At 71.9% G+C, this 114,058-nt stretch carries 103 protein-coding genes and 3 tRNA genes (1 of these 106 only partly in view); 67 read left to right on the top strand and 39 right to left on the bottom strand.

All coding sequences use genetic code 11. The annotated features are described in order from the left end of the window. Both BLW32_RS20285 and BLW32_RS20280 read right to left on the bottom strand, forming a co-directional pair. Positions 1-798, bottom strand: the 5' portion of a protein-coding gene (locus tag BLW32_RS20285; RefSeq protein WP_068739496.1) for an alpha/beta-hydrolase family protein. It extends 399 nt beyond the left edge of the window; 798 of the gene's 1,197 nt are visible here — the first part of the coding sequence; the start codon lies at positions 796-798; its stop codon lies off the left edge, out of view. Next, the gene (locus BLW32_RS20280; protein ID WP_068521558.1) at positions 795-1,358 is read right to left on the bottom strand and encodes a hypothetical protein; all 564 of its coding nucleotides are present in this window, start codon (positions 1,356-1,358) and stop codon (positions 795-797) included. The genes BLW32_RS20285 and BLW32_RS20280 overlap by 4 nt, the downstream gene beginning before the upstream one ends. Before the next feature lie 112 nt (positions 1,359-1,470). Between BLW32_RS20280 and BLW32_RS20275 the strand changes: the two genes are divergently transcribed. The 5 genes from BLW32_RS20275 to gatB all read left to right on the top strand — a co-directional run bounded on the left by BLW32_RS20275 (position 1,471) and on the right by gatB (position 7,322). Further along, the gene (locus BLW32_RS20275) at positions 1,471-2,745 is read left to right on the top strand and encodes a sensor histidine kinase (RefSeq protein ID WP_068521556.1); all 1,275 of its coding nucleotides are present in this window, start codon (positions 1,471-1,473) and stop codon (positions 2,743-2,745) included. Positions 2,746-2,754: 9 nt separating this feature from the next. Further along, positions 2,755-3,411 (top strand): response regulator, encoded by a 657-nt coding sequence (locus tag BLW32_RS20270; protein ID WP_068521555.1) that lies wholly within the window; start codon positions 2,755-2,757, stop codon positions 3,409-3,411. A 59-nt stretch (positions 3,412-3,470) separates the two neighbouring features. After that, on the top strand, positions 3,471-4,502 hold the full coding sequence (locus BLW32_RS20265) for an ATP-dependent 6-phosphofructokinase (RefSeq protein ID WP_068739724.1): 1,032 nt from the start codon (positions 3,471-3,473) through the stop codon (positions 4,500-4,502). A gap of 67 nt (positions 4,503-4,569) precedes the next feature. Further along, positions 4,570-5,787, top strand: a complete 1,218-nt coding sequence (locus tag BLW32_RS20260; RefSeq protein ID WP_068739494.1) for a DUF4878 domain-containing protein — start codon at positions 4,570-4,572, stop codon at positions 5,785-5,787. A 23-nt stretch (positions 5,788-5,810) separates the two neighbouring features. Then, entirely contained in the window at positions 5,811-7,322 is a 1,512-nt protein-coding gene (gene gatB / locus BLW32_RS20255; RefSeq protein WP_068739492.1) for an Asp-tRNA(Asn)/Glu-tRNA(Gln) amidotransferase subunit GatB, read from the top strand. On the opposite strand, the gene BLW32_RS20250 is transcribed toward gatB, so the two are convergent. After that, on the bottom strand, positions 7,299-8,501 hold the full coding sequence (locus BLW32_RS20250) for a GGDEF domain-containing protein (RefSeq protein WP_068739490.1): 1,203 nt from the start codon (positions 8,499-8,501) through the stop codon (positions 7,299-7,301). The genes gatB and BLW32_RS20250 overlap by 24 nt on opposite strands. A 90-nt stretch (positions 8,502-8,591) precedes the next feature. Then, positions 8,592-9,713 carry a PQQ-dependent sugar dehydrogenase gene (locus BLW32_RS20245; RefSeq protein ID WP_068739488.1) on the bottom strand — a complete coding sequence of 374 codons (1,122 nt, stop codon included), beginning with the start codon at positions 9,711-9,713 and terminating at the stop codon, positions 8,592-8,594. 77 nt (positions 9,714-9,790) lie between these two features. Between BLW32_RS20245 and BLW32_RS20240 the strand changes: the two genes are divergently transcribed. Next, a complete protein-coding gene (locus BLW32_RS20240) occupies positions 9,791-10,963 on the top strand; it encodes a DoxX family protein (protein ID WP_068739486.1) in 1,173 nt (390 codons plus the stop codon). Between the two features lie 66 nt (positions 10,964-11,029). Here BLW32_RS20240 and ilvD read toward each other — a convergent pair whose 3' ends face one another. Both ilvD and BLW32_RS20230 read right to left on the bottom strand, forming a co-directional pair. Further along, positions 11,030-12,871: a dihydroxy-acid dehydratase gene (ilvD, locus tag BLW32_RS20235; RefSeq protein ID WP_068521544.1), complete on the bottom strand. Its 1,842-nt coding sequence runs from the start codon at positions 12,869-12,871 to the stop codon at positions 11,030-11,032. 86 nt (positions 12,872-12,957) lie between these two features. Then, entirely contained in the window at positions 12,958-13,473 is a 516-nt protein-coding gene (locus tag BLW32_RS20230) for a PH domain-containing protein (protein ID WP_068521542.1), read from the bottom strand. Positions 13,474-13,777: 304 nt separating this feature from the next. Here BLW32_RS20230 and BLW32_RS20225 point away from each other — a divergent pair, with 304 nt between their 5' ends. The 6 genes from BLW32_RS20225 to BLW32_RS20200 all read left to right on the top strand — a co-directional run bounded on the left by BLW32_RS20225 (position 13,778) and on the right by BLW32_RS20200 (position 19,450). Continuing rightward, positions 13,778-15,733, top strand: a complete 1,956-nt coding sequence (locus BLW32_RS20225; RefSeq protein WP_068521539.1) for an acetolactate synthase large subunit — start codon at positions 13,778-13,780, stop codon at positions 15,731-15,733. Beyond that, a complete protein-coding gene (gene ilvN, locus BLW32_RS20220) occupies positions 15,730-16,233 on the top strand; it encodes an acetolactate synthase small subunit (RefSeq protein WP_013127475.1) in 504 nt (167 codons plus the stop codon). Before BLW32_RS20225 ends, ilvN begins: the two co-directional genes overlap by 4 nt. An 8-nt stretch (positions 16,234-16,241) precedes the next feature. Continuing rightward, on the top strand, positions 16,242-17,288 hold the full coding sequence (ilvC, locus tag BLW32_RS20215; RefSeq protein WP_326481115.1) for a ketol-acid reductoisomerase: 1,047 nt from the start codon (positions 16,242-16,244) through the stop codon (positions 17,286-17,288). Positions 17,289-17,379: 91 nt separating this feature from the next. Further along, positions 17,380-17,979: a TetR/AcrR family transcriptional regulator gene (locus BLW32_RS20210; RefSeq protein ID WP_068739484.1), complete on the top strand. Its 600-nt coding sequence runs from the start codon at positions 17,380-17,382 to the stop codon at positions 17,977-17,979. Next, positions 17,976-18,344 carry a DoxX family protein gene (locus tag BLW32_RS20205; RefSeq protein WP_068521533.1) on the top strand — a complete coding sequence of 123 codons (369 nt, stop codon included), beginning with the start codon at positions 17,976-17,978 and terminating at the stop codon, positions 18,342-18,344. Before BLW32_RS20210 ends, BLW32_RS20205 begins: the two co-directional genes overlap by 4 nt. Positions 18,345-18,442: 98 nt before the next feature. Further along, on the top strand, positions 18,443-19,450 hold the full coding sequence (locus tag BLW32_RS20200; RefSeq protein ID WP_068739482.1) for an AurF N-oxygenase family protein: 1,008 nt from the start codon (positions 18,443-18,445) through the stop codon (positions 19,448-19,450). 18 nt (positions 19,451-19,468) lie between these two features. Here the strand turns inward: BLW32_RS20200 and BLW32_RS20195 are convergent, their stop codons facing one another. Genes BLW32_RS20195 through BLW32_RS20180 form a run of 4 tightly spaced genes read right to left on the bottom strand, consistent with a single transcriptional unit; the run spans position 19,469 to position 24,542 of the window. Next, on the bottom strand, positions 19,469-19,792 hold the full coding sequence (locus BLW32_RS20195) for a DUF4286 family protein (protein ID WP_068521529.1): 324 nt from the start codon (positions 19,790-19,792) through the stop codon (positions 19,469-19,471). 53 nt (positions 19,793-19,845) lie between these two features. After that, the gene (locus BLW32_RS20190; protein ID WP_068739480.1) at positions 19,846-21,258 is read right to left on the bottom strand and encodes a phytoene desaturase family protein; all 1,413 of its coding nucleotides are present in this window, start codon (positions 21,256-21,258) and stop codon (positions 19,846-19,848) included. Beyond that, the gene (locus BLW32_RS20185) at positions 21,255-23,039 is read right to left on the bottom strand and encodes a DUF3556 domain-containing protein (RefSeq protein ID WP_068739478.1); all 1,785 of its coding nucleotides are present in this window, start codon (positions 23,037-23,039) and stop codon (positions 21,255-21,257) included. The genes BLW32_RS20190 and BLW32_RS20185 overlap by 4 nt, the downstream gene beginning before the upstream one ends. A 27-nt stretch (positions 23,040-23,066) precedes the next feature. After that, positions 23,067-24,542: a class I adenylate-forming enzyme family protein gene (locus tag BLW32_RS20180; RefSeq protein WP_068739476.1), complete on the bottom strand. Its 1,476-nt coding sequence runs from the start codon at positions 24,540-24,542 to the stop codon at positions 23,067-23,069. A 149-nt stretch (positions 24,543-24,691) separates the two neighbouring features. Between BLW32_RS20180 and BLW32_RS20175 the strand changes: the two genes are divergently transcribed. Genes BLW32_RS20175 through BLW32_RS20165 form a run of 3 tightly spaced genes read left to right on the top strand, consistent with a single transcriptional unit; the run spans position 24,692 to position 28,595 of the window. Then, positions 24,692-25,954 carry an RsbRD N-terminal domain-containing protein gene (locus BLW32_RS20175; RefSeq protein WP_068739474.1) on the top strand — a complete coding sequence of 421 codons (1,263 nt, stop codon included), beginning with the start codon at positions 24,692-24,694 and terminating at the stop codon, positions 25,952-25,954. 38 nt (positions 25,955-25,992) lie between these two features. Next, a complete protein-coding gene (serA, locus tag BLW32_RS20170; RefSeq protein WP_068521513.1) occupies positions 25,993-27,579 on the top strand; it encodes a phosphoglycerate dehydrogenase in 1,587 nt (528 codons plus the stop codon). After that, positions 27,576-28,595 carry a 3-isopropylmalate dehydrogenase gene (locus BLW32_RS20165; protein ID WP_068739472.1) on the top strand — a complete coding sequence of 340 codons (1,020 nt, stop codon included), beginning with the start codon at positions 27,576-27,578 and terminating at the stop codon, positions 28,593-28,595. The genes serA and BLW32_RS20165 overlap by 4 nt, the downstream gene beginning before the upstream one ends. A gap of 105 nt (positions 28,596-28,700) precedes the next feature. Here BLW32_RS20165 and BLW32_RS20160 read toward each other — a convergent pair whose 3' ends face one another. Continuing rightward, a complete protein-coding gene (locus BLW32_RS20160; RefSeq protein WP_068739471.1) occupies positions 28,701-29,921 on the bottom strand; it encodes an MFS transporter in 1,221 nt (406 codons plus the stop codon). A 90-nt stretch (positions 29,922-30,011) separates the two neighbouring features. Here BLW32_RS20160 and BLW32_RS20155 point away from each other — a divergent pair, with 90 nt between their 5' ends. Further along, a complete protein-coding gene (locus tag BLW32_RS20155; protein ID WP_068521507.1) occupies positions 30,012-30,785 on the top strand; it encodes a fumarylacetoacetate hydrolase family protein in 774 nt (257 codons plus the stop codon). Positions 30,786-30,792: 7 nt separating this feature from the next. Here BLW32_RS20155 and BLW32_RS20150 read toward each other — a convergent pair whose 3' ends face one another. Beyond that, positions 30,793-31,146, bottom strand: a complete 354-nt coding sequence (locus tag BLW32_RS20150; protein WP_068521506.1) for a universal stress protein — start codon at positions 31,144-31,146, stop codon at positions 30,793-30,795. A 28-nt stretch (positions 31,147-31,174) separates the two neighbouring features. Then, on the bottom strand, positions 31,175-32,629 hold the full coding sequence (locus tag BLW32_RS20145; RefSeq protein WP_068739469.1) for a sugar porter family MFS transporter: 1,455 nt from the start codon (positions 32,627-32,629) through the stop codon (positions 31,175-31,177). Positions 32,630-32,788: 159 nt separating this feature from the next. Between BLW32_RS20145 and BLW32_RS20140 the strand changes: the two genes are divergently transcribed. After that, positions 32,789-33,964 (top strand): Gfo/Idh/MocA family protein, encoded by a 1,176-nt coding sequence (locus BLW32_RS20140; RefSeq protein WP_068739467.1) that lies wholly within the window; start codon positions 32,789-32,791, stop codon positions 33,962-33,964. 70 nt (positions 33,965-34,034) lie between these two features. Here BLW32_RS20140 and BLW32_RS20135 read toward each other — a convergent pair whose 3' ends face one another. Beyond that, positions 34,035-35,063: a sugar phosphate isomerase/epimerase family protein gene (locus BLW32_RS20135; RefSeq protein ID WP_068739465.1), complete on the bottom strand. Its 1,029-nt coding sequence runs from the start codon at positions 35,061-35,063 to the stop codon at positions 34,035-34,037. A 28-nt stretch (positions 35,064-35,091) separates the two neighbouring features. After that, positions 35,092-36,306 carry a Gfo/Idh/MocA family protein gene (locus BLW32_RS20130; RefSeq protein WP_068739463.1) on the bottom strand — a complete coding sequence of 405 codons (1,215 nt, stop codon included), beginning with the start codon at positions 36,304-36,306 and terminating at the stop codon, positions 35,092-35,094. 111 nt (positions 36,307-36,417) lie between these two features. Here BLW32_RS20130 and BLW32_RS20125 point away from each other — a divergent pair, with 111 nt between their 5' ends. The 9 genes from BLW32_RS20125 (at position 36,418) to BLW32_RS20085 (ending at position 45,784) form a co-directional block, all read left to right on the top strand. Continuing rightward, on the top strand, positions 36,418-37,440 hold the full coding sequence (locus BLW32_RS20125; RefSeq protein ID WP_068739461.1) for a LacI family DNA-binding transcriptional regulator: 1,023 nt from the start codon (positions 36,418-36,420) through the stop codon (positions 37,438-37,440). Positions 37,441-37,560: 120 nt separating this feature from the next. Then, positions 37,561-38,583, top strand: coding sequence for a substrate-binding domain-containing protein (locus tag BLW32_RS20120; RefSeq protein WP_068521494.1), 1,023 nt, complete (start codon positions 37,561-37,563; stop codon positions 38,581-38,583). Further along, on the top strand, positions 38,583-39,641 hold the full coding sequence (locus tag BLW32_RS20115; RefSeq protein ID WP_068521492.1) for an ABC transporter permease: 1,059 nt from the start codon (positions 38,583-38,585) through the stop codon (positions 39,639-39,641). Before BLW32_RS20120 ends, BLW32_RS20115 begins: the two co-directional genes overlap by 1 nt. Positions 39,642-39,645: 4 nt before the next feature. After that, positions 39,646-40,458 (top strand): ATP-binding cassette domain-containing protein, encoded by an 813-nt coding sequence (locus BLW32_RS20110; protein ID WP_068739459.1) that lies wholly within the window; start codon positions 39,646-39,648, stop codon positions 40,456-40,458. Between the two features lie 4 nt (positions 40,459-40,462). Continuing rightward, a complete protein-coding gene (locus BLW32_RS20105) occupies positions 40,463-41,620 on the top strand; it encodes a Gfo/Idh/MocA family protein (RefSeq protein WP_139286272.1) in 1,158 nt (385 codons plus the stop codon). A gap of 25 nt (positions 41,621-41,645) precedes the next feature. Continuing rightward, positions 41,646-42,821, top strand: a complete 1,176-nt coding sequence (locus tag BLW32_RS20100; protein ID WP_068739455.1) for a Gfo/Idh/MocA family protein — start codon at positions 41,646-41,648, stop codon at positions 42,819-42,821. A gap of 1 nt (position 42,822) precedes the next feature. Continuing rightward, positions 42,823-43,773 (top strand): sugar phosphate isomerase/epimerase family protein, encoded by a 951-nt coding sequence (locus BLW32_RS20095; protein ID WP_068739454.1) that lies wholly within the window; start codon positions 42,823-42,825, stop codon positions 43,771-43,773. After that, positions 43,770-44,771: an inositol 2-dehydrogenase gene (gene iolG, locus BLW32_RS20090; RefSeq protein WP_068739452.1), complete on the top strand. Its 1,002-nt coding sequence runs from the start codon at positions 43,770-43,772 to the stop codon at positions 44,769-44,771. Before BLW32_RS20095 ends, iolG begins: the two co-directional genes overlap by 4 nt. Next, positions 44,768-45,784 carry a Gfo/Idh/MocA family protein gene (locus tag BLW32_RS20085; RefSeq protein WP_068739450.1) on the top strand — a complete coding sequence of 339 codons (1,017 nt, stop codon included), beginning with the start codon at positions 44,768-44,770 and terminating at the stop codon, positions 45,782-45,784. Before iolG ends, BLW32_RS20085 begins: the two co-directional genes overlap by 4 nt. A 34-nt stretch (positions 45,785-45,818) precedes the next feature. On the opposite strand, the gene BLW32_RS20080 is transcribed toward BLW32_RS20085, so the two are convergent. Genes BLW32_RS20080 through BLW32_RS20070 form a run of 3 tightly spaced genes read right to left on the bottom strand, consistent with a single transcriptional unit; the run spans position 45,819 to position 49,243 of the window. After that, on the bottom strand, positions 45,819-47,228 hold the full coding sequence (locus tag BLW32_RS20080; RefSeq protein ID WP_068626895.1) for an MFS transporter: 1,410 nt from the start codon (positions 47,226-47,228) through the stop codon (positions 45,819-45,821). Between the two features lie 39 nt (positions 47,229-47,267). Beyond that, entirely contained in the window at positions 47,268-48,056 is a 789-nt protein-coding gene (locus tag BLW32_RS20075) for an SDR family oxidoreductase (RefSeq protein ID WP_082791170.1), read from the bottom strand. Next, positions 48,053-49,243, bottom strand: coding sequence for a phytanoyl-CoA dioxygenase family protein (locus BLW32_RS20070; RefSeq protein WP_068739722.1), 1,191 nt, complete (start codon positions 49,241-49,243; stop codon positions 48,053-48,055). The genes BLW32_RS20075 and BLW32_RS20070 overlap by 4 nt, the downstream gene beginning before the upstream one ends. A 135-nt stretch (positions 49,244-49,378) precedes the next feature. On the opposite strand from BLW32_RS20070, the gene BLW32_RS20065 reads away from it, so the two are divergent. Next, entirely contained in the window at positions 49,379-50,413 is a 1,035-nt protein-coding gene (locus BLW32_RS20065) for a LacI family DNA-binding transcriptional regulator (protein ID WP_068739718.1), read from the top strand. On the opposite strand, the gene BLW32_RS20060 is transcribed toward BLW32_RS20065, so the two are convergent. After that, positions 50,403-51,143, bottom strand: a complete 741-nt coding sequence (locus tag BLW32_RS20060; protein WP_068521474.1) for a GntR family transcriptional regulator — start codon at positions 51,141-51,143, stop codon at positions 50,403-50,405. The genes BLW32_RS20065 and BLW32_RS20060 overlap by 11 nt on opposite strands. A 280-nt stretch (positions 51,144-51,423) precedes the next feature. Here BLW32_RS20060 and iolC point away from each other — a divergent pair, with 280 nt between their 5' ends. From iolC to BLW32_RS20000, 12 genes are all read left to right on the top strand, one after another. Beyond that, positions 51,424-52,401, top strand: a complete 978-nt coding sequence (gene iolC, locus BLW32_RS20055) for a 5-dehydro-2-deoxygluconokinase (protein WP_068521472.1) — start codon at positions 51,424-51,426, stop codon at positions 52,399-52,401. Then, positions 52,394-53,305, top strand: coding sequence for a Cgl0159 family (beta/alpha)8-fold protein (locus BLW32_RS20050; RefSeq protein ID WP_068521470.1), 912 nt, complete (start codon positions 52,394-52,396; stop codon positions 53,303-53,305). The genes iolC and BLW32_RS20050 overlap by 8 nt, the downstream gene beginning before the upstream one ends. Positions 53,306-53,339: 34 nt before the next feature. After that, the gene (locus tag BLW32_RS20045) at positions 53,340-54,848 is read left to right on the top strand and encodes a CoA-acylating methylmalonate-semialdehyde dehydrogenase (RefSeq protein WP_068739448.1); all 1,509 of its coding nucleotides are present in this window, start codon (positions 53,340-53,342) and stop codon (positions 54,846-54,848) included. A gap of 57 nt (positions 54,849-54,905) precedes the next feature. Next, positions 54,906-55,847 carry a 5-deoxy-glucuronate isomerase gene (gene iolB / locus BLW32_RS20040; RefSeq protein ID WP_068739446.1) on the top strand — a complete coding sequence of 314 codons (942 nt, stop codon included), beginning with the start codon at positions 54,906-54,908 and terminating at the stop codon, positions 55,845-55,847. Then, complete coding sequence (gene iolD, locus BLW32_RS20035; protein WP_068739444.1) at positions 55,844-57,793, top strand: 3D-(3,5/4)-trihydroxycyclohexane-1,2-dione acylhydrolase (decyclizing); 1,950 nt, start codon at positions 55,844-55,846, stop codon at positions 57,791-57,793. Before iolB ends, iolD begins: the two co-directional genes overlap by 4 nt. A gap of 45 nt (positions 57,794-57,838) precedes the next feature. Further along, positions 57,839-58,783, top strand: a complete 945-nt coding sequence (locus BLW32_RS20030; protein ID WP_068739442.1) for a sugar phosphate isomerase/epimerase family protein — start codon at positions 57,839-57,841, stop codon at positions 58,781-58,783. A 58-nt stretch (positions 58,784-58,841) separates the two neighbouring features. Then, entirely contained in the window at positions 58,842-59,864 is a 1,023-nt protein-coding gene (locus tag BLW32_RS20025) for a Gfo/Idh/MocA family protein (protein ID WP_068739440.1), read from the top strand. 8 nt (positions 59,865-59,872) lie between these two features. Further along, complete coding sequence (locus BLW32_RS20020; RefSeq protein ID WP_068739438.1) at positions 59,873-60,748, top strand: sugar phosphate isomerase/epimerase family protein; 876 nt, start codon at positions 59,873-59,875, stop codon at positions 60,746-60,748. Positions 60,749-60,784: 36 nt separating this feature from the next. Further along, entirely contained in the window at positions 60,785-62,311 is a 1,527-nt protein-coding gene (gltX, locus tag BLW32_RS20015; protein ID WP_068739436.1) for a glutamate--tRNA ligase, read from the top strand. Between the two features lie 92 nt (positions 62,312-62,403). Beyond that, positions 62,404-62,475 (top strand) — tRNA-Gln (locus BLW32_RS20010). Positions 62,476-62,513: 38 nt separating this feature from the next. Continuing rightward, a tRNA-Glu gene (locus tag BLW32_RS20005) sits at positions 62,514-62,586 on the top strand. A gap of 70 nt (positions 62,587-62,656) precedes the next feature. After that, positions 62,657-62,729 (top strand) — tRNA-Glu (locus BLW32_RS20000). A 52-nt stretch (positions 62,730-62,781) separates the two neighbouring features. Here BLW32_RS20000 and BLW32_RS19995 read toward each other — a convergent pair. Genes BLW32_RS19995 through BLW32_RS19985 form a run of 3 tightly spaced genes read right to left on the bottom strand, consistent with a single transcriptional unit; the run spans position 62,782 to position 65,608 of the window. Then, complete coding sequence (locus BLW32_RS19995) at positions 62,782-63,180, bottom strand: phage holin (RefSeq protein WP_139286271.1); 399 nt, start codon at positions 63,178-63,180, stop codon at positions 62,782-62,784. A gap of 20 nt (positions 63,181-63,200) precedes the next feature. Further along, a complete protein-coding gene (locus BLW32_RS19990) occupies positions 63,201-64,811 on the bottom strand; it encodes an N-acetylmuramoyl-L-alanine amidase (protein WP_231857280.1) in 1,611 nt (536 codons plus the stop codon). Further along, positions 64,808-65,608 carry a hypothetical protein gene (locus BLW32_RS19985; protein ID WP_068739432.1) on the bottom strand — a complete coding sequence of 267 codons (801 nt, stop codon included), beginning with the start codon at positions 65,606-65,608 and terminating at the stop codon, positions 64,808-64,810. Before BLW32_RS19985 ends, BLW32_RS19990 begins: the two co-directional genes overlap by 4 nt. Before the next feature lie 281 nt (positions 65,609-65,889). On the opposite strand from BLW32_RS19985, the gene BLW32_RS19980 reads away from it, so the two are divergent. Together BLW32_RS19980 and BLW32_RS19975 are read left to right on the top strand one after the other, a co-directional pair. Then, positions 65,890-68,514 (top strand): helix-turn-helix transcriptional regulator, encoded by a 2,625-nt coding sequence (locus tag BLW32_RS19980; RefSeq protein ID WP_068739716.1) that lies wholly within the window; start codon positions 65,890-65,892, stop codon positions 68,512-68,514. A 45-nt stretch (positions 68,515-68,559) separates the two neighbouring features. Then, the gene (locus BLW32_RS19975) at positions 68,560-69,852 is read left to right on the top strand and encodes a T6SS phospholipase effector Tle1-like catalytic domain-containing protein (protein ID WP_068739430.1); all 1,293 of its coding nucleotides are present in this window, start codon (positions 68,560-68,562) and stop codon (positions 69,850-69,852) included. Here BLW32_RS19975 and BLW32_RS19970 read toward each other — a convergent pair. Continuing rightward, positions 69,839-70,885 (bottom strand): substrate-binding domain-containing protein, encoded by a 1,047-nt coding sequence (locus BLW32_RS19970; RefSeq protein ID WP_068521445.1) that lies wholly within the window; start codon positions 70,883-70,885, stop codon positions 69,839-69,841. The genes BLW32_RS19975 and BLW32_RS19970 overlap by 14 nt on opposite strands. Positions 70,886-70,993: 108 nt before the next feature. Here BLW32_RS19970 and BLW32_RS19965 point away from each other — a divergent pair, with 108 nt between their 5' ends. The 4 genes from BLW32_RS19965 to BLW32_RS19950 all read left to right on the top strand — a co-directional run bounded on the left by BLW32_RS19965 (position 70,994) and on the right by BLW32_RS19950 (position 74,361). Next, positions 70,994-71,374: a MarR family transcriptional regulator gene (locus BLW32_RS19965; RefSeq protein ID WP_068739428.1), complete on the top strand. Its 381-nt coding sequence runs from the start codon at positions 70,994-70,996 to the stop codon at positions 71,372-71,374. Positions 71,375-71,478: 104 nt separating this feature from the next. Next, positions 71,479-72,129, top strand: a complete 651-nt coding sequence (locus tag BLW32_RS19960; protein WP_074850733.1) for an AmiS/UreI family transporter — start codon at positions 71,479-71,481, stop codon at positions 72,127-72,129. 54 nt (positions 72,130-72,183) lie between these two features. Beyond that, positions 72,184-73,221: an aliphatic amidase gene (locus tag BLW32_RS19955; protein WP_068521441.1), complete on the top strand. Its 1,038-nt coding sequence runs from the start codon at positions 72,184-72,186 to the stop codon at positions 73,219-73,221. Positions 73,222-73,224: 3 nt separating this feature from the next. After that, positions 73,225-74,361, top strand: a complete 1,137-nt coding sequence (locus tag BLW32_RS19950) for an AAA family ATPase (protein ID WP_068739426.1) — start codon at positions 73,225-73,227, stop codon at positions 74,359-74,361. A 21-nt stretch (positions 74,362-74,382) separates the two neighbouring features. On the opposite strand, the gene BLW32_RS19945 is transcribed toward BLW32_RS19950, so the two are convergent. Further along, positions 74,383-75,105, bottom strand: coding sequence for an IclR family transcriptional regulator (locus tag BLW32_RS19945; protein ID WP_068521438.1), 723 nt, complete (start codon positions 75,103-75,105; stop codon positions 74,383-74,385). 87 nt (positions 75,106-75,192) lie between these two features. Between BLW32_RS19945 and leuC the strand changes: the two genes are divergently transcribed. From leuC to BLW32_RS19930, 3 genes are all read left to right on the top strand, one after another. Continuing rightward, on the top strand, positions 75,193-76,626 hold the full coding sequence (leuC, locus tag BLW32_RS19940; RefSeq protein WP_139286270.1) for a 3-isopropylmalate dehydratase large subunit: 1,434 nt from the start codon (positions 75,193-75,195) through the stop codon (positions 76,624-76,626). 30 nt (positions 76,627-76,656) lie between these two features. Further along, complete coding sequence (leuD, locus tag BLW32_RS19935) at positions 76,657-77,244, top strand: 3-isopropylmalate dehydratase small subunit (protein WP_068739422.1); 588 nt, start codon at positions 76,657-76,659, stop codon at positions 77,242-77,244. Positions 77,245-77,411: 167 nt separating this feature from the next. Then, positions 77,412-78,128 carry an HU family DNA-binding protein gene (locus BLW32_RS19930; protein ID WP_068739420.1) on the top strand — a complete coding sequence of 239 codons (717 nt, stop codon included), beginning with the start codon at positions 77,412-77,414 and terminating at the stop codon, positions 78,126-78,128. A gap of 33 nt (positions 78,129-78,161) precedes the next feature. Here the strand turns inward: BLW32_RS19930 and BLW32_RS19925 are convergent, their stop codons facing one another. Genes BLW32_RS19925 through cofC form a run of 3 tightly spaced genes read right to left on the bottom strand, consistent with a single transcriptional unit; the run spans position 78,162 to position 81,996 of the window. Then, positions 78,162-79,109 (bottom strand): NUDIX hydrolase, encoded by a 948-nt coding sequence (locus BLW32_RS19925; RefSeq protein WP_068521430.1) that lies wholly within the window; start codon positions 79,107-79,109, stop codon positions 78,162-78,164. After that, positions 79,106-81,298, bottom strand: coding sequence for an RNA degradosome polyphosphate kinase (locus BLW32_RS19920; protein WP_068521427.1), 2,193 nt, complete (start codon positions 81,296-81,298; stop codon positions 79,106-79,108). The genes BLW32_RS19925 and BLW32_RS19920 overlap by 4 nt, the downstream gene beginning before the upstream one ends. Further along, on the bottom strand, positions 81,295-81,996 hold the full coding sequence (gene cofC, locus BLW32_RS19915; protein ID WP_068739418.1) for a 2-phospho-L-lactate guanylyltransferase: 702 nt from the start codon (positions 81,994-81,996) through the stop codon (positions 81,295-81,297). Before cofC ends, BLW32_RS19920 begins: the two co-directional genes overlap by 4 nt. A gap of 110 nt (positions 81,997-82,106) precedes the next feature. Here cofC and BLW32_RS19910 point away from each other — a divergent pair, with 110 nt between their 5' ends. Both BLW32_RS19910 and BLW32_RS19905 read left to right on the top strand, forming a co-directional pair. After that, positions 82,107-83,138, top strand: a complete 1,032-nt coding sequence (locus tag BLW32_RS19910) for an NAD(P)H-dependent glycerol-3-phosphate dehydrogenase (RefSeq protein WP_068739412.1) — start codon at positions 82,107-82,109, stop codon at positions 83,136-83,138. Between the two features lie 67 nt (positions 83,139-83,205). Then, on the top strand, positions 83,206-84,291 hold the full coding sequence (locus BLW32_RS19905; RefSeq protein ID WP_068521422.1) for a D-alanine--D-alanine ligase family protein: 1,086 nt from the start codon (positions 83,206-83,208) through the stop codon (positions 84,289-84,291). Between the two features lie 35 nt (positions 84,292-84,326). Here the strand turns inward: BLW32_RS19905 and BLW32_RS19900 are convergent, their stop codons facing one another. Next, entirely contained in the window at positions 84,327-84,911 is a 585-nt protein-coding gene (locus tag BLW32_RS19900; protein ID WP_068739410.1) for a DUF3515 domain-containing protein, read from the bottom strand. 19 nt (positions 84,912-84,930) lie between these two features. On the opposite strand from BLW32_RS19900, the gene BLW32_RS19895 reads away from it, so the two are divergent. Both BLW32_RS19895 and BLW32_RS19890 read left to right on the top strand, forming a co-directional pair. Continuing rightward, positions 84,931-85,947, top strand: coding sequence for a thiamine-phosphate kinase (locus BLW32_RS19895; RefSeq protein ID WP_068739408.1), 1,017 nt, complete (start codon positions 84,931-84,933; stop codon positions 85,945-85,947). Then, positions 85,944-86,639, top strand: a complete 696-nt coding sequence (locus BLW32_RS19890; RefSeq protein WP_068739403.1) for a uracil-DNA glycosylase — start codon at positions 85,944-85,946, stop codon at positions 86,637-86,639. The genes BLW32_RS19895 and BLW32_RS19890 overlap by 4 nt, the downstream gene beginning before the upstream one ends. 92 nt (positions 86,640-86,731) lie before the next feature. Here the strand turns inward: BLW32_RS19890 and rpmB are convergent, their stop codons facing one another. Next, positions 86,732-86,923, bottom strand: a complete 192-nt coding sequence (gene rpmB, locus BLW32_RS19885; protein WP_068521417.1) for a 50S ribosomal protein L28 — start codon at positions 86,921-86,923, stop codon at positions 86,732-86,734. Positions 86,924-87,093: 170 nt separating this feature from the next. Between rpmB and BLW32_RS19880 the strand changes: the two genes are divergently transcribed. Next, positions 87,094-88,755, top strand: coding sequence for a DAK2 domain-containing protein (locus BLW32_RS19880; RefSeq protein ID WP_068626884.1), 1,662 nt, complete (start codon positions 87,094-87,096; stop codon positions 88,753-88,755). Then, on the top strand, positions 88,752-91,100 hold the full coding sequence (locus BLW32_RS19875; protein ID WP_068739401.1) for an ATP-dependent DNA helicase RecG: 2,349 nt from the start codon (positions 88,752-88,754) through the stop codon (positions 91,098-91,100). Before BLW32_RS19880 ends, BLW32_RS19875 begins: the two co-directional genes overlap by 4 nt. Positions 91,101-91,116: 16 nt before the next feature. Here the strand turns inward: BLW32_RS19875 and BLW32_RS19870 are convergent, their stop codons facing one another. The 10 genes from BLW32_RS19870 to BLW32_RS19825 form a co-directional block, all read right to left on the bottom strand. Continuing rightward, entirely contained in the window at positions 91,117-91,731 is a 615-nt protein-coding gene (locus BLW32_RS19870) for a TetR/AcrR family transcriptional regulator (RefSeq protein WP_173677344.1), read from the bottom strand. Positions 91,732-91,741: 10 nt separating this feature from the next. Beyond that, the gene (locus BLW32_RS19865; protein ID WP_068521410.1) at positions 91,742-92,527 is read right to left on the bottom strand and encodes an enoyl-CoA hydratase family protein; all 786 of its coding nucleotides are present in this window, start codon (positions 92,525-92,527) and stop codon (positions 91,742-91,744) included. 8 nt (positions 92,528-92,535) lie between these two features. Then, on the bottom strand, positions 92,536-93,705 hold the full coding sequence (locus BLW32_RS19860; RefSeq protein WP_102102332.1) for an acyl-CoA dehydrogenase family protein: 1,170 nt from the start codon (positions 93,703-93,705) through the stop codon (positions 92,536-92,538). Positions 93,706-93,713: 8 nt separating this feature from the next. After that, on the bottom strand, positions 93,714-95,669 hold the full coding sequence (locus BLW32_RS19855) for an acetyl/propionyl/methylcrotonyl-CoA carboxylase subunit alpha (RefSeq protein ID WP_068739399.1): 1,956 nt from the start codon (positions 95,667-95,669) through the stop codon (positions 93,714-93,716). Between the two features lie 8 nt (positions 95,670-95,677). Next, positions 95,678-97,267, bottom strand: coding sequence for an acyl-CoA carboxylase subunit beta (locus BLW32_RS19850; RefSeq protein ID WP_068739398.1), 1,590 nt, complete (start codon positions 97,265-97,267; stop codon positions 95,678-95,680). A 52-nt stretch (positions 97,268-97,319) separates the two neighbouring features. Further along, positions 97,320-98,492 (bottom strand): acyl-CoA dehydrogenase family protein, encoded by a 1,173-nt coding sequence (locus BLW32_RS19845; protein WP_068739395.1) that lies wholly within the window; start codon positions 98,490-98,492, stop codon positions 97,320-97,322. After that, on the bottom strand, positions 98,489-100,240 hold the full coding sequence (locus BLW32_RS19840) for an acyclic terpene utilization AtuA family protein (protein WP_068739393.1): 1,752 nt from the start codon (positions 100,238-100,240) through the stop codon (positions 98,489-98,491). The genes BLW32_RS19845 and BLW32_RS19840 overlap by 4 nt, the downstream gene beginning before the upstream one ends. Continuing rightward, positions 100,237-101,019 (bottom strand): TIGR03084 family metal-binding protein, encoded by a 783-nt coding sequence (locus tag BLW32_RS19835; protein WP_068739714.1) that lies wholly within the window; start codon positions 101,017-101,019, stop codon positions 100,237-100,239. Before BLW32_RS19835 ends, BLW32_RS19840 begins: the two co-directional genes overlap by 4 nt. A gap of 98 nt (positions 101,020-101,117) precedes the next feature. Continuing rightward, a complete protein-coding gene (locus BLW32_RS19830; RefSeq protein ID WP_068739391.1) occupies positions 101,118-101,549 on the bottom strand; it encodes a hypothetical protein in 432 nt (143 codons plus the stop codon). A gap of 23 nt (positions 101,550-101,572) precedes the next feature. After that, a complete protein-coding gene (locus BLW32_RS19825) occupies positions 101,573-102,277 on the bottom strand; it encodes an HNH endonuclease family protein (protein WP_068523205.1) in 705 nt (234 codons plus the stop codon). A gap of 83 nt (positions 102,278-102,360) precedes the next feature. On the opposite strand from BLW32_RS19825, the gene BLW32_RS19820 reads away from it, so the two are divergent. The 13 genes from BLW32_RS19820 (at position 102,361) to holA (ending at position 113,987) form a co-directional block, all read left to right on the top strand. Then, positions 102,361-103,635 carry a glutamate-5-semialdehyde dehydrogenase gene (locus tag BLW32_RS19820; protein ID WP_068739387.1) on the top strand — a complete coding sequence of 425 codons (1,275 nt, stop codon included), beginning with the start codon at positions 102,361-102,363 and terminating at the stop codon, positions 103,633-103,635. A 46-nt stretch (positions 103,636-103,681) separates the two neighbouring features. Next, positions 103,682-104,131 (top strand): SRPBCC family protein, encoded by a 450-nt coding sequence (locus BLW32_RS19815; RefSeq protein ID WP_068521394.1) that lies wholly within the window; start codon positions 103,682-103,684, stop codon positions 104,129-104,131. 56 nt (positions 104,132-104,187) lie between these two features. After that, positions 104,188-104,640 carry an SRPBCC family protein gene (locus BLW32_RS19810; RefSeq protein WP_068626882.1) on the top strand — a complete coding sequence of 151 codons (453 nt, stop codon included), beginning with the start codon at positions 104,188-104,190 and terminating at the stop codon, positions 104,638-104,640. An 8-nt stretch (positions 104,641-104,648) separates the two neighbouring features. Next, positions 104,649-105,542, top strand: coding sequence for an AAA family ATPase (locus BLW32_RS19805; protein ID WP_068523204.1), 894 nt, complete (start codon positions 104,649-104,651; stop codon positions 105,540-105,542). Then, positions 105,539-107,047 carry a vWA domain-containing protein gene (locus tag BLW32_RS19800; protein WP_068739385.1) on the top strand — a complete coding sequence of 503 codons (1,509 nt, stop codon included), beginning with the start codon at positions 105,539-105,541 and terminating at the stop codon, positions 107,045-107,047. The genes BLW32_RS19805 and BLW32_RS19800 overlap by 4 nt, the downstream gene beginning before the upstream one ends. 31 nt (positions 107,048-107,078) lie before the next feature. Then, a complete protein-coding gene (gene nadD / locus BLW32_RS19795; RefSeq protein ID WP_074850729.1) occupies positions 107,079-107,750 on the top strand; it encodes a nicotinate-nucleotide adenylyltransferase in 672 nt (223 codons plus the stop codon). Next, positions 107,747-108,163 (top strand): ribosome silencing factor, encoded by a 417-nt coding sequence (rsfS, locus tag BLW32_RS19790; RefSeq protein ID WP_068521387.1) that lies wholly within the window; start codon positions 107,747-107,749, stop codon positions 108,161-108,163. The genes nadD and rsfS overlap by 4 nt, the downstream gene beginning before the upstream one ends. Continuing rightward, positions 108,163-108,870 carry a histidine phosphatase family protein gene (locus BLW32_RS19785; RefSeq protein WP_068521385.1) on the top strand — a complete coding sequence of 236 codons (708 nt, stop codon included), beginning with the start codon at positions 108,163-108,165 and terminating at the stop codon, positions 108,868-108,870. Before rsfS ends, BLW32_RS19785 begins: the two co-directional genes overlap by 1 nt. Continuing rightward, positions 108,867-109,592, top strand: a complete 726-nt coding sequence (gene octT / locus BLW32_RS19780; RefSeq protein ID WP_068521384.1) for a diglucosylglycerate octanoyltransferase — start codon at positions 108,867-108,869, stop codon at positions 109,590-109,592. Before BLW32_RS19785 ends, octT begins: the two co-directional genes overlap by 4 nt. Beyond that, positions 109,589-110,443 (top strand): DegV family protein, encoded by an 855-nt coding sequence (locus BLW32_RS19775; protein WP_068739381.1) that lies wholly within the window; start codon positions 109,589-109,591, stop codon positions 110,441-110,443. The genes octT and BLW32_RS19775 overlap by 4 nt, the downstream gene beginning before the upstream one ends. A gap of 125 nt (positions 110,444-110,568) precedes the next feature. Beyond that, entirely contained in the window at positions 110,569-111,516 is a 948-nt protein-coding gene (locus tag BLW32_RS19770) for a ComEA family DNA-binding protein (protein WP_231857279.1), read from the top strand. A 1-nt stretch (position 111,517) separates the two neighbouring features. After that, positions 111,518-113,131, top strand: coding sequence for a ComEC/Rec2 family competence protein (locus BLW32_RS28205; RefSeq protein WP_074850727.1), 1,614 nt, complete (start codon positions 111,518-111,520; stop codon positions 113,129-113,131). Beyond that, positions 113,019-113,987, top strand: a complete 969-nt coding sequence (gene holA, locus BLW32_RS19760) for a DNA polymerase III subunit delta (RefSeq protein ID WP_225535812.1) — start codon at positions 113,019-113,021, stop codon at positions 113,985-113,987. The genes BLW32_RS28205 and holA overlap by 113 nt, the downstream gene beginning before the upstream one ends. Positions 113,988-114,058: the final 71 nt, after the last annotated feature.

The following is a 114,058-nucleotide window of genomic DNA, read 5'->3' as shown; positions in this document are numbered from 1 at the left end:
CGACGGTGCCCGCCGGTGCAGCTCGTCGATCAGTGCGGCCGTGCTCGCGGCGGCGGCGTCGCGATGCAGGACGAACGACTGCCAGCTCGGCATCTCGGTGTACTGCACCGCCACGATCGCGCTGTCCCCGTGCAGCGACTCCTCGACCCCGCGCACGAAATGAGGATCCACCCAACCGGATCCGGTCGGCACCGCGATCACCACCGCCCGCCGCGCGAGGCCGCCCGCGGCGATGAGCCGGTCCACCGCCACCGCGGCGCGCGCGGAAGGGGTGGCGCCGTCGCCGAGGGAGGCGTACGCCCGCACGCCCGGTGCCGAGGACTCGATACCCGCGAAGCGTTCCGCGTACGACGCGGTCTCCGCCGACGTCGCCGTTGCGGGCCAGGCGATCCCGGCCGTCACCGCGACACCGGCCAGCGCCGCGACGGCGGCCCGGGCGCGCACAGGCCACAGCGCGCCGGCCGCCAACGGTGCCGCCACGACGGCACCGGCGAGCGCGGCGAAGGCCAGCGGCCCCACCGGATCCGCGCCGGCGGCCGCCCGGAGGTGGTTCTGCCACAGCACCCAGCCCGCGAGCGCGGCCGCCACGATGTAGAGCGCGACCCGTCCGCCACCGTCGGACGGCTCCCGCCGGCGCACGACCGCCCACCCCGCCACCGCCCCGATCGCGCCGAACAGCAGGCACGCCACGATCTGCACGACGACGGTGCGCGGCAACTGGTTCGGGAAGAGCGCGCACGCCACCCCCACGGCGTACCCGGTGGGCACGCCGCCGCGCAGGCGCGGCCGCGGGATCACAGCCGCCCCCCGACCGTGAGCCAGCTGGTGACGACCTCGCGCAGGGACTCGGCCCGCGGCGGACCGTCGTGCTGGCGCCAGGTGTTGGCGCGCACCGCCATCACCGTCAACCCGGCGACCTCGGTGCAATGGCGGCGCTGCGCGACCGGGCGTGCCGCGCACGCGGCCGCGAGCCGGTCGGCGAAGGCGTCGTCGATCCGGTGCCGGGCCCAGCCGCCCAGCGGGCGTCCGGCGGCGTCGGCGTGACGCAGTAGGTCGTACCCCAGGTCGTGCGCCTTGCAGGGCGCGTCGAAGTCCGCGGGCAGCCGCACCACCGACGAACAGTCACCGTGCGGGTTCACGGCGTACCCCGGGCCGGCCGCTGCGGCGTACCCCAGGGAGCGCGGCACCGCGCGCACCTGGGCGGCGGTGTCGAGCGCGGGATCGGTGACGGCGCGGACCGCGGTGGCGGTGGACGAGTCCTCGCGCTCGGCGGCCTCGCCCGCGGCGGCGGGGAGGGAGATCCCGAACGACAAGGGGACGGCGAGTACGGCTGCGGCGGCGAGCATGCGGCGGTTCATGACAGCGACGCTAAGAACGCCGGATCGATCCGCGGATCGGCTGCGCGAGGGGTTCGATATCACCCGGAAGTATGAGGACGCCGTGCGCGCGGTGCCCCTAGCGTTGCCTTCCATGAGGACGACCACGAAGAGGATCGAGCGGTTCGGACGCGCCACGGTGCGCGCCGGGCGCTACCTGGACCGGCAGAGCGCGCTGCACATCCAGGCCCCCGACGGCGCGCTGCACGCCACCCCGCTCGGGATCTTCCTGTCCCGGAGGATCAACTGGCTGTTCCTGCTGGTCGCGCTCATCATGTGGGCGGTCGCCTGGCCCACCCTGAACGAGCAGTTCGCCGTGCCGGCGGCGCTGCTGCCGATCATCAGCGGCCTCTCCGTCCTGCCCATCGCCATCGCCTGGGCGCACCCGCGCGCTGCGTGGGGGATCGTCGCCGCGACGGCCGCGGTGTTCCCGCTGCTCTGGTTCGATGCGAAACAGGACTGGCAGTGGAACTGGCAGGTCTCGTTGATCATGGCGATGCTGATCACCAGCTGGATCGCCTTCCTCAAGTGCTCGCCGCTCGACGCCATCGCCATCGCCGCGGCCTCGTCGATGCTGTTCTGGCTCAACGCCCAGGACGGCACGGGCGGCGGCTGGGTCGCCGGGATCCTGGTCTCGCTGGTGATCATCCTGCTGCTGCGGCTGGCCTTGCAGTCCCGCAACCGTCTCGAGGAGCAGACCGAGGTCAGCGAGCTCGAACGCGGCCGCCGCGCGATCCTCGAGGAGCGCACCCGCATCGCCCGCGACCTCCACGACATCGTCGCGCACCGGATGTCGCTCGTCGTGGTCCAGGCGCAGACCGCCCAGTACCGCGTGCCCGACGTCTCCGAGCGCGCCCGCGCCGAGTTCGACGGGATCGCCGTCTCCGCCCGCGAGGCCCTCAACGAGGTCCGCGCCCTGCTCGGCGTCCTCCGGCTCGACGACGCCTCGGCCGAGCTCGCCCCGGCGCCGGGACTCGGCGGCGTCGACGAGCTCATCGACGGTGCCCGCGCGGCGGGTGTCGTGGTCGATTACCTGCCCCTGCCGGACCCGTCGGCGATCGGGGAGAGCACCGCGCTCGTCGCGTACCGGATCGTGCAGGAGTCCATCGCGAACGCCACGCGGCACGCGCAGGGCGCAGCGATCACCGTCGCGCTCACGCTGGACACCGGGACGCTCAACCTGAGCATCGAGAACGGCCCCCGGACCTCCGACGCCGACCTCGGCGGCCCCGGGCTGGGGCAGGGCATCCCCGGCATGGCCGAGCGGGCGCGCACCGTCGGCGGCTCCCTGTCGGCGACGCCGACGGCGGGCGGGGGCTTCGCGGTCCGTGCCGCGCTCCCGGCCCGTCCCGACGGTGCCACCGCCTAGGCTGGGTCCGTGCCCATCACCGTGTTCATCGCCGACGATCAGGCCATGGTCCGGCAGGGCTTCGGCGCCCTGCTGGGAGCGCAGCCGGACATCTCCGTGATCGGGGACGCCCCCGACGGGAAGGCCGCGGTCGCCGAGGTGGCGCGGCTGCAGCCCGACGTCGTGCTCATGGACGTCCGCATGCCCGAGATGAACGGGCTGCAGGCCGCCGCCGAGATCCTGCGCCGGCACGACGGCGTCCGCGTGCTGATGCTCACCACCTTCGACATCGACGACTACGTGTACGAGGCGCTGCGCGTCGGGGCGTCGGGATTCATGCTCAAGGACGCACCGGCGGAGGAGCTGGTCCGCGCCGTCCGCGTGGTGCACGAGGGGCAGTCGCTGCTCGCCCCGTCGGTCACCCGGCGGATGATCGCGGAGGTCACCGCAGCCCGGGCGCACCGTCGGACCGCGCCGCCCGAACTGGCCACGCTGACGCCGCGCGAGCGCGAGGTGCTCGAAGCCGTCGCCGCCGGGCGGTCCAACGCCGAGATCGCCGCGTCGTTGTTCGTCTCCGATCAGACCGTGAAGACGCACGTCAGCAAGGTCCTGCAGAAGCTCGGCTTGCGCGACCGGGCCCAGGCCGTGGTCTACGCCTACGAGACGGGGGTCGTGACCCCGGGGTGAGCTCCTCGTGAGTCGTCCTGACAGGTTCGGTCCGAGGCGGCAAGATCGACGGCATGAGTCTGCGCATCGGAGTCCTGACCGGTGGTGGTGACTGCCCGGGCCTGAACGCGGTGATCCGCGCGGTGGTCCGCACGAGCGATTCCCGCTACGGCTCGGCGGTCGTCGGGTTCCAGGACGGCTGGCGGGGCCTGCTCGAGGACCGCCGCGTGCAGTTGTCGAACGACGACCGCAACGACCGGTTGCTGACCAAGGGCGGGACGATGCTCGGCACCGCCCGCACCCACCCGGACGTGCTGCGCGCCGGCCTGGACCGGATCAAGCAGACCCTGGACGACAACGGCATCGACGTGCTCATCCCGATCGGCGGCGAGGGAACCCTGACGGCGGCGTCGTGGCTCGCCGACGAGGGCGTCCCCGTCGTGGGCGTACCCAAGACGATCGACAACGACATCGACTGCACCGACGTCACCTTCGGCTTCGACACCGCGCTGACCATTGCGACGGACGCGATCGACCGGTTGCACTCGACCGCGGAGTCGCATCAGCGGGTGATGCTGGTGGAGGTGATGGGCCGGCACGCGGGCTGGATCGCGCTGAACTCCGGGTTGGCGTCCGGCGCGCACATGGTGCTCATCCCGGAGGTGCCGTTCGACGTGGAGGAGGTGTGCGCCATGATCAAACGCCGCTTCCAACGCGGGCACTCGAGCTTCATCGTCGTCGTCGCCGAGGGCGCCAAACCCGCCGAGGGCACCATGGAGCTGCGCGTCGGGGGTACCGACGAGTTCGGCCACGAGCGGTTCACCGGCGTCGCCCACCAGTTGGGTGTGGAGATCGAGAAGCGGATCAACAAGGAGGTCCGCACCACCGTCCTCGGGCACGTCCAGCGCGGTGGGACGCCGACGCCCGCCGACCGGGTGCTCGCCACCCGGTTCGGCGTCAACGCCGCCGACGCCGCGCACGCGGGGGAGTTCGGGCAGATGGTCTCGCTGCGCGGCGCGCAGATCGCCCTCGTCCCGCTCGCCGAGGCGGTCAAGCAGCTCAAACGCGTCCCCCGCGAGCGCTACGACGACGCCGCGGAGTTCTTCGGCTGATCCGAACGCCCGACAGGATTGGCCACCCTGAAGCGAACCTTAAGAGGCTCCGGGCACGATTCCGGCCATGAATCCGAATCCTCCCTCGAACCCGGGGTTCACGCCGGGCCAGGATCCGTCCGACCCGAACGAGCAGACGCAGCTGCGCCCCACCTGGCAGCCCGACCACCCGGCCGCCGGGGTGCCGTCGTACCCGCAGCAGGGCGGCGCACCGTCGTACCCTCAGTACCCGGCCGCGCAGGGCTACCCGGCCCCCGGCCCCGGCGCCGTGCCGCCGTTCCCGCCCGTCCCCGGCGGACCGGGTGCGCCGAAGAAGCCGCGCCCGGCCTGGCTGATCCCCGCCCTCATCGGCGGCGGAGCCGTGCTGCTGGTGATCGTGCTGATCGCCGGCATCGCGATCGTCAAGAGCGTGGGCGGCGGGGGCGACACCGGCTCGCCCGGCGCCACCGTCAAGGCCTACTTCGCCGCCCTCCAGGCCGGCGACGCGAAGAAGGCGTTGAGCTACGGCAAGGAGGCGCCCGCCTCCACCGAGCTGCTCACCGACGACGTGCTGCGCAAGCAACGCGAGCTGGCGCCGATCAAGGACCTGAAGATCGTGAGCGAGACCGACGGCTACATGGGGTCCGTGCACCTGACGGTGACGATCGGCGCGGTGTCCTACGACGAGAACCTCACTCTCGAGAAGGTGGGTGACGACTGGAGGCTGCAGACCGCGGCGGTGCAGCTCAAGCCGTACTCGTCGTACGACTCGGACAAGAAGAACATCACCATCCTCGGCAAGCCGCTGCCCGCGTCGGGTGTGGTGTACGTCTTCCCCGGCGCGCTCGACCTCGGTTCCGCCAACAAGAACCTCGTGCCGCAGCAGGAGAAGATCAGCGTCGGCGACAACAAGGGGCAGGCCCCGGTCGACGGACTGTCGCGCTACAGCGTGGGCAGCACGTTCAGCATCGCGTTCGGCCTGAGCGACGCCGCCAAGACCTCCGCGCGCGAGCAGATCGCGGCCAAGTACTCCGCCTGCGCCGCGTCGAAGGACCGCTACCCGTCGGGCTGCCCGCAGTCGGACTTCTCCGGCGAGAACGGCACGTACACCTGGACCGCGCCGAACGTCCAGGACATCGACCTCGGCGAGACCGTCCGCGACGGCCAGGTCTCCTTCCGCGACACCCGCCCGTGGACGTTCACCGCGACCGGTCGCGACGGTCGTCCGGTCACGGGATCCGACTCGGGGTTCGTCACGGGCACCATCACCGTCACCGCCGACGCGGTGGCCGTCTCGGTGCGCTGACCGGCGCCCATTAGGCTGGGGGCATGAGTGCCGAGCTTGCCGATATCGACCTTCCCGAGTACGCGGACGTCGTCGCCCGCTACGAGCCCGTCATGGGCATGGAGGTCCACGTCGAGCTCGGCACCGCCACCAAGATGTTCTGCGGCTGCCGCACCGAGTTCGGCGCCGAGCCGAACACCCAGGTGTGCCCCACGTGCCTCGGCATGCCGGGCGCACTGCCCGTCGTCAACCGCGATGCGGTGCGCTCGGCCATCCGGATCGGCCTCGCCCTGAACTGCTCCATCCGGCCGAGCTCGGTGTTCGCGCGGAAGAACTACTTCTACCCGGACCAGCCGAAGAACTACCAGATCAGCCAGTACGAGGACCCGATCGCCTACGACGGCCACCTCGACGTCCCGCTGGACGACGGCACCACGTGGCGCGTGGAGATCGAGCGCGCGCACATGGAGGAGGACACCGGCAAGTCGACCCACATCGGGTCGGCGACCGGCCGCATCCACGGCGCCTCGCACTCGCTGCTCGACTTCAACCGCGCGGGCGTGCCCCTCGTGGAGATCGTCTCCCGGCCCATCGAGGGCGCGGGGGAGCGGGCACCCGAGATCGCCCGCGCCTACGTCACCGCGCTGCGCGACCTGCTCGCCTCCCTCGACGTCTCCGACGTCCGCATGGACCAGGGCTCGATGCGCTGCGACTCGAACGTCTCGCTCAAGCCCGTCGGGGCCACGGAGTTCGGCACCCGCACCGAGACCAAGAACGTCAACTCGCTGCGGTCGGTCGAGGTGGCCGTGCGCTACGAGATGCGGCGCCAGGCGGCGGTTCTGGACGCGGGCGGCACCGTCGTCCTCGAGACCCGGCACTTCCAGGAGGGCGACGGCACCACCACCGCCGGCCGCCCCAAGGAGACCGCCGACGACTACCGGTACTTCCCGGACCCCGACCTCGGCCCCGTCGCGCCGCCGGCGGAGCTCGTCGAGGAGCTGCGGGCGACCATCCCCGAGCTGCCGTGGCTGCGCCGCGCCCGGATCCAGGCCGACTGGGGTCTGTCCGACGAGGTCATGCGCGACCTGATCAACCTCGGCGCCATCGACCGGATCATCGCCACCGTCGACGCCGGTGCGACCCCCGACGCGGCGCGCTCCTGGTGGGGCAGCTTCCTGCCGCAGCAGGCCAACACCCGCTCCGTCGAGCTGGAGGCGCTGGCGATCTCGCCGGCGCAGGTCGCGCGGGTCATCGCGCTCGTCGACGAGGGCAAGCTCACCAGCAAGCTGGCGCAGCACGTCATCGTCGGCGTGCTCGACGGCGAGGGCGAGCCCGACGAGGTCGTCGCCGCGCGCGGCCTCGAGGTCGTCCGCGACGACGGTGCGCTGCAGAAGGCCGTCGACGAGGCGCTGGCCGCCAACCCCGACATCGTCGACAAGATCAAGGCCGGCAAGGTGCAGGCCGCCGGCAAGATCGTCGGCGACGTCATGAAGGCCACCCGCGGCCAGGCCGACGCCGCCCGTGTCCGCGAGCTAGTCCTCGCAGCCTGCGAGTGACGTCGGACCGGTTCCGCGCGCCCCGGCGTCGCTGACCGCGACGTCCTGGCCGAGCGCGCGCTTCGCCGTGTACATCGCCTCGTCGGCCTCGGCGAGGAGTTCGTCCACCGCGGTGCGGTCGTGCACGGGCACCGCCGCCGTGGCGACGCCGATGCTCGCGGTCACGACCGTGCCGCCGCTGACGGGGATCGCCTCGATCGCCCGCCGGATCCGCTCCGCCGTCGCGAGGTGATCCGCGGCCGCCCCGCCCACCACGGCGACGGCGAATTCGTCGCCGCCGATCCGGGCGACGACCGCGCCGTCGGACATCGTGCGCAGGAGGTCGGCGACGCGGACGAGGACGGCGTCGCCCGCGTCGTGACCGAGCTCGTCGTTGACGACCTTGAACCCGTCGACGTCGATCAGCATGACCGCGACGGGAACGGGGCGGTGGCCCGTCGAACGACCCACGACGCTCCGCAGGCTCGCCCGCCGGAAGCCGCGACGGTTGAGCGCCCCCGTCAGTGGATCGGTGTCGGAGTCGGCCGCGTCCTGGGAGAGGAAGGCGATGCCGATCTGCACGCACGCCGGGACGCCGACCGTGACAACCGTCAGCATCACCGCCTTGACGGCGGCCATCACCCAGCCGTACTCGGCGACGATCAGCGGGACGAACAGCGCGATCGCCGCGACCGACACCGTCGAGTGGGCGACGAAGTGCCAGGGGGAGAGCATGAACGCGGTGAACACGGCGACGAGAGCGATGGCGCTGAGCCCGGCCACGCCGGCCATGGTCTCGGCATCGGTCCAGGACACCGCGGCGATCGAGACCGTCGACGCCAGGACGAAGGTCAGCGCTGCGCGCTCGCCCGGCACCGCGCCGAGCTGCCAGCGGACGGCCCAGAACAGCCCGAGGACCGCGCCCGCCACGAGGATCGCCGCCGGGACCGCGGGCGACGCCGCGAACCCCCGCGTCCGGTCGTTGACGAGGAGAACCGCGGAGATCGCCCCGAGGAGCACCGCGCACACGCTCACGACCACGCGGAAGCCCCGGAGCAGCCCGCGGCTGGTGAAGTAGTCGATCCGGTCGTCGTAGTCGGGGCCGCCGCTCCACCAGGTCTCGCGGATGTTGGACACCCACCAGGCCAGGTTCCGTGCGGCGACCGCCGTGCTCGCGCTGCGGATAGGCGATGTCTTCACCCGGTGCTCCTGCCGACCGATCGACTGATACCGAAGGAGTGATCGGGAAACGGGGGTTTTCGTTACCGGACGGCCGCGGCGCTGGGCGGATCAGTCGTCGGTGGCGGTCGACTCGCCGTTCGGCATCGGGATCAGCACCACCCGGTCGTCGGTCGGGGCCTGTGGCTGCGGCTTGTTCGTCGTCACGCCCTGCGGCGCGTCCTTCGGGCCGATCGCGAGTCGCCCGAAGACTCCGTACTTCGCGCGATCGAGCACCTGGATCGGCTCCCCGTCGGCCGCGGTCGGGCCGTCGGGGAGCTTGAGCATCTCCACCTTGCCGGCGCGCGACTCGCTGACGAAGACGCCGCCGGGGACCACGGCGCACCCGGCGAGGCCCGGCCGTTCGGGCCAGCTCCACACCACGGACGCCGGCGCGTTCGGCGTGAGGACCCGGAGCCGGTCCTGGGTCAGGCCCTGGTCAGCGATGAACAGCGGTCCGCCGGGGGTGCCGCACAGCGATTGCCGGACGCCGCCGTCGGTGGCCAGTACCTTCGGTCGGACCGGCGAGACGGTGCCCGGCGACGGCAGCAGGAGCACCTTCCCGGCGAGCGAGCCGGGGTCGCGGGCCGCGTTCGCATCGCCCGCGTTGCCCGTGGCGACGATGAGGTCGCGGCCGGAGAACAGCAGCGACCCGGCGTTGCCCGTCGCGCCCTTGGGGATGCCGGCGAGGATCACCTTCGGATCGTCGCCCGGCGTCACCCGCACCACGCGGTTGTCGGTGGGCGTGCTCACGTAGGCGTAGAACAGGCGGTCCTGGTCGTACGACGGGGACAGCGCGATCGCCGTGAGCCCGCCGTCGCCCGACGCATCCACGCCGACCCGCAGGACCTCGCGGTTCGGCAGGTCCGTGGTGGTGTACATGATCGTCCCGCCCCGCTCGGCGACGTAGGCGTGCTCGAAGGCGTCGGTGGGGATCAGGTCGGTCGGCTCGGTGAGGCACGTGGCGAGCACGTTCGCGTCCTGATCGATGCACGGCCCCGGCGCCTTGGGGGCCGCGCTCGGTCGGGCGGGACCGGACGGCTTGGTCGTGGTGACCTGGCCGGTGGGCGGGCCGGTGAAGGGCGCGGCCTCGCTGCCGGAGAAGTCGGCGCACCCCGCGAGCAGCGCCGCGGCCGTCGCGACCACGACGGCGCGCCGCGCGCCGGAACGCGCGCGCCGGGTCCCCACACTCATGCCGCCACCCTACCGATCGGGCTCCGGCAGCGGTTCGCTCCCGGCCCGCGCCGCGTTCGCACTCTAGGGTGGATTCCGTGAGTGACAAGGACGGAACCGAGAACGCGACCAGCGAGGGTGCGGGCGAATCCCCTTTCGACTTCCGGCCGACGGGCGAGCTGCCCCGGTTCGGTGAGAAGCACCCCACGGGCGGGTTCATCCTGGACCCCCACGACGATTCGGACACGGGCATCGGGCCCGTGCTCCCGCGCTACCGCGACGAGCCCGCGGGAGCGGCGGCGGACACCACCCCCGCGGCTTCCCCGGCTGCTCCGAGCACACCTGCCGCGGCGAGCACGCCCGCTGCGGCCGCGACCCCGGCACCGTCGGGCGGCGACGAGCCGACGACCTCCGTGCCGGACACCAGCGACCTCGCCGCCGCGATCGCCGCGGCGAACGCGGCCACCGCCGCGATCTCCACCTCCGGGACCTCCCCGGACGCCGCGACCGAACGCGCCGACCTGTCGAGCGACGAGCGGGACGAGTTCGGCAAGCGGTACAACCGCCGCCGGGGCCGCGAGCGCGCCGCGCAGGCCCGCGCCGAGGCCGAGGGCATCCCGCTGGAGACCGCGGCCACCGAGCCGATCGCGCCGCCGCCCGGTCGGCGGTTCGGCAAGCCGGTCGCCGACATCCCCGCAGAGCTGGAGGAGGCGCGCAAGGCCGCGCGCCGCGGCACCACCGACCTCGGGCTCCTCGTCCTGCGCGTGGCCGTCGGCGTGATCCTCGCCGCGCACGGCATCCAGAAGCTCTTCGGCATCTGGGGCGGCCCCGGCATCGACGGCTTCGCCTCCTACCTGCAGAACGGCAACGACCCGTCGCTCGGCTTCGAGCGCTTCACCAAGGTCATCTCCATCGCGACCGGTGTCGTCGAGCTGGGCGGCGGCGCGATGCTGGTCCTCGGCCTGCTCACCCCGATCGCGGCCGCCGGTGCGGTGGGCGTGATGCTCTCGGCGATCCTGTTCAAGCTGACCACCGCGGGCAACGGCTTCGTCTTCTTCGCCCAGGACAAGGGCGTCGAGTTCGAGCTCCTCCTCCTGTTCGCGTCGGTGGCGATCATCCTCACCGGCCCGGGCAAGATCTCGCTGGACTTCAACCGGGGGTGGGCGCGGCGCCCGCACATCGGCTCGGTCGTGTGGCTGATCGTCGCGGTCGCCGCGGCGGTCACCGTGTGGATCCTGCTCAACGGCGCGAATCCCCTGGTCAAGCAGTAGCCGCACGAACGCCGAACGCCCGGCCTCCCCTCAGGGAGTGCCGGGCGTTCGCCGTTGCGACGGGGCCTACGGGACGTACCGGACGGCGCCCTTGTCGGCCGAGGTGGCGAGGGCCGCGTACGCGCGCAGCGCCGTGGTGACGGTGCGCTGGCGGTCCTTGGGCTGCCACGGGCGCTCCGAAGCCTCCATCTTCGCGCGACGGCGCGCCAGTTCCTCGTCGTCGACGAGCAGCTCGAGGGCGCGGGTGTGCACGTCGATGCGGATGCGGTCGCCGTCCTCGACCAGGCCGATGACGCCGCCCGCCGCGGCCTCGGGGGAGATGTGGCCGATGGACAGGCCCGACGTGCCGCCCGAGAAGCGGCCGTCGGTGATCAGCGCGCAGACCTTGCCCAGGCCCCGCCCCTTCAGGAACGAGGTGGGGTGCAGCATCTCCTGCATGCCGGGGCCGCCCTTGGGGCCCTCGTACCGGACGACCACGACGTCGCCCGCCGTGATCTCCTTGCCCAGGATCTTCGAGACCGCCTCCTCCTGGGACTCGACCACGACGGCCGGCCCCTCGAAGGTGAACAGGTCCTCGTCGATGCCCGCGGTCTTGAGGATCGCGCCGTCGACCGCGATGTTGCCGCGCAGCACGCAGAGGCCGCCCTCGACGGTGTAGGCGTGCTCGACGTCGCGGATGCAGCCGTTCGCCTGATCGGTGTCCAGGCTCTCCCACTCGTTCTTGGTGGAGAAGGGCTGCGTGGTGCGGACGCCGCCCGGGGCCGCGTGGAACAGCTGGAGGGCCTCGTCCGTGGCCTTGCCGGAGCGGATGTCCCAGTCGTCGAGCCACTGGTCGAACGACGGCTCGTGCACGGTGTGGACGTCGGTCTCCAGCAGGCCCGCACGGCGCAGCTCGCCCAGGATGGCGGGGATGCCGCCGGCCCGGTGCACGTCCTCCATGTGGTAATCGCTGTTCGGCGACACCTTGGACAGGCAGGGCACCTTGCGGCTGATCGCGTCGATCGTCGACAGGTCGAAGTCGACCTCACCCTCCTGCGCGGCCGCCAGGGTGTGCAGCACCGTGTTCGTCGAGCCGCCCATCGCGACGTCGAGCGCCATGGCGTTGCGGAACGCCGCGGGGGTCGCGACGTTGCGGGGCAGCACCGACTCGTCGCCGTCGCGGTAGTACCGCTTCGCGGCCTCGACCACGACGGAGCCGGCCCGCTCGAACAGTGCCCGCCGGGCGGCGTGGGTGGCCAGCGTCGAACCGTTGCCCGGCAGCGCGAGGCCCAGCGCCTCGGTGAGGCAGTTCATCGAGTTGGCGGTGAACATGCCGGAGCAGGAGCCGCAGGTGGGACACGCGGACCGCTCGACCTCGCTCAGCCCGGCGTCGTCGATCGCGTCGTTCGCGGACGCGGAGATAGCGGTGATGAGGTCGGTCGGTGCCTTGGCGATCCCGTCGACGATGACGGCCTTGCCGGCCTCCATCGGGCCGCCCGAGACGAACACGGTCGGGATGTTCAGGCGCATCGCGGCGTTGAGCATGCCGGGCGTGATCTTGTCGCAGTTGGAGATGCACACCAGCGCGTCGGCCGTGTGCGCGTTCGCCATGTACTCGACGGAGTCGGCGATGATCTCGCGGCTGGGCAGGCTGTAGAGCATGCCGCCGTGGCCCATGGCGATGCCGTCGTCCACCGCGATGGTGTGGAACTCGCGGGCGACGCCGCCCGCGGCGCGCACCGACTCGGCGACGATCTCGCCCATGTCCTTGAGATGCACGTGGCCGGGGACGAACTGCGTGTACGAGTTCGCGATGGCCACGATCGGCTTGCCGAAGTCACTGTCCGTGAGGCCGGTGGCGCGCCAGAGCGAGCGGGCGCCTGCGGCGTTGCGGCCGACGGTGGTGGTGCGTGAGCGGAGCGGTGGCATGTGCTTCTCGCCTCGGATCTTCGTATCGTGCGGGCTGGTGGAGGAGACGCGCTCCCCGTGAACAGGGAAGGCCCGTCCGGCGGGATTTATTCCGCGGTGACGTCCGGGATCCGGCCGCCGGAGGCGACCGCGACGCGGGGGAGCTGGCTGATGGTGACGGCGGGTAGTCGCACCTCGGAACCGTCGGTGCGGACTGCGTACACCGCACCGTTGCGCCCGATTCTAATCCCTGCCAGTTCGTCCCAGCCGATCGTGGTGGCCGAGAGGACCCGGACCGAGCGGACCCCGTCGGGTCCGATGACGGTGCGCACGCGCAGGATCCACAGCGCGAGCAGGATCGGGACGATCAACAGCAGCCAGCCGAGGATCGCGGCGCCGGTGCCGGCGGCGCTGCCGTCGATGGAACGGCCCACGGTCCAGGGGCCGACGATGGGGGCGAGGCACACGGCGAACAGGGCGACGCCGAGGAGCGCGATGCGGGGATGCTTGAAGACGACCCGGTCGCCGGCGTCGATCGGCACGGCGGTGTCCGAGGTGTGGTCGGTGGTCACGGTGCGGGTCGTGCCCGTCGTGCTCGGCTGCTTCGCAGGGCTCTCGCTCATAACACGCATTGTCGCACGCGGCAGCAGAATCCCATCCTGTGAGACGGGGGTGCTCACTGGTTTGACGCGAATGCACACCGGGGCCTACTTTCACTGGTGTGAAACACAGCAACCAGCTTCTCGTAATCGGTCGGCGCGTCAACGCCTGAACCGGTTATCACCGTTTCGCACCAGCATCGACGCGCTACCCTCGCTCAGCTACCGCTGACGGGGGTTTTTTGTTGCCCGGATAGTCTTCGGGCAACGCCGCCCGCCGATACGTCCATAGAGCAGAGCACCGCAAGAGCGGTGAGAAGGTCACATCGTGAGCGCACCTACAGCTCGGCCCCATCCAGGGCAGAAGCCCGGGGCCCGTAAGCCCGGCGCCGGGATCCCCGGCGCGCATTCCGCCGCCTCGAAGCAGCACGCCGCGGCCGACGTCGCGCACAGCGCCCTCGAGGGCGCCCGCGTCGTGGCCCCCGAGCGCGTCACCGGCGCGCAGTCGGTGGTCCGGTCGCTCGAGGAGATCGGCGTGGACACGGTCTTCGGCATTCCCGGCGGTTGCATCCTCCCGGTCTACGACCCGCTCCTCGACTCGAAGAAGGTCCGCCACGTCCTGGTGCGCCACGAGCAGGGCGCCGGCCACGCCGCCACCGGCTACGCGCAGGCCACCGGCAAGGTCGGCGTGTGCATGGCGACGTCGGGCCCCGGCGCGACCAACCTGGTCACGCCCCTGGCCGACGCGCAGATGGACTCGGTCCCGATCGTCGCGATCACCGGCCAGGTCGGCCGCCCGCTGATCGGCACCGACGCCTTCCAGGAGGCGGACATCTCGGGCATCACGATGCCCGTGACCAAGCACAACTTCCTCGTCTACGACGCCGCCGACATCCCGCGCGTCATCGCCGAGGCCTTCTACCTCGCGCAGAGCGGGCGCCCGGGCGCCGTGCTCGTCGACATCCCCAAGGACGTGCTGCAGGAGGACACCGTCTTCTCGTGGCCGCCGCAGATCGACCTGCCCGGCTACCGCCCCGTGACCAAGCCGCACGGCAAGCAGATCCGGGAGGCCGCGCGCCTCATCGCCGCGGCCAAGTCGCCCGTGCTCTACGTCGGCGGCGGCGTGCTCAAGGCCGAGGCCTCGGACGAGCTGCTCAAGCTGGCCGAGCTGACCGGCATCCCCGTCGTGACCACTCTGATGGCGCGGGGCGTCTTCCCGGACAGCCACCAGCAGCACATGGGCATGCCCGGCATGCACGGCACCGTCGGCGCCGTGGCCGCGCTGCAGCGCTCCGACCTCCTGGTCACCCTCGGCGCGCGGTTCGATGACCGCGTCACCGGCAAGCTGGACTCGTTCGCGCCCGACGCGAAGGTCATCCACGCCGACATCGACCCGGCCGAGATCGGCAAGAACCGCTTCGCGGACGTCCCGATCGTGGGCGACTGCAAGGAGGTCATCGCCGAGCTCATCGCCGCGATCTCCGAGGACCGCGCCACCATCGCCGCCCCGGACCTCACCGCCTGGTGGGAGTACCTCAACGGCATCCGTGCGACCTACCCGCTGGCCTACAAGCCGGAGTCCGACGGTGCGCTGAGCCCCGAGTACGTGATCGAGCGCCTCGGCGTCGCCGCGGGCCCGGACGCGATCTACTGCGCGGGCGTCGGCCAGCACCAGATGTGGGCGGCCCAGTTCGTCAAGTACGAGAAGCCGCGCACCTGGCTCAACTCGGGCGGTCTCGGCACCATGGGCTACGCGGTCCCCGCCGCCCTCGGCGCCAAGATGGGTGCGCCCGAGAAGGAGGTCTGGGCGATCGACGGTGACGGCTGCTTCCAGATGACCAACCAGGAGCTCGCCACCGCCGCGATCGAGGGCGCCCCGATCAAGGTCGCGATCATCAACAACGGCAACCTCGGCATGGTCCGCCAGTGGCAGACGCTGTTCTACGAGAAGCGCTACTCCAGCACCGACCTGTCGACGCACTCGATGCGCATCCCCGACTTCGTCAAGCTCGGCGAGGCGATGGGCTGCGTGTCCTTCCGGTGCGAGCGCGAGGAGGACGTCGACGCGATCATCGCGCAGGCGCGCGAGATCAACGACCGCCCGGTGGTCATCGACTTCATCGTGGGCGCCGACGCCCAGGTGTGGCCGATGGTCGCCGCCGGCACCAGCAACGACGAGATCATGGCGGCGCGGGACATCCGCCCGCTGTTCGACGAGGACGACGCGGCCGACGAGCCGGCCGTCATCCACGCCGCGATGGAGCGTTCGGAGGAGCAGAAGTGAGCACCACGCACACGCTGAGCGTCCTGGTCGAGGACCGTCCGGGCGTGCTCGCCCGCGTCTCGTCCCTGTTCTCCCGCCGCGGCTTCAACATCGAATCCCTCGCGGTGGGCGGTACCGAGCTCAAGGGCGTCAGCCGTATGACGATCGTGGTCACGGTCGACGAGTTGCCCCTCGAGCAGGTCACGAAGCAGCTCAACAAGCTGGTCTCCGTGCTCAAGATCGTCGAGCAGGATTCGACGACCTCGGTCGCGCGCGAGCTCATGCTCATCAAGGTGCGCGCGGACGCCACCTCGCGGGGCCAGGTCACCGACACCGTCGACCTGTTCCGTGCCAAGATCGTGGACGTCTCGCCCGACTCGGTGACCATCGAGGCCACCGGTACGCCGGACAAGCTCGACGCGCTGCTGGCGGTCCTGGATCCCTTCGGGATCCGCGAGATCGCGCAGTCCGGCGTCATCGCGCTGGGACGCGGTCCGAAGTCGATCACCGCGACCCGCTAACTTCACTACTGCAGAAAACCAAGAAGGGACACCGAACCACCGTGGCAATCGAACTGTTCTACGACGAGGACGCCGACCTCTCCATCATCCAGGGCAAGAAGGTCGCCGTCGTCGGCTACGGCTCGCAGGGACACGCGCACTCGCTGAGCCTGCGCGACTCCGGCGTCGACGTGCGCATCGGTCTCAAGGAGGGCTCGAAGTCGCGCGCCAAGGCCGAGGAGCAGGGCCTCACCGTGGGCACCCCCGCCGAGGTCGCCGCGTGGGCCGACGTGATCATGCTGCTCGCGCCCGACACCGCGCAGGCCGAGATCTTCAAGGCCGACATCGAGCCGAACCTCAAGGACGGCGACGCGCTGTTCTTCGGCCACGGCCTGAACATCCACTTCAAGCTGATCGAGGCCCCGGCCAACGTCACCGTCGCGATGGTCGCCCCCAAGGGCCCCGGCCACCTGGTGCGCCGTCAGTTCGTCGACGGCAAGGGCGTCCCCGCCCTCATCGCCGTCGACCAGGATCCGACCGGCAACGGCCAGGCGCTCGCCCTGAGCTACGCCGCCGCGATCGGTGGCGCCCGCGCCGGCGTCATCAAGACCACCTTCAAGGAGGAGACCGAGACCGATCTCTTCGGTGAGCAGGCCGTGCTCTGCGGCGGCACCGAGGAGCTCGTCAAGGTCGGCTTCGAGGTGCTGGTCGAGGCCGGCTACGCCCCCGAGATGGCGTACTTCGAGTGCCTGCACGAGCTCAAGCTCATCGTGGACCTCATGTACGAGGGCGGCATCGCCCGCATGAACTACTCGGTGTCCGACACCGCGGAGTTCGGCGGTTACCTCTCGGGCCCGCGCGTCATCGACGCCGACACCAAGAAGCGCATGCAGGACATCCTCACGGACATCCAGGACGGCACCTTCGTCAAGCGCCTCGTCGCGAACGTCGAGGGCGGCAACAAGGAGCTCGAGGCCCTCCGCAAGGAGAACGCCGAGCACCCGATCGAGGTCACCGGCAAGAAGCTGCGCGACCTGATGAGCTGGGTCGATCGCCCGATCACCGAGACCGCCTAGGTCTCACCCGCACCACCGCGAGAGCCCCGTCGGACCCCCGGGTCCGACGGGGCTCTCGCGCGTACGGGGAGCGCGCGCTACTGTACTGAACATGTTCAATGAACATGTTCAGTCGCGAGCGGAGGCGAAGGCCGGCACCCGGGCGCGGGTACTCGCCGCCGCGGACCGGTCCTTCCGGGAGCGCGGCTTCGCGGGCACGACGGTGCGCGGCATCGCCGCCGACGCGGGCGTCAGCGTCGGCACGGTGATGGCGGTCGGCGACAAGGACGCGCTGCTCATCGCGATCGTCGATGACTGGATCGCGGCTGTGCACGCCGCGCGCGACGCGAGTGGGGCGCTACCGGCTCTCGGGCGGGCGGAGGCGATCGCGCGACTGGTGGGCGTTGTCGCCCCCTTCGTCACGTACTTCAACGCCGACGGCGACCTCTCCCGCGAGTACGCGGCGGTTCTTGCGCGCGGGAAGCACCGCTCCCGGACCTTCGGCGACCTCGCCGACGAGCTGCAGACCGACTTCGAGAAGGTCTTCGCCGCCGCGGGGTGCGCCGATGCCGGCGCTGCGGCCCGCACTCTGTACTTCGTCTACATCGGCCTGCTGTTCGCCACCTCGGGTGGGGCGGTTACGCGGGAGGTCGCAGCGGAGCGCCTCGTCGAGGCGATCACACAGATCCTGGGAGAAGGAGACCCGCAATGACCACCGGTTTCATCGATGTGCCGCACTGGCCGTGGCTCACCGTCGCGCTCGCCGTCGTGCTGCTGGGCGACGCGCTGTTGTCCGTGCGTCCGCCCGCCTTCATCCAGGACTGCCTCGACGGCGTCCGGTTCCCGCGCGACTGGTGGTGGACGCTCGTCGTGATCAAGCTGGTCGCGGTCGCGGGGCTGCTCGCCGGATTGGAGTACCCCGGCGTGGGCTTCGCGGCGAACGCGGGCGTCGTCGCCTACTTCGTGTGCGCCGCGGTCGCGCACGTCCGTGCGGGCTTCCTCGGGTCGACGTTCTGGGTGAACTGCCTCGGCATGCTCGCCTTCTCGACCGGCGTGCTGATCTTGTCCTACGTGTAGCTCATCGCCGAAGAAACCAGCACTGCTGATTGATAGTGATAGGGTGAACCCGAACGGCTATCACGACGACGATGGCTGCGGACGGAAGCGAGACGTGGATGCGACTGGCCCTCACGCACATGGGACGCACGCAGGGGAACCCGTTCCCCGGTCAGGCCGAGTACGAGCAGACGCTGACGGACCTCTCCGAGGCCTCGGTGCGCCGGAACTTCGACCCGTACCTCGACATCGACTGGGACGCGCCGGAGCTGGCGATCGTCCCCGACGATCCGCGTTGGGTGTGCGATTCCCGCTTCGATCCGATCGGCCGTCACCCGTGGTACCAGGAGCAGCCGCTGGCGAAGCAGATCGAGATCGGGATGTGGCGCCAGGCGAACGTCGCCAAGGTCGGCCTGCAGTTCGAGTCGATGCTGATCCGAGGGATCATGCAGTACACGGCGGCCCTCCCGAACAACTCGCCGGAGTTCCGCTACGCCACGCACGAGGCGAAGGAGGAGTGCCAGCACACGCTGATGTTCCAGGAGTTCGTCAACCGCGTGGGTATGGACGTGCCCGGCGGCAGCTGGTTCCTGCGCCGCATCTCGCCGATCGTGCCGCTCTTCGCGACCATGACGCCGCTGTACTTCTACATGATGGTGCTCGGCGGCGAGGAGCCGATCGACCACCTGCAGAAGCAGTTCCTGCGGTCGGGCTCCGAGCAGCATCCGGCCATGAGCTCGATCATGCAGATCCACGTGGCCGAGGAGGCCCGGCACATCGGCTTCGCGCACCAGCTGCTCGAGCACCGGATCCCCACGCGCGGCGCCTTCCCGCGGCTGATCCTCTCGCTCATGCTGCCGATCACCATGCGCGTCATGGTGACCATGATCATGATGCCGCCCAAGGAGTTCTGGGAGACCTTCGACGTCCCGCGGTCGGTGAAGAAGGACATCTTCTGGCGCTCGGACGAATCGCAGCAGATGAAGCGCGACGTCTTCGGCGACGTCCGGATGATGGCCGAGAAGTGCGGCCTCATGAACCCGTTGAGCAGGCTCATGTGGCGGATCTGCGGCATCGACGGCCGCATCTCCCGGTTCCGCAGCGAGCCGGCCTACGCCGCGCAGTAGGCCGGTCGCCGCGGAGCGCTACACCGGGCGGTAGAACAGGATCTCGGGCCGCGCGATGGTCCGGCTCATGTCGAGTGTGCCGTCGGTGAGCGCCGCGCCGAGCGCGGCCGCGGAGGCCGCGGGATCGTCGGTCTCGATGCGGTACTCGGCCAGGTAGGCGACGGGCAGCTTGTCCGCCGGGGTGAGCTGCGCGTCGGCGAGGCGGTACCGCCGCGCGGAGGTCACGCCCGGGACGCGCTCGAGGATCTGGGGTACGTGCACCTCGTCGTACCAGGCGTTGTACTCGTCCTCCACCTCGGGCGAGGCGGCGGCGGACCGCACCAGCAGCAGGATCTCGGTCATCTGATCTCCGTTCCGGGGCGACGGTGCCCCGATCGTTGGGCCTTTCGGGGCGCTCAGCGGCCGAGCCGGCCGAGAGCTCGCGTCGCGGCGTGGAAGCCGCACATCCCGTGCGCGGCGGGTCCGGGCGGCGTTGCCGCGGAGCAGATGTACGTGCCGGGGACGCCGAGGTCGTAGGGCTGCAGGGTGATCCGCGGGCCGAAGACGAGTTGGAGCGGGTCCTTCGAGCCGGTGTTGATGTCGCCGCCGACGAAATTGGCGTTGTAGCGGGACATCTCCGTCGTGGAGCAGACCGCGGTGCCGACGATCCGGTCCCGGAAGCCGGGGGCGAAGCGTTCGATCTGGGCGATGATCGCCTCGGTGGCGTCGCCGGTGTAGCCGCTCGGCACGTGCGCGTAGGACCACACCGGGTGCACGTCGCCGACGCTCCGGGAGGGGTCGGCGAGGTACTGCTGGCCGACGAGGACGAAGGGGCGCTCGGGCATCTTCCCCGCGGCGATGGACTTCTCCGTCGCGGCGATCTCCGCGAACTCGCCGCCGAGGTGGACGGTGCTCGAACGCCGGGCGTCGGGGTTGGTCCAGGGGACGCCGCCCTGCACGGCGAAGTCCACCTTGAACGCGCCGGGCCCGTACCGGAATCGCTCGAAGGCGCGCAGCACCCGGCTCGGCAGGCGATCGCCGAGGACCGCCGCGACCTGTTGCGGGTCCAGGTCGAGGAGGGTGACGTCGGACGCGGGAAGGTTCGCCGCGGTGACCCGCACTCCCGTCTCCACCCGGCCGCCCAGGTCCTCGAACTCGGCGAGCAGGGCCGCGGCGAGCGCCCCGGATCCGCCCTCGGCGACCTGCCAGCCGAAGGCGTGGCCGGCCGTGAGCATGCCCTTGCCGATCGCCGAGCTCATCGGCTCGTGCAGGGGGCGGAAGGCGTGCGCCGCGACGCCGCCCCACAGACCCCGCGCCTGCGGGGTGCGGAAGGCGCGTGCCAGTGCGGCGGCGGGCAGGGGAGTGGGCGCACCGAATCCGGCCAGTGCCACCGGGTGCCGCGGTATCCGCAGCAGCGGGCCGAGCATCGACGGGCCGATCTTGTCGAAGTTCCGCACCGGCCGGCCGAACAGGGCGCGCCAGGCGGCACCGTCGCGCCCCAGGCCCTCGGCCGTGTCCCCGACGGTGCGCCGCAGCACGCCCGCCGTCCCGTCGTCGAGCGGGTGCACGCACTCGAGTTCGGCGGACCGCCAGCGCAACCCGCGCCGGGCGAGATCGACGGTGGCGAGGAAGGGCGAACCGACGGCCATGGGGTGGATCGCGGCGCAGTGGTCGTGGATCAGGCCGGGCACGATGGCCTCGAAGGATCGCAGGCCGCCGCCGACGGTGTCGCCGGCCTCCAGCAGCGTGGTCTCGACGCCCGCGCGGGCGAGGGTGATCGCGGCGGCGAGCCCGTTGGGCCCGCCGCCGACGACGGTGCCGGTGGTCATGCCCGCGAGCCTAGCCCGATGCCCAGCGGGAAGCGGTCGTGGTCCGCTGACCAGGTGATCTCGCACGCGACGGGGCCGTCCGGCAGCCACGGCTGGGTCGTCACGCACTCCGTGACGCTCCACCGGCCGCGGGCGACGACACCGAGTGCGGCGTCGATGATCTTGAAGTCCTGACTGAAGCGGGTGATCGGCTGCGACTCGGCCCACACCACGATCAGCTCGCCGGGTTCGAAGCCGGCCTGCTCCTGCACCGCGGCGATGAGCGTCTCGTCGTGGAGGTGGCCGTCGCCGAAGTTGAAGCCGATCAGCGTGTTGCACACCAGCTCGCCCTCGCGCAGGGTGCGCTGCTCGACGTCGGGCACGTGGCTCAGGAGCGTCGAGAACAGGCCGCGGCCGTTGCTGTGCATCGCGCGCCACCCGAGCCCCATGTTCATGAGCGTCTCGGCCCACTCGCGGTCGACGCCGGTCGCCACGAACTGGTCGACGGTGTTCGTCGTCTGTCGTTGCACCCGGTTCAGCTTCTCCTCGGCGCCGGGCGCGAAGGCCCACATGCCGGTCGCCCAGTTGCCGGCGTACTGGCGCAGCGAGGGCAGGAACGAGACCTTGTCCGGGCGGATGTTGCCCAGGACGGGGAAGACCAGCAGGGCGGCGAGCACCACGAGGATCAGCCACGCCGGCGACATGTCGAGCACCGAATAGCCGTCCTGCGCGGGGAACCCGACGAAGAGGAACAGCGCGGTGTACGCGAACAGCAGGTTCCACTCGAGCGGGACCGCCAGCGGGAAGGTGGAAATGATGAACAGGTGGTAGCACACCATGAACACGGCGCAGACCACGGTGACGGTGCGGTTCATCGAGAACAGCAGGATCAGCGGCGCGACGATCTCGACGAAGGTGCCCAGGCCCTCGGCCATGAACCGGGCGAGCCGCGACGGCAGCAGGTCGTGCGGCGCGTTCCGGTAGTGGGCGCGGCGCAGGCCCGTGAAGGGCATGCACGGCGAGTTGGAGACCATGACGGGGATCACGTTGATGAAGTGCTTGCCGATCTTCGACATGCCGGCGCCCACCCAGACCACCACGATGAGCAGCTTGAGCCCGACGATCATCGTCGCGAAGGAGAGCAGCGGCAGGAGCCCGAACATGATCAGCGCGGGCATGTACTGCTCGCCGCGGGCGGCGAGGAAGATCGTCTTGTCCCGCAGGCCGATCAGCACCAGCAGGGCGACCGGGGCGACCATCAGCCAGGGCGCGACCAGGTCGTACGGCGACGAGTCGGTCACGATCACGCCGGGGAGTGCGATTCCCGCCGCCAGCGAGGCGAGCAGCAGCCAGTACAGGCCGACGTCGAGCGACGTGCGGCGGGTGCCGGCGGTGCCGGGCACCCACGTGTACGGGCGCAGCCGGATGGTGCCGGTGCGCGCCCAGAATCGGATCCCGCCCGTCATCGGCTTGATCTTGAAGGTCAGCGGCCCCCAGGCCCCGGCCACACCGATGGCCTCGAGCAGGGTCGTCCACAGGACCAGCTTCTGGTAGACGATCGGCTGGTTCCACCAGGCCGAGACTTCCCAGAAGTGCAGGCCGGAGGTGGCGGTGGCGAGGAGTACACCGCCGAAGGCGTACAGCACGACCAACTTCACGACGTAGATGACGAAGGCGACCTTCTGTGTGCCGAAGCCGTGGTCCACCCAGCGCTGGGTGGCGAAGCGGAGCCGGTCCTGCAGCGGGCGGGTGATGAACTCGGCCGGGTCGACCTCGGGGAGGTCGGGTTTCATGAATCCCATGATGAGAGTCCTTACGGGATGGGTGGGTCAGGCGGGCTGGCTGGAGGAGGCGTCGAGCCGGCGCAGCGAGGGCTTGTCGATCTTGCCGACGGGGTTCTTCGGCAGCGTCTCGAGGACCGTGATCGTCACGGGTTGTTTGAACTTCGCCAACTGGGCGCGGGCGTGGGCGGCGATGGTCTCGACGTCGAGCTGCACGCCGGGCGCGGCGGACACGTAGAGCACCGGCAGCTCGCCGTACTTCGCGTCCGGTCGGCCGATGACGGCGGCCTCGGCGACGCCGGCGACGCCGTAGACCGTGGTCTCGATCTCCTTGGGATAGATGTTCTCCCCGCCGCGGATGATCATGTCCTTCGCGCGGTCCACGAGGCGGAGGTAGCCGTCCTCGTCGAGGACGCCGACGTCGCCGGTGTGCAGCCAGCCGTCGACGACGGTCCTGGCGGTCTCCTCGGGCCGTCCGAGGTAGCCGCGCATGATGTTCGGGCCCGCGAGCAGCACCTCGCCCGGCTCCCCGGCGGGGACGTCGGCACCGTCGGGCCCGGCGATCCGGATCCGCTGGCCCGGCAGGGCCACCCCCACGCTGCCGACCTTGCGCTCGCCGTCGAGCGGATTGCAGGTGGCGGCGCAGGTGCACTCCGAGAGGCCGTAGCCCTCGATGAGCGGGAAGCCGTAGCGGGCCTCGAAGCCCTCGAGCAGCTCCCGGCTGGCGGGTGCCGCACCGCAGACGCCGAAGCGCACCCGGGACAGGTCCGGCCGCACCTCGGGCGGCAGGCCGGCCAGCATCGTGTAGATCGTCGGTACCGCGGAGAAGTACGTCGCGCCGGTCTCCTCGAGGACCTGGAAGAAGGTCCGCGGGTCGAACCGGCCCGCGATCGTCACGCGGCCGCCGCCGCGGAGCGGGTTGAGCGTGGAGACCACGATGGCGTTCACGTGGAACAGCGGCAGGATCAGCAGGCTGTGGTCGTCGGCGTCGAAGTCGAAGGCAGCCGAGGACATCTCGCTCATCGCCACGAGGTTCGCGTGGTCGAGCATGACGCCCTTCGGGCGCCCCGTGGTGCCGGAGGTGTAGATCAGCAGAGCCAGGTCCGACGGTGCCGATGCGGGCTCCGCGGCGTCCGGCGCGTGCGCGAGCAGGGCGTCGGCGGCGACGACCGTGATCCCGGCGGGCGCGTCGGCGTCGGTGACGAGGACCGCGGCGCCCGCGTCCTGCACCTGGTACTCGACCTCGGGCTGCGCGAGGTACGGGTTGATCGGGGTCGCGGCGGCGCCCAGGTGCCAGGACGCGAACAGGGTGACCACGAGGAGCGCCGTGTTCGGCAACTTGACCGCGACCACGTCGCCGTGGCCGATCCCGGCGGCGCGCAGCGCGGCGGCCGCGCTGCGGACGGCGCCGTCGAAGGCGGCGTTGTCGAGGTCGATCGCGTCGTCGGCGACCGCGGGGGCGTGCGGCGCCGCGGCGGCGCGCACCGCGGGGAGGTGGGCGAAAGTGGGGAACTCGTACGTCACGGGTGGCTCCTAGTCCGGTGGGTGCATCCACGGTAGGGCTGGAGTGATCGCCGTCACATCGTCCAGCGGCGACGAGATGTGACGCAGAATTCGTCCTCGGAGGACGAATTCACGCTGAATCATTCCGTGATGCGCGCTAAGATTTGGTGATGGACCCCGACGCCCCGCGCAGGCTGATCGCCCGGGTGCTGGGCGCGGCGTCGCGTCGCGCGGTGTCCGACGCCATGACGGAGCGGATCGCGGCCGACCTTCCCGACCTGCGCGCCGACGACGCGATCTTCGGCTCCCTGGCCGCGAGCGTCGAGGCCAACGTCGAGAACGTCACCCACGCAATCGTCCTCGACGTGCCCGTGCAGCGGATCGAGGTCCCGCTCGCCGCCCTCGAGTACCCGCGCCGGGTGGCGCAGCGCGGCATGGCGGCGACGTCGCTCGTCCGGGCCTACTACCTGGGGCAGCAGACGATGATCGCCCTCATCGGCGAGGCGCTGGACGCGGACCCCGAGGCGGGACAGGAACTGCGCGAGGCGGCGATGCGCTGGCTCGTCGGCTGGTCCTTCGACTACAACGACGTCGTCACCCGGCGCGTGCTCGACGAGTACGAGACCGAGCGGGCGGCGTGGGTGGACGCCCGGAGTGGGGCGCGGACCGTGCGCGTCCTCGAGGTCCTCGACGGCGAGGTGCCGAGTGTGGCCGCCGCCTCTGCGAGCATCCGGTATCCCTTGCGCGCGAGCCACATCGGGATGGTCGTCTGGTATTCGGAGGGCGTCGACGAGGTCGAGCGGATCGAGCGTTTCCTCCGGGAGCTCGGCGCCGCGGCGGGTGCCGTCGCGCCGCCGCTCACGATGGCGGTCGACCGGCTCACCGCGTGGGCCTGGCTGCCGGTTGCCGGCGGAGAGACGGCGATCGCCGCCGCCCGCGAGTTCGTCGCCGCCGACCCGGACGCTCCGCGCGTCGTGTTCGGGCCGCCGCGCGAGGGCCTCGAGGGTTTCCGCGCGACGAACCGGGCGGCCCGGGAGGTGCAGCGGGTCGCCGACGCGACGGACGCGCCGCTGCTCGTCGCGACCGACCCGGGCGTGGGCCTCGCGGCCCTCGTCGCCCACGACGTCGGCGCCGCCCGGGCGTGGGCCGACGGTGTCCTCGGGGCCCTGGCCGGGGACACCGCCGCCGACGAGCGGCTGCGCAGCACCCTGGAGATCTTCCTGCGCACCGGCGGCAGCTTCAAGGCGACGGCCGAGCAGCAGCTCATGCACGCGAACTCGGTGAAGTACCGGGTGCGCCGCGCAGTGGCGCGCCGGGGCCGGGAGATCGGCGACGACCGGCTCGATGTGGAGGTGGCGCTCGCGGTGCGCCGGATCTTCGGCCCGCAGGCTCCCGGCAACCCGGCGCGGAAGGCCCCCGACGCAGGTCACTAAGCTGACCCTGCAACCGGCACCGTGAATGAGGAGCGCAAGTGACCCGTCCCGTGGTATTGATCGCCGACAAGCTGGCACCGTCGACAGTGGAGGCGCTCGGTGACGACGTCGAGGTGAAGTGGGTCGACGGCCCCGACCGCCCCGCCCTGCTCGCCGCGGTCCCCGAGGCGGATGCGCTGCTCGTGCGCTCCGCGACCACCGTCGACGCGGAGGTCCTCGCCGCCGCCACCAAGCTCAAGATCGTCGCCCGCGCCGGCGTCGGCCTGGACAACGTGGATGTGCCCGCCGCCACCGAGCGCGGCGTCCTCGTGGTCAACGCGCCCACGTCGAACATCCACACCGCGGCCGAGCACGCCGTCGCGCTGATGCTCGCCACCGCCCGCCAGATCCCCGCCGCGGACAAGACCCTCCGCGAGCACACGTGGAAGCGCAGCTCGTTCAACGGCGTCGAGATCCTCGGCAAGACCGTCGGCGTCGTCGGCATGGGCCGCATCGGCCAGCTCGTCGCGCAGCGCCTCGCCGCCTTCGAGACCAAGATCGTGGCGTACGACCCCTACGTCAGCCCGGCCCGCGCCGCGCAGCTCGGCATCGAGCTGCTCACCCTCGACGAGCTGCTCGAGCGCGCCGACTTCATCTCGGTCCACCTCCCGAAGACCCCGGAGACCAAGGGCCTGATCGGCCGCGAGGCGCTCGCCCGGACCAAGAAGGGCGTCGTCATCGTCAACGCGGCCCGCGGCGGCCTCATCGACGAGCAGGCCCTCGCGGACGCCATCACGTCGGGCCACGTCTTCGGCGCCGGCCTCGACGTCTTCGAGACCGAGCCCTGCACCGACAGCCCGCTGTTCGAGCTGCCGCAGGTCGTCGTGACCCCGCACCTCGGCGCCTCGACCTCGGAGGCCCAGGACCGCGCCGGCACCGACGTCGCCAAGAGCGTCCGCCTGGCCCTCGCCGGCGAGTTCGTCCCGGATGCGGTCAACGTCAAGGGCGGCGCCGTCGACGAGGAGGTCGCGCCCTGGCTCGAGCTCACCCGCAAGCTGGGCGTGCTGCTGGGCGGCCTGCCCGGGCAGCTGCCGGAGAAGATCGGCGTCACCGTCCGCGGCGAGCTGGCCAGCGAGAACGTCGATATCCTGCAGCTCTCCGCGCTGCGCGGCCTGTTCTCGGCCGTCATCGAGGACGCCGTCACCTTCGTCAACGCCCCCGCCCTGGCGGAGGAGCGCGGCGTCACCGTCGAGCTGGAGAAGGTCTCGGAGAGCCCCAACCACCGCAGCCTGGTCGACGTGCGCGCCGTGTACGGCGACGGCACCGTCCAGAACGTCGCCGGCACCCTGTCGGGCCTGAGCCGCGTCGAGAAGGTCACCAACATCAACGGCCGCAACTTCGACCTGCGCGCCGAGGGCCTGAACCTGTTCATCGCCTACGGCGATCAGCCGGGCTCGCTGGGCAAGATCGGCACGCTCCTCGGCGACGCCGGCATCGACATCCAGGCCGCGGCGCTGAGCCAGGACGCCGAGGGTGCGGGCGCGACGGTGCTGCTGCGCGTCAGCCAGCCGGTCTCCGCCGAGGTGCAGCAGGCCATCGGCGACGCGGTCGCCGCCACCACCATCGCGCAGGTGGATCTGTCGTGAAGCTCGCGGTGATCGGCGGGGACGGCATCGGCCCCGAGGTGACGGCGGAGGCGCTCAAGGTGCTGCGCGCGGTGGTCGGCGAGATCCAGACCACCGACTACGACCTGGGCGCGCGCCGCTACGAGCGCAACGGCGAGCTGCTCACCGACGAGGACCTGGCGTCCCTGCGCGAGCACGACGCCATCCTGCTCGGCGCCATCGGCGACCCGCGCAAGGTCCCGCCGGGCGTGCTCGAGCGCGGCCTGCTGCTGAAGATGCGGTTCGCGCTGGACCACCACGTGAACCTGCGCCCGTCGAAGCTCTTCCCGGGCGTCGAGTCGCCGCTGAAGAACCCGGGCGAGATCGACTTCGTCGTGGTCCGCGAGGGCACCGAGGGCGCCTACACCGGCAACGGCGGCGCCATCCGCGTCGGCACCCCGCAGGAGGTCGCCAACGAGACGTCGGTGAACACCCGGTTCGGCGCGGAGCGCGTGGTGCGCTTCGCCTTCGAGCTCGCGCGCACCCGGCGGAAGAAGTTGACGCTGGTGCACAAGACCAACGTGCTCGTCTTCGGCGGATCGCTGTGGCAGCGCACCGTCGACGAGGTGGCGACCGAGTTCCCCGACGTCGCCGTCGATTACAGCCACATCGACGCGGCCACCATCTACCTGGTGACCGATCCGTCGCGGTTCGACGTCATCGTCACGGACAACCTCTTCGGCGACATCCTCACCGACGAGGCCGGCGCGATCTCCGGCGGCATCGGCCTGGCCGCGTCGGGCAACATCGACGCGACGGGCACCAACCCGTCGATGTTCGAGCCCGTGCACGGCAGCGCCCCCGACATCGTCGGCCAGGGCGTCGCGGATCCCACCGCGGCCATCCTGTCGGCCGCGATGCTGTTGCGGCACCTCGGGAACGCCGAGGGCGCGCAGCGGATCGAGGACGCGGTGACCGCGGACCTCGCCGCCCGCGGCGACGCCCCGATCCGCACCGTCGAGGTCGGCGACCGCATCGCCGCCGCCCTCACCGCATAACCCGTCGGCTACCCCTCCGGCGGGGCACCGTCGGACCCAGCCCTGACTTAACAGCGTTAGCAGCAGGCGTTCTCCCAGGAAGCGCCCTGGGCTAACGCTGTTAAGTCATTTCCGGGGCAACGACGGTGCCGCCTCCTGCGGTTCGGGGACCTTCGCGTCGGAGGGGACCAGCGGGTAGGCGAGCAGCGGGGCCAGGGCCACGATGGCGAAGGCGGCGCCGAAACCCGTCGCGTGGATCAGGGCGCCGAGGATCGGCCCGGCGGCGGTCGTCGCGACGAACTGCCCGGTGTTCTGTATCCCGAGGGCGCGGCCGCTGTAGTAGGGCCCGGCCTTCTCGGCGATCGCGGTGAACGCCAGCCCGTTGTCGGCGACGGTCACGACCGACGCGACGAGGAGCACCACCACCGCGATGGGCGAGCCGACCGCGGCGAGCGCGCCGAGCCCGCCCATCGAGGCGGCGGCGGCCAGGGCGATCCACTTGATCGGCGACGTCCTCGAACCCAGCCGGTCCGACCAGGCGCCCGCCAGGATCCGCCCGCCCGCCCCGAGCAGCTGGCTCGCCGAGATGAGCAGCCCGGCGGTCGAGGGCGCCCAGTGCAGCCCGACGATCAGCCAGGTGATGCCCCACGTCCAGATCGCGCCCTGCGGCAGCACCAGCAACAGCGAGACGGCGTGGATGCGGACCAGGAAGGAGTCCTCCCGGTACGGGTTCGCGCGTGCGTCGACCGCCGCGGGACCGGTCTCGGGCCGCGGCGGATCGACGATGAACGCCCACACCAGCACGACGGAGACGACGGCCACGGCGAGCGGCACGAGCATCGCCGCGGTCAGGCCGGCGCGGCTCGCCAGCAGCGGCATCGTCAACGACAGCAGCGCGATGCCCAGGGGCTGCGAGGTCTGGCGGATGCCCATCGCGGTGCCGCGGCTGGACGCCGGGAACCAGCCGACCACGATCCGGCCGCTCGCGCCGTTGCCGCTCGCCGCCATCGCGGACGCGACGAACAGTGCGAGGGCCACGACGTACAGGGGAGCGTGCGCCGCGAACGCCGCAACGGCGGCCGCCAGCCCGGCCACGGCGCCGGCCATGCTGATCAGCAGGACGCGGCGCTCGCCGTACCGGTCGATCATGACGCCCCACAGGATCGTGGTGAGCAGCAGCCCGGCGGGCGCGGCGGCGGCGAACAGCCCGGCGCGCTGCGGGCTCAGGCCGCCCTGGATGAGCTGGGGGAGGAGAAAGGCGGTGCAGTTCACGGCGGCGGTCGTGGTGATCGCTGCGGTCATCGAGACCACCAGGATCCACCACCGCCGGGCGGCGGACATCTCCATCGCTACTCCCAACTAGTGAGACGGCAAGCTCGCTATCTGAGACGAAGCCTAGTGGATCGAAGTATCGGAGTCGAACGGTAGGCTCGCGGCATGCGCCTTGCACGAATCGCCAGCAGTGACGGGGTCGCGTTCGCGGCCATCGAGGGTGACCCCGAGGACGGTGCCCGGGCCCGGGAGATCTCCGAGCACCCCTTCGGCACACCGGAGTTCACGGGCCGCAGCTGGGCGCTCGACGACGTGCGGCTGCTCGCCCCGATCCTCGCCAGCAAGGTGGTCTGCATCGGCAAGAACTACGCGGCGCACGCCGCGGAGATGGGCGGCGAAGCGCCCAAGGATCCCGTGATCTTCATCAAGCCCAACACCTCGATCATCGGCCCGCTGGCGCCGATCAAGCTGCCGCGTAGCTCCGAGCAGGTGGACTACGAGGGCGAGCTCGCCGTCGTCATCGGCCAGCCCTGCCGCGACGTGCCCGCCGCGCGGGCGAAGGACGTCATCCTCGGCTACACCGTGGCGAACGACGTCACCGCGCGCGATCAGCAGCGCCACGACGGCCAGTGGACCCGCGGCAAGGGCTATGACACCTTCTGTCCGCTGGGCCCGTGGATCGAGACCGAGTTCGACCCGTCCGACGCGCGGATCTACACGGAGCTCGACGGCCAGATCAAGCAGGACTCGCGCACGTCGTTGATGATCCACTCCATCGGCGACATCGTCGAATGGATCTCGTCGGTCATGACCCTGCTGCCCGGCGACGTCATCCTCACCGGCACTCCGGAGGGCGTCGGCCCGATCACGGCCGGCCAGCACGTCGCGGTCACCGTCGAGGGCATCGGCACGCTGACCAGCCTCGCCGAGGACCGCTGACCGCGGCTCAGTCGGCCTTGACGGCGAGGACGGGGATCGGTGCGTTGAGGATCAAGCGCTGACTGACGCTGCCGAGCACCGCCTTGCTCACGAGCGACCGGCGGCGGACCGCGATCACCAGGCGGGTCGCGCCGCGCTCGTCGATCTCGTCCAGCACGGCGTCGACGGGATCGCGGTCGCCGCGCCCCGTCCGCTCCACGACGGTGATCGGCACCTCGCCCTCGACCTCCGAGACGTCGAGTGCGGCGATGCCGAGATTGACGGCCACGAGATCGGTGCCGAGGGACTTCGCCTCCTCGACGCCGGCGCGCAGTGCGACGGGGCCTTCGGTGGTGCCGGGGACCGCGACGATGATGGTCATGATGCTCCTCGTGTCAGTAACGGGCCGGTCAGCGGAAGTCGCCGCGGGAGAAGGACTCCTCCAAGTCCTCCAGCGAACGGCCGCTCGTGTTGGGCAGGGTCTTGTAGATCAGGAAGCCGAACAGCGCGCAAACGACGAAGAACGTGCCGTACGTTCCGACGATGCCACCGACCTTGATCAGCGTGGGGAAGAGCTGCCCGACGAGTGCGTTGGTCAGCCAGAGCACGAGCACCGACAGACCCATGCCGAAGCCGCGCAGCCGCAGGGGGAAGAGCTCGGACAGGCACACCCACACCGGCACGTTGAGCGCCGTCTGCATCGCCAGCACGAACAGGGCGACGAAGATCAGAACGGCGTAGGCCTGGACCTTGCCCTCGGGCAGGATCAGCGCCGACAGCACCGTGAGGCCGTGGCAGACGGTGACGGCGATCATGCCCATGATGATGAGCCTGCGGCGTGGAATCCGGTCGATGAGGACGAACAGGCAGACGGCGCTGCCGATCACCGCCGAGACGCCCATGAAGATGTTGGCGATCGGGGCCGCGCTGTCGCTGAAGCCCGCGGTCTTGAGCATCTCGGTGCCGTAGTACATGACCGAGTTGATGCCGGTGAGCTGCTGGGCGATCGCGAGGATCACGGCGGCGAGCATGATGCGGCGGACCCAGGGGATAGCGAGGTCGGCCCAGCCGCCGGTCTGTGCGGCCTCCTCCTCGTGGGCGAGGTGTTCGACCTCCGCCATCTCGGCGCGCGCCCGGTCCTCGGTGCGGACCTGCATCAGTACGGCGAGCGCTTCCTCGTGGCGCCCCTTCGAGATGTACCAGCGGGGCGACTCGGGCATCCGCAGCATGCCGAGGAACAGGAAGACGGCGGGCACGGCGCAGACCGCGAGCATGATCCGCCACACCCCGGGGTGGCCGTCGGGGTTGGCGTCGGTGAGCGGCGGCCAGACGCGCGCGATGATCGCGTTGATGATGAAGGCGAGGAGCTGGCCGACGACGATCGCCAGCTCGTTCCGGCCGCCGAGTGCGCCGCGACGTTCGGTGGGCGCCAGCTCGGACAGGTAGACGGGCACGACGACCGAGGCGCCGCCCACCGCGAGGCCGAGGACGAACCGGGCCGGCAGCATCACCGCCAGGTCGTTCGCGAAGACCGCGCCGAGGGTGCCGACGAAGAAGACGATCGCGAGGATGATCATCGTCTTCCGGCGCCCGATGGCGTCGGCGAGCCGGCCGCAGAGCAGCGCGCCGACCGCGGCCCCGATGAGCAGCGTGCTCACCACCAGGCCCTCGGTCGTCGTGGTGAGGCCCAGGTCGTGCTTCATCGGCTCCAGCGCGCCGTTGAGCACGCCGGTGTCGTAGCCGAAGAGCAGTCCGCCGAAGGTCGCGACGACCGCGACCAGGTCCATCCGCCGCTGGTGGGGGCCCGGCCGCAGGGGTGGCAGTGTTGTTCCGCCCTCCGGTGTGCTGGTGCTTCCGTGCGTCATGTGTCGAAGTCCTTCCCGCTGTCCGCGTGAGGAACATCACAGCAGACCGGTGGAGCGTTTGACAAGTAGTTCGACGAGATTGAAAGAATGTCATGACATGACTATCGAACGTGTGGCATCCTGAAACCGTTCGGCTGGATACGACGGAGGTGGCACACGATGCACGACGGTACGCAGCAGGATCCGACCCCGGTGCGGGTGGCCGTGATCGGCATGGGCTGGATGGGCCGGGTGCACGCGCAGGCGTACGCCCGTGTGCCGCATCACTACCCGGACGGCCCGGCCGTGCCGGTGCTCGCCGCGGTGGCGGACGACGTCCCGGGGCGGGCGACGGCGTTCGCCACCAGGTTCGGGGCCTCCGCCGCCTACACCGACTGGCGTGACGTCCTCGGCGATCCGTCGATCGACGCCGTCTCGGTGACCGTGCCGAACTTCCTGCACCGCGAGATCGGCGTCGCGGTGCTCGACGCCGGTAAGCATCTCTGGATCGAGAAGCCCGTCGGGCTGACCGCGGCGGACGCCGCCGCGGTCGCCGAGGCCGCGGAGCGCAACGACCGGCGCACCGCCGTCGGCTTCAACTACCGCAACGCCCCTGCGGTGCAGGCCGCCCGGGCGATGATCGCCGACGGCCGGCTCGGCACCATCACGCACGCCCGGTTCCGGCTGTTCAGCGACTACGCCGCCCATCCCGACGGTGCCCTCACCTGGCGTTACCAGCGGGGCCGCGGCGGGAACGGCGTGCTCGGCGACCTGGGGTCCCACGGCGTCGACCTGGTCACCCACCTGCTCGGCGACATCGCCGCCCTGGTCGCCGACACCGCGATCTTCATCCCCGAACGCTCCGAGCCCACCGGCGCCACCTCGGGACACCAGCTCGCCACGTCCGGCGTGCGGGGCGCGGTCGAGAACGAGGACTACCTGTCGGCGCAGCTGCGCCTGGCGTCCGGGGCGCGCTGCGTTCTCGAGGCGAGCCGGGTCGCGGTGGGGGAGCAGAACTCCTACGGCTTCGAGATCCACGGCACGTCCGGCATGGTGCGCTGGGACTACCGGCGCATGGGCGAGCTCGAGGCGTCACTGGGCTCGGACTTCCAGGACCAGCCCGTGTCGGCGGTGCACGTCGGGCCCGGCAGCGGCGACTACGCCGCGTTCCAGCCCGGCGCGGCGAATCCCATGGGCTACGACGACCTCAAGGTCATCGAGGCCCAGCGCTTCCTCCGGTCGGTGGTCACCGGCGTCCCCGAGGGCGCCACCGTCGACGATGCGGTGCGCAGCGCCCGCGCGCTCGACGCCATGACCCGCTCGGTCGACGAGGGGCGCTGGGTGACGCTCGCGTAGTCCGCGTAGTCCGCGTAGTCCGCGTGGAACGGGTGCCGACGGTCCGCGGACCGTCGGCACCCGTCGTCCGTCACCCGCGCGCCGGCTCCGTCCGCAGGGATGCCGTGAGCGCGGCGTCCGCCGCGAGCAGGACCTCGGCCGCGACGGCGACGCCCTCCTCGCGGCCCAGCTCGGTGTCCTCGTGCTCGATGTTCACGAGCATGTCCGGATCCACCTCGTGCAGGGCGCGGAGGAACTCGGTCCAGTACGCGACGTCGTGGCCCTTGCCGAGCGCCACGAAGTCCCACGCGGACTCCGTCGGCCACTCGTTGGCCCACTCGTCGCCACCGAGGTTGGTCCGCGGCTCGTCGGCGCCGAGCCGGCGGAAGGAGTTGTCCAACACCCCGTTCAGCGCCGCGTGCTCCGGGTTGATCCGGACGTCCTTGGCGGCGGCGTGGACGACCAGATCGCCGAGGTGCCGGACCACGGCGACCGGGTCCATCTGCTGCCAGAACAGATGCGAGGCGTCGAGCTCCACGCCGAGGTGCGTGGACCCTGTCCGCTCGACCAGCTCGTGCACCGACGCACTGTTGAAGACGATGTTCTGCGGGTGCAGCTCCAGCGCGACCGTGACGTCGTGGTCGCGGGCGATGCGGTCGGTCTCGCGCCAGAACTCGGTGGCGATCTCCCACTGGTGGTCCAGGACGTCGAGCGCGGCCGAGTTCCAGGCGTTCACCACCCAGTTCTGGTGCCGTGCACCGGGGTCGCCGCCGGGCAGGCCGGACATGGTGACGACGCGGTCCTGGCCCAGGCGGGCCGCGAGCCGGATCGAGCGGCGGATGTCGTCGGCGTGCCTGCCGCCGATCGCGCGGTTCGGGTGCAGCGGGTTGCCGTTGCAATTGAGGCCGGCGATGGTGACGCCGGTGCCCTCGAAGCTCCCGAGGAAGTCGTCGCGGGCGGTGTCGCTGGCGAGGATGTCGGCGATGTTCGGCACGTGCACCGGCGGCAGGAAGCCCCCGGTGTTGAGCTCGATACCGGTGAGACCCACCGAGGCGATCGCGCGGAGCGCGTCGGGCAGCGGGCGGTCGTGGTAGATCGCGTTGTACAGGCCGAGTTTCATGGGGATTCTCCGTCGGGATGTCGGGACGTCAGGACCGGGGGAGGAGCGAGGGCACGTCGACGGGGGCGCCGCCGGCGACAGCGGAGCGGGCGACGGCGTCGATGAGCTCCATGTTGTGCAGGCCGTCGGCGAAGTCGGCGTTGCGCGGTAGCGATTCGTCGGCGCGCAGGCCGGCGACCTCCTCGAGCATCGCGCGGGCCTGGAAGACGAAGCCGTCGTTCTGGCCGATCCCCACGCCGGGCGCGTCCATCGCGAGGCCACCGCGCCAGTACGGGTGGTCGGGGCCGAGCGTCACCGTGCGCGGGCCGCCGAGCGCGTGGTCGCCGTCGGCGAGCACGACCTGGACCTGGCCCGGATTGCGGAAGTCGAACGCCGCCGAGCCTCGCTCGCAGAACACCTCGACCTTCAGGGTGTTGGGGTGGCCGGCCGCCACCCGGGAGACCTGCAGCGCGCCGGTCCCGCCGCCCGCGAAGTCCACGAAGAAGCCGGCCACGTCGTCGTTCTCAACGGCGTCCCGCTCGTCGCTGACCGCGCCGTGCTCGTGGCCGATGACGCGGCCGAGCGGCTTGGGGCGCGTCGGGAACGCGGTGTGCAGCGTCGCGCCGCGGACGGTGGCGACCGGGCCGCCGAACAGCTCCGCGATGTAGGTCAGGTGGCTGCCGACGTCGGCGAGCGCGCCCGAGCCCGCCGGGCCCTTGAACCGCCAGCTGATCGGGCCATCGGGGTCGCAGGCGTAGTCGGTCCAGTAGGCGCCGTCGACGTTGATGAGCCGGCCCAGGCGGCCGCTCCGCACCAGTTCGCCGAGCAGGGCGATGCCGGGCGAGCGGAGGTACGTCAGGCCGATCCGGCCCAGGACGCCGCGCTCGGCGGCCGTGTCCGCGGCGGCCACCATGGCGCGCGCGTCGGCGAGGGCGTCCGAGAGAGGCTTCTCGCAGAGCACGTGCTTGCCCGCGGCCAGAAGGGATTCGACGATCTCCCGGTGCAGTGCGTTGGCCACGACCACGCTCACCACGTCGATGTCGTCGGCAGCCGCGATCGCCTGCCAGGAGGTGTCGTGCCGCTCGAAGCCGAACCGGCGAGCGGTGTCCTCCGCCAGCGGTTCGTACGCGTCGGCGATGGAGACCAGCCGCACGTCCGGCAGTCCGGGGCCGTAGACGGCGGTGGCGGACCGGTACCCGGCGGCGTGCGCCTTCCCCGCCATGCCGGCGCCGATCACGGCGACGCCGATGCTGTTCCCGCTCATTGTTCCCTCCTTCAGGGTTGCTGTGCGCGCTGTCACGACCTACTGTCGATGTGAGTTGGAGCGCTCCAACAATGATGAGTAATGTTCGTATGTCCTGTCAAGGGGTGGCGCATGGCGGATGGACGGCCGACGATCTACGACGTCGCGACGCGGGCGGGGGTGTCGAAGTCCCTGGTCTCCCTGGTGCTGCAGGGATCGCCGCGGGTCGGGGACGTCTCGCGGCGTGCCGTCGAGGAGGCGATCGCGGAGCTCGGGTACCGCCCCAGTCGGGCTGCGGCCGACCTCGCCGCCCGGCGAACGCACACCGTGGGCGTGCTGATCGACGACTACACGAACCTGTGGTTCGTCGACCTCGTGCGCGGCCTGCACGCCGCGCTGGGGCCCGCCGGCTACCGACTGGCGGTCGTCGACGTCGCGACCGCGGACCAGGCCGAGGACCCGGTCGAATCCATGCTCGCGATGCGGGTCGACGGGCTCGTGCTCGGCATGGATCCCCCGCGATCGCTGCTCGCGCGCGACGGTGCGGCGCTCCCGCCGGTCGTGGTCGCGGGCACCCGCGCGGTGCGGGACGCGCGGTTCGACGCGGTCGCCAACGACGATGCGGAGGGAGCGCGCCTCGTCGCGCGACACCTGGTGGGGCTGGGGCATCGCGTCGTCGGACAGGTGTGCGCCGGCGGCGGGGCGGGCGACGTGCGGCGGGAGGCCTTCTCCGCCGAGGTCTCCCGCTTGGGCGCGACCGCGGTCGACGCCTCGTGGCGCGGTGAGGCGTCCGACGAGGCCGGATTCCGTGCCGCGACCGAACTGTTCGCCGCGGATCCCGGGATCACCGCGGTGTTCGCGGCGAACGACGTGATGGCGGTCGGCGTGCTCGGGGCGGCGCGCGAGCACGGGATGGACGTCCCGCGGGACCTCTCCGTCGTCGGCTACGACGACACCTCGTTGGCGTCGACCCGGCTGGTGGGGTTGACGACGGTCGACGACCGCAGCTTCGACGTGGGCCACCGCGCGGGTGCTCTCCTGTGCGACCGGATGGGGGCGGGCGGCGGCGTCGCGGCCCCGGCGGCGCGCGACCGTGAGAGCCGTGTTCTCGCACCGAGACTGGTCGTCCGGGGCACCACCGCACCGCCCGGTTGAGCCGCAAGATCGCGGCAATGTGCGTATGTCTGAACAAACACTAGGCAAGCGCTGTGATCTGTACTACATTCAGCTCAGCGAGTGGGTCGTCTCACTCGGTGAGGTCGAAGGGACACAGCAATGAAGAAGACCACGCAGCGGCCGCGGAAGCTCCGAACCCTGCTCGCCGCGACCGCGGCCGGCACGGCCGCGCTCATCACGGTGGTGGGGTGCTCGAGCACGGGCGGTGCGCCGCGCGACACCGGCGACGGCGGCGCCGGAGTCGGCTCGGCGGGCACCAAGCGCCTGACCATCGCCATGGTCACGCACCAGCAGCCCGGCGACACCTTCTGGGACCTCATCCGCAAGGGCGCGGAGATGGCGGCGAAGAAGGACAACGTCACCCTCCGGTACTCCAACGACCCGCAGGCGCCCAACCAGGCGAATCTCGTGCAGGCGGCGATCGACAGCAAGGTCGACGGGATCGCGCTCACCCTCTCCACGCCCAACGCCTTCCAGGCCGTGGTGCAGAACGCGCAGAAGGCGGGGATCCCGGTCTCCGCGTTCAACGCCGGCTACAACGACTACGCCCGCATGGGGATCCAACAGTACTTCGGCCAGGACGAGACCACCGCGGGCGTCGCCGTAGGGGAGCGCCTCGCGAAGGAGGGCGCGAAGAAGGCCATCTGCATCATCCAGCAGCAGGGGCAGGTCCAGCTCGAGTCGCGGTGCGCGGGGGTCCGGACGGGCCTCGCGGGCGGCACCGTCGAGAACCTCAACGTCAACGGTGAGGACATGACCGACGTGCAGTCGAAGGTCAACGCCAAGCTGCAGCAGGACCCGAGCATCGACACCGTGGTGGCCCTGGGCGCCCCCTTCGCGCTGACGGCCACCAAGGCGGTCGAGAGCGCCGGCGCCAAGCCACGGATCGTCACCTTCGACACCAACGCGGCCCTGGTCGGAGCGATCCAGAACGGCAAGGTCGCGTGGGCCGTCGATCAGCAGCCGTACCTGCAGGGCTACCTCGCCATCGATTCGCTCTGGCTGCAGATCATCAACGGCAACACCATCGGCGGCGGGCAGGCCGTGTTCACCGGGCCGGCGTTCATCGACAAGACCAACGTCGACAAGGTCGCCGAGCTCGCCAAGGGCGGTACCCGCTGATGACCACCGACGAGGCCCTCGACCTCAGCACGCACACGCCCGTCACCGACGAACGCGTCAAGAAACAGAAGCCCCTCCAGCGCTTGATCCTGCGCCCCGAGGTCGGCGCCCTGATCGGCGCGATCGCGATCCTGATCTTCTTCCTCATCGTGGCGCCGCCTTTCCGCAGTCCGGAGGCCTTCGCCACCGTCCTGTACGCCAGTTCGACGATCGGCATCATGGCCTGCGGGGTCGCCGTCCTCATGATCGGCGGCGAGTTCGACCTGTCGACCGGTGTGGCCGTGACCTTCTCGTCGCTCGCGGCGTCGATGCTCGCCTACAACCTGCACCTGAACACGTGGGTGGGATCCCTGCTCGCCCTGGGGCTGTCGCTCGCCGTGGGAGCCTTCAACGGCTACATGGTGATGCGCACCAAGATCCCCAGCTTCCTCATCACGCTGGCCACGTTCCTCATGCTCACCGGTATCAACCTCGCGGTCACCAAGATGGTCACCGGCCAGGTCGCCACCCCGACCATCGCCGACATGGAGGGGTTCCCGTCGGCGCAGGCCGTCTTCTCCTCGACGATCCACGTCTTCGGCGTCGGCCTCAAGGTGACGGTGCTCTGGTGGATTCTGTTCACCGCGGTCGCCACCTACGTGCTCATGCGCACCCGGGTCGGGAACTGGATCTTCGCCGTCGGCGGCAACCAGGATTCCGCACGGGCCGTGGGTGTCCCGGTCACCAAGGTCAAGATCGGCCTGTTCATGTTCGTGGCCTTCTGCGCCTGGTTCGTCGGGCAACACCTGCTGTACGCCTACGACACCGTCCAGTCCGGGCAGGGCGTCGGCAACGAGTTCCTGTACATCATCGGCGCCGTCATCGGCGGCTGCCTCCTCACGGGCGGCTACGGCACCGCGGTCGGGGCCATGATCGGCGCCTTCATCTTCGGCATGGTCAACCAGTGCATCGTCTACGCCGGCTGGAACCCCGACTGGTTCAAGTTCTTCCTCGGCATCATGCTGCTGTTCGCCGTGATCGCCAACAACGCATTCCGCAACTTCGCCGCGAAGAGGTGACCCGATGACCACGGACGACATTCAGGCCGAGACGCCCGAGACCGGCGACGACAAGGTCGCGCTGATCGAGTTCAAGGACGTCGGCAAGCAGTACGGCAACATCATCGCGCTCCAGGGGATCAACCTCCGCGTGTACCCCGGCGAGGTCACCTGCGTGCTCGGCGACAACGGCGCGGGCAAGTCGACGCTGATCAAGACGATGGCGGGGCTGCACAAGCCCAGCGAGGGCGAGGTCCTCGTCGACGGCGAGGTCACGACCCTCGACTCGCCGAAGGACGCGCTCGCGAAGGGCGTCGCCACCGTCTACCAGGATCTCGCAGTCGTGGGGTTGATGCCGGTGTGGCGCAACTTCTTCCTCGGCCAGGAGCTGCGCTCGGGCTTCCTCAAGAGTCTCGACGTGCAGACCATGCGCGCCACGACGAAGGAGGAACTGTTCAAGATGGGCATCGATCTCCCGGACGTGGACGCCCCCATCAGCTCCTTGTCGGGCGGCCAGCGGCAGTGCGTCGCCATCGCCCGGGCGATCTACTTCGGCGCGCGGGTGCTGATCCTCGACGAGCCGACGGCAGCGTTGGGCGTCAAGCAGTCCGGCATGGTGCTGCGGTACATCACAGCGGCCCGGGACCAGGGCTTCGGCGTCGTCTTCATCACGCACAACCCGCACCACGCGTACATGGTCGGCGATCACTTCGTGCTGCTCAACCGCGGCCGGCAGAAGCTCGACTGCACGTACGACGAGATCAGCCTGGAGGAGCTGACCTCGCAGATGGCGGGCGGCGACGAGCTCGAGACCCTCAGCCACGAACTGCGCAGGTGAGTGGGTGAGGGCGACACTCCTCGAACGCTTCGGCCGCCGCGTGCGGGTCGCAATGGTCGGCGGCGGGATCGGCAGCTACATCGGCGAGACCCACGCCGTCGCGCTCCGCGCCGACGGGCTGTGGGACCTCGTCGCGGGCGCCTTCTCCCGCAACCCGGACACCAACGCGGCCACCGGGCGGTCGTGGCTCGTGCCACCGGAGCGCACCTACGCCGATCACCGCGCCCTCATCGCGGGGGAGTCCGTGCGGGCGGACCGCGTCGACGCGGTGATCGTCGCGACCCGGCCGTCGAGCCACGCCGAGATCGCCTGCGACCTCCTGGCAGCCGGCTTCCACGTGATCTCCGAGAAGCCCCTCACCGATACCGCCGCCGACGCCCGCCGGGTCGCGGCGGCGGTATCGGAGTCGGGCCGGCGGCTCATGCTCACCCACTGCTACAGCGGTTATCCCATGGTGCGCCAGGCGCGGGAGATGGTCGCCCGGGGCGACCTCGGCCGGATCACCCTGGTCGAGAGCAGGTTCGCCGGCGGGATGTACGCGGCGGACACACCGCCCGGCTCGTGGCGCGTGGACGGCACGGAGGGCGGCGTCACCGCGCTGATCGCCGACCTCGGCACGCACGCGCTGCACCTCGCGGAGTTCGTCGCCGGCCGTCGGATCACCACGGTCGCCGCGGACCTCGCGCGGGTCGCCCCCGAGCATGTGGCCTTCGACAACGCGTATCTGACCCTCCGCTTCGAGAACGGCGCGCGCGGACGCTGCTGGAGCACCTCGCAGGCCGCCGGGGCCACGCACGGCCTCGCGGTCACCGTCCACGGCGACCGCGGCAGCGTGAGCTGGGACCACGACACCCCGGAGACCCTGTGGTGGCGTGCCGCCGGCGAACCCGACCGGCTGCTCACCAAAGCCGGACCCGCGGCGACCCCCGCGGCGCTCGCCGCGTCCCGGTTCACCGCCGGACACCCGGACGGGTACGCGCTGGCCTTCGCGAACCTCTACCGCGACTTCGCGTGCGCGCTGCTCTCCGAGGCGCTGGGCGAGGACCCCTCCCCGTACCTGGCCGATCTCCCCGACGTCGCCGACGGTGTCCGCACCCTGGCGATCGTCGAGGCGGCCGTCCGGTCCGACGCGGCCGGGCGCCCCGTCACGGTCGACACCTGACCACCCCGACCCGAATCGAGCGAACATGACCGAGCCGATCCGCGTGGCCCTCGTGGGCTGCGGCAACATCGCCCTGGGCTTCCACATCCCCGCGTACCTCACCGCCGACGACCGGTTCCGCATCGTCGGTATCGCCGACCCGACCCCCGAGCGGCTCGAGCTGGGCCGCGTCGCCGCGGGACTGACACCCGAGCAGGTGCACGCGGACGTCGCCGAGCTACTGGCCCGCGACGACGTCGACGCGCTGGACCTGTGCACCCCGCAGCACCTGCACCGCGACGTCGCGGTCGCCGCCGCCCGCGCCGGCAAGCACGTCTTGTGTGAGAAGCCGATCGCCGCCGTCCCCGCGGACGCGGAGGCCATGCGCGCCGCGGCCGAGAAGGCGGGCACCGTGCTCGCGGTGGTCGCCAACTACCTGTTCTTCCCGGAGGTGGTGGCGCTGCGGGCGATCATCGACTCCGGCGAGCTCGGCGAGATCCGCACGGCGCGCGTCGACATGCTGGGTGTCCTCGACCTACCGGGCGCGGCGGGCTATCGGCCCAGCTGGCGGCACGATCCCGCGCAGGCGGGCGGGGGCGTCCTGGTCGACATGCTGCACGGGGTGTACCTCGCCGAGGCCCTCCTCGGCGCCCGCGCGGAGCGAGTCTCCGCGTTCGTCGATAGCGCGACCGACGGCGACGCCGTCGATGGAATCGCGTTGTGCCGCCTCGAGGCCGGCCGCCGCGTCGCGATGGTGAACATCGCGTGGGGCATGGGCCAGGGCGGTGTCGCGGTCGAGGGCACTCGCGGCCGCGCGGTCGCGCACTACCGCGCGGACGGGACGATGCCGTGGGCCCCGTTCGAATCACTCACCGTCACCACGGAATCCGGGACGCGCACCGTCGACCTCCCGGCGGGAGCCGAACTGGAGCCCCTCATCGCCGCGTCGATGCGCGACACGGTGCTCGACTTCGCCGACGCGATCGCCGGCGACCGGGCGCCCGCCGTCGACGCCGCGGTCGCCCGACACATCCTCGAGATCACCGTCGCCGCCTACGCGTCCGGCGCCCTCGGGACGACCGTCCGCCTCCCGCTCGACGGCGCGCTGTTCACCGCCGGCGTCGCAGGCCTCGCGGAGATCGGCGTCCCCGACGACTCCTTCGTCCGCCGCCGTGGCCTGTTCGGCCTGACGGTGCCGGCGACGTCCGGGATCGGGGGCTGACGTGCAGATCGGACTGCTCACCGACAGCCTCTCCGAGCTCACCCGCGCCGAGGCCCTCGACACGGCCGTGGACCTCGGCGTCGAGACCGTCGAGATCGGCCTGGGCGGTGTGCACGGCGGGTGGTCGCCCGCCCCGCACGCCGATCTGGCGGAGCTGTTGGACGACGGTGGCGCGCGTGCGGGCCTGGCCCGCGACGTCGCCTCCCGCGGGCTGCGGCTCGAGGCCTTCAACGCCGCCGGGAACCCGTTGCACCCCCGGCACGGAGAGCGCGATGCCGCCGTCCTGCGCGGTGCGCTGCGGCTGGCCCAGGAGTTCGAGGTCGGCACCGTCGTCACCATGTCGGGCCTCCCCGGCTATCCGGGCGATACGGTGCCGCCGTGGATCACCACGGTCTGGCCGCCGGAGAACCTGGAACTCCTGGACTACCAGTGGGAGCGGGCGATCGACTGGTGGGGGCCGATCGCCGAGGAGGCGCGAGCACGGGGTGTCCGGATCGCTGTCGAGATGCACGCCAACCAGCTGGTCTACAGCGTCCCGGGGCTGTTGCGCCTGCGCGATGCCGTCGGCGACACGGTCGGCGCGAACGTCGACCCCAGCCACCTGATCTGGATGGGCGCCGACCCGCTCGCCGCGATCCGCGCCCTGGACGGCGCGATCCATCACGTGCACGCCAAGGACACCCGGATCGAGGACCGCGCCGCAGTCGCCTCCCGGCTGGAGACGATCCCGAACCCGCGTACCGGGGAGCGGGCTTGGAACTACGTCGCCGTCGGGACGGGGCACCCCGACGGGGTCGACTTCTGGGTGCGGTTCATCGCGAACCTGCGCCTCGCGGGCTACGACGGTCCGCTGTCCATCGAGAACGAGGACTACACGCTGGGCCAGCGCGAATCCGTCGCGCTGGCCGTCGAGACGCTGCGCACCGCGCAGCACCTGGAGGAGGTGCGATGAGCAGGACCCGGATCGCGGTGCTCGGATGCGGCCGGATCGGGCGGGTGCACGCCGATTCCGTCGCGGTGAGCGACCGCGCCGAGCTGACGTGGGTCTTCGACCCGATCGAGGCGGCGGCCGGAGAAGTCGGTGAGCGCTACGGCGCGGCCTGGACCACCGATGTCGAGGAGGTCCTCGCGGCCGGTGACGTGGACGCCGGCGTGGTCGCCTCGCCGACACCGACGCACGTCGACCTGCTGACCCGCGCGGTACGCACCGGCCGGACCGTGCTGTGCGAGAAGCCCATCGACCTCGACCTCGCGCGGGTCGATGCGTGCCGCGCCGACCTCGGCGAGCTCACGCAGAAGGTGATGCTCGGCTTCAACCGCCGCTTCGACTCCTCCTTCGCCGAGGTCCGCCGCCGTGTCGACGCGGGGGAGATCGGCTCGCTGGAGCAACTGACGATCGTCAGCCGCGACCCCGCGCCGCCACCCGCGGAGTACGTGGCCTCCTCGGGCGGGCTGTTCCGCGACATGATGATCCACGATCTCGACCTCGCCCGGTTCTTCCTCGGCGAGGTGGTGGCCGTGTCCGCCCTCGGATCGAACCTGGTCTCCGAGGAGATCCGCGCTGCCGGCGACGTCGACGGCGCCATGGTCGTCCTCCGCGGCGCAGGCGGGCAGCTGGCGACGATCACCAACTCCCGGCGCTGCGCCTACGGCTACGACCAGCGGCTGGAGGCCTTCGGCGCGCTGGGCTCGCTCAGCGCGGCCAACCAGCACGCGACGTCCGTGACCTTCTCGGGGGCGGCGCACACCGGTGCCGCGGGACCGGCCCTCACCTTCTTCCTCGACCGCTACACGCCGGCCTACCGCGCGGAGCTCGACGCCTTCGTGACGATGACGGAGACCGGCGGCGCGGCGTCCCCCGGCTTCGACGACGGCCGGGCGGCCCTGCTGCTCGCCGACGCCGCCGCGGAATCGCTCCGGACCGGTGCGGTGGTGGAGGTCCGGGCATGACGGTGCGCTGGGGCCTGCTGTCGACGTCGGGGATCGGGCGGGTGGCCGCCCGCGCGATCGCCGCCGCCGACGGTGCCGATCTCGCCGCCGTCGCCGGGCGGGAGCCGGGTAGGGCGGCCGACTACGCGGCGCAGGTCGGCGCCCCGGTCTCCTACGGCTCCTACGAGGATCTCCTCGCGGACGCCGACATCGATGCCGTGTACGTGCCGCTGCCGATCACGCTGCACGCCGAGTGGGCCGTGCGGGCCCTCGAAGCGGGTAAGCACGTGCTGTGCGAGAAGCCGCTGACCCTGGACCCGGAGGAGGCGACGGCCGTCTTCGACGCCGCGGAGCGCGCGGGGCGGCTCGCGATCGAGGGCTTCATGTGGCGGCTGCACCCGCAGACGCTGCTGGTCCGTCGCCTGCTCGCGGAGGGCGCGATCGGTGCGCTCGCGCTCGTCCGCGCCGCGCTCAGCGTGAGCGCCCCCGCAGGCGACATCCGGCGCACGACCGACCTCGGCGGCGGCGCGCTCGCGGACCTCGGTGGCTACTGCGTGAGCGCGGTCCGGCTGTTCGGCGGCGAACCGTCGACCGTGCGTGCAGTCGGTGTCGCCGATCCGGCCGGTTCGGGCGCGGGCCACGACCTCCGTGCCTCCGCGGTCCTCGAACTGGAGGACGGCGTCCTCGGGCTGATCGACGTCGGATTGGACCTGGAGCGGCGCGACCAGCTCGAGCTCGTCGGCACGGAGGGACGGATCGTCGTCGACGATCCGTGGCTGTGCCGGTCCGGCGCCGTCGAGGTGATCCGCGGGGAACGGGCGGAGCGGTTGCCGGCGGATCCGGGCGGCGCCTTCGGCCTCACCCCACCCGGGCCCGACAACGAGGACGCCTACCGGATCGAGTTCGAGGCGGCGAGCGCCGCCTTCGCCGGTGGGGCGGCGCCGGCCTTCGGTCGCGCCGACGCCGTCGCGCAGGCCCGTGCCTTGGCGGCGGCGCGCCGATCCGCAGCGGAGCGCGTCACGGTCGTCCTGTGATTCCGCTCGCCGACCGCTCGCCCGACGGTGCGCGTCACCGTCGGGCAGCGGCGTGTTCGCCTGCGTTCGCGGGGAGCCGTAGCGCCCCGGCGAGGGGCAGCAGGAGCAGTGCGGCGAAGGGGACGAAGGCGATCCGGTAGCCGAGCTCGACGGCGTCCGGGCCCGCCAGGCCCGTGCCGAGACGCGCGGCCGCTGCCGCCGCGGCTATGCCCAGGGCCGTGCCCACCTGCTGGAGTGTGGCGGACAGGCCGTTCGCGGCGGGGAGCAGGTCGCGGGGGACATCGGCGAACATGACGGTGTTGTAGGCGCTGAAGCCGATGGACCGGACCATCCCGGAGAACACCAGGAGCGCGGCGATCACCGTCGCCGGCGTCGACGCGTGCACCCACCCGAAGGCGAGCAGCGTCACCGCACCCGCGACGATCGACCAGACGAGGGTGCGTCGGAACCCCAGCCCCCGGATGATCGGGGAGGTCAGCGGTTTGATCGCGAGGTTGCCGACGAAGACCGCCGTCACCATCGCGCCCGCCGCGGCAGCGCTCCACCCGAATCCGGCCTGGAAGAGCAGCACGAAGAGGAACGGCGCGCCCGTGATCACGAGACGGTAGATCGATCCGCTCACGTTGCCCACGCGGAAGGTCCGGATGCGCATGACCGCCGGATCGAACAGCGGGTGGGGGCGACGCGCCATCCCCTGTGCAGCCACCCCGGCGAGGAGCGTTGCGGCCACCACCAGGGCGGCCACGGTCCACGGGCGTCCGCCTCGCAGCAGTTCGACGCCGCCGGTGAGGCACACGACCGCGCCCGCGGTGAGCAGGTAGCCCCATCGGTCGAGCGGTGTGCGGATGCCCTCGTCGTTCCGCGGGATCAGGAGCGCACCGCCGGCCGCCAATGCAACGCCGATCGGTACGTTGAGCACGAAGATCCACCGCCATCCCAGGACGTCGGTGATGACGCCGCCGAGGAACGGCGCGATCACCGGCGCGACGAGGGAAGGCCACGTCAGGTACGCCATCGCCGCCAGGAGGTCGGCCGGCCGGACCGCGCGCAGCACCGCGATCCTCCCGACGGGGATCATCAGCGCTCCCGCCGTTCCCTGGGCGAGCCGGAACACGCACAACCACAGCAGGTCCGGTGCCAGCGCGCACGCGACCGACGCGGCGGTGAACCCCACGACCGACCACAGGAAGACCCGCCGCGTGCCGTACCGCTCGGCGACCCACCCGGCGGCGGGGATGGCCACCGCGACCGCGAGGAGGTAGCCCACGATCGCGGGGCTCACACCCGCCGGGGCGACCCCGAAGTCGCGGGCCACCGCCGGCGCAGCCGTCTGCAGCACCGTGCCGTCGAGGTTCTCGAGGAACAGCGCACCCGCGACGAGGAGCGCGAGGGGGCGGCTGAAGCTCGCGGCCTCCCGTGGGCGCCGGGCAGCGATACGCAGCATGTCAGTATGTTCGGTCAAATTAGCGTGAGGTGCAAGTTCTCAGTCGTAGGCGCCGCTCACCTGCTGGTTCCAGTCGATCACCGAGCCCGTCACGACGCCGCTCCGGTCCGAGAGCAGGAACACCACCGCCGCGGCCGCGTCGCGGGCGGAGGCGAGGCGACCGGCGGGGAGCTCCCGCCCGGCGCGCTCGGCCCAATCGTCCGGAGCGTCGTGGAACCGCTTCTGCACCAGGGCCTCGCCCTCCGTCTCGGTCCAGCCGATGTTGAGTCCGTTGATCCGGATCCGGTCGAACCGGTGCGCGTGAGCGGCGTTCTTCGTGAGGCCGATCAGCCCGGCCTTCGCCGCCACGTACGGGGCCAGGTAGGGCTGCCCGCCGTGTGCCGACATCGAGATGATGTTCACGACGGTGCCGGGCGCGTGCCGAGACCGCATGTCCCGCACCGCGGCGGCCATGGTGAAGAAGGGCGCCCGGAGATTGATCGCGATGTGCTCGTCGAAGAGCTCCGGCGTGGTCCCGGTCAGTGTGCCGCGGGAGGTGAGACCCGCCGCGTTGCACAGGCAGTCGACCCGGCCAAGCGTCTCAACGACGGCCTCGACGGAGCCCGTCGCCTGCGCCGGATCGGCGACGTCCGCGCGGACGAACAGCGCCTCCACCCCGTTCGCTGCGAGCTCGGAGCGCAGTGTCTCTCCGTTGGCGGCGTCCCTGCCGGTGAAGGCGACGCGGGCGCCCGCAGCGGCCGCCTCGCGGACGACCGCCGCGCCCACGCCCCGGCTGCCGCCCGACACCAGGACCACCTTGTCCGCCAGGTCGGCGGGCCGCGCGGTCACGGGCGGTGCCGCTCGTCGAGGGCGGCCAGCTCGGTGGCGTAGGCCTCCGGGGCCAGGCCGGAGGCGAGCGCACGGAAGGTCAGTTCCGCCTGTGTCTCGCCGTGCATGCCGTCGAGCGGCTGGTCCCGGTCCAGGTTCGACGGGAATGCGTACCCCTCGGCCGAGGCGGCGACGAGGTTCGCCACGGCGCGGGTCTCGCCGGCCGCGTCGAGCGCCTGCAGCTGCGGATACACCGACCGGAGGATCGCGGACCGGTCGACGGCGTCCATCGCGCGTCCGAACGCCGAACTGATCTGCAGCAGGTTCGCCATCCGGCGGATGCCCGCCGACCGGTTCGAGCCCGCGGCGTGGAACAGCGCCGGGTTGAAGAAGACGGCGTCGCCGGCGCGCAGCGGGAGCTGGACGTGGTTCGCCTCGAAGTAGTCCCGGAACTCCGGAAGGGTGAAGGCCACGTAGCCGGGCTCGTAGCGCTGGGAGTAGGGCAGGTACAGGGTGGGGCCCGACGAGACGGGCATGTCCACCTGCGCGACGGCGCCCTGCAGGGTGAGCGCGGGCGAGAGCAGGTGCGTGTGCCGCGGGAAGCGCTGCGCGGTCTCCGGTTCCATGAAGCCGAGGTGGTAGTCGCGGTGCGGGGACTGCGCCGTCCCACCGGGGTTGACCACGTTGATCGCGGAGGTCACCTGGTACATCGGGCCCAGCCACGCGGTCGCGACGAGCGCGAGAACGTCGTTGGCGTAGTAGCGGGCGAACGACGCCGGGTCGCGCAGTGCGTGCTTCTGGAGGGCGTTCCAGATCCGGTCGTTGGCGCCCGGGGCGGCGAAGTGGTCGCCGCCGCCGGAGCCCGTGGCGCGCTGCTCGGCGATCATCGCGGTGAACAGTTCGGTCGACGCGCGCAGGCCGTGCCGCTCGCCGAAGGCGCCGTCGAAGACGACGATGCCGGGTCCGGTCGACAGCGCCCGTGCCAGTTCGTCGGACAGGTCCTCGCGCGCGACCGGATCGCCCGCGGCCTCGGTGGCGGCCGCGCCGTAGAAGAGGACCCCGCGCACCGCCCGGTCCGCATAGGGGTACTGCGCGAGGTCCGTCTCGGCCTGCAGCAGCGCGGCGAACGCGTCGAGGTCGCAGTCGCCTTCGGTGATGCGGCTCTCCCGGTCCGGCGCGCCGGACCGCGCGGGTGAGGTGGTGGACATGTCGGTGTTCCTGACGTCGATGTGAAGCGGGAGTGGGGAATCGGTGTCCGTCCCCGGATTCATCGTGGCAAGCTGTCGAGGTCCGGGACACCCCGGAAATCCCTCAAGAATCCCTCAGCGCGAGGAGGTCCGGTGGTGGCGCACTCCCATCCGATCCGCGAGATCGCACGGCAGGCGGGCGTCAGTGAGGCCACCGTCGACCGCGTGCTGCACGGCCGTGCCGGGGTGCGCGAGGGGACGGCGGCCCAGGTCCGGCAGGCGATCGTGGATCTCGACCGGCAGCGCTCGCAGCTGCGGCTGTCGGGGCGGCGGTTCATGCTCGATCTCGTCATGGAGACGCCGCGTCGCTTCTCGGACCTGACCCGCGCCGCACTGGAGGCCGAGCTCCCCACCCTGCGTCCTGCGGTCTTCCGCGCCCGGTATCACGTGCGCGAGGCGTGGGAGCAGGAGGAACTGATCGCGGTGCTCGACGGCATCGCCCGCCGCGGCAGCCACGGCGTCGTCCTCAAGGCTCCGGATACGCCCGCGGTCGCGGCGGCGATCGGCCGCCTCACCGCGCGCCGGATCCCGGTGGTCACGGTGGTGACCGATGTGCCGCAGAGTGCCCGGATCGCGTACGTGGGCATGGACAACCGCGCCGCGGGTGCGACGGCGGCGCACCTCGTCACGCAGTGGGTGGGGAAGTCCGCCGGAGCGCTGCTCGTGGTGAGCAGTGGCCGGCTGTTCCGGGGCGAGGAGGAGAGGGAGACGGGGTTCCGCACCGAAATCGCGCGGACCGACCCGGCGCGGCGGATCGTCGGCCTCGACGACACGGGCGGCCTCGACGCGGTGTGCCGGCGGGAGGTGGCCGCGGTGCTGGTCCGCGAGCCCGACATCGCCGCCGTCTACTCACCCGGGGGCGGCAACCGCGGCATCGTCGCGGCGTTCGACGACGCGCGGCGGTCCTATCGCGGTTACATCGGCCACGACCTCGCGGAATCGAATCGCGAACTGCTGCTGGCGGGCCGGATCTCGGCCGTGTTGCATCACGACCTGCGCGCGGACCTCCGCGGCGCCGCGCACGCGATCATGGGCTTCCACGGTGCCATCACCGGTCCGCACCGGCCGCGGCCCTCCGCGATCCAGATCGTCGTGCCGCCCAATCTCGCCGCGGTGGACGTCAGCGGCTGAACACCGAGACGTCGAAGAAGTACCGCGACGCCCGGTACACATGGCGGCCCAGTTCGATGGCGGTGCCGGACTCGTTGAACGCGACGCGCTGCATCGTCAGCACGGCGCCGCCGGCGGGCTCGTCGAGCAGGCGCGACTCGTCGTCGTCGGAGATGCGCGCGCCGATCCGCTGCTGTGCCTGGGCGATCGTGATGCCGCGCCCGCGCAGGCACTGGTACAGGCCCTTGCTCTGCAGCTCGTCGGGGGCCGGGGCGAGCTCGGCGGGGATGTAGTTCGAGAGGATCGCCAGCGGTACGTCGTCCGCGCTGCGCAGCCGTCGGATCGAGACCACCTGCGCGTCGTGCTCGATGCCCAGCTCGTCGGCGATCTCCTCGTCGGGCCGGCCGAGCCGGTAGTCGAGCAGCTCCGTCGACGGGGTCTGGCCCGCGGCGATGAGGTCCTCGTAGAGGCTGGTGAGCTCCACCGCGCGGTGCACCTCGTTGCGCACCACCTGGGTGCCGACGCCGCGCTTGCGCACCAGCAGCCCCTTGTCCACGAGCGCCTGGATGGCCTGCCGGGCGGTCGGGCGGGACAGGGTCAGTCGTTTGGCGAGATCGATCTCGTTCTCGATCCGGTCCCCGGGCACCAGCTCGCCGTTCAGGATGGAACGTTCGAGGGCCTGTGCCAGCTGGTAGTACAGCGGCACGGGGCTGGTGCGGTCCAGTTCGACCGAGACCGGGGCAGGCGACATGCGATGCAGTCTAGTGCACCGAAGCGGGAAATGCGGGCGCTGATCAGCGTTTGTTCGTACAATCGCCCCTTGCAATGCGACTTGGTCTATGTCCGCACATATGACGCTCATGTCAGCCGGTACTCGGCGTCTCCGTCGGATCGGCGACGCTCCCAGGCGCTGGATTTATGCAGCTAGAAGCCTATTGAAGATTGTCGCCTCCTTCTGTTAGATTGACAGGACAAATGAGCGGGAGTGATCCACGTCTCGTCCGGGACCAGGGCTAAGGAGGGCCTCCCACATGACTGATGCCGGTACCCACGGTGCGCCGTTCGACCTGATCACCATCGGGCGGGTAGGGGTCGACATCTACCCCCTGCAGGACGGTGTCGGGCTCGACCGGGTCGAGACCTTCGGCAAGTACCTCGGGGGGAGCGCGACCAACGTCGCGGTGGCCGCGGCACGCCATGGGCGACGGTCCGCGGTCATCACGGCGACGGGCGCGGATCCGTTCGGTCGCTTCGTCCACCAGGAGCTGGTGCGGCTCGGTGTCGACGACCGGTACGTCGGCGAGGTGCGCGGGCTGAACACCCCCGTCACCTTCTGCGAGATCTTCCCGCCGGACGATTTCCCGCTCTACTTCTACCGCGACCCGATCGCGCCGGACCTCATGCTCGACGACGACGCGCTCGACCTCGACGCGATCCGCTCCGCGAAGATCTTCTGGGCCACCGTCACCGGGCTCTCCCGCGAGCCCAGCCGCTCCGCGCACCACACGGCGTGGAACGCCCGGGGTCGCGCCCCGCTGACGGTGCTCGACCTCGACTACCGGCCCATGTTCTGGGAGTCCGCCGAGGTCGCGAGCCAGGAGGTGGGCAAGGCCCTCGAGCACGTCACCGTCGCCATCGGCAACCGCGAGGAGTGCGAGGTCGCGGTCGGCGAGACCGAGCCCGGCCGCGCGGCCGACGCCCTGCTGGAGCGCGGCGTCGAGCTCGCCGTGGTGAAGCAGGGCCCCAAGGGCGTCCTCGCGAAGACCCGCGACGAGAGTGTCGAGGTCGCACCGCACTTCGTCGACGTCATCAACGGACTCGGCGCCGGCGACGGCTTCGGCGGCGCCGTCTGCCACGGCCTGCTCGCGGGCTGGCCGCTCGAGCGGGTCCTGCGCTTCGCCAACGTCGCCGGGGCCATCGTCGCCTCGCGCCGCGAATGCTCGACCGCCATGCCCACCACCGACGAGGTGGAGTCCGTCATCGAGGAACGGGACAACAACCATGTCTGACACCGCCCGCACCACCGGCCCGCTCACGGCGGGCGATTTCGACCGGCTGCGCGCCGCTCGGCACGAGAACCCCGACGCCATCGCCGACGTGCTCGGCGCGCGGATCCGCCGCCCCCTCGTCCGCGGCGACCGCCGGCTGCTCATCGTGGCGGCGGACCACCCCGCCCGCGGCGCGCTCGGCGTCGGTTCCGACGCGATGGCCATGGCCGACCGGTACGACCTGCTGCAGCGGATGGCGCTCGCCCTCTCCCGCCCCGGGGTCGACGGCGTGCTCGGCACCCCCGACGTCATCGAGGACCTCGCCCTCCTGGGCCTCCTCGACGACAAGATCGTGGTCGGCTCCATGAACCGCGGCGGCCTGCGCGGCGCGGCGTTCGAGATGGACGACCGGTACACCGCCTACGACGTGCCCGCGATGCGGCGCGGCGGCCTGGACTTCGGCAAGTTGCTGGTGCGCGTCGACCTCGAGGACCCCGGCACCGTCGCCACGCTCGAGGCCACGGCCCGCGCCGTCGACGCCGCGGCGGCCGCGAAGCTGCCGATCATGCTGGAGCCCTTCATGAGCCGCCGCACCGACGGGAAGATCGGCAACGACCTCTCGACGGAGGCCGTCATCAACTCGGTCGCCATCGCCTCCGGCCTCGGCAACACCTCCGCCTACAGCTGGCTCAAGCTCCCCGTCGTCGACGACATGGAACGCGTCATGGCGGCGACCACGCTGCCCACCCTGCTCCTCGGCGGCGACCCGGGCGGCGATCCCGCTGCCGTCTACGCCTCGTGGGCCAAGGCGCTCGCCCTGCCCGGCGTGCACGGCCTGGTCGTCGGCCGCACCCTGCTCTACCCCCGCGACGGCGACGTGACCGCCGCCGTCGACACCGCCGCCGGCCTCGTGCACGGGGCCTGACCACCCGCATCCACCTCCGCGAAGGAGCCGCTCCATGACCACCACCGAGACCCTCACCGTCGTCCCGCACTGGATCGACGGTGCCGAGTACCCGTCCAGCAGCGGCCGCACCGCGGACGTCTACGACCCCGCCCTGGGCGTCGTGACCAAGCGCGTCGCGCTCGCCGACCGCGCCGAGATCGACGCCGCCGTGGCCTCCGCCAAGCAGGCCTCGGAGAGCTGGGGGGACCTCTCCCTCGCCAAGCGCCAGTCCGTGCTGTTCGCCTTCCGCGAGCTCCTCAACGCCCGCAAGGGCGAGCTCGCCGAGATCATCACCAGCGAGCACGGCAAGGTCCTCTCCGACGCCCTGGGCGAGATCAGCCGCGGCCAGGAGGTCGTCGAGTTCGCGTGCGGCATGGCGCATCACCTCAAGGGCGAGTACAGCGAGCAGGTCTCCTCCGGGATCGACGTCTACTCGACCCGCCAGCCCCTCGGTGTGGTCGCGGTGATCAGCCCGTTCAACTTCCCGGCGATGGTGCCCGCGTGGTTCTTCCCCATCGCCATCGCCGCCGGTAACGCCGTCGTGCTCAAGCCGAGCGAGAAGGACCCGTCGGCCGCGATCTGGATCGCCGAGCTGTGGCGCGAGGCCGGCCTGCCCGAGGGCGTCTTCACGGTGCTCAACGGCGACAAGGAGGCCGTGGACGGACTGCTGACCCACCCGGACGTCGCCGCCGTCTCGTTCGTCGGCTCGACGCCGATCGCCCGGTACGTCTACGAGACCGCCACCGCGCACGGCAAGCGCGTCCAGGCGCTCGGCGGCGCCAAGAACCACATGCTGGTGCTCCCCGATGCCGACCTCGCCCTGACCGCCGACGCCGCCATCAACGCCGGCTTCGGTTCGGCCGGCGAGCGCTGCATGGCCATCTCGGTCGTGGTGGCCGTCGAGCCCGTCGCGGACGCCCTCATCGAGGAGATCACCTCTCGGATGGCGGGGCTGCGCATCGGCGACGGCCGCCGCGGATGCGACATGGGGCCGCTGGTCACGCAGGCGCACCGCGACAAGGTCGCCTCCTACATCGACGTCGCCGTCGAGGACGGCGCGGACGTGGTGGTCGACGGCCGCGACGTGAACCCCGACGGCGACGCCCACGGATTCTGGCTCGGCCCGACCCTGATCGACCGCGTCCCGACCACGTCGCGGGTCTACACCGAGGAGATCTTCGGACCCGTGCTCGCGATCGTCCGCGTGGCCTCGTACGAGGAGGGGGTGGACCTCATCAACGCCGGCGCCTTCGGCAACGGCACCGCGATCTTCACCAACGACGGCGGCGCCGCGCGCCGGTTCCAGAAGGACATCCGCGTCGGCATGGTCGGCATCAACGTGCCGATCCCGGTCCCCGTGGCCACCTTCAGCTTCGGCGGCTGGAAGGACTCGATGTTCGGCGACACCAAGGCGCACGGCGCCGAGGGCGTGAAGTTCTTCACCCAGCTCAAGGCGATCACGAGCCGGTGGCTCGACCCCAGCCACGGCGGAGTCGACCTGGGATTCCCCCAGAACGACTGACGCGAACGGCTTCCGGCAGCAACATCGTCCGCGAGGACGGAACAGGAGAGGACGGCGATGGCGACGCCCAACGAATGGTTCCACGCCCGAGGCGCACTGGCGCGCGACGGGTGGGAATCCGTGGTCGACGGCTCCCTGCCCGGCTGGGCGCACACCGGGATCCGCGTCGCGGATCTCGGCGATGCGCCGATGGTGCTGCCCGGCGGCGACATCGAGCGCATCGTGGTGCCGCTCTCGGGCGGGGTCTCCGTCGAACTCGACGCGGCCGCCGCGGCGGGCTTCGACGGTGGCCCCCTCGTCGCCCTCGCGGGCCGCGCGTCCGTCTTCGACGGCCCCACCGACGTCCTGTACGTCGGAGCGGGCGGGGGATTCACGGTCCGCGGCCCGGCCCGGGTGGCGATCGCGGAGGCCCCGACAGCGCAGCGCCGGCCCACGCGGCACATCGCCGCGGGCGACGTGCCCGTCGAGGTGCGCGGCGCCGGCCGGGACACCCGGCAGGTGCACAACTTCGGCACGCCCGGCGCGCTCGACGCGGCCGCCCTCATCGTGTGCGAGGTGATCACCCCGGGCGGGAACTGGAGCAGTCATCCCGCGCACAAGCACGACGAGCACATAGCGGGCCACGAGTCCCGGCTCGAGGAGATCTACTACTTCGAGGCGGCGCCCGCCCGGGGCCTGGCCGCCGGGAGCGTGCCCGAGGACGCCGACGCCTTCGGGAGTTTCGTCACCTACTCGTCGGCGGCGGGGGAGATCGACACGAACGCCCTCGTCCGCACCGGCGACATCGCCCTCGTGCCCTACGGCTACCACGGCCCCGCGATGGCCGCCCCCGAGTACGACCTCTACTACCTCAACGTCATGGCCGGCCCCGACCCCGAACGGGTCTGGCTGATCAGCGACGATCCGCGGCAGGCATGGCTGCGGCACACCTGGCCCGCGCAGGGCCCCGATCCGCGGCTGCCGTACACGGCCGCACCGACCGAAGGAGACGAGCGATGAGCACCCGGCGGATGACCGTGGGCCAGGCCCTCATCGAGTTCCTGGCGCACCAGTGGACCGTGGACGAGGTCGTGCACGGCGACGGCACCGTGAGCGCCGTGCGCGAGCGCACCGTCCCGGCGACCTTCGGCATCTTCGGCCACGGCAACGTGGCGGGCGTGGGCCAGGCGCTGCTGCAGTACGCGGCCACCGATGCCGGCCTCATGCCCTACCACCAGGCGCGCAACGAGCAGGCCATGGTGCACCAGGCCGTCGGCTACGCCCGGATGCACCGCCGGCGCGGCACCTACGCGTGCACGGCGTCCGTCGGTCCGGGCGCCGCCAACATGCTGACGGGCGCCGCGCTCGCGACCGCGAATCGGCTGCCCGCGCTGCTCCTGGTCTCCGACACCTTCGCCACCCGCGTCGCCGATCCGGTGCTGCAGCAGCTCGAGCATCCGCACGACATCGGGCTGCAGGTCTCCGACGCCTTCCGTCCGCTGTCGAGGTTCTTCGACCGCGTGCAGCGGCCCGAGCAGGTGTTCTCCATCGCCCTCGCCGCGATGCGGGTGCTGACCGATCCGGTGGAGACCGGCGCGGTCACCATCGCCCTGCCCGAGGACGTGCAGGCCGAGGCTGTCGACGTCCCCGAGGAGTTCCTCGCAGATCGCGAGTGGCACCTCCGGCGGCCCCTGCCCGAGCGCGGCCCGCTCGCCCGCGCCGTTGCGGCGATCCGGGAGGCGAAGCGCCCCTTCATCGTCGCCGGTGGCGGTGTCCTCTACGCGGGAGCGGAGGACGAGCTGCGCCGGTTCGCGGAGGCCACGTCGATCCCCGTCGGAACCACGCAGGCGGGCGGCGGCGTGCTGGCCTGGGACCATCCGCTGAACCTCGGCGGCGTGGGGGCGACCGGTACGGCTGCGGCCAACGCGATCGCCGCGCAGGCCGACGTGATCATCGGCATCGGCACCCGGTACAGCGACTTCACGACCGCCAGCCGCACCGCCTTCCAGGACGCCGGCGTGCGCTTCGTGAACCTCAACGTCGCGTCCTTCGACGCCTACAAGCACGGTTCCCAGTTGCCGCTCATCGCCGACGCCCGCGAGGGCCTCGCGGCGCTGCGCACGGAGCTCGCCGACTACCGCGTTCCGCCGGAGTCCGTCGCCACCGCCACGGCGGCCAAGGCGGACTGGGACGCGGTCGTCGACGCGGCCCTGGCTCCCACCGGTGCCGACCTGCCGGGCCAGCCGGAGGTGATCGGCGCGGTGCACGCGGCGATGGACCCCGCCGACGTGATCATCCAGGCCGCCGGCTCCCTCCCGGGCGATCTGCAGAAGCTGTGGCGCGTGCGGGACCCGCTCGGCTACCACGTCGAGTACGCGTTCTCCTGCATGGGATACGAGATCGCCGGAGGCCTCGGCGCCAAGCGCGGGCTCCTGGCCCTCGGCGACGACCGCGACGTCGTGGTGATGGTCGGCGACGGTTCGTACCTCATGCTCAACAGCGAGCTGGTGACGGCCGTCGCCGAGGGGATCAAGCTCATCGTCGTCATCGTCGAGAACCAGGGCTACGCCTCGATCGGCCACCTCTCCGAGACCGTCGGGTCACAACGGTTCGGCACCCGCTACCGGACCGCCGACGAGTCCGGCGGCGTCCCCGCGCCCGACCTGGAGCGCGGCGAGTTCCTGCCCGTCGACCTGGCCGCCAACGCGCGCAGCTACGGCGCGCGGGTCATCGACATCGCACCCGGACCGGACGCGATCGCGCAGCTCACCGATGCCGTGCGCGCCGCCAAGGCGGCATCGGGGCCCACCGTCATCCAGATCCACAACGACCCGCAGCTCTACGCCCCCGAGGGCAACGGGTGGTGGGACGTGCCCGTCGCCGCAGTGTCGACGATCGACAGCACCGCCACCGCCCGCGCCGAGTACCTGGACCAGCAGAAGGCGCAGCGGCCGCTCCTCGGCTGAAGCCTTCGCCCATCACTTCCACGATCCGACCTAAGGACCACCGTCATGACCGACACCCTGGGCACGACCGCCTCCACCGCCGCCCACACCGAAGGCCTGCGCATCGGCACCGCCCCCGACTCGTGGGGCGTGTGGTTCGCCGACCACCCGCGGCAGACCCCGTGGGAGCGCTTCCTCGACGAAGTCGCCGAGGCCGGGTACCACTACATCGAACTGGGCCCGTACGGCTACCTGCCGACCGATCCGCAGCGGCTGAAGGACGAGCTCGACAAGCGCGACCTCGAACTGTCGGGCGGCACGATCTTCACCGGCTTCCACAAGGGTGCCGACCAGTGGGACCGCGCCTGGAAGCAGGTGAGCGACGTCGCGACCCTGGTGGGCGCCCTGGGCGCCGAGCACATCGTCGTGATCCCCGACCTGTGGCGTTCCGACCTCACCGGCGAGGCGCTCGAGGCCCGCACGCTGGACGACGCGCAGTGGAAGGCCCTCGCCGCCGGCCACGACCGGCTCGGCAAGGCCCTGGCCGAGGAGTACGGGATCAAGCAACAGTTCCACTCCCACGCCGACAGCCACGTCGGCACCACCGGCGAGGTGGAGCGACTCCTCGCCGAGACGGACCCGCGCTACCTCAACCTGTGCCTGGACACCGGCCACTTCGCGTACTACGGCGGTGACAACGTGGCCCTGATGCAGCGCCACCCGGAGCGCATCGGCTACCTGCACCTCAAGCAGATCGACCCCGCGCTGATCTGGGAGGTGCTCAAGAACGACACCCCGTTCGCCGACGCCGCCTCCGCCATCATGGTCGAACCGCCGAACGGCATCCCGGATTTCGCCCCCGTCATCGAGGCGGCGCTGCGGATCAACCCGGACCTGTTCGCCATCGTCGAGCAGGACATGCCCGGCTGCGACATCGACCTTCCCGCGGGCATCGCGACCCGCACCCGGCAGCACATCTTCGGCTGCCACCCGCTCACCCGCACCCGCTGATTCCCACGACCCGGACACCGGGCCCGGAACCGAAGACCTGCAAGGAGACTCCAGCACCATGACCAACGACCTCCGCGTCGCCGTGGTCGGCGCCGGCCTGATGGGCGCCGACCACGTGGGGCGCATCGCCACCACCATCGCGGGGGCGACCGTCGCCGCCGTCGTCGAGCCCGACGGTGCCCGGCGGGCCGCCGCCCTCGACCTCGCCCCCGGCGCCGCCGGGTTCGCCGACCTCGATACGGCGCTCGCGTCCGGCGTCGTCGACGCCGTGCTCGTCGCCACCCCCGGACAGTTCCACGAGGAGGCGCTGCTGAAGGTCCTCGCCGCCGGCCTGCCCGTGCTCTGCGAGAAGCCGCTCACCCAGGACCCCGACTCCTCGTGGCGCGTCGTCGAGGCGGAGATGGCCGGCGGACGGCAGTTGATCCAGGTCGGCTTCATGCGGCGCTTCGACCGCGAGTACGAGGAGCTGCGGAAGGTGGTGGCGGCCAAGCCGGCCGGCGAGCTGGTCATGCTGCACGCCCGCCACCGCAACGCCTCGGTGCCCGAGAGCTACGTGCAGACCATGCTCATCAACGACTCCGTGGTGCACGAGTTCGACGTCGTGCCGTGGCTGGCAGGCGGCGTCGTCACCTCGGTCGAGGTGAAGTACCCGCGCCGCAACTCGCGGAGCCCCGAGCACCTGCGGGAACCGATCCTCGTGCTCATGGAACTCGACAACGGCGTGCTGGTCGACGTCGAGATGAACGTCTCCATCGAGTTCGGCTACCAGGTCGAGACCGAGGCCGTCTTCGAGCGCGGGGTCGCCCGGATCGGCGAGCCCGCCGGCCTGCAGATGTGGCAGCAGGGCCGGTTCTCCGTCGCGGACCACGGGGACTTCACCACCCGGTTCCGCGAGGCCTACGACCGCCAGGTGCAGGCCTGGGTCGACGCCGCTAAGGTGGGCACCATCGCCGGGCCGTCGGCCTTCGACGGCTACAAGGTGGCGGTGTGTTGCGCGGCCGGGGTGAGGGCCCTGGAGACGACCGGTCCCGTGCCCGTCGAGCTCCCCGAGATGCCGGCGTTCTACGCCGAGCGCGGCTAGGGGGCACCGTGGTCCGCATCGCGCTCGATCCCACGCCCTACCACTCGACGCACGACGTCGAGGACTTCTTCGACGTGGCCGCCAAGGCCGGCTACGAGTGGATCCAACTGACGCCGCACGCCGATTTCATCCCGTTCTTCGCGCACCCGCGCGTGGACCGGGCGCAGCTCGCCCGGGTGCGCAAGCGCGCCGCCGACGCGGGCGTGGGGATCACCTCGCTCCTTCCCGTGCAGCGCATCTCGTGGCCCGACGAGCCGCAGCGCGAGACCGCCGTGCGGAACTTCCGGCGCATCATCGCGATCGCCGCCGAGCTCGGGGTCCCCGTGATCAACACCGAGTTCAGCGGGCGGCCCGAGCGCGCGGAGGAGTCCGAGGCGGGCTTCTACCGGAGCATGGAGGAGCTCGTGCCGCTCCTCGAGCGGGAGGGCGTCACGCTCAACATCGACCCGCACCCCGACGATTTCGTCGAGGACGGCCTCGAGGCGTGGCGGATCATCCGCGGGCTGGACACGCCCGCCGTCGGCTTCGTCTACGTAGGCAGCCACACCTTCCACTACGGCGACCGGGCCGCCGCGCTGATCCCGCAGCTGGGGGAGCGGCTCGGCGCCGTGTACGCCGCCGACACCTTCGACCACCGCCGCTCGCACGGCCTGCGGTACATCACCAATCCGCCGGGCAACGCGGTGCGCGTGCACCAGCACCTCACGATCGGCGACGGCGACGTCGACTGGGACGAGTTGTTCGGCCACCTCGGCGCTTCCGGGTTCCTCGCCCGCGAGGACGCGATCATCTGCTCCAACGTCTTCGCCGAGGACGAGCGTGCCGACGAGGTCTCCGCGCTCCAGCTGGAGAGGATCCGGTCGCTGGTCGCGGCGCACTCGTGAGCGGGTGCGCCGCGCGCGGCGACTACCCTGGACGCCGTGACTGAGTCTTCCGCCGCACCGTCGAACGCCGCCGCGCCCGGGTCCGTCCGGGTGCGCTTCTGCCCGTCGCCCACCGGGACGCCGCACGTTGGCATGGTGCGCACCGCGCTGTTCAACTTCGCCCACGCGCGACACACCGGCGGCACCTTCGTCTTCCGCATCGAGGACACCGACGCCGCCCGCGACAGCGAGGAGAGCTACGCCGCGATCCTCGAATCGCTGCGCTGGCTCGGGCTCGACTGGGACGAGGGGCCGGAGGTCGGCGGGCCGTACGGCCCCTACCGCCAGTCCGAGCGCAAGGACCTGCACCTGGACGTCGTCCGGCGCCTCGTCGAGGGCGGCCACGCCTACGAGGCCTTCTCGACACCGGAGGAGGTGGAGGCGCGACACGTCGCCGCCGGCCGGAACCCGAAGCTGGGCTACGACAACTTCGACCGCGACCTCACCGACGAGCAGAAGGCCGCCTACCGCGCCGAGGGCCGCAGCCCCGTCGTGCGCCTGCGGATGCCCGACCACGACTTCACGTGGAACGACATGGTGCGCGGCGAGACCACCTTCGCCGCGGGCAGCGTGCCCGACTTCGCCCTCACCCGCGCGAACGGCGACCCGCTGTACACCCTGGTCAACCCCGTCGACGACGCGATGATGAAGATCACGCACGTCCTCCGGGGCGAGGACCTGCTCAGCTCCACGCCGCGCCAGCTCGCGCTCTACGAGGCGCTGGAGAAGATCGGCGTCGCCGAGCGCACCCCCGAGTTCGGGCACCTGCCCTTCGTGATGGGGGAGGGCAACAAGAAGCTCTCCAAGCGCGACCCCGAGTCCAACCTCTTCCACCACCGCGACCGCGGCTTCCTCCCCGAGGGGCTGCTCAACTACCTCGCGCTGCTCGGCTGGGGCATCTCGCCGGACAACGACGTCTTCAGCCTCGATGAGATGATCGCCGCCTTCGACGTGCACCGGGTGAACTCCAACCCGGCGCGCTTCGACCAGAAGAAGGCCGACGCGATCAACGCCGAGCACATCCGCCTGCTCGCCCCGGAGGACTTCGAGGCGCGTCTGCGGACCTTCCTCGTCGAGCGCGGCTTCGTCGACGGCGCGCGCCTCGGCGCAGAATTCGGCACCGCCGCCGAGCTCGTGCAGACCCGCATCGTGGTGCTCTCGGACGCCTGGGACCTGCTGAAGTTCCTCTACGTCGACGAGGCCGACTTCGCCGTCGACCCCGCGGCCGCCGCGAAGAACATCAAGGCCGACGCCGGCCAGGTGCTCGACGAGAGCATCGCCGCGCTCGAGGGGCTCACGGACTGGACCACCGAGGCCATCGAGGGCGCCCTCAAGGGCCGCCTCATCGACGAGCTGGCGCTCAAGCCCCGCAAGGCCTACGCCCCGATCCGCGTCGGCGTCACGGGCTCGCCCATCAGCCCGCCGCTGTTCGAGTCGCTGGAGCTGCTGGGCCGCGAGCGCACCCTGGCCCGCCTCGCCGCCGCCCGCGCGCTGGTGCCCGCCGACGGTGCCGCCCCGCAGTAGGGGATGACCTGGCGATTTGGCGTTCCCAGTGCGGCTGGGTAAGCTGGATCGCGGCTCAAAACGAGGTCGGAAACGATCTCGGGGAGAGTCATTGGCCTATGGTGTAATTGGCAACACAGCTGATTCTGGTTCAGCCATTCTAGGTTCGAGTCCTGGTAGGCCAGCGTGACAGCGCCCTCCGCGTGCGGAGGGCGCAGTCCTAGCCCCCGTCGTCTAGCGGCCTAGGACGCCGCCCTCTCACGGCGGTAGCGTGGGTTCGAATCCCATCGGGGGTACGTTCGGTGCAGGTGTGCTACCTTCATCGACATCGTCGAGGCGCCTCGTGCGCGCTCGGCAGCAGTTCTAGCCCCCGTCGTCTAGCGGCCTAGGACGCCGCCCTCTCACGGCGGTAGCGTGGGTTCGAATCCCATCGGGGGTACAACGGAAGGCCCGGATCATGCGATCCGGGCCTTCGTCGTTCCTCCCCAGGACTATCCCACCGGCACCGCGCGCGGCGGTGCGGCGCGGTTCTCCTCGGCCAGGCCCGACGGCGTGAAGGCCGCGGCCAGCCCGATCCCCAACAGGGACACGACGATGCCGCTGATCGCCGCCCACGTCGCGTCGGTGCCGATGCCGTAGCCCTGCAGCACCGCCTGGAGGGCCGCGGTGGTCAGGTAGACGGCGTTGCGCCAGCGGGACTCGCAGTTGACCACCGCGATGAGCAGCGTGACCGCGGCAATCACCAGGGATGTCCAGGCGGCGGCCTGGTTCCCGGGGATGAGGCCGCCCGCGGCCAGCAGCGTGACGAGCGGGCCGGCCGTGGCGTACAGCGCCCGCCGGACCGATTCGGGGATCTTCCGCGGGAAGATCCTGCTCCTGATGTCCTCCATGATCTCCACCTCTTTCCGGGTCAGGCCGCCGGTGCGGCACCGGCGGCACCCACCGCGCCGGCCGTCTCGGCGGCGGTCGTGCCGACCACCGTGGTCCCATCGGGCGACCAGTACAGCCGCCCGTGCTCGAAGTCCTGCCGCACCCCGCCGTCGGACAGCTTCATCTCGGACGAGATCGGCCACCCCAGCGGGCCCTTCTCGTAGCCGTCCCGCGCCCACCGCGCGCCGATCGTCCCCGTGACGAAGAAGCCCTGCGCGGCGTCCCGGCGCCGGTACAGCACGCCGCGCTCGAACGCCTCGACCTGTCCGTCCGGCAGCTCCGTGTGGTCGACCACCGGGTAGCCGAGCGGGCCGTTCTCCCGCTGGTAGCCGGTGTAGGACTCGAGGAGCCTGGCGGGCACCGTGTGCGCGCCGGTGAGGGCGGTCCAGTAGACGGTGCCGCCCTGGAAGGCGGCGAACCACCCCCGTCCGTCGGGGCAGGCGACCGCGACGAGGTCCTTCCGCCGCCCGATCCAGTCGGCGGCCCGCGCGGCCGCCGCGGTGATCGCCGCCTCCGCCCGCGCCGCGGTGTCGACCGGCGGGGAGGCGGGCGGCGCGGCAGCGGCCCCGTCGGGCTGCCCGACGACCGCGGGAGCGCCCGCACTGGTGAACGCGGCGACGTCCGCGGCGAAGACGTCCCAGGGGAAGCCGTCGCCCACGTCGGTGTGCGACCCGATGCCGAGCGCCCGCGTCACGTACCGGTGGTCGCTGATGCCGTCGGTGACGCGGTACGGCGGCGCGATGACGGTCGTGGCGAAGCCGTACTTGCGGGCGTCCGCCACCGCGAGCCACGCCGCGATCGTGAGGTCGTCGCGGCGCTCGAGCCAGTCCGCGCGCGACCAGCCGGCGTGACTGCCCGCGAAGCACAGGTTGATGGTGTACGGGTTCGCGCTGAGAACGCTCCACGAGGCGAAGTCGGTGTCCACGACGTCGCAGACGACGCCGTCGCGCACCGTGTAGTGGTAGCTGGCGCCGTGCGCCGAATCGTTGCAGTAGGCGGCGAGCCGCTCGGCCGTGCTGTTCCCCTCCTCGGTGTGCAGGAGGAAGTTCCGGATCACGGCGCCGTTGCGCGACGAACGCGAGTCGCCCATCCGGTCGATCTCGGTGTAGGCGGGTGCGGGGGACATGGCGGCTCCGTTCGCGACGTCGGGGGAGGGGGAAGGGCCGGCCGCGGTGAGGCGGTCGTAGATGTCCTGCGCCTGCGCCATCCGCTCGTCGTAGCGATCGGGGAAGGCGGAGCGCTGGACCTGCTGGGCGTACCAGCCGGCGGTATGGGCGGGCGAGTCGTAGTCCAGCGCCTTCAGGGCGGCGTAGAACAGGCGTGAGCTCAGCACGGGATCCATGCGCTCGCGCGCACTCGAGCCCCACCACGGCGCCCGCTGCTGGAGCGGCCCGACGCTGTTGGCGTCCGAGCCGACGGCGTCGTGGGGTTCCTGGAGCGAGTCGGGGTCCGCGAGATTGGCGTAGACGGTGAGATTCGATTCGACGAGGCCGGTGGCCAGGCAGATGACGATCCCGCGCTCGGAGACGCCGGACCGGCGCCCCTCCGCGATGAACGCCGCCGCGACCGCATCGCGGGTGTACGCGCTCACGCCGGCACCGCCGACATCTTCCAGCTGCACACGCGGGCCAGCAGGTCGATCCCCGAGACCGGCCGATTGGCGCTGTCGCGCCACATCGGCAGGCCGTACGCCGTGGTGTGCTGCCCGTTCGCGAAGCCCGCGAGGTCGGCCGGCCAGGACCACCAGCCCGGGTCGAACCAGTGCCCGGCATTCGCGAGGTCGGACACCACGTCATCGATCCCGCCGGCGACCAGCTGCGCGATGAGCGCGTTCGGGTCGGTGAGCGTGAAGGCCATCACCGGCCCGGCGAAGGCGTGCAGGGGCGAGACCGCGGGGCACGAGGTCATCACGTCGCCGGGACTGGCGATCTCGAACAGCGGCACCGGCGATCGCTGGTCGTTCGGCACCGTGCCCGTGCCGCCCGTCGCGTAGATGCCGAAGCGGTTCGGCGCGATCGGGAGCCCGTAGGAGACGCCGGCCCGCCGGCTGGGGTCGGCGATGGTGCCGACCATCCGGCAGCCCGCGGTGTCGGGACTGGTCTTGAGCCACCGGTTCACGCCGACGGCGCCGAGCGAGTAACCGAGGACGATGTAGCGGTCGCCGGGGTGGAGCGCGGCGATCCGGGTGCGGAGCCAGTTCACCACCTGGGTCGCGCTGTTGTCGCCCGACGGTGCCAGCGGGTCGCGGGCGGCGTTGTCCAGGCTGATCGAGGCGCTGTAGATCACCTGTTCCACGGTGACGCCGTGCAATCGCCGGGAGACGTTGTCCAGCATGTTCCCCGAGAGGGATTCGCCGGTGCCCCGGGCGCAGAAGACGAAATCGGACATTCGATCGCTCCTTCGGTGCGGGAGATCGCCGGGGCGGGGGAGGAATTCCGCTGGTGCGTACGGCGATCTGAAGGAGATTCTGCGCAGCGTCGACGCCGAGCACACGAGTAGCGCACTACCCGACTTCTCGCCGACTCCGTGGACGACCGTGCCGAATCGACCGCAGCGGATCGCAAAGATCGGATTTTCGACCATTAGTACCCGAATCAAGCTGTCGGGCAGGAAAACCCGCGAGATTCGACCGGCGCCGTTGGGCCGTGCCGGTACTAGAATACGTGTTCATGCGACAGCAGTTGCGGATCGTCGAGCGGGGCCGCGAGTACGACGACGTCCGCGCTGCGCTCGACACGGCGTCCGCCGGTTGCGGCGTGATCGTGACGGGCGATGCCGGCGTCGGCAAGACGACGCTCGCGCGGTCCGTCGCGGCGGACTCGAACCTGCACGTGCAGTGGGTCGCGGGAACGGAATCCGCGCGCGGGATACCGCTCGGGGTGTTCGCGCATCTCGTCGGCCCGGCCACGTCGACCGATCCGGTCACGTACCTGTCGGCGGCGCGGGAATCCCTCCTGGCGGACGGGCATCTGGTCGTCGGCGTCGACGACGCGCACCTGCTCGACGAGCTGTCCGCCACGCTGCTGCACCAACTCGCGATCGACCGGGCCGTCCACCTCATCGCGACGGTGCGCAGCGGCGAAGCGGTACCCGACGCCATCACGAATCTGTGGAAGGACGGGCACGTCGTCCGGATCGCCTTGGAGCCCTTCACGCTGGAGCAGAGCGTCGAGCTGGTCGAGGCGGCGGTCGGGGGACGGCTCGAGGGCCTGTCCGCCCGCTTGATGTGGGAGGCGTCCGGTGGGAACGCGCTCTACCTCAAGCACCTCGTGCAGGGCGCACTCGAGTCAGGGGCGCTGCGCGAGGTCGGCGGCGTCTGGCAGATGCGCGGCCGCGCCGCCGTGACCTCGGAGCTGGCGTCCCTCCTCGACGGGCGCGTCGACCATCTCGACGACGCCGTCCTGCACGTGCTCAAGCTGCTGACGCTGTGCGAACCGATCGACCTCGACGTGCTGGCCGACCTCGGCGGCGACGATGCGGTGGAGAAGGCGGAGTCCGAGGGACTGATCCGCATCGCCCGCGAGGGCCGGGCCCTCTCCGTCCGCTACGCGCACCCGCTCTTCGGCGAGGTGATCCGGGGCCGACTGGGATTCGCCTCCTCCCGGCGGCTGCGCGGGCACCTCGTCGAGGCGCTGGGCCGGCGGGAGGTCGCCTCGGCGTCGGACCGGATCCGGCTGGCCGGGCTCGCCCTCGACAGCGACGCCGACCTGGACCCGGGTCTCCTGTGCGAGGCCGCGCGCGACGCCCTCATGCTCGCGAACGTCCCCATGGGGGAGCGCTTCGCCCGCGCCGCGCTGGACGGCGGAGCGGGCCTGCCGGCCGCGTGCCTGCTGGCGCGGGCGCTCATGTGGCAGGGCGAGGCCGCGGAGTCCGATCGCGTGCTGCGCTCCTTCGACCCCGAGGATCTCGACGAGGTCGAGCTCGTGCTCTGGGGCGCGCAGCGGATCGGGAACCTGTTCTGGGCCGTCGGCGACGTCGTCGCTGCGAACGAGGTGCTCGCGCTGCTGACCGCGCGCGTCGACACCCCCGTTCTCGCGCTCATCGTCGGGGGCATCGGGGCGGCCTGCGCCGCCTTCACGGACGACCTGCCGCGGGCGTTGGCGCTCGCGGACGCGGTGATCGAATCACCCGTCGCGACCCCCTGGGCCGTCGAATGGGCCGTCTTCGCGGGCGGTTTCGCGCGGGCGCTGTCCGGCCGGGGAGACGAGGTGGCGGCGCTCGCGGCGCGCGGTCGCGAGGCGGAGCCGCACACCGACGGCGTGCTGCGCTTCCCCGCGGGGTACGGCGAGATCCTCGCGCTGACGCTGACCGGCGCGTTCGATCGCGCGCGAGCCGCGGCCCAGCGCTACGTCGAGTTCCGATCGGCGGGACAGTTCCTCGCGTGGGCACTCTCCGGCATCCACGTCAGCGCCGTCGACCTCGCGGAGGGCCGCTACGCGCGGGTGGTCCAGCAGGCGGAGCAGACCCTCGCGACGGTGCGAGACCGCCCCGACGTCTCCTGGGTCTTCCCCGCGCGATTCCAGCTGGCGCAGGCGTACGCCGCCCTCGGCGACGCGGCCGCGGCGGCCGCGGCGATGCTGGACGCGCGTCGTCACTTCGGTGACAACGTCGCGGTCTTCGGCCACCAGATGATGCTCGCGCAGGCATGGCAGGAGGCGGCCGCGGGCACGACGTCCGCGGCGATCGCGACCGCGCGCGGCACGGCGGATGCGGCGTCGGCGAGCGGACAGAACGCGATCGAGGCGGAGGCGCTCCACACCGCCGCGCGGCTCGGTGACGCCGATCCCGCGATCGCGGACCGTCTGGACGCGCTCGCGCTCCGGCTGGACGGCGTGCTCGTGCCGGTGTACGCCCGCCACGCCCGCGCACTGGCCGCCCGGGACGGCGCGGCTCTCGACGCGTGCGCGGCGGAGTTCGAGCGGATCGGCGCGCTGCCCTCGGCGGCGGATGCGGCGGCCGCCGCGGCGAGCGTCCACGCCCAGGCGGACCGCCGGAGCGCCATGCACAACTCGGCGGCCACCGCCGACCGTCTGGCCGCGGCGTGCGGCGGCCTGCGGACACCTGCGCTCGCGGAGTCGGCCCACCCCCTCCCGCTCACCACCCGGGAGCGGGAGATCGCGAACCTCATCGCCGCCGGGCTCACGAACAAGGAGATCGCCGACCGGCTCTTCCTCTCGGTCCGGACGGTCGAGGGCCACATCTACCGCGCCTGCGCAAAGGTGGACGCGACCGATCGCGCGGGCCTCGCGTCCGCGCTCGCCCGGGGGCACCGTGATGCGGCCCGAATCGAGTAGCCCGCTACTCGTGACCGGTGTCCGCCCGCTTCCTAGGGTCGGACCATGAACGCCATCCGGAAGCCGAAGACCCTGGTGATCTGCTGCGACGGCACGTGGCAGAAGCCCGACAACAAGCACGTCTCGAACGTCGAGAAGATCGCCCGCGGCGTGGCCCCCGTCGGGCACGACGGCGAGCCCCAGATCGTCTACTACCAGCGCGGCGTGGGGTCCGCCGGCAGCCGGATCGAGCGCGTCCTCGCCGGTGCCTTCGGGTTCGGGCTCGACGCGAACATCCTGGACTGCTACTGCTTCCTCGCGCTCAACTACGAGCCCGGCGACCGGATCTCGGTGTTCGGCTTCAGCCGCGGCGCCTACACGGCCCGCAGCCTCATCGGGATGATCTCGCACGTCGGGCTGCTGACCCCCGACGGCGTCGCGCAGGACAAACTGCCCGAGGCGATGTCGGTGTACCGGACGCGGCCGCCGGGCACGAAGAAGGACCCGAAGCACGACGCGGACCTCGCGAGGCTGCAGCCGTACTGCTATGACGAGGGCGTCGTCACCATCGACAACCTGGGCGTCTTCGACACCGTCGGCGCCCTGGGCCTCCCCGGCATCGCCCGCGAGAAGTACCGGTTCCACGACGTCGAGCTCAGCCCGAAGGTGAACCGCGCCCGACAGGCCCTCGCGCTCGGCGAGCGCCGCAGGCCCTTCGCGCCCTGCCTGTGGGGCGGGGCGCACCGGGACATCCGCCAGGTGTGGTTCGACGGGGTCCACCTCGACGTCGGCGGCGGCTACGAGAACTCCTACTACTCGGACCGATCCCTGCTCTGGATGGTCGGCGAGGTTTCGCAGCGGGGGCGCCTGCGGGAGTCCGTGCGGCCCGAGCTCGACGTCCGGCCGGAGGACTACGACGACTACCCGGGGCTGCGCTTCGACTGGTCCATGCTCGGTCCGGGCCTGTGTTCCACGGGGCCCGTCGAGAACGATTCGCTGGGGTTCGGGTACCGGATCGCCAACGTCGCCGCAAGGATCCGCGACCTGTGGCGCCGACCCGGGCCCGGCGTCGTGCCGGTCTTTGCCGGCGGGTGGCGCACGATGGCGCCGACCGCCCCGAGCGTGAACGATCCGCACGGCCGCGCCTACGACGTCCACCTCGAACGCAGTGCCGCCCAGCGCGGGATCAACCCGAACACGGCGACCTGGGTGGCCGAGGTGCGCGGCACCCTCAGCCTGAAGCCCGACGGCTCGACCGGGCCAGCCGACGCACACACCCTGGACAACCTGTACACCGACGTCCCCACCTTCGCGGCCCTCAGCGCGCCGCGCGCGAGTGGGACGCTCAGAGCTGGCTGATCACGTCGAAGTCGCAGCCCTCCGCGCGCGCCAGGTACATCCGCTGATGCGCGTGGCCGTCGCGGAGCGCCATGTTGCCCCGGGCCCCTTCGTAGTGCACGCCGCCCACCCCGGCCATGATGTCCCGGACGTCCGTGCTGCGCACCGTCGACAGCAGTGACTCGAGGAGGAGCATGCCCTCGAAACAGGACTCGCCCATGGATGTCGGCGTGCAGGCGTCGGGACCGAACCGGCCGAAGTAGCGGGCGCCGAACTCCATCGACTCGGACGTCACGACGGAGTCGAAGTAGCCCGCCGAGGCGAACAGGTCGCGCGTGGCGTCCGGGCCCGAGGCCATGAGCATGTGCTCGTCCATGAGCGGCGAGTACCGGACGAAGGCACCGTCGAGGCCCGCCGCGGCGAAGGCCCGGTTGAACTCGACGGCGTCCTGCCCGAGGAGGAGCATGAGCACTCCGTCGGCGTCGGAGCGCGCGATGTCGGTGATCACGGCCGAGAAGTCCTCGGTGCCGACGGGGACGAAGCGCGCGCCCACGAGGTCGTCCCCGAGGCGGCGCGCGAAGCGGACGCAGGCCTTCGCGCTGTCGCGGGCCCAGAGGTAGTCGCTGCCGACGATCCACCACCGGCGCAGGCCGCGTTCCCGGCGGAGCCATTCGAGGGCGGGGAGGATCTGTTCTTCGGGCGTCTCGCCCGTGAGGAAGACGCCGGCCGTCGACTCGCCGCCCTCGTAGAGCGCGGTGTACACGTAGGGCACCCGCAGGTCGAGGCGCGCGGACAGCGCCCGTCGCACGTCGGAGGTGTGCCAGCCGACGATGGCGTCGATCTCGCCCGCCGCCAGCAGGGATTCCACCTCGCGGGTCACGTTCGCCACGCCGGTCGCGGAGTCGATGGGGCGCACGGCCAACTCGCGCCCGAGGATCCCGCCCCGGGTGTTGATGTCGTCGGCCGCCAGCGTCGTGCAACTGAGGCACGACGGGCCGAACAGCCCCGCGGGGCCACGTCGGGGGTACAACAACCCAACGGTGTACTCGCTCATGGACGTCCGCTCGTCTGAAGTCGTGCACTACGGACCGGTGTACGACCGAGCCTACGCGGAGCACGCCCGCAGCGGCGAGGGAACGCGATACAGTGGTCGCGGATTGCGATGACACAGTCGAAGATCGGGGCGGACATGGACGCGAGCGCGGACCTGCGGCAGGCGCCGGGGCGCACCGCTTTCGCGGCCGTGTGCGACGCCGACGACCTCGTCATGAACGTCCTCACCCCGGCCCTCGCGGAGCACGACCTCACGGTCGAGCACTTCCGCGCGCTGCGGCTGCTCGCCGCGGTCGAGGGCGCCACCGTCGGTGAGCTGGCGGCCCGGACCGGCACCACTCCGTCGTCCACCACCCGCCTGGTCGACCGCCTCGTCGAGCGCAACCTCGCGTACCGCCGGCCCGCTCCGGGCGATCGGCGCAGCGTCCTGCTGACGCTCTCCGACACCGGCCGCGAGGTGTGGGAGTCGCTCGTCCTGCGGCTCTCGTAACCCTTTCCACCTGCATTTTCGCCGAATCCGCTGCGCGCACCGAACTGCCCGCCAATACTACCGATCAGATATAGTGCCGAATCGGTAATAAATCGGGAGTCGCGATGACCACACTCGGATTGCTCTTCGTCGGAGCCGTTCTGTTCGTCAACGGGGCCTGGTTCCTCGGGGCGATCTCCGCCCGTGAGGCGGGCGTCTTCAACCTCTTCGTCGGGGCGATGCAGGTCGTCCTGCCGACGCTGGCCGTGGTGGCCGCCGATGGGGATCTCGCCGGGGTGTTCGGGGCGGGATCGAGCTACCTGTTCGGTTTCACCTATCTCTTCGTCGGGGTCAACAACCTCATGGGCAACGACGGCCGCGGTCTCGGCTGGTACTCGCTCTTCGTGGCCGCCATGGCGATCGTGTTCGGCGTCTTCGCCCTCGCCGCGGACCCCGTGCTCGGCGTCATCTGGTTCGTGTGGGCCGTGATGTGGCTGCTGTTCTTCCTCATCCTGGCGTGCGGCAAGACCTCGCTCATGCCGTTCACCGGCTGGCTCATCCTCGTCGGCTCGCACCTGACCTGCACGATCCCCGCGCTGCTGATCTGGCGCGGGACCTGGCCCACCAGCGCGTCGGCGGCCGTGTGGGCGGTGGTGATCGCCGTCGCGCTCCTGGTGGTCAGCGCCGTGGCGGCGAGGGCGCTGCCGTCGCTGCCGGCGCCGGCGTCCACACCCGAGCCGGTCCCCGCCGCCCCTGCCCGGCCCGAGGCCGCCTGATCCCGTACCCCCTGCCCTGCAACGACATCAACCACATCACCGAAAGGTTCCATCATGCGTCACGGAGACATCTCCTCTAGCCCCGACACCGTCGGCGTCGCGGTCGTCAACTACAAGATGCCCCGCCTGCACGACCGCGCCGGCGTCATCGAGAACTGCCACAAGATCGCCGAGATGATCGTCGGCATGAAGGCCGGCCTGCCCGGCATGGACCTCGTCGTCTTCCCCGAGTACTCGACGCAGGGGATCATGTACGACCCCGACGAGATGTACGCCACCGCCGCCGCGATTCCCGGCGAGGAGACGAAGATCTTCTCCGACGCCTGCCGCAAGGCGGGCACCTGGGGCGTCTTCTCGATCACGGGGGAGCAGCACGAGGACCACCCGAACAAGCCGCCCTACAACACCCTGATCCTCATCAACGATCAGGGCGAGATCGTCCAGAAGTACCGCAAGATCATCCCCTGGGCCCCGATCGAGGGCTGGTACCCCGGCAGCTCCACCTACGTGGTGGACGGCCCCAAGGGGCTCAAGGTCTCGCTCATCGTGTGCGACGACGGCAACTACCCCGAGATCTGGCGCGACTGCGCGATGAAGGGCGCGGAGCTCGTGGTGCGCTGCCAGGGCTACATGTACCCGTCGAAGGATCAGCAGGTGCTCATGGCGAAGGCCATGGCGTGGGCCAACAACGTCTACGTCGCCGTCGCCAACGCCGCGGGCTTCGACGGCGTCTACTCCTACTTCGGCCACTCGGCGATCATCGGCTTCGACGGCCGCACGCTCGGCGAGACCGGCGAGGAGGAGTACGGCATCCAGTACGCGCAGCTCTCCGTCTCGACGATCCGCGACGCCCGCAAGCACGATCAGTCGCAGAACCACCTGTTCAAGATCCTCCACCGCGGCTACACGGGGATCCACGCCGCGGGTGAGGGCGACAAGGGCGTCGCCGAGTGCCCCTTCGACTTCTACAAGCTGTGGGTCACCGACGCCGAGGCCGCGCGGGAGCAGGTCGAATCCTTCACGCGCGACACGATCGGCGTCGCCGACTGCCCCGTCGGGACGCTGCCCACCGAGAAGACCCGCGAGGCGTAGGCCGTGCCCTTCATCACCGATCGCCTGGCCGCCGAGGGAGCCGACGTCGGCAGTCGGGCGCCCGGCCCGCCCGACTCCCGCCCCACCGACGCCGAGTTCGCCAAGGCGGCGGTCGGGCGGGTCGACGCGGCCCGGATCCTGGCGCAATTGCAGGCCAACGTCTTCGGTCAGGAGCACGCGATCGAGTCGATCTTCAAGACCCTCTCGGTGGTGCAGGCCGGTCTCACCGACAAGACCCGTCCGCTCGCGAGCCACCTGCTGGTCGGACCCACCGGCACGGGGAAGACGGAGATCGTCCGCCAGCTCGCCTCGGCGTTGCGGACCGGCCCGGACGACTTCTGTCAGGTGGACATGTCGGCGATGGCTCAGGAGCACTACGCGGCCTCGTTCGCGGGTGCGCCACCCGGCTACTCGGGCTCCAAGGAGGGCTTGAGCGTCTTCGATCGCGACCGCATCGAGGGCACCGTCTCCATGCCGGGGATCGTGCTCTTCGACGAGGTGGAGAAGGCGCACACCACGGTCCTGCGGGCGCTCCTCCACGTCCTGGACCGTGGGCAGCTGACCCTGGCGAACGGCCAGCAGCGCTACGACTTCCGCAACTGCCTGGTCTTCATGACCTCCAACCTCGGCAGTCGCGAGCTGCGGGCCGAGCAGGAGCGTCCGTGGCACCGGGCCGGGCGCTCGGTCTCGCGGCTGCTCCCCGCGCCGGCGGGGGAGCGGGTGGACCGGATCCTGGAGGGGCGCCTCGACCGGATCTCCGAGCAGTCCATCGCGCGGTTCTTCGATCCCGAGTTCCTCAACCGGATCGACGAGGTGACGCTCTTCGAGGAGCTCTCCCAGGACACGGCCGTCGCGGTGGCCCGCCACGAGCTGGAGATGTTCGCGGACCGCGCGCGCAAGCGGGGCGTCGACCTGACGATCGACGACGCCGTCGCCGCCCACCTGGTGGAGACCGGCTTCGACCCGGTGTACGGCGCGCGATCCGTCCGGCGGGCGATCCGGCACGACGTCTGGCCGATGGTCGCCGAGGCCGTGATCGCGCACCGCGCGGCACGCATGGCCGACACCGCGAGCCGCGTCTCCGCGGTCCTGGTGGTCGACGGTGCCGCGGTGCGCTGCCGAGTGGGCGGGGCCCGCTAGGCGGGCGGGCCCGGCCCCCGCTCAGATCCGCCGTTGCAGCGCCTCGGCGGCCTGCAGCAGGTCCGCCGCCCAGCGGGCGCCGGGGCGCCGGCCCATGCGGTCGATCGGACCCGAGACGGAGATCGCCGCGATCACCTCCCCGCGGGGATTTCGCACCGGCGCGGAGACGCTGGCGACGCCGGACTCGCGCTCGCCGGCGCTCTGCGCCCAGCCGCGCTTGCGGACGTCGGCGAGTGCGCGGTCGCTGAAGAACGAGTCCGCCCGCGGGTCCGCCCACGCCGCGAGCACCTTGGCGCCCGAGCCCGCCGTCATCGGCAGTCGGGACCCGACGGGCACGGTGTCCCGCAGGCCGGACGGCGGCTCGGCGGCGGCGACGCACACGCGGTGATCGCCCTCGCGCCGGTACAGCTGGACGGACTCGCCGGTGATCTCGCGGAGCCGGGGCAGCACCATCGCCGCCGTGTCGACCAGGGCGTCGGCGGTACTGGCCGCGAGCTCGCGCAGGGCGCCCCCGGGCCGCCACAGCCCGTCGCCGTCCCGGGTGAGCAGTCCGTGCAGCTCCAGGCCCACGGCGAGACGGTGCGCGGTCGCCCGCGGCAGGCCGGTCCGGCCGCACAGGTCGGCGAGGCTCGCCGGCTCCTCCGCGGCCGCGCGCAGCACTGCGACGGACTTGTCGAGCACGCCGATCCCGCTCACCGGGGTGAGGCTTTCGGGGGCGTCCGGCGGTGCGGTATCCTTTCCCATAGTTCGATACTAGGCTCTCGCATGGTGGGATTCAACGCGCAGCCCGCGTCCACCTGCTGAGCGAAGATCATGGAGCAGGTGGGAATCATGCAGCCGCGCACAATGGCCGAGAAGGTCTGGGACCAGCACGTCGTCGTCAAGGGGGAGGGCGAGGGCGCCTCGCGCGAGCCCGACCTCATCTACATCGACCTCCATCTCGTGCACGAGGTCACCAGCCCGCAGGCCTTCGACGGTCTGCGCCTGGCCGGCCGCCCGGTGCGGCGTCCCGACCTCACCATCGCCACCGAGGACCACAACGTGCCGACCGACACGCTGGTCCAGCCCATCGCCGACGAGGTCTCCCGCACGCAGGTCGAGACGCTGCGCCGCAACTGCGCCGAGTTCGGCGTGCGGCTGCACTCCATGGGCGACGGCGAACAGGGCATCGTCCACGTGATGGGGCCGCAGCTCGGCCTCACCCAGCCGGGCATGACCGTGGTCTGCGGCGACAGCCACACGTCCACGCACGGCGCCTTCGGTGCCATCGCCATGGGCATCGGCACCTCCGAGGTCGAGCACGTGCTGGCCACGCAGACGCTGCCGCTCAAGCCCTTCAAGACCATGGCCATCAACGTGACCGGCGAGTTGCAGCCCGGTGTCACCTCGAAGGACCTGATCCTGGCGATCATCGCCAAGATCGGCACCGGCGGCGGCCAGGGCTACGTCCTCGAGTACCGGGGCAGTGCCATCGAGAAGCTCTCGATGGAAGCGCGGATGACCATCTGCAACATGTCGATCGAGGCCGGCGCGCGTGCCGGCCTGATCGCGCCCGATCAGATCACCTACGACTACATCGAGGGCCGCGAGCACGCGCCGAAGGGCGCGGACTGGGACGCGGCGATCGAGGCCTGGGACGCCCTCCGCACCGATGAGGGCGCGGTTTTCGACGCCGAGGTCGACATCGACGGCAGCGCGCTCACCCCGTTCGTCACCTGGGGCACCAACCCCGGCCAGGGGGCGCCGCTGAGCGCCTCGGTACCCGATCCGGAGTCCTTCGGCTCGGACGGCGAGAAGGAGACCGCCGCGAAGGCCCTCCAGTACATGGGCCTCGAGGCCGGTACCCCGCTGCGCGACATCGCCGTCGACGCCGTCTTCGTGGGCTCGTGTACCAACGGCCGGATCGAGGACCTGCGCACCGTCGCCGAGATCCTCCGTGGCCGTAAGGTCGCCGACGGGGTCCGCATGCTGGTCGTCCCCGGCTCGATGCGCGTCCGTGCCCAGGCCGAGGAGGAGGGGCTGGGGCAGGTCTTCCTCGATGCCGGCGCCGAGTGGCGCCAGGCGGGATGCTCGATGTGCCTGGGGATGAACCCCGACCAGCTCGCCGCGGGCGAGCGCTCCGCGTCCACGTCCAACCGCAACTTCGAGGGGCGCCAGGGCAAGGGCAGCCGCACGCACCTGGTCTCGCCGGCGGTCGCCGCCGCGACGGCCGTGCGCGGCACCCTCTCCGCTCCGGCCGATCTGGCCCCCGTCGCCGGCGCGTAGCGCCCACCCGAAGTCGAAGGAGAATCGACCATGGAAGCCATCGTCACCCACACCGGCATCGGCGTGCCGCTGCGCCGCACCAACGTCGACACCGACCAGATCATCCCCGCCGTCTACCTCAAGCGCGTGACCCGCACCGGGTTCGAGGACGGACTGTTCTCGGCCTGGCGCGCCGATCCGGACTTCATTCTCAACACCCCGCCGTACGACCGCGGCTCGGTGCTCGTCGCCGGACCGGACTTCGGCACCGGCAGTTCCCGCGAGCACGCCGTCTGGGCCCTCATGGACCACGGCTTCCGGGTCGTCATCTCGTCGCGCTTCGCGGACATCTTCCGCGGCAACTCGGGCAAGGCGGGCCTCGTGGCCGCCCTGGTCGAGCAGGAGAACGTCGAACTGCTCTGGAAGGCCCTCGAGAACGACCCCGGACTGGAGGTCACCGTCGACCTGGAGGACCGCACCGTGTCCGCCGGGGACTTGGTAGTCCCCTTCACGATCGACGACCCGGTCCGACACCGCCTGATGGCCGGTCTGGACGACATCGGCATCACCCTGCAGCAGGATGCGGCGATCACCGAGTTCGAAAGTCGTAGGCCCGCATACAAACCCGTCACCCTGTAGCGCGACGAACCATCAGTGGCGGCACCGGATCGAACCGGTGCCGCCACTTGTCATTCCGACACACCTTCGATCAAATCTGGCGTGGCTCTTGGATTGAATGCAATTCTGCGTTTACGGTGTCCCTAGTTGGCTCAGCGGTGAGCCTCCGACAACAGAGGGATTCGTCCATGAACAAGGCAGAACTGATCGAGGCGCTCACCGAGAAGCTGGGCACCGACCGCCGGACCGCCGGCGCCGCCGTCGAGGCGATCGTGGACACGATCGTCCGTGCCGTCCACTCCGGTGAGTCCGTCACCATCACGGGCTTCGGCGTCTTCGAGCAGCGCAAGCGCGCCGCCCGCGTCGCCCGCAACCCCCGGACCGGCGAGACGGTGAAGGTCAAGCCCACCTCCGTCCCCGCCTTCCGCCCCGGCGCGCAGTTCAAGGCCGTGATCTCCGGCTCGGCGAAGCTGCCGGCCTCGGGTCCCGCCGTGCGTCGTAGCTCGGCCACCGCGGCCGCGCCCGCCAAGAAGGCGGCGGCGAAGAAGGCGCCTGCGAAGGCCGCCAAGGCGACCGCCACCAAGGCCGCCGCGAAGAAGGCCCCGGCCAAGGCGACGAAGGCCGCCCCCGCGAAGAAGGCCGCGACCAAGGCTCCCGCCAAGAAGGCGGCGACCAAGGCGCCCGCGAAGAACGCGGCGACCAAGGCCCCCGCCAAGAAGGCTCCGGCGAAGACCACGCCGGCCAAGAAGGCGGCGACCAAGGCCCCCGCCAAGAAGGCCGCGACCAAGGCTCCCGCCAAGAAGGCTCCGGCGAAGGCGACCCCGGCCAAGAAGGCGGCGACCAAGGCCCCCGCCAAGAAGGCCCCGGCCAAGAAGGCTCCCGCCAAGAAGGCGGCCAAGAAGTAGACCGACCCGTCGGGCCCGCTGCCCCTGGACGCCTCAGTGCTCCAGGGGCAGCGGGCTGTCGATGTGGTCCATGGTCAGCAGGCGCCCGCCCTCGGTGGTGAGCACCCACACGCTGGCCTTGCGGTTGCGGGCGGCGGGGAGGCGCACGTCGTCGGCCCCCGCCCACCACGCGGTGAGATCGGGGATCACACCGCCCTGGCTGCACACCACGGGGACGGTGCCCGATTCCTCGCCCGTTCGCGCGATCTCGCGGATCCGGCGATGGGCGGCCGCAGGATCGCGGGCGTAGGCGGTCTCCGACATCGTCGGCTCCTCCACCAGGGGCAGGCCCGTCTCGGCCGCCAGCGGCTCCAGGGTCTGCGTGCACCGCACCGGCGGCGCCGAGAGTAGGCGGCCGGGCCCGAAGGCCCCCAGGAGGTCCACCAGGGCCTCCGCCTGGGCCCTCCCGTTGCGGTCCAGCGGGCGCGCGAGGTCGTCGCCCTGGTACCCCTGCTTCCGGCCCGCCTTGGCGTGCCGGACGATCAGCATCGTCGCCGTGGACCGCGGCTGCTTGCCGAAGGCCCGCAGGATCCGCCGGTCGATCGGGTAACTCAGGAGGGCCGTGGCGGGCTTCACCGGCAGCCACCGCAACTCGTCGGTCTCCTCGTTCGGTGCGAAGACACCGGAACCGGCCAAGGCCGACCAGTATCCGACGCGCTTGCGCACCGTCGCCCCGCCCGGGCCGTGCCGCTTGCGTCGCGGCACGTCGTAGGACACCTGGCCGACGGCCCGCACGAAGCGGGCGGAGAAGCCCGTCTCCTCGACCACCTCCCGCAGCCCCGCCACGACGGGGTGCTCGTCGGGCTCGACGTGCCCCTTCGGCAGCGACCAGTCGTCGTACCGCGGACGGTGCACCACAGCCACTTCCGGGCCGCTCGGGGAGGGACGCCACAGGACGCCCCCGGAGGCGCGGACGACCGCGCCCTCGCCTCCGCCGCTCACCGCTGGCTCGCGCGGTGCGCGCGCATGAGTTCCCGCTGGTGGTCCCGGACCGTCTCGCCCGGGACGGGGGACGCGTTCCAGTTGCCGTCACCGTCGAGCACCCAGCAGCGGGTGGCGGGATCGAGGGCGGAGTCGAACATCTCGCCCAGCTGCCGCGCGAGCCGCGGATCCTTCACCTGTGCCATCACCTCGACGCGGCGGTCGAGGTTGCGGTGCATCATGTCGGCGCTGCCGATCCAGAACTCGTCCGCGCCGCGGAAGTGCAGGATCCGGGAGTGCTCCAGGAACTGTCCGAGAATCGATCGGACGGTGATGTTCTCGCTCACCCCGGGGACCCCCGGCCGCAGGGCGCAGATGCCGCGCACGACGACCTCGACGGGCACACCCGCCTGGCTCGCGCGGTACAGCGCGTCGATGATCTGCTCGTCCACGACGGCGTTCGCCTTGAGCTGCACCCCGGCCGGCTTGCCGGCGCGCTGCAGCTCGATCTCGCGGTCGATCCGCTCGACGATGCCCGACCGGATGCCGTGCGGCGCGACCATGAGATTGCGGTACTCCTCCTTGCGGGAGTACCCGGTGAGCCGGTTGAACAGGTCCGTCAGGTCGGCGCCCAGATCCGGGTCGGCGGTGAACAGGCCGACGTCCTCGTACAGCCGCGCGGTCTTCGGGTTGTAGTTGCCCGTACCGATGTGGCAGTAGCGGCGGATCGTCGAGCCCTCGCGCCGGACCACCAGGCAGGTCTTGCAGTGGGTCTTGAGGCCCACCAGCCCGTACACCACGTGCACGCCCGCCTGCTCGAGCTTGCGGGCCCACTTGATGTTCGCCTGCTCGTCGAAGCGGGCCTTGATCTCGACCAGGGCCACCACCTGCTTGCCGGCCTCCGCGGCGTCGATCAGGGCGTCCACGATCGGCGAATCGCCCGAGGTGCGGTACAGGGTCTGCTTGATCGCCAGCACGTGGGGATCGGCGGCCGCCTGCTCGATGAACCGCTGCACACTCGTCGAGAACGAGTCGTACGGGTGGTGCACCAGCACGTCACCCTCGCGGAGCGTGGAGAAGACGCTCTTCGGGGTCTCCCGCTCGCCGAACGCGGGGTGGGTGACGGGGACGAAGGGCTTCTCCTTGAGGTCCGGCCGGTCCACGCCGTAGAGCTCGAACATGCAGTTCAGGTCGAGCAGTCCGGGAACGGTGATGACATCGGCGGGGTCCACGTCCATCTCGCGCAGGAGGAGCTCGAGCATGTGCTCGGACATGTCCTCGGCCACCTCGAGGCGCACCGGCGAGCCGAAACGGCGCCGCGCGAGCTCGCGCTCGAGGGCCTGCAGCAGATCCTCGTCGCGGTCCTCCTCGACCTCGAAATCCGCGTTGCGGGTGATGCGGAAGACGTGGTGCTCCGAGACCGTCATGCCCGGGAAGAGGACGTCGAGGTGGGCGGAGATCAGGTCCTCGAGGGGGAGCACCGCGTGATCCATGCGGTCGCTGCGCACCGAGACCATGCGGGCCACGTTGTCCGGCACCTTGACGCGCGCGAAATGCTCGCCGCCCGTGCTGGTGTCGACGACCGCCACGGCGAGGTTGAGCGACAGCCCCGAGATGTAGGGGAACGGATGCGCGGGGTCGACCGCGAGCGGCGTGAGCACCGGGAACACCTGCGTGTGGAAGTACGCGGTCAGGTCCTGCTGCTCGGCCGGCGTCAGATCGGCCCAGCTGACCACCGAGATGCCCTGCGCCGCCAGCTCCGGCCGCACCGCGTCGCTGAAGACGAGGGCGTGCTTGTGCGAGAGCTCCTGGGTGCGCTGGGAGATCAGCCGCAGCTGCTCCCGGGGCGAGAGGCCGTCCGCCGAGCGCACCGACAGGCCCATCTGGTCGCGCCGCTTGAGACCGGCCACCCGGACCATGAAGAACTCGTCCAGGTTCGAGGCGAAGATCGCCAGGAACTTGGCCCGGTCGAGCAGCGGCAGCGAGGCGTCCTCCGCCATCGCCAGCACGCGGGCGTTGAAGTCGAGCCAGCTCAGTTCCCGGTTCAGGTACCGATCCGCGGGCAGGTCGCTGGTCACCTCCGCCGGCGCGGCGGGCGGGGCCGTCGGGATCGCGGTCGGCCTGCCCGAGGGCGGGAGTGCGGTCTCGGCGACCGCGGTACTCGCTGCGGGCGTCGGTTCGGCGGAGGGGGCGGGAGGCTCGGTCGTCACGGCTCCATTCTGGCGTATCGGGCGCGTGCATTCGACGCGAAGCCCCGATCGGCCGCGGCGAGCACGGCTGCGGTGTGCTCACCCAGGGGCCCCGCCCCCGCGAGGTCCTGCGGGGTGTCGACGTCCGTGCGCAGTCCGGGCCACGGGCCGGCGTGCCGCTCGGCGCCGCCGGACCGGTGCGCCGCCGCGGAATCCGGCCCGAACGCGGCGCGCAGCTCGGCCCCCGGGGGCGCGTGGAGCGCCGCGGTCCCGGTGCCGGCGTGGTCGGGTACGAATCCCCGGTGACCCGCCGTCGCCGCGAGGAAGGCCGCCAGCTCCGCGGGGGTGACCCCCGGCAGATCCGCCTGCAGCGCCAGCACTGCGACCTCGGCCCCGTGCTCGGCCCGGGCGGCCCGCGCGCCCGCCTCGAGCGCGACGTTGAGTCCGCCGGGCACCGGCTCGTCGACGGTGCGCGCGCCGGCCGCCTCCGCCGCGGCGCGGACCGCGGGGTCGGGCGAGACCACGTGCACGCCGAGGACGCCGGGCGTCGCGGTGGCCGCGGCGAGGGTGTCCAGCAGCATCGCCAGCACGAGGCCCGGCACGGCATCCCGCCGGCCGTCGCCGGGCGCGGCGAAGCGGGACTTCGCGGCGTCGAGCGACTTCACGGCGGTGACCACCACGACGGCGGGGCGCGCGACGGCCCCGTGCGGTGAGCTCATGAGCACCAATGTAGGCGTGCCGAACCGACCCTGCCGTCTCCGGGCGGGCGATAGGCTCATCCGGGCGCCCGCGATTCCGGTGGGCGGGTGCGATGCGAGGAGGGGCTCGGATGGTCGACGTTGCGGTGATGGGGGCGGGTTCGTTCGGAACCGCGATGGCGAAGGTCTTCGCGGAGGCCACCCGCCCGGAGCCGCACCGGGTGCGGATGTGGTGCCGCCGCCAGGAGGTCGCCGACCAGATCAACGAGACCCGGATCAACGCGCAGTACCTCCCCGAGGGCGTCCTCCCCGAGAACCTCTCCGCGACACACGATCCGGAGGAGGCCATGCGCGGCGCCGGGCTCGTGGTGCTGGCCGTCCCGTCGCAGTCGTTGCGCGCGAACCTGGGCGACTGGGGCCACCTGATCCCGCCGGACATCACCGTCGTGAACCTGGCCAAGGGCATCGAGATCGGCACGCTCGACCGGATGAGCGAGGTCGTCGTCGACGCCGCCGGCATCGACCGGGACCGCCTGGCCGTCCTCACCGGACCCAATTTCGCCAAGGAGATCGCCAAGGGACAGCCCACCCTCGCCGTCGTCGCCTCCGACAACGCCGACCGTGCCTCCCGCGCCCAGTACCTCGTGCGTACCGACTACTTCCGGCCCTACACCAGCGACGACGTCGTGGGTTGCGAGATCGGCGGCGCCACCAAGAACGTCATCGCCCTCGTCTGCGGCATCGCCTCCGGCATCAACCTGGGCGAGAACTCGCGGGCCGCGATCATCACCCGCGGCCTCGCCGAGACGCTGCGTCTCGGTACCGCCCTCGGGGCGCAGCCGCTCACCCTGGCCGGCCTCGCCGGCGTCGGCGACCTCGTCGCGACCTGCAGCTCGCCCCAGTCCCGGAACTTCAGCTTCGGCGCGCGCCTCGGCCAGGGCATGACCGTCGAGCAGGCGCAGGCCGCCGCGCACGGTCAGGTCGCCGAGGGCGCGAAGTCGTGCATCTCCATCGCCGACCTCGCCCGGCGCGTGGGCGTCGAAATGCCGCTCACCGAGGCCGTGCGCGCCGTCTGCTACGACGGGGTGCCCGTCTCCCGCGCCATGGACGACCTGCTCAATCGCGACGTCGGCGGCGAGTGGCGCCCCAAGGACGCCGAGTAGTCGCACGGGTTCGCCGCGCGGGTAACCGCGTGGCCCTCCGTTCGGCCGACACGTAAGGTGGGCGACCGTGACGGAGCGAATCAGGGTGGCAGTGGTCTTCGGCGGGCGCAGCAGCGAGCACGCGGTCTCGTGCGTGTCGGCGGGCAGCATCCTTGCCCACCTCGACCCCGAGCGCTACCAGGTGGTCCCCGTCGGGATCACCCAGGCGGGCGCGTGGGTGCTCTCCGACGGTGACGCGAAGGCGTTGCGGTTCGCCGAGCGCGCGCTCCCCAGCGTGGCCGACGCACCCACGGATCTCGCGCTGCTGCCCGGCGCGGAGCTGGTCTCGGTGCACGCCGACAGCGCCGGTGAGCTCCTGGGCACCGTCGACGTCGTCTTCCCCGTCCTGCACGGCCCGTACGGCGAGGACGGCACCCTGCAGGGACTCCTGGAGATGGTCGGCGTGCCCTACGTGGGCGCGGGCGTGCTCGCCTCCGCCGCGGGTATGGACAAGGAGTTCGCGAAGAAGCTGCTCGCCGCCGACGGCCTGCCCGTGGGCGACTACCACGTGCTCCGCCAGCGCGACACCGAGGTCCCGTCCGACGTCCTGCACCGGCTCGGCCTGCCGCTGTTCGTCAAGCCCGCCCGCGGCGGCTCGTCGATCGGCATCACCCGGGTCACGGACCTGACGGAACTGCCCGCGGCGATCGCCGCGGCCCGGAAGTGGGATCCCAAGGTCATCATCGAGGCGGCCGTGATCGGCCGCGAGGTCGAGATCGGCGTCCTGGAGCGGCCCGACGGCACCGTCGCGGCGTCGGCGATCGCCGAGATCGAGATGGCGGCCGACGCCGAGCACTCCTTCTACGACTTCGAGACCAAGTACCTCGACGACCGCGCCCAGTACACCGTGCCCGCGAACCTCACCGAGGAGCAGGCGGCCGTGATCCGCGACCTCGCGGTACGCGCCTTCCACGCCTTCGACTGCCAGGGCCTCTCCCGCGTGGACTTCTTCCAGACGCCCGACGGCCCCGTGATCAACGAGGTCAACACCATGCCGGGCTTCACCTCGACGTCGATGTACCCGCGGATGTGGGCCGAATCCGGCGTCGACTACGCCGAGCTGCTCACGGTGCTCATCGATACCGCGCTCGCGCGGGGCACCGGCCTCCGCTAGCAGCCGGACCGGCCTCCCGGCTCGGACCCGCCGGGCTACCGGCCCAGGTCGAGCGAGGCCGCCTGCAGGTGCTCGCGGATCGCGTCCGAGGTGGCCTGCACCGCCGAGGTGCCGGCACCGTCGGGCACCCAGAGCGTGACGTACGGGCGATGGTCGACGGCCGTCCAGTAACTGCCGCCGTCGGGGGCGGGCGCGCCGGCCGGGACGGCCTGCAGCCACTGCACCCCGTTGATGATCTGCAGCTTCGCGGTCGCGGTCAGCTCGGCGGGCCGGTCGGTGCCGCACCGCGCCTCCACCGCGCCTGCTTTCTCGCTGGTCCAGCGGGCGAAGCCGGCCGGCTCGGTGTCGTCGGTGCGGCGGTAGCCGTCGAGGTCGGCGGGGAGCGCGCCGAGCAGTTTCCCGCACGCCGCGTCGCCCGACGACGGTGCCGCGATCGACTTCACGTGCCCGGCCTCCGCGGCATCCCGGGCGTCGCCCTGCTTCTGCTGCGCCAGCACGAGGAAGGCGATGAAGCAGGCGACGACCGCCACGGGCAGGGCCACTGCCGTCGCGAGGAAGGCGGGGCTGCGGCGCTCCCCGGCGTCGGGGGCCGCGGTGGTCTCGTCGTCTGCATCGCTCACGTCCGATACGGTAGCCGCGATGACATCAGAGGAGCCGGACAGCCCTGCGCAGCCCCGCGTGCGCACCGTGGCGGAGCTGGGGGAGGACGGCGTGATCGCGCTGGCCACCGGCGGTGTGCGTCCCGATCCGCGGGTCCCGGTAGGACCGGGCGACGACGCGGCGGTGGTCGTCACGCCCGACGGCCGCACGGTCGTCTCGTCCGACGCGCTCGTCGAGGGACGGCACTTCCGGTTCGAGCTGACCACCCCGGAGCACGTGGGCCGGCGCGCGATCGCGCAGAACGCGGCGGACATCGCGGCCATGGGCGCCGTGTGCACGGCGTTCACCGTGACGCTGGGGTGCCCGCCCGAGACCGGCGAGGACGTGATCGCGGGCATCGCCCGCGGCACCACGCGCGGCGCCGCCGACGCGGGTGGCGCGATCGCCGGGGGAGACGTGGTGCGCACCGAGCAGGTGCTGCTCGCGGTCACCGTGCTGGGTGACCTGCAAGGGCGGGCGCCGGTGCTGCTGTCCGGCGCGCGGCCCGGCGACGTGGTCGCGGTGTGCGGCACGCTCGGTCACTCCGCCGCGGGCCTGGACGTCCTGCTCGCGGGGCACGAGGGCTTCGGCGGCCTGGTCGAGACCTACCGCTGCCCCGCCCCGCCGCTCGCCGCCGGGCCGCAGGCGGCCGTCGCGGGCGCGACCGCCCTGACGGACGTCTCCGACGGGCTGCTGCGCGACGCCCGGGCGCTGGCCCGGGCCTCCGGTGTGGCCATCGCGCTCGACGGTGCGCTGCTGGCTCCCGACGCCGAGTTGGTCGCCTGCGCCGCCGCGCTCGGCGCCGACGCCGACCGCTGGGTCCGCACGGGAGGCGAGGACCACGCCCTGCTCGCGACCTTCCCCGCAGGCGCTGCGCTCCCCGCGGGATGGCGGGCGATCGGCACCGCTGCCGCGCCCGCCGGGGCGCCGGCGGGCACCGTCACCGTCGACGGCGACGCGGGACCGGCGGCGGGCGGCTGGAACACCTTCACCGAGACCGAGGAGAACGGCCGATGACGGCGAAACCGTTGACCGACAGCGTCGAGGCCGGATGGGCCGAGGCGCTCGCCCCCGTGGCCGGCGACATCGCCGCGCTGGGCGACTTCCTCCGCGCCGAGATCGCGGAGGACCGCGGGTACCTCCCCGCCGGCGCCAACGTACTGCGCGCGTTCCGGCAGCCCTTCGACGACGTGCGCGTGCTCATCGTCGGCCAGGACCCGTACCCCACACCGGGGCACGCGGTGGGGCTGTCGTTCTCCGTCGACCCGGCCGTGCGGCCGATCCCGCGGAGCCTGCAGAACATCTACCGCGAGTACTGCGACGACCTCGCGTTGCCGATGCCCGCGAACGGCGACCTCTCGCCGTGGTCCGACCAGGGCGTGCTCCTGCTCAACCGCGTCCTGACGGTGCGCCCGGGCACGCCGGCGTCGCACCGGGGCAAGGGATGGGAGAAGGTCACCGAGTGCGCCATCGACGCGCTCGTCGCGCGGGACGCGCCGCTGGTCGCGATCCTGTGGGGCCGCGACGCGGCCTCGCTCGGACCGCGGCTGGGCGACGTCCCGCGGATCGAGTCGGTGCACCCGTCGCCGCTGTCCGCATCCCGGGGCTTCTTCGGCTCCAAGCCCTTCTCGAAGGCGAACGACGCGCTCGTGGGCCTCGGTGCCGAGCCCGTCGACTGGCGCCTGCCGCACCTCGCCCAGGTGCGCTGACGAGCGTCCCGTCACACGGGCGGCCGGCGGCGGGAACGCCGAAGGCCCGCGACCTCGGGGAGGTCACGGGCCTTCGGAAGAACTCTCGCGTACTAGCCGCGAACGACCTTGCCGGCCTTGATGCACGAGGTGCACACGTTCAGGCGGCGGGTCTGACCGGGCGCGACCTGGGCGCGGACGGTCTGGATGTTCGGGTTCCACCGGCGGTTGGTACGCCGGTGCGAGTGCGAGACCGACTTACCGAAGCCGGGGCCCTTGTCGCAGACGTCGCAGACGGCAGCCATAGTCGTGTACTCCTCGTATCGTTGAAAACCTGTGCTTCGCCCCGCCGGTCGCAGACGTGAAGGACACGCTCGGACGCGAGGCAACCCTGCAAGCATAGCCGAGCCCGGCGACGGAGCCAAACCGCTCCGGGCTCCGTACGGCGCGGGCCCCGCCCACTAGGCTGACAGCTGTGACGGGACCGATTGCGGAGGACGGCCGCGTGGTGGTGGCCTGGCTGCGGCGTGCCGTCCTCGGACTCGAGCGCGCGGTCGACGAGATCAACACCCTGAACGTCTTCCCCGTGGCCGACGCCGACACCGGCACCAACATGCTGGTCACCCTGCGCGCCGCCGCCCGATCCGCCGAGGTCGCGGACCGCACCGAGGGGCCGCACGCCGTCGCCCGCGCGACGGTGGCGGGGGCCGTCGCCGGGGCGCGGGGCAACTCGGGCGTCATCGTCTCCCAGATCATGCGGGGCCTCGCCGGCCAGCTCGGACCCGACGCGGACCTCACCGCCGAGGGCCTCGCCACCGGACTCCGGAACGCGACGGACCTGGTGACCACCGCCGTCGCCGAACCCATCGAGGGCACCATCCTCTCCGTCCTGCGGGCGGCCGCCGACGGGGCCGGGGCCGCCCTGGCGGGCGGGGGCGACCTCGCGACCTGCGCCCGCGGCTCCGCCGACGCCGCCTTCGACGCCCTCCTGCGCACCCGGGAGCAGCTCGCCGACAACGCCGCCGCGGGCGTCGTGGACGCGGGCGGCCGCGGCCTGCTCGTGCTGCTCGACGCGCTCGTCGAGGTCACCGCGGGCGCGGTGCCCGAGCGGCCCCGCTTCGGACGGCAGATCGCGCCGCACGTGCAGGTGCACGTCGACGAGGCGCACGGACACACGCACGACCACGTCGATCCGCCCCGGGGGCCGCACGCCGACTACGAGGTGATGTACCTCCTGCCCTCCGCCACCGAGGCCACGGCGAACCGGCTGCGGGCGGAGCTCCAGGCCTTCGGCGAATCGGTGGTCGTCGTCGCCGCGGCCGATCCCGACCCCGTCGCGACCTGGTCGGTCCACACGCACACCACCGAGCCGGGCGCGGCCATCCAGGCGGGCCTGCGCCACGGCAAGCTGCGCAGCATCGCCGTCAACGTGCTGCAGGAGGCGGGCCACGCCGAGACGCCGCTGCAGGCACTGCTCGACGCGCCGCGCGCCATCGTCGCGTTGGTCTCCGGCGACGGCGCCGCGGAGCTGTTCGCGGGCGCCGGCGCGGAGGTGATCCGCTGCGACAAGGGGATGACCCACGCCGAGCTTCTCGCCGCGCTGCACCGGTTCGAGGGCCGCGAGGTGCTGCTCATGCCGAACGGCGCGCTGCCCACCCCGGAGCTGCTGGCGGTGGCCGCGCGGTCGCGCGAATCCGGGGTCCTGGTGACCCTGCTGCCGACCTCGTCGATGGTGCAGGCGATCGCCGCGCTCGCGGTGCACGAGCCGAACGGCCACGCCGCCGACGACACCTACTCGATGGCCGAGGCCGCCGCGGGCGCGCGCTGCGGGTCCGTCGTCGCCGTCACCGAGGACGCGCTGACGATCCTCGGCCCCTGCGGCCCCGGCGACTACCTCGGCATGGTCGGCGGCGAGGTGGTGGTCCTCGAGGAGGACCAGTACTCCGCGGGCGAGGCCCTCGCCGAGCTGCTGCTGGCCACCGGCGGCGACATGGTCACGGTGCTCCTCGGCGACGCCGGCGACGGCGACTTCCCCGACCGGGTCAGCGCCGCGCTGCGCCCCGACCGCCCGGAGGTCGAGGTGGTCGGCTACGTCGGCGGGCAGACCGCGAGCGTGATGGAGATCGGCGTCGAATGAGCTCTGCGCGCACCCTCACGCTGCAGACGCCGCTCGCCGAGGCCGTCGACCCCGAGATCGCCGAGGCGGCGACCGCCGAGCTCGGGCTCGTCACCGTCGGCGACCTGCTGCGGCACTTCCCGTTCCGGTACGAGGGCGGCGCCGTCGAGGACGACGGGACCCGGCGCTCGGAGCCCCGCATCGGCGACGACATCGTCGTGATCGGCACCGTCACCGCGATCACACCCCCGAAGCCGCATCACCGCGGCAAGAAGATGTTCCGGGTGCAGGTGGTCAACAAGGTCCGGGCCTACGAGGTGACCTTCTTCAACTACCTGCCCAAGCCGATCCAGCCCGACCGGCAGCTGCTGCTCATCGGCCGGCTCGGCGAGTTCAACGGCAAGCTCCAGCTCACCCACCCCGAGTGGCTCGTCCTGCCGGACACCACGATCACCTCGGCGGAGGCGCTCGCCGCCAACGAGGCGGGGTCGACCAAGGCCGGCTCGAAGCGGCTCAAGTTCGCCGACCTGAGCCTGCTGATGCAGCCCACCGTGCCGATCTACCACGGCACCAAGAACATGCCCACGTGGCTGATCCTCTCGCTGGTGGACAGCGTGCTCAAGCGGCTCGTGCCGGTGCCCGAGTCGCTGCCGCCCGCGTTCCTCGCGCTGCACGCGCTCATGAGCCTCGACGACGCCGTGCGCGCCGCGCACAAGCCCGACGGCCGCGCGCAGGCCGACCGGGCGCGGCGCCGCCTGGCCTTCGACGAGGCCGTCGCGATCGAGACCGCGCTCGCCCGCCGGGCGCACGACGTCGGCATCGTCGGCGCCCCACCGCTGCACGCGCCCGACGGTCCGCTACAGGCCGGGCTCCGCGAGCGGCTCCCGTTCTCGCTCACCGCGGGTCAGGAGGGCGTGCTCGCCGAGATCCTCGGGGACATGGCCCGCGACCACCCGATGACCCGCCTCCTGCAGGGCGAGGTCGGCTCGGGCAAGACGCTCGTCGCACTGCTGGCCATGCTCGCCGCGGTCGACGCCGGCCACCAGGCGGTGCTGCTGGCCCCCACGGAAGTCCTGGCGACGCAGCACCTCCTGTCGATCACCGCGATGCTCGGCGACCTGGCCGAGGCCGGCCAGCTGGGCGCGGCGGACGCGGCCACGACGGTGACCCTGCTGACGGGCTCGATGACGGTCAAGCAGCGCCGGGCGGCGCTGCTGCGCATCGTGACCGGCGAGGCCGGGATCGTGATCGGCACGCACGCGCTGCTCGAGGACACGGTCGAGTTCTTCCGGCTCGGCCTGGTCGTGGTCGACGAGCAGCACCGGTTCGGCGTGGAGCAGCGCGACCGCCTGCGCCGCAAGGGCACCGGCGAGAGCACCGACGACGAATCCATGCCCCACCTGCTCGTGATGACCGCGACGCCGATCCCGCGCACCGTCGCGCTCGCGCAGTTCGGCGACATGGCGACGTCCGTGCTGCGGGAGCTGCCGCGGGGGCGGCAGCCGATCCAGACCTCGGTGGTCCCCGAGGACCGGGAGGCATGGGTCGCGCGGGCCTGGGCCCGCGTGGACGAGGAGGTCCGCGCGGGGCGGCAGGTCTACGTCGTGTGCCCGCGGATCGGCGACGACGCCACCGGCGAGCAGGCCAAGGCCGGGTTCACGGACGAGGACTACGACTTCGACAAGCCGTCGGCTGCGCCGAAGACGCAGGCGCGGAGCTCGTCCCGCGACGAGCCGGAAGACGAGGACGCGAAGCCGAAGACCGTCTCGGCGATCGAGATGTACGACCAGTTGGCCGCGGGGCCGCTCGGCGAGCACCGGATCGCGCTCCTGCACGGCCGGCTCCCCGCCGAGGAGAAGTCGGAGATCATGGCGTCGTTCGCGGCCGGCGAGATCGACGTGCTGGTCGCGACCACGGTGATCGAGGTCGGCGTCGACGTCGCGAACGCCACCACGATGGTCGTGCGCGACGCGGACCGGTTCGGCATCAGCCAGCTGCACCAGCTGCGCGGCCGCGTCGGCCGTGGCGGCTTGCCCGGGCTGTGCCTGCTCATCACCGCCACCGGCTCGGAGCGCACGCTCGAGCGGCTGCACAAGGTGGCGGAGACCGTCGACGGTTTCGCGCTGGCCCAGCTGGACCTGGAGTACCGCGGCTTCGGCGACATCCTCGGTGTCGATCAGTCGGGCCTCGCGCGTCGCCTGAGCTTCCTGGACCTCGCGCAGGACGGCGACGTGCTGGCCGCGGCCAGGGACCTCGCCTACGAGATCGTAGGAGAGGACCCGGATCTCGAGCGCCACGGGGCCCTGCGCGCCATGAACGAGGTCATCCTCGGCGGCGACCGCGGCGACTACCTCGACAAGGCCTAGCCCGGACGGGGCGGGCTCAGCGCGCCGCGAAGACGGACGCCAGCTGGCGGCCCCAGAAGTCGACGACCTGCTCGCGGCGGGCGGCATCGTCGGAGAGCAGGTCGGCGAGGCCGAGGCCGCGGGCGAGGTCCAGCGTCGCCTGCACGGCGCGGCGGGCCTCCTCGTCGTCGCGGTCCACCCCGAGCAGGCGCATGGCGAGGGCGAAGACCTCGCGGGAGTGCTTGTTCTCGAAGGGCAGCATCCGCTCGCGGAGCGCATCGTCGCTCGCGGCCGCGGTCCAGACGTGCAGGGCGGCCTTGAACAGGTCGTCCGTGTAGTACTCGACGATGAGCCGCGCCACCGCGTACGGGCGGTCGGGCCCGTCCGGCACCGCCGCGCCCGCCTGCGCCACCTGGGCGAGCCGCTGCTCGCCCATGTACTCGAGCGCGGCGCTGATCAGATCCTCCCGCGTGGGGAAGTGGTGCTGTGCGGCGCCGCGCGAGACCCCCGCCTGCCGCGCCACGCTGCCCACCGTGGTGGCGGTCCACCCGCGTGCGGCGAGCGACGCGATGGTGGTCTCCAGCAGGCGCTGCCGGGTCTCCCGGCTGCGGGACTGCTGGGGTGCGCGGATGGGCGGGCGGAGGGGAGTCATCAGCAGCAGCCTATTCCGCCGGTACCGGTTCGGCCCAGCTCGGCGCGCGCTTCTGCAGGAACGCGGTGATCCCCTCGACGGATTCGGCGGAGCCGAACAGCCGCGCGGACTGCTCCCCGAGGGCGTCCGACCGCTCGTCGAAGGACCGCAGCACGTCGTGCCACAGGATCTGCTTCGTCTCCCGCAGGCCCTGCGGGCTGCACAGCTGCAGCTCGGCGAGCTGCTCCGCCACCGCGGCCGCCGGGTCCGCGACCGCCGCGGTGATCAGGCCGTACCCGGCCGCCTCGGCACCGTCGAACTTCCGGCCCGTGAGCAGCAGCGTGGAGGCGACGCGGGAGGGCAGGTGCGGCAGCAGGACCAGCGAGACCATCGCCGGCGCGACGCCGATCCGCGTCTCCGTGACCGCGAACGACGCCCCGGGGCCCGCGAAGACGAAGTCGCACGAGCCGATCAGCCCGAAGCCGCCGGCCCGGACGTGCCCGTCGACCTGGGCGATCACCGGCTTGGGGCATTCGATGATCCCGCGCATCGCGCCGATCATCGCCAGGGTGCGGGACTTCGGGTCCGAGCCTGCGCCGTTGGCCGCCGCCTCCTTGAGGTCTGCGCCTGCGCAGAACGTCGTGCCGGTGTGGGTGAGCACCACGGCGCGGGCGGCGTCGTCCGCGGCGGCGCGCTCCAGGCCGGCGCTCAGGTCGGCGAGCAGCCGCTGCGAGATGGCGTTCCGGTTGTGCGGGCTGTCGATCGTGAGATACGCGGCACCGCCGCGCGTCTCGTACCCGACCAGGGATTCGGTCATCCGGACTCCTAGTAGCTCTTGGGCAGGCCGAGCGAGTGCTCGGAGATGAAGTTGAGCACCATCTCGCGGCTGACCGGGGCGATGCGGAACAGGCGCGAGGCCACCAGCATCTGCGCCAGGCCGTACTCGGTGGTGAGGCCGTTGCCGCCGAGGGAGTGGATCGCCCGGTCCACGGCCTTGGCGCCCGCCTCGCCGCCGGCGAACTTCGCCATGTTCGCGGCCTCGGCGGCGGCGAACTCCTCGCCGGCGTCGTACAGCGTGGCGGCCTTCTGCAGCATCAGCTTCGCCAGCTCGGTCTCCACCTTCAGCTCGGCGAGCGGATGCGCGATCGCCTGGTGCGCGCCGATCGGCACCTTGAAGACGGTGCGCTGCTTGGCGTAGTCCACGGCGCGGTCGATCGCGTAGCGGGCTGAGCCCACGGAACCCGCTGCGGCCATGATGCGCTCGGGGTTGAGGCCGGCGAAGAGCTGCGCGATGGCCGCGTCGGGCTCTCCGACGAGCGCCTCGGCGGGCAGCCGGACGTCGTCGAAGAAGAGCGTCCACTGCGACTCCGGCAGGCCCACCTCCATGGGGATCTTGGTCTTCTGCAGGCCGGGGGAGTCGGTGGGCATGAGGAACAGGGCGGGCCGCAGCTTGCCGGTCTTGGCGTCCTCGGAGCGCGAGACCACCAGGATCACGTCGGCCAGCTCGATGCCGGAGATGAAGGTCTTCTGGCCGGAGATGATCCAGTCGGAACCGTCGCGGCGGGCCGTGGTGGTGATCCGGTGGCTGTTGCTGCCCGCGTCCGGCTCGGTGATCGCGAAGGCGGCGATGGTCTCGCCCGAGGCGATGCCGGGCAGCCAGCGCTGCTTCTGCTCCTCCGTGCCGAACCGGGAGATGATGGTGCCGTTGATGGCGGGGGAGACCACCAGCATGAGCAGCGACGAGCCGACCGCGGCGAGTTCCTCGCCGACGATGCCCAGCTCGTACATGCCGGCACCGCCGCCGCCGTACTGCTCGGCGATGTTCACGCCGATGAGGCCGAGATCGCCCGCGGCCTTCCACAGCTCGGTGGGGCCCTCGCCCGCGGCGATCTTCTCGCGCATGTACTCGGGTCCGAACTTCCTGCCCAGCTCCGAGACGGTCGCGCGGAGCGCCTGGCGCTCCTCGGACTCGATGACGTCCATGGAAATGCTCATGTGGGTTCCTACTCCGTATCTTCCAGCACGGCGACGACGGCGCCGGCATCGATGTTCTGGCCCACCTCGACGGCGATGGTGGTGATGACGCCGTCGGCGGGCGCGGAGATGGCGTGCTCCATCTTCATGGCCTCCATCCACAGCACGGGCTGCCCGGCGGTGACGGAATCGCCCTCCTGGGAGCCGATCCGGGTGATCACACCGGGCATCGGCGCGAGCAGTGAGCCGGCCGCTGCGGCCGCGTCGGCCGACGGGAGGGGATCGACGAGCGTCAGGGTCGCCGCGCCGCGCGCGGTCTCGACCTCCACGACGGTGCGGTCCCCGGGGTAGGCGGTGACGGCGACCGTGCGCCGGATCCCGTCGCGCTCCACCGCGACACGCGCGCGCACGCCGTCGTCGTCGACGGTTGCGACCTGCCCTCCGTCGGCGCGGAACTCCCGCTCGTCGGCGGTGCGGAACTCCGGCACCAGGGTGCGGGAGCCGAGGTTGCGCCAGCCGGGTGCGACGTGCGGCAGCGGGCTCGCGGCGGCGCCCCGCCGGTCCAGCACGGCGCCGGCCGCCGACGCGGCCTCCGCCAGCTCGGCCTCGTCGAGCAGGGGCGCGGCGAGGCGCTCCAGACGGTCGCCGGTGAGGAAGTCGGTCGCGAAGTCGCCGGCCTTGAAGTCGGCGTCGGCGAGGATCCGCACCAGGAGGTCGCGGTTGGTGGTGATGCCGTGGATGACCGCCTTGCGCAGCGCGGCCTCCGTGATCGCGAGGGCCTGCGCGCGGGTCGGCGCGAAGCCGATCACCTTGGCGAGCATCGGATCGTAGAAGACCTCGACGACGCTGCCCGCGGGCGCGAGGGCGCTGTCGAGGCGGATGCCGGGGCGGTCGGGCCCGGAGAACTCGCTCACGACCCCCGGGACCTCGAAGCGGTGAACGGTGCCGGCCGCGGGCCGCCAATCGTTGGCGGGGTCCTCGGCGTAGAGGCGGGCCTCGATGGCCCAGCCGCGGGTGGCGGGCGGCTCGGCGGACGGCAGCGGGAGGCCGGCGGCGACGTCGAACTGCAGGCCGACCAGGTCGAGGCCGGTGGTGGCCTCGGTGACCGGGTGCTCCACCTGGAGGCGGGTGTTGACCTCGAGGAAGAAGAACTCGCCCGCGTCGGTGGCGAGGAACTCGACGGTACCGGCGCCGGTGTACCCGATGGCCTTGGCGGCGTTGGCCGCAGCCTCGTACAGGGCGGTGCGCATCGCGGGGTGCCGTTCGACGAGCGGCGACGGCGCCTCCTCGAGGACCTTCTGGTGGCGGCGCTGGATCGAGCACTCGCGCTCGCCCACGGCCCAGACGGTGCCCTGGGAGTCGGCCATCACCTGGACCTCGATGTGGCGGCCGCGCTCGAGGTAGCGCTCGCAGAAGACGGTGCCGTCGCCGAAGGCAGACTTCGCCTCGCGCTCGGCGGCGTCCAGGTTCTCCTGCAGTTCGGCGCGGGTGCGGACCACGCGCATGCCGCGGCCGCCGCCGCCGGCGGAGGCCTTCACCAGGACGGGGAAGTCGCTGTCGGAGACCTGGTCCGGGGTGAGGTTCGTGAGCATGGGCACGCCGGCCTCGGCGAGCCGGGCCTTGGCGGCGACCTTGGAGCCCATCGCGGTGATGGCCTCGGGGGAGGGGCCGATCCAGACGATGCCCGCGGCCTGGACCGCGGCCGCGAACTCGGCGTTCTCGGAGAGGAAGCCGTAGCCGGGGTGGATCGCCTGCGCGCCGGTGGCCTTCGCCGCGGCGATGATCTTCTCGCCCTGCAGGTAGGTGTCCGCCGGGGACTCGCCGGGCAGGCGCACGGCCTCGTCGGCCTCGGCGACGTGCGGAGCGTCCGCGTCGGGGTCGGAGTAGACGGCCACCGCGCGCAGGCCGCGAGCGTGGGCCGCGGCGATGACGCGGCGGGCGATCTCGCCGCGGTTGGCGACGAGGACGGAATCGAATGTCGTCATGGAGTTCCTCACATCCGGAAGACGCCGAAGGCGTCGGTGCCGTGGACGGGGCCGTTGTGGATGGCGGAGAGCGCCATGCCGAGCGCCGTGCGGGTGTCGCGGGGGTCGATGATGCCGTCGTCGTAGAGCATCCCGGACATGAAGGCCGGCAGCGACTCCTTGTCGATCTGGGTCTCGATGGCGGTGCGCATGCCGTCGACGAAGGCGGGGTCCATGGCCTGGCCGCGGGAGGCGGCGGAGGCCGCGGCCACCTCGGTGACCACGTCGGCGAGCTGCTTGGCGCCCATGACCGCCGACCGCGCGCTGGGCCAGGAGAACAGGAACCGCGGGTTGAAGGCGCGGCCCGCCATGCCGTAGTGGCCGGCGCCGTAGGAGGCGCCCGCGATGAGCGAGAGGTGCGGGACCTCCGAGTTGGAGACGGCGTTGATCATCATCGAGCCGTGCTTGATCATGCCGCCGCGCTCGTACTCCGCGCCCACCATGTAGCCGGTGGTGTTGTGGATGAACAGGAGCGGCGTGTCGTAGCGGTTCGCCAGTTGGATGAACTGCGTCGCCTTCTGCGCCTCCTCGGAAAAGAGGACGCCGCGGGCGTTGGCGAGGATGCCGATCGGGTAGCCGTGCAGGTTCGCCCACCCGGTGGTGAGTGAGCCGCCGTAGAGCGGCTTGAACTCGTCGTAGTCGGAGTCGTCGACGATGTGCGCGATGATCTCCCGTGGGTCGAAGGGGATCTTCAGGTCGTCGGGGACGATGTCGAGCAGGCCCTCGGCGTCGTAGCGCGGGGGCTTGACCAGGCTCGACGGTGTCGTGCCCTGCTTGCGCCAATTGAGCCGCTTGACGATCGAGCGGGCGATCCGCGCCGCGTCGAGCTCGTCGTTGGCCAGGTAGTCGCCGAGGCCGGAGGTGCGCGAGTGCATCTCGGCGCCGCCGAGCGTCTCGTCGTCGGAGATCTCGCCCGTCGCGGCCTTCACCAGGGGCGGGCCGGCGAGGAAGACCTTGGAGCGCTCCTTGATCATCACGACGTGATCGCTCATGCCGGGGATGTACGCGCCGCCCGCGGTGGAGTTGCCGTACACGACGGAGATCGTGGGGATGCCCGCCTTCGACAGCTGCGTGAGGTTGCGGAACATCGCGCCGCCGGGGACGAACACCTCCTTCTGCGTAGGGAGGTCGGCGCCGCCGGACTCGACCAGCGAGAGCACCGGCAGGCGGTTCTCCCGCGCGATGTCGTTGAGGCGCAGCGACTTGCGCAGCGTCCACGGGTTGGAGGTGCCGCCCTTCACGGTCGGGTCGTTGGCGACGACCACCACCTCGACGCCCTCGACCACGCCGATGCCGCCGACCAGGGAGGCGCCGACCTGGAAGTCGCTGCCCCACGCGGCGAGCGGCATCAGCTCGAGGAACGGGGACGCCGGATCGAGCACGCTGTCGATGCGCTCGCGGGCCGTGAGCTTCCCGCGCTTACGGTGCCGCTCCACGTACTTCTCGCCGCCGCCGGCCAGGGCCTTGTCGAACTCGGTCGTGAGATCGGCCAGCTTGTCGAGCATCGTCTTGCGGTACGCGGCCGCGTCGGGGGCCGGGGTGCTGCGGAGCACCGTCATGAGTGGAGTCCTTTGCCTTCGTCGGTGTCGGAGCGGGTGCCTGGGTGGGGGATCACGTGTAGCCGAGGCGGTTGGCCGCGAGCGTGGTGAGGATCTGGGTGGTGCCGCCGCCGATGCCGAGGATGCGGACGTCGCGGTAGTGCCGCGAGACCTCGTACTCGGACATGTAACCGTGGCCGCCGAACAGTTGCACGGCCTCGTTCGCGACCCACTCGCCGCACTCGACGGCGGTGTTCTTCGCGAAGCACGCCTGGGGCACGAGCTCGGCGGCCGCGGCGGGGCCGCCGGATTCGAGTGCCTCGGCGTACAGGTCGGCGACGTGCCGGCTGTAGACGCGGGCCACCTCGATCCTCCGTCGCATCTCGGTGACCGTGTTCTGCACGGCCTGTCGTTTGATCAGCGGCTGCCCGAAGGTCTCGCGCTCGCGGACCCAGCCGAGGGTGAGGTCGAGACAGCGCTGCGCGTGGGAGTAGGCCTGCACCGCGAGGGCGAGCCGCTCGGTGACGAAGGCGGCGCCGATGAGCAGGAAGCCGCTGCCCTCGGGGCCGATGAGGTTCTCGGCGGGGACGCGGACGTCGGTGAAGGAGAGCTCCGCGGTGTCGGAGGCGTGCCAGCCCATCTTCTTCAGCGGCGCGCTCACCTCGAAACCGTCGAGGCCCTTGGGGATCACCAGCAGGCTGATGCCGCTCGCGCCCTCGCCGCCGGTGCGGACGGCGGTGACCACCCAGTCGGCGCGGATGCCGGAGGTGATGAAGGTCTTGGCGCCGTTGACGATGTAGTGGTCGCCGTCCTTGCGCGCCGTGGTCCTGAGGTGACCCACGTCGGAGCCGCCGTTCGGCTCGGTGATGGCGAGCGAGCTGATCTTCTCGCCGGCGAGGACGGGCGCGACCCACCTCTGCTTCTGCTCGTCGGTGCCCGCGAGGATGATGTGCGGCACCGAGATCCCGCAGGTGAACAGCGACGCGAACAGGCCGCCGGAGCCGCCTGCCTCGTGCATCGCCTCGCACACGATGAGCGCGTCGCGGGGGTCCCCGCCGCCGCCGCCGACCGACTCGGGGAACGAGACGCCGAGCAGGCCCAGATCGCCGGCCTTCGTGTGCAGCTCGCGGGGCAGGAGGCCGCCGGCCTCCCAGTCGTCGAGGTTCGGCAGGATCTCGCGCTCGGTGAACGCGGTCACCGTCTTGCGCAGCGCGAGTCGCTCCTCGGACTCCCACAGGCTGGTCATGCGATCTCCTTCGTGGTGTGGCCGGCGGGCAGCAGGCCCGCGGGCAGGTCGATGTAGCGGCCGCGGAGCCACTCGCCGACACCCTTGGCCTGCGGGTCGAACCGGTAGCCGTGCGCGACGCCCTTGCCCAGCAGGTCCTCGACGACGAAGTTGAGGGCCTTGAGGTTGGGCAGCTCGTAGCGGCGGACCGGAAGGTCCGCAGCCTCCGGAAGGAGTTCGCGCAGAGCCTGTTCGGTCAGATTACTGCGCAGCCATTCGTACGCCGCGTCGGACTCCGCCCAGACGCCGACGTTGGCGCTACCGCCCTTGTCGCCGCTGCGCGCGCCGAAGACGGTGCCGAGCGGGACGCGGACCGTCGGGCCCGCCGGGAGCGCGGCGTCGCCGCCGGGCTGGGAGGGGTCGGCGGCGAGCTCTTGGACGACCTCGGGCGGGGCGATCTCGACGACGGTGCCGTCGGGCCGGTGGGCCCGGTGCGGGACGTCGCCGTTGGGCACGTACACCGCCTGGTACACGCCGTACGGCCCGCCGCTCGACGGCGGGGCCATGGGGGAGGCGCCGGGGTAGGTGGCGAGCGCGAGTTCCACGGCGGCGGAGCTGAAGGCGCGGCCGACGCGGTTCGGGTCGGCGTCCCACGCCACGGCGGTCAGGGTCGCCGACGCGGCCGCCTCGGTGGGGGCATCGGGGTGGTCGGTGCGGGCGAGGCGGAACTGCAGGTCCGACGGTGCGCCGCCGCTGCGCTCCAGTGCGTCGCGGAGCTGCGCCTCGAGCAGCGCGGCCTTGCGCTCGACGTCGATGCCCGTGAGCAGGAAGGCGATCTCGTTGCGGAAGCCGCCCAGCGTGGTGGTCGCGACCTTGGTCGTGGTCGACGGTGCCTCGCCGCGGATTCCGCTCACGGTGACCCGGTCCGGGCCGTCCTGCGCGAGGGTCATGGAATCGAGCCGCAGGGTGACGTCGGGGTTCGCGTACCGCTGCCCGGTGACCTCGTAGAGCAGCTGCGCGGTGACGGTGCCCACCTCCACGACGCCGCCCGTGCCGGGCTGCTTGGTGATGGCGAAGGAGCCGTCGGCGGCGATCTCGGCGATGGGGAAGCCGGGGTGCAGCAGCTGCTCGATGGGGTGACGGTCGAAGAAGGCGTAGTTGCCGCCCGTGGCCTGCGTGCCGCACTCGATGATGTGGCCCGCGGCGACGGCGCCGGCGAGGGCGTCGAAGTCGGTGCGCTGCCAGCCGAACTCGGCGATGGCGGGCCCCAGGATCACGGAGGCGTCGGTGACCCGGCCCGTGATGACGATGTCGGCGCCCGCGGCGAGGCAGTCGGCGATGCCGAAGGCACCGAGGTAGGCGTTGGCGGTCACCGCGTTGGGAACGCCGAGCTCGGCGGACCGGGCGAGGAGGTCGTCACCGTCGACCCAGCCGACCGTGAGATGACGGGCGGACTCGTCTGCGTTCTCGATGGCCTTCTCGACCGCGGCGGCGAGCCCGCCCGGGTTGAGGCCGCCGGCATTGACGACGACCTTGGTGCCGCGCTCGGCGAGCAGGCCGAGGTGCGGGGTGAGGTGGCGCAGGAAGGTCTTGGCGTAGCCCAGGTCCGCGTCCTTGAGTCGGTCGCGGCCGAGGATGAGCATCGTGAGCTCGGCGAGGTAGTCGCCGGTGATGTAGTCGACGCGCGGGCCGGCGAGCATCTCGCCGATCGCCGCGGCGCGGTCGCCGTAGAAGCCGGAGACATTGGCGATGCTGACGGTGCGGGTCATGGACGTTCCTCCTGCGGGGCGCGGCCCGTGCCGGGGGCCCCGGCGAAGCACTGCGCGATGGTGAGCCAGTGGGCGGCGTCCTCGCCCGTGGCGACGAGATCGGTGTCGACGAGGTTGACGCGCTGGGTCGCGAGGCGGCAGAAGTCCTCGAGCGAGCCGGTCACCCGCTGCGCGGCCTCGCCGGGGCCGAAGGTGATCTCGGCGCCGTCGGCGGCGACGAGGAACACGTCGAAGGGCTCGGCGGGCGGGGTCTCGCCGTTGACGGTGTACGCGAAGTCGCGGGTCTTGTAGGCGATCTTCGCGACGTGGGGCAGCGCCTCGGGGGCGTCTAGCTCGATGCCGGCAGCGTCGGCGATGTCGAGACCGTGCGCCCAGGTCTCCATGAGGCGCGCGTTGGCCATGGTGGCGGGCCGCATGGGCGGGCCGAACCAGGGGAGCGGTGTGCCGGGATCGGCCTCGCGGAGCGCGACGGCGAGGGCGGCGCGGGCGCGGTCCCAGCGGGCGCGCAGGTCCGGGTCCGCGGCCAGCTCGGCGGCGCCCGCGTCGACGAAGCCCATCGGGTCCTGCATCGCGTCCGTCAGGATCGCGGCGAAGCCGTCGGGGTCGGTGGCGGAGACGAGGGAGACCTCGTCGGTCCAGGCCAGATGGGCGACCTGGTGGGCGACGGTCCAGCCCTCGGCGGGCGTGGAGATCGACCAGTCGGGGAGCGAATCCGCGATGGCGGCGACGGCGGCCGAGGTGGACTCGAGCGCGTCGAACACGGGGGCTGAAGTGGGCACGCCCACACTCTGTCAGCCGGAGCGGAAAAAAACAAGCAGCACTGCTTGTTTGCTGTCGGGTAGCTCTTCGGGCGATCCAGGTCATTCGGGAGGGGCGCTCAGGCGCCGCGCGCGAGGAGCAGCGCGCCGCCCAGCCCGACGTCGTAACCGGCGCATAGGGCGGGGTACCAGTCGGGCAGTGCGGTATCGGCGGGTTCGTGGTGGTAGACCGCGTCGAACGCGGCGTGGGACAGCCACGCGAGGGCGACCGCGACATGCGCCTTCCGCGCGGAGAGGGCTGCGGCGGCCGCGATCACCACGGCGCTCGCCGCGACGACGGCGGACTCCCGCTGGTCCCTGCGGGAGCGGCCGCGCCGACTCGCCGGGTAGATCACCGCGGCCACGACCAAGCCCGCGGCGGCGACGACGGCGCCGGGCCGGGGTGGGAGCGCGCGGACCGCCGCGGCGGAGAGCAGACCGGCGCCAGCGGCGGCGGTCAGCGCTCCGATCCGGTGCGCGGATGACGAGCGGCGGTGCGGTTCCGGTGGCACGGCGGGGTCCTCTCGGGAGCGGTTCAGGAGCAGGTCGTCGCGGCCTCGTCGACGACGGCGGCGGAGGAGCGGTCCACGGACAGGCCGTACTCGCGGGCGACGAAGGCGAACTGCCGGACGTACTGGCAGTGGAAGCGCTCGTTCGACGGCATCCAGCGGCCCGGCGGCGAGTCGCGCTTGTTCTCGTTCGCCGGCCCGTCCACCGCGACGAGATTCCGCGGATCGTTGGCGAACGCCGCGCGCTTCGCGTCGTCCCACGACCAGGCGCCCATGTCCCAGGCGTAGGCCAGCGCGACGACGTGGTCGATCTGCACCTTGGCGGAGGTCTTCGCGCCCCGCTCGAAGCGGATCGTCGCGCCGCCGTACGGGTCGGCCAGGACGCCCGTCGCCACCGCGCGGGGGCACGCAGAGGTGCGCACGTAGGTCTTGTCCTTCAGGTCGCGGTCCAGCACGTCGTTGCGGGTGTCGCAGCCGTTGTGGCCGAGCGGCGCCGATTGGTCGTCGGTCCACGCCTTCCCGAAGGCCGCGCGCCGGTAGGGCTGCGGCGCCCGTTCGCGGGCGGCGACGATCCGGACCCCGGCGAGGGGCGCACCGTCGGGCATCGTGGCCGAGGGTGCCGCCGCGCCGGTGGTGGGCTCGGCCCCGGACCGGTCCCGGTACGCCCCGATCGCGACGAAGACGGCCGTGGCCGTGACGAGGACGAGCGCCAGCCACGACCGCCGGGACAGGCTGCGGGCGGTTCTCCGGCGGGACACGTCGGCAACCTAACACCGCGGACCGACAAGTCAGGCCCGCCACGTATTCTCGGACCATGAGCACGCCCACCGCCCAGGACGCCGAACTGCAGACCGCGACCGCCGCGGTCGAGGAAGCGGCCCGCGCCGCCCGCGCCGCCTCGAAGCAGCTGATCACGCTGACCACCGAGCAGAAGAACGCCGCGCTGCACGCCGCCGCCGACGCGCTGCTGGCGAACAAGGACCGCATCCTCGCCGCGAACGCCGAGGACGTGGAGCGGGCCCGCGCCGCCGGCACCGAGGAGTCGCTCATCGACCGGCTCGCGCTCAACGAAGCCCGGGTCGACGGCATCGCCTCCGGCCTGCGACAGGTCGCCGGGCTGCCGGACCCCGTCGGGACCGTGCTGCGCGGCTCGACCCTGCCCAACGGCCTCGAGCTGCGCCAGGTCGCCGTGCCGCTCGGCGTGGTCGGCATCGTCTACGAGGCGCGCCCGAACGTCACCGTCGACGCCTTCGGGCTCACGCTCAAGTCGGGCAACGCGGTGCTGCTGCGCGGCTCCAGCTCGGCCGCCTCGTCGAACGCCGCCCTGGTCGCCGTGCTGCGCGAGTCCCTCGAGGCGAGCGGCATCACGCCCGACGCGGTCGCGCTCCTCTCCGCCGACTCCCGCGCCAGCGTCACCGCGCTGATCCGCGCCCGGGGCCTCGTCGACGTGGTCATCCCGCGCGGAGGTGCCGGGCTCATCGCGGCCGTCGTGCGCGACGCGACCGTGCCCACCATCGAGACCGGCACGGGCAACTGCCACATCTACGTCCACCCCGCGGCCGACCTCGACATGGCCGAGCAGATCGTGCTCAACGCCAAGACCCGCCGGCCCAGCGTGTGCAACACCGTCGAGACCGTGCTCGTGGACCGCGCACTCGCCGATACCTTCCTGCCCCGCCTGCTCGGCACCTTCCAGGCCGAGGGCGTGATCGTGCACGGCGACGAGACCGGCATGGTGCCGGCCACCGAGACGGACTGGGCCGACGAGTACCTCAGCCTCGACGTCGCGGTGAAGATCGTCGACGGGCTGGATCAGGCGATCGAACACATCGACCACTACGGCACCGGGCACACCGAGGCCATCGTCACCGGCGACCTCGCCGCCGCCCGCGCCTTCACCACCCGCGTCGACGCGGCCGCGGTGATGGTCAACGCCTCCACCACCTTCACCGACGGGGAACAATTCGGCTTCGGTGCGGAGATCGGTATCTCGACGCAGAAACTGCACGCCCGCGGCCCGATGGGCCTGCCCGAGCTGACGTCCACCAAGTGGATCGCGTGGGGCGACGGGCACGTCCGGCCCCGGTAATCCCGACCCCGCTTACACCCGGCGCGCGGCCCGGTAGGTTGTCGCCATGGCAATCAACGAGTCCCTCGAATTCGACATCGACGCCCCGGTCACGCTGGTCCTCGACACGCTCGCCGACGTCGAGGCCCTGCCGGACTGGTCGTCGGCGCACAGCAACGTCAAGGTCGTCGAGCGCGACGCGAACGGCCGCCCCAGCGTGGTCGACGCCTCGGTCGGCCTCATGATGTTCAGCGACAACCTGACCTTCGACTACGTCTTCACCGACGTCAGCTGCAAGTGGGACACCCGCAACGAGGGCACCGCCGTGCGCAGCCAGGGCGGCATCTACGAGCTCTCGCCCAAGGGCGACGACCAGACCCACGTCAAGGTCACGATGTACCTCGACCCCAAGGTCAAGGCGCCCGGCTTCGTCGTGAAGAAGGGCATCAAGCTCGCCATGGACATCATCAAGAACGGCCTCACCAAAGAGGTCATGAAGCGCAAGGCCGCGGCCTGACGGTCCGCCGCCGGGCTCCCTTCGGCGGGGCCCGGCGACACCGCTAGATTGTTGCGATGGCAATCACCGAGAAGGTCGAGTTCGAGATCGACGCCCCCGCCGCGCTCGCGTACGCGACGCTGCTGGACGTCGAATCCCTCCCCGCGTGGTCGTCCTCGCACAAGCGGGTGACCGTCGCCGAGCGCGATGCGGCGGGCGATCCGCGCGTCGTCGAGGTCGAGGCCGGCATCGTCGGCATCAGCGACACCATGCGCTTCCGGTACGAGTTCACGCCCGAGACCAGGGTCGCGTGGCAGTCCGAGGGCGAGGGCATGGCGGTGCGGTCCCAGGGCGGGTACTACCAGCTCACGCCCATCGGGGACGACAAGGTGCACGTGTTGTGCGAGATGAACATCGACCTCAAGATCACGCTGCCCGGCTTCGTCGTGCGCAAGGGTGTGAAGATGAGTGCAGAGATCGCGTCGAAGGGCTTCTCGAAGGAGGTCCTCAAACGGAAGGCTGCACGCTGAGCACCGACATCACGACCCCCGCGCCCACGGCCCTGTTCACCAGCGTCGACGACGTCGCCGCGGCGCTGCGCGAGACCGGCTACATCCCGTCGATCGCCACCGCCACGGCCGTGTTCCTCGCCGACAAGCTGGGCAAGCCGCTCCTCGTGGAGGGCCCGGCCGGCGTCGGCAAGACCGAGCTGGCCCGCGCCTGCTCCCAGGCCCGCGCCGCCCGCTTCGTCCGCCTGCAGTGCTACGAGGGCATCGACGAGGCGCGCGCCCTGTACGAGTGGAACCACGCCAAGCAGATCCTGCGCATCCAGTCCTCGGGCAACGACGGCGACTGGGACGACACCAAGCAGGACGTCTTCTCCGAGGAGTTCCTCCTCCCGCGGCCCCTCCTGCAGGCCGTGCGGGACGGCGGACCGTCGGTCCTGCTCATCGACGAGGCCGACAAGGCCGACCTCGAGTTCGAGGGCCTGCTGCTGGAGGTCCTCTCGGACTACGCGGTGACGGTGCCCGAGCTCGGGACGATCGTCGCCGAGCGCAAGCCGCTGGTCTTCCTCACCTCGAACGCCACCCGCGAGCTGTCGGAGGCGCTCAAGCGCCGCTGCCTCTACCTGCACATCGACTTCCCGGACGCCGAGCTGGAGCTGTCGATCATCCGCAGCCGCGTCCCCGACCTGCCGACCGAGGTCGCGCAGCAGCTGTTGCGCGTCATCTCGACGCTGCGCGGCCTGGACCTGAAGAAGAAGCCCTCCGTCTCGGAGACGCTCGACTGGTGCCGCACCCTCCTCGCGCTCGGCATCACCGGCAGCGCCAGCGGCTCCATCGACAAGGGCGCGCTCCGCTCGACGCTCGGCGTGGTGCTCAAGCACCAGGTCGACATCGAGACCGCCGCCGCGGCGCTGGGCCTGTCATGACCACCGTGCGGGATCCGGGCGCCGGCACGCCTCTGGATACGCACCTGCACGCCTTCGTGCGGACGCTCCGCGAGCGCGGCATGGCCATCGGCCCGGGCGAGGCGATCACCGCCGCCGAGGTGCTGACAGTGCTCGACCTCACCGACCGCGGCCAGCTCCGCGAGGGCCTCGCCGCGGTGCTGCTGCGCGAGCAGATGCACCGCAAGACCTTCGACGTCATCTTCGACCTGTACTTCCCGGTCCGCGGCGGCTTCGGTGCCGCGGGGACAGGGCCCGACGGTGCCTCCGGTTCCGGCGGGGAGGGCTGCTCCGGTGCGCCCGGGGAGGCGCCCGACCAGGTCGACCCGTTGAAGATGCCGGCCGCCGACACCCCGCCCGATCCGGACGCGGTCCGCGAGGCGCTGCGGCAGGAGGCCGTCGCCGCGCTCGTGGCAGGCGGCGACCACGACGGGATCGCCAGCCAGATCGTCGAGCAGCTGGGCGAGTACAACTCCGCCACGGGCACCGCCTTCTCGTCGTACCAGGCGCTCAAGGCGCTCAACCCGCAGACGCTCATCGCCGCCATCGCCAACGGCTTGCTCGCGGCAGCGGGCGAGGAGGGCGCCGCGCCCGGCAGCTTCGAGTACGAGTCCGCCCGGCGGGTCGCGCGCTCGCGCGTCGCCGGGCTCACTGAGCGGGTCACCGAGCTCACCTCCGTCGCCATGGCGGCCCGACGGGGGCCCGAGGCCGTCGCGCAGTACGCCGCGCCGCAGCTGCCGGAGAACGTCGCCTTCTTCGCCGCCACCCGCACCGAGCTGCACCGCATGGAGCAGACCGTCCGGCCGCTGGCCCGGCAGCTCTCCACGCGCCTGCTGGTGCGGCGCCGCCGCGCCCGCCGCGGCCCCATCGACCTGCGCCGCACGCTGCGCAAGTCGATGTCGACGGGCGGCGTGCCGATCGATCTGGCGCACCGTCGACCCCGGCCGACCAAGCCCGAGCTCGTGCTGCTGTGCGACCTCTCCGGCTCCGTCGCGGGCTTCTCCAACTTCACGCTGCTGCTCACGCACGCGCTCAGCGCGGAGTTCTCCAAGATCCGGGTGTTCGGCTTCGTCGACTCGGTGGACGAGATCACCGACTACATCGACCCGTCGCGGACGCTCACCGTCGACACCGTCGTGGACATGTTCGACCGGGTGATCCGGGAGACCAACGTCGCGCGGTTCGGCGGCTCCGACTACGGGAACGTGCTGCGCACGTTCGTCCGCGACTTCCCCGACGCGGTCACGCACCGCGGCACGCTGCTCATCCTCGGCGACGCCCGGTCCAACCACACCGATCCCGCGCTCGCGGAGCTCGACGAGCTCGTCGACAAGGCGCGGCACGCGTTCTGGCTCAACCCCGAGCGCAGGGCGTCGTGGGGGACGGGCGATTCGGTCGCGGACAAGTACGGGCGGCTCATCGACATGTACGAGTGCCGCACCGCGGGGCAGCTGGCCGAGGTCATCGGGCGCCTGCTGCCGGTCTGACCCGGCGGCGGGGTGCATAGGATGGTCCGTTATGCGTGAGTCCAGTACCGCCGGGCACCATCGCGGCAGCGATCAGGGTCGCCGTCGCGTCGGCGTCATGGGTGGGACCTTCGACCCGATCCACCACGGCCACCTCGTGGCCGCCAGCGAGGTGGCGGACCGGTTCGACCTCGACGAGGTGATCTTCGTCCCCACCGGCCGGCCGTGGCAGAAGAGCGAGGTCACGCCCGCCGAGGACCGCTACCTGATGACGGTCATCGCGACCGCCTCGAACCCGCGCTTCTCCGTCAGCCGCGTCGACATCGACCGCGGCGGCGACACCTACACCGTGGACACGCTGCGCGATCTGCACCGGCAGAACCCCGACACGGACCTGTTCTTCATCACCGGCGCCGACGCCCTCGCGTCGATCCTCAGCTGGCAGGACTGGGAGGAGCTGTTCGGCCTCGCGACGTTCATCGGCGTCTCCCGGCCCGGCTACCAGCTGGCCGCGGATCACCTGTCGGACGTGCCGAAGGATAGATTGTTCCTCGTGGAGGTGCCCGCGCTGGCCATCTCGTCGACCGACTGTCGCGCGCGCGCCGACGCCGGACGGCCCGTCTGGTACCTCGTGCCCGACGGCGTGGTGCAGTACATCGCCAAGCGCGCTCTCTATCAGAGCCGTCCGGCACCGGACAAGACCGTGAACCCAGGAGGATCATGACCGCATCCGATCAGGCCCGTACCCTCGCCGCCGTCGCGGCCCGTGCGGCCGACGACAAGCTCGCGAGCGACGTCGTCGTGCTCGACGTCTCCGAGCAGCTGGTGCTGACCGAGGCCTTCGTCATCGCCTCGGCGAGCAACGAGCGGCAGGTGAACGCCATCGTCGAGGAGGTCGAGGACCAGCTCCGCGAGGCCGGCGTCAAGCCCACCCGCCGCGAGGGTGCGCGCGAGGGCCGCTGGGCGCTGCTGGACTTCCTCGACATCGTCGTGCACGTCTTCCACGAGGAGGAGCGCGAGTACTACGCCCTCGAGAAGCTGTGGAAGGACTGCCCGCGCATCGAGGTCGAGGGCCTGGGCGAGCACGCCCCGGCCGAGGGTTCCGCGGGCACCGACGGGGACCGCGAGGGCGCCTGATGCACGTGGAGGACGGGCTCGACTCGTCGGTCGAGCGCCTGACCCCGACGGTGCGCCGGCTCATCCTGCTCCGGCACGGCCAGACCGCGTCGAACGCCGAGGGCCGCATGCAGGGCCAGCTCGACACCGACCTCACCGACCTGGGGCGGCGGCAGGCCGCCGCGGCCGCCGACGCGCTCGGCGACCGCGACCCCATCGCCATCGTCAGCTCCGACCTGCGCCGCGCCCGCGACACCGCGGACGCGCTCGCGGCGGTGACCGGCGGCACAGTCGAGACCGATGTCCGGCTGCGGGAGACCATGCTGGGCGACTGGCAGGGCATGACCCACCACGAAGTCGACGCGTACATGCCCGGCGCACGCCGACGGTGGCGCGACGCTCCCGAGTGGGCGCCGCCCGGCGGGGAGGCCCGGGTGGATGTGGCCGCGCGGTCGTACCCTCTGGTGACGGAGCTCAGCGAGCGGCTCTCCGAATGGGGCTCGAGCGAGCGGCCCGTGATCCTGGTCGCGCACGGCGGACTGATCGCGGCCCTGACCGCCCGGCTTCTGGACCTGCCCGTCGACCATTGGCCGGTCCTCGGCGGCCTCGGCAACTGCAGCTGGGTACAACTCTCCGCGCACGGAGACGCGACGCGGTGGCGGCTCGACGTGTGGAACGCCTCCTCGGACCTCGACTCCTCGACCCGGCCCGCCCCCGAGGTCCAGTGAGCGATTCCCCGACCGGCACGCTCCTGGTGCTCAGCGACTCCCTGGGCTTCTACGGGCCCGAGGGTGCGCTGCCGACCTCCGATCCGCGGATCTGGCCCAACCTGGTGGCCGCGGAGCTGGGGCTGCGCTGCGAGCTGTTCGCCCGCGTCGGGTGGACCACGCGCGACGGCTGGTGGTGCGTGACGCAGGACCCCCGCGTCTGGGCGGCCGTGCCGACCGTCGAGGCGGCGGTGCTGGCACTCGGTGGCATGGATTCGCTGCCCTCGCCGCTGCCGACCGCGATTCGCGAGCAGATCCGCTACCTGCGCCCCGCGTCGCTGCGCGCCCGCGCCCGCGACGGCTACGCCACGATCCAGAGGGTCTTCTCGCCGGTGGGCTGGCCGATGGCGCTGCCGCCGAAGGTCACCGTCGACTACCTCGGCAAGACCTACGACTCGCTCCACTCCCTGCGGCCGGAGGCGCCGATCGCCGTGCTCGAGCCGCCCACGCACCGGGCGCTCGCCTACTCCTTCGCGCACCCCGGGTGGGCGCGCACGCGACGGGCGATGCGGGAGTGGTCCGACGGTGCCGGCGTGCCCACCGTCCCCCTGCGTGACCTGTGCGAGTGGTCGTTCGACCTGGGGATCAATAACATCGACGGGATCCACTGGTCGTTCGAGATGCACGAGCAGGTGGCGCAGCGGGTGCTGCGCGCGCTGCGCGATGAAGGGGGTGCGCGATGAGCGTCGTCGTGGTGACCGATGCGTCGGCCGCGATCGCGCCCGAGCGGGTCGCCGACATGGGCATCCGCATCCTGCCGCTGCACGTGCTGTCGGGCGAGAGCGAGTACATCGACTACGGCACCGGCTATCAGGCGGACCGGTTCGTCAAGGAGGGCGTGACCACGTCCGGCCCGTCGGTCGGCGAGGTCCGCGAGGTGCTCGCCGCCGCGGTCGCCGAGGCCGACGGCGACGGGGTCGTGGTGATCACGATGAGCTCGCACCTGAGCTCCACGTACTCGACCGCCGTGGCGCAGGCGGCGCTCATGGACGCGGGGATCACCGTGGTCGACTCGCGCTGCATCGACATGGCGATGGGCTTCGGCGTGCTCGAGGCCGCGCGGCTCGCCCGTGCCGGGGCGTCCGCCGACGAGGTCGCCGAGGCCGCGCGCCAGGTACTCGACGGTGCCGAGGGCTTCTTCTGTGTCGCGACACTGGATCATCTGCGGGCCGGCGGCCGGGTGAGCGCCCTGGCGAAGCTGCTCGGCGGCGCCCTGCAGATCGTGCCGGTGCTGCGGCTGCAGGACGGCCGGATCGTCTCCGAGCGCAAGACCCGCACGGTCTCCCGCGCCCGCGATCAGCTCGCGGCGCTCGCCTCGCAGCACCTGGGGAACCGGCCCGCGCGGGTCGCCGTGCACCACGTCGAGGCGCCGGAGGCGGCCGAGCACGTGGCCGCCCTGGTCGAGGAGGAGTTCCCGCAGCTCCAGGAGCTGGTGATCGGCCCGTTCGGCGGCACGATCGCGGCGCATCTCGGCCCCGGCGCGGTGGGCGTCGCGGTCGCTCCGGCGCTGGTCGACGGCGCGGATCCGGCCTAGCACACCGCGGCGACGGTTCCGGCGCGTCCGAGGCGTTCCTCCACAGGTTCGGGGTTATCCACAGGCGCTCTGCTTCTTGCTTCTCTGCGGGTTTTCCGACGATGCCCGCGCTCTAGGTTCGTCGCATGAACGGCGAACGAGAGGCAGTGGCCGGGACCGGCGTCGCGGAGGAGCAGATCTTCGCGCGGCCGGCGTGGCTCGAGGAGTTCGCGCCCGTCCGGGGCGACGGTGGCCGGGACGGCGACGCGGTCGACGGCGGAGCCGCGTTCGACGGCGGGGGCGCGCCGTCGCGACGGGTGCGGATGGAGGACGACGATTTCTGGGACGACCAGGAGCCGACGGGGTGGCGCTCCACGGTCGAGAAGGTCAGGACCACACCGCGCGCCGCGGTGGCACTCGTCGTGGTGGGCGTGATCGCCGCCGTCGTGGCGGCGGTGGCGGTGCTCGGACCGTCGCGCGAGGGCGGCGGGCAGTATCCGGTGGTCGATTTCGCGGGCGCGTCGGCGTCGGTGGAGCCGACCGTGTCGTCGGCGGGCTCGTCGTCGGCGCCGGCGGGGTCCGGTGCCGCGCCCGGGCCGAGCGCGGCACCGTCGGAGCTGGTGGTGGCGGTGGTCGGTCTGGTCCGGGCGCCGGGGCTGCACCGGTTGCGGCCCGGCGCGCGGGTGGCCGACGCGCTGACCGCGGCCCGCGGGGCGCTCGGCGGTGCCGACACCGCGAGCCTGAACCTGGCGCAGCCCCTGCGCGACGGTGATCAGGTGGTCGTCGGCGTGGTGGACGCGAAGGCGGGGGTGACGTTGCGCAGCTCGGTGCGCTCGGGGTCCGCGGCGGCGGCAACGCCGACGCCCGGCTCGGGCGCGGCTGGAGGAACAGCGACTGCGACGGGCACTGTGAACATCAACACCGCGAGCGCGACGGAGCTCGACCGGCTCCCCGGCGTCGGCGCGGCGACCGCCGCCGCGATCATCGCCTACCGCGACAAGAACGGGCCCTTCCGCACCGTCGACGACCTCGGGAAGGTGAGCGGGATCGGGGACGCGAAGCTCGCCAAGATCAAGCCGATGGCCACGGTGTGACGTGCACGAGCGGCTCGACCTGCGGCTGCTCCCGGCGGCTATCGCCTGCTGGGCGGCCGCCGCGGTCGCCCTGAACTCCGCCGCCGCGGCGTGGTGGGTGACGGCGGGGCTGGCGGCGGTGGCGGTGGGCGCCGCGGTGTTCCGGCGGCGCGATCCACGGCCGCTGGCGCAGGCGGTGTGCCTGGTGGTGGCCGCCGCGGCGGGGTTGGGCGCGGGCGTCGCCGCCTCGGTCGCCGTGCGCGTGCACGACCGGGAACGCGCCGCGATCGCCGACTTCGACGGCGCGGGCGCGGTCGAGGTGGTGCTCGAGGTCGACGAGTGGCCGCGGCAGCGCTCCGGCGATCCGGGCGGGCACCTCGACGCCTCGCGGGTCCTCGTGCCCGCGACGGCCCTGGCGGTTGGAACCGATGCCGTCGTGCCCGCGCGCGGGGGAGTGCTCCTCCTCGGCGCGACGCAGGACCTCGGCGGCCTCGTGCCCGGCGAGACGGTCTCGATCCGCGCGACGGTGCTGCGGAGCACGCGGCCGGGCCTCGTGGCCGCAGTGCTCGTCGGGTCGGGGGAGCCGACGGTGCTCAGCCGCGCGCCGCCGTACTTCCGGGCGGCCGCGGCGGTCCGTCGCGCGCTGGCGGCGGTGGCCGCTGAGGCGCTGCCGGTCGACGCGGCAGGGCTCCTGCCCGCACTCGTGCTGGGCGACGAGTCCGCGACGCTACCGACGGTGCGCGGCGACTTCCAGGACTCCGGCCTCACCCACCTGACGGCGGTGAGCGGCGCCAACTTCGCGATCATCGCGCTGTGCGTGCTCGGGCTGTGCGCGGCGGCGGGCCTGCCGCTCGCGGCGCGGGCCGCGGTGACGACGGTGGCGATCGTCGCCTTCGTCGGGTTGGTGGGTCCGACCGGATCGGTGGTGCGGGCCGCGGTGATGGGGCTCGTCGGGGTGGCCGCGCTGGCGTTGCGGCGCGGCCGGCAGCCGCTCGTCGCCCTGTTCGCGGCGGTCATCGTGCTGATGCTGGTGCGGCCGGCGCTGGCCCGCGACATCGGCTTCGCGCTCTCGGTGGCGGCGACGGCCGGGCTGGTGCTGTGGTCGCCCGTGGTCCGCGACCGCCTGGTCGCGTCGCGGGTGCCGGACACCCTCGCCGGCCTGCTCGCGGTCACACTGGTCGCTCAGGTGGTGACGCTGCCGCTCGTCATCGCCTTCTCGGGCCGCGTGCCGCTGGGCGGGGTGGCGGCGAACCTGCTGGCCGGGCCGGTGATCCCGGTCATCACGGTCGTGGGGACCCTCGCCGCCGTGGCGGCCCCGATCGCGGCCCCGGCCGCAGCGCTGGCGGTGCGGGCGACGGGGCCGGAGCTGTGGTGGGTGATCGCGGTCGCGCGGTGGTGCGCGCGGATCGGCGTCGTCGCCGTGCCGGGTGGCGCGGGCACGGGCGTCGCGCTCGTCGTGGCGTGCGTCGTCGTCGGTGGGGTCTGGAAGTATGGGAGCCGTGGTGGACAGCGCGCGCGTACACGTGGTGGTGGGGACCGAGGGCCTCCTGGTGGAGCGGGCGGTCTCGGCGATCGTCGAGTCGGCGCGCACGGCCGCAGGAGACGGGGGCATGGGGCTGCCGGGCGGCGCGGGTGACGCCGTGCCGGTCACCCGGATCCGCGCCGGCGACGTCGACCAGTCCGAGCTCGTGGAGCTGCTGAGCCCGTCGCTGTTCGCCGAGGAGCGCATCGTCGTCCTCGAGTCCGCGGGCGAGGCCGGTAAGGCCCCGGTCGATCTGATCGTCGAGGCGGCGAAGAACCCGCCGGACGGCATCACCCTCGTGATCGAGCACAGCGGCGGCGGCCGGGCGAAGTCGATGGTCGCCGCACTGAAGAAGGCCGGCGCGGAGCTGGTCGAGGTGCCCACCATCACGTCCGCGCGCGACCGCGCGGACTTCGCCAAGTCCGAGTTCCGGGCGCAGAAGGTGCGCGTCTCCGACGAGCTGGTGGACCTGCTGGTGGACTCCGTGGGCAAGGACCTGCGCGAGCTCGCCGCGGCGATCGCGCAACTCGTCGCCGACACGGGCGGCCGCGTCGACCTTGCCGCGGTGCACCGCTACTACGCGGGCCGCGCCGAGGTCACCGGATTCGAGATCGCCGACAAGGCCGTCGCCGGGCAGGTCGCGGCGGCGCTGGAGGCCCTGCGGTGGGCCCAGCACCGCGGTACGCCGCACGTGCTCATCGCCGACGCGCTCGCGGACGCGGTGCACTCCGTCGCGCGCATCCGCGGCCTCGGCCGCACCCCCGATCAGTACCGGGACGCGGGGGAGCTGGGCATGGCGCCGTGGAAGGTGAAGAAGATGACGCAGGTCGCGCGACGGTGGCGTGCCGAGAACGTCGCCGGGGCGCTGCAGGCCGTCGCCGCGGCCAACGCCGACGTGAAGGGCCAGGCGGCGGATCCGGACTACGCGCTGGAGATCGCGGTCCGCAGGGTCGCCACGCTCGCGGGCTGACAGGAGCGCGGGTGCTCAGCCATCCGCACCCGGATACGCGAAAACCGCGCCGTACCAGGCCGGCCCGCGTG

This window comes from Tsukamurella tyrosinosolvens, assembly GCF_900104775.1.
Lineage (GTDB): Bacteria > Actinomycetota > Actinomycetes > Mycobacteriales > Mycobacteriaceae > Tsukamurella > Tsukamurella tyrosinosolvens.
This window is presented reverse-complemented; position numbering and strand designations above follow the sequence as displayed.

Bases quoted from the DNA above. Each gene is read 5' to 3' on its own strand.
- BLW32_RS19810 (WP_068626882.1), top strand. From the start codon at position 104,188: ATGGCAATCACCGAGAAGGTCGAGTTCGAGATCGACGCCCCCGCCGCG.
- BLW32_RS20045 (WP_068739448.1), top strand. From the start codon at position 53,340: ATGACCACCACCGAGACCCTCACCGTCGTCCCGCACTGGATCGACGGT.
- leuC (WP_139286270.1), top strand. From the start codon at position 75,193: ATGCAGCCGCGCACAATGGCCGAGAAGGTCTGGGACCAGCACGTCGTC.
- BLW32_RS19850 (WP_068739398.1), bottom strand. From the start codon at position 97,267: ATGACGGTGCTCCGCAGCACCCCGGCCCCCGACGCGGCCGCGTACCGC.
- BLW32_RS20125 (WP_068739461.1), top strand. From the start codon at position 36,418: ATGGCGGATGGACGGCCGACGATCTACGACGTCGCGACGCGGGCGGGG.
- BLW32_RS19945 (WP_068521438.1), bottom strand. From the start codon at position 75,105: ATGGGAAAGGATACCGCACCGCCGGACGCCCCCGAAAGCCTCACCCCG.
- BLW32_RS20110 (WP_068739459.1), top strand. From the start codon at position 39,646: ATGACCACGGACGACATTCAGGCCGAGACGCCCGAGACCGGCGACGAC.
- BLW32_RS20190 (WP_068739480.1), bottom strand. From the start codon at position 21,258: ATGACCACCGGCACCGTCGTCGGCGGCGGGCCCAACGGGCTCGCCGCC.
- leuD (WP_068739422.1), top strand. From the start codon at position 76,657: ATGGAAGCCATCGTCACCCACACCGGCATCGGCGTGCCGCTGCGCCGC.
- BLW32_RS20175 (WP_068739474.1), top strand. From the start codon at position 24,692: ATGGACCCCGACGCCCCGCGCAGGCTGATCGCCCGGGTGCTGGGCGCG.
- BLW32_RS20260 (WP_068739494.1), top strand. From the start codon at position 4,570: ATGAATCCGAATCCTCCCTCGAACCCGGGGTTCACGCCGGGCCAGGAT.
- gatB (WP_068739492.1), top strand. From the start codon at position 5,811: ATGAGTGCCGAGCTTGCCGATATCGACCTTCCCGAGTACGCGGACGTC.
- BLW32_RS19965 (WP_068739428.1), top strand. From the start codon at position 70,994: ATGACACAGTCGAAGATCGGGGCGGACATGGACGCGAGCGCGGACCTG.
- BLW32_RS20150 (WP_068521506.1), bottom strand. From the start codon at position 31,146: ATGACCATCATCGTCGCGGTCCCCGGCACCACCGAAGGCCCCGTCGCA.
- BLW32_RS20130 (WP_068739463.1), bottom strand. From the start codon at position 36,306: ATGAGCGGGAACAGCATCGGCGTCGCCGTGATCGGCGCCGGCATGGCG.
- BLW32_RS19770 (WP_231857279.1), top strand. From the start codon at position 110,569: ATGAACGGCGAACGAGAGGCAGTGGCCGGGACCGGCGTCGCGGAGGAG.
- BLW32_RS20140 (WP_068739467.1), top strand. From the start codon at position 32,789: ATGCACGACGGTACGCAGCAGGATCCGACCCCGGTGCGGGTGGCCGTG.
- BLW32_RS20030 (WP_068739442.1), top strand. From the start codon at position 57,839: ATGACCGACACCCTGGGCACGACCGCCTCCACCGCCGCCCACACCGAA.
- BLW32_RS20120 (WP_068521494.1), top strand. From the start codon at position 37,561: ATGAAGAAGACCACGCAGCGGCCGCGGAAGCTCCGAACCCTGCTCGCC.
- nadD (WP_074850729.1), top strand. From the start codon at position 107,079: ATGCGTGAGTCCAGTACCGCCGGGCACCATCGCGGCAGCGATCAGGGT.
- BLW32_RS20205 (WP_068521533.1), top strand. From the start codon at position 17,976: ATGACCACCGGTTTCATCGATGTGCCGCACTGGCCGTGGCTCACCGTC.
- BLW32_RS19870 (WP_173677344.1), bottom strand. From the start codon at position 91,731: ATGACTCCCCTCCGCCCGCCCATCCGCGCACCCCAGCAGTCCCGCAGC.
- BLW32_RS20085 (WP_068739450.1), top strand. From the start codon at position 44,768: ATGACGGTGCGCTGGGGCCTGCTGTCGACGTCGGGGATCGGGCGGGTG.
- BLW32_RS20025 (WP_068739440.1), top strand. From the start codon at position 58,842: ATGACCAACGACCTCCGCGTCGCCGTGGTCGGCGCCGGCCTGATGGGC.
- BLW32_RS19840 (WP_068739393.1), bottom strand. From the start codon at position 100,240: ATGACCCGCACCGTCAGCATCGCCAATGTCTCCGGCTTCTACGGCGAC.
- BLW32_RS20245 (WP_068739488.1), bottom strand. From the start codon at position 9,713: ATGAGTGTGGGGACCCGGCGCGCGCGTTCCGGCGCGCGGCGCGCCGTC.
- iolB (WP_068739446.1), top strand. From the start codon at position 54,906: ATGGCGACGCCCAACGAATGGTTCCACGCCCGAGGCGCACTGGCGCGC.
- BLW32_RS19970 (WP_068521445.1), bottom strand. From the start codon at position 70,885: ATGAGCGAGTACACCGTTGGGTTGTTGTACCCCCGACGTGGCCCCGCG.
- BLW32_RS20135 (WP_068739465.1), bottom strand. From the start codon at position 35,063: ATGAAACTCGGCCTGTACAACGCGATCTACCACGACCGCCCGCTGCCC.
- BLW32_RS20050 (WP_068521470.1), top strand. From the start codon at position 52,394: ATGTCTGACACCGCCCGCACCACCGGCCCGCTCACGGCGGGCGATTTC.
- BLW32_RS20280 (WP_068521558.1), bottom strand. From the start codon at position 1,358: ATGAACCGCCGCATGCTCGCCGCCGCAGCCGTACTCGCCGTCCCCTTG.
- BLW32_RS20185 (WP_068739478.1), bottom strand. From the start codon at position 23,039: ATGGGATTCATGAAACCCGACCTCCCCGAGGTCGACCCGGCCGAGTTC.
- BLW32_RS19995 (WP_139286271.1), bottom strand. From the start codon at position 63,180: ATGGAGGACATCAGGAGCAGGATCTTCCCGCGGAAGATCCCCGAATCG.
- BLW32_RS20160 (WP_068739471.1), bottom strand. From the start codon at position 29,921: ATGGAGATGTCCGCCGCCCGGCGGTGGTGGATCCTGGTGGTCTCGATG.
- BLW32_RS19955 (WP_068521441.1), top strand. From the start codon at position 72,184: ATGCGTCACGGAGACATCTCCTCTAGCCCCGACACCGTCGGCGTCGCG.
- BLW32_RS19775 (WP_068739381.1), top strand. From the start codon at position 109,589: ATGAGCGTCGTCGTGGTGACCGATGCGTCGGCCGCGATCGCGCCCGAG.
- BLW32_RS20155 (WP_068521507.1), top strand. From the start codon at position 30,012: ATGCGCCTTGCACGAATCGCCAGCAGTGACGGGGTCGCGTTCGCGGCC.
- BLW32_RS19855 (WP_068739399.1), bottom strand. From the start codon at position 95,669: ATGACGACATTCGATTCCGTCCTCGTCGCCAACCGCGGCGAGATCGCC.
- BLW32_RS19985 (WP_068739432.1), bottom strand. From the start codon at position 65,608: ATGTCCGATTTCGTCTTCTGCGCCCGGGGCACCGGCGAATCCCTCTCG.
- BLW32_RS20080 (WP_068626895.1), bottom strand. From the start codon at position 47,228: ATGCTGCGTATCGCTGCCCGGCGCCCACGGGAGGCCGCGAGCTTCAGC.
- iolC (WP_068521472.1), top strand. From the start codon at position 51,424: ATGACTGATGCCGGTACCCACGGTGCGCCGTTCGACCTGATCACCATC.
- BLW32_RS20200 (WP_068739482.1), top strand. From the start codon at position 18,443: ATGCGACTGGCCCTCACGCACATGGGACGCACGCAGGGGAACCCGTTC.
- ilvD (WP_068521544.1), bottom strand. From the start codon at position 12,871: ATGCCACCGCTCCGCTCACGCACCACCACCGTCGGCCGCAACGCCGCA.
- BLW32_RS20115 (WP_068521492.1), top strand. From the start codon at position 38,583: ATGACCACCGACGAGGCCCTCGACCTCAGCACGCACACGCCCGTCACC.
- BLW32_RS20100 (WP_068739455.1), top strand. From the start codon at position 41,646: ATGACCGAGCCGATCCGCGTGGCCCTCGTGGGCTGCGGCAACATCGCC.
- BLW32_RS19820 (WP_068739387.1), top strand. From the start codon at position 102,361: ATGAGCACGCCCACCGCCCAGGACGCCGAACTGCAGACCGCGACCGCC.
- BLW32_RS19875 (WP_068739401.1), top strand. From the start codon at position 88,752: ATGAGCTCTGCGCGCACCCTCACGCTGCAGACGCCGCTCGCCGAGGCC.
- BLW32_RS19930 (WP_068739420.1), top strand. From the start codon at position 77,412: ATGAACAAGGCAGAACTGATCGAGGCGCTCACCGAGAAGCTGGGCACC.
- BLW32_RS20230 (WP_068521542.1), bottom strand. From the start codon at position 13,473: ATGAGCGAGAGCCCTGCGAAGCAGCCGAGCACGACGGGCACGACCCGC.
- iolD (WP_068739444.1), top strand. From the start codon at position 55,844: ATGAGCACCCGGCGGATGACCGTGGGCCAGGCCCTCATCGAGTTCCTG.
- BLW32_RS19890 (WP_068739403.1), top strand. From the start codon at position 85,944: ATGACGGCGAAACCGTTGACCGACAGCGTCGAGGCCGGATGGGCCGAG.
- BLW32_RS19865 (WP_068521410.1), bottom strand. From the start codon at position 92,527: ATGACCGAATCCCTGGTCGGGTACGAGACGCGCGGCGGTGCCGCGTAT.
- BLW32_RS19845 (WP_068739395.1), bottom strand. From the start codon at position 98,492: ATGACCAGCCTGTGGGAGTCCGAGGAGCGACTCGCGCTGCGCAAGACG.
- BLW32_RS20195 (WP_068521529.1), bottom strand. From the start codon at position 19,792: ATGACCGAGATCCTGCTGCTGGTGCGGTCCGCCGCCGCCTCGCCCGAG.
- BLW32_RS19785 (WP_068521385.1), top strand. From the start codon at position 108,163: ATGCACGTGGAGGACGGGCTCGACTCGTCGGTCGAGCGCCTGACCCCG.
- BLW32_RS19895 (WP_068739408.1), top strand. From the start codon at position 84,931: ATGACATCAGAGGAGCCGGACAGCCCTGCGCAGCCCCGCGTGCGCACC.
- BLW32_RS20275 (WP_068521556.1), top strand. From the start codon at position 1,471: ATGAGGACGACCACGAAGAGGATCGAGCGGTTCGGACGCGCCACGGTG.
- cofC (WP_068739418.1), bottom strand. From the start codon at position 81,996: ATGAGCTCACCGCACGGGGCCGTCGCGCGCCCCGCCGTCGTGGTGGTC.
- BLW32_RS19975 (WP_068739430.1), top strand. From the start codon at position 68,560: ATGAACGCCATCCGGAAGCCGAAGACCCTGGTGATCTGCTGCGACGGC.
- BLW32_RS19860 (WP_102102332.1), bottom strand. From the start codon at position 93,705: ATGAGCATTTCCATGGACGTCATCGAGTCCGAGGAGCGCCAGGCGCTC.
- rpmB (WP_068521417.1), bottom strand. From the start codon at position 86,923: ATGGCTGCCGTCTGCGACGTCTGCGACAAGGGCCCCGGCTTCGGTAAG.
- BLW32_RS20060 (WP_068521474.1), bottom strand. From the start codon at position 51,143: ATGTCGCCTGCCCCGGTCTCGGTCGAACTGGACCGCACCAGCCCCGTG.
- BLW32_RS19980 (WP_068739716.1), top strand. From the start codon at position 65,890: ATGCGACAGCAGTTGCGGATCGTCGAGCGGGGCCGCGAGTACGACGAC.
- BLW32_RS19815 (WP_068521394.1), top strand. From the start codon at position 103,682: ATGGCAATCAACGAGTCCCTCGAATTCGACATCGACGCCCCGGTCACG.
- BLW32_RS19800 (WP_068739385.1), top strand. From the start codon at position 105,539: ATGACCACCGTGCGGGATCCGGGCGCCGGCACGCCTCTGGATACGCAC.
- BLW32_RS20145 (WP_068739469.1), bottom strand. From the start codon at position 32,629: ATGACGCACGGAAGCACCAGCACACCGGAGGGCGGAACAACACTGCCA.
- BLW32_RS20070 (WP_068739722.1), bottom strand. From the start codon at position 49,243: ATGTCCACCACCTCACCCGCGCGGTCCGGCGCGCCGGACCGGGAGAGC.
- rsfS (WP_068521387.1), top strand. From the start codon at position 107,747: ATGACCGCATCCGATCAGGCCCGTACCCTCGCCGCCGTCGCGGCCCGT.
- BLW32_RS19960 (WP_074850733.1), top strand. From the start codon at position 71,479: ATGACCACACTCGGATTGCTCTTCGTCGGAGCCGTTCTGTTCGTCAAC.
- iolG (WP_068739452.1), top strand. From the start codon at position 43,770: ATGAGCAGGACCCGGATCGCGGTGCTCGGATGCGGCCGGATCGGGCGG.
- BLW32_RS19910 (WP_068739412.1), top strand. From the start codon at position 82,107: ATGGTCGACGTTGCGGTGATGGGGGCGGGTTCGTTCGGAACCGCGATG.
- BLW32_RS20210 (WP_068739484.1), top strand. From the start codon at position 17,380: ATGTTCAATGAACATGTTCAGTCGCGAGCGGAGGCGAAGGCCGGCACC.